Source organism: Klebsiella terrigena (genome assembly GCF_006539725.1).
Classification (GTDB): domain Bacteria; phylum Pseudomonadota; class Gammaproteobacteria; order Enterobacterales; family Enterobacteriaceae; genus Klebsiella; species Klebsiella terrigena.
Window position 1 is genome coordinate 1 of the sequence record NZ_BJNO01000020.1, and the last position, 110,203, is coordinate 110,203.

Here is a 110,203-nt window from a genome sequence, read left to right on the forward strand (position 1 = left end):
CACAATAAACACCCTTCCGGGTGTTTTTTTGTTTCTGCGCTTCCCTCACGATAGCTTCAGCCCGCCGGTTCACGGCCCCGAACGACCTTTCTTAGCAGCAATACTCAGATCCGGCCTCATCGCCTGGTGCGCCATCGCCGCGTGCAGCAATGGCGCAGCGTGGCTCACAGCAGAGCCAGCAGGAAGATCAGTTCGCCGAGCTCAATGGCCGCTCCCAGCGTATCACCGGTTTGCCCACCGAGGGTGCGCTTTAAGAGCTGACCGAGAATGAAAATCGCCGCCACGCTGACCGCCAGCGCCGCCACTCCGCTCATGCCCGGCAGCAGCACCGCCGCGAGAATAACCGCGAGCCCCAGGGTTACGCAGGTTTGTCGCCCGCTCACCTTGCCGATAAACACGTTGCCCAGCCCCTCTTCCCGCGCATAGCGGTGGCGGTACATCAGCAGCACGCTGGCTCCCCGCCCTACCGCGCAGGCTGCCGCCAGCGCCGCCAGCATCGGCGTGCCGCGCAGCGCCAGCTCGCTGACCACCAGCACCTTCGCCAGCAGCACAAAAATCAGCGCCAGCCCGCCATGGGTTCCCAGCCGGCTGTCGCGCATAATCTCCAGCATCCGTTCACGACGGCGGGCGGAAAACACCCCGTCGCAGGTGTCGGCCAGTCCGTCGAGGTGGAAGCCGCCGGTGAGCAGCGCCAGCGCCAGTACGGCAAACAGCGCCGCCAGCGGGATGCCGCACCACGCCTGCACGGCGAGAAATACCAGGCCGCTCAGCAAGCCCAGCAGCGCGCCGACCACGGGAAAGGTGACAATGCCGCAAACGTAGCGGTCGATATCCAGCCCCTGCGACCAGCGCTCCGGTACCGGTAAACGGCTGAGAAAAGAGAGCGTTGCCCAAAATAGTTTGATCATTTTATTTTGACTCCAATACCTGATACCACCAGCCAGACCTCATCCGCAGCCGCCGCCAGGCGCTGGTTAACCCGACCGGCGATATCGCGAAAATGCCGCGCAAGACGATTCTCGGGGACAATCCCCATTCCCACTTCGTTGGTGACCACCACGATCTTCGCCGCAGAGCGCTGGCAGGCGGCGATCAGCGAGTGGATCTCGTCATCAATCATCCGCTCCATGGCCGCATAATCCCAGCCATCGGGATCGCTGTCGCCGCCGCAGGCAAACAGCAGGTTGGTGACCATGGTGGTGATACACTCCAGCAAAATAGCTTCGTTAGGATCGTCGTGCGGGGCAATCAGCTTATCAAGATGCTGCCAGCGCTCGACGGTGCGCCAGTGCGCCGGTCGGCTATCGCGGTGATGCTGGATCCTCGCGGCCATCTCCTCATCAAAAATCTGCGAGGTGGCGAGATACAAAACCTGCGGTGAGCCGGCGATCAGCGCTTCGGCGTGACGGCTTTTCCCGCTGCGCGCGCCGCCGGTGACCAGAATCAGCATGATGGCTCCTGATGCTGCTGCATAATGTGGTAAATTTTTTCAATATCAATATGTTGACGCATTGCATCCGCCAGAATATCGAACTGCTGCGACTTGTACTGCGCGTAGTGGAGGGTGCTATCCAGCGCCGCCAGGCCTTTGCGTTGACGCAGGCCGTTGACCAGCGCGCGGGTGAAATCATCGCTGTCGAACAGGCCGTGCAGGTAGGTACCAAACGCCAGCCCGTCGTCCGTCATCGCCCCGTCCGCCACCGTCCGCCCCTCTTTTTCCAGCTGCAGCAGCGGCCGGCAGTCGCCTTGCCGGGTCGTTTCACCCATATGAATTTCGTAGCCGCGCACGCGCAGCGCGGAGGCGCCCGCCAGCCAGCCAGGGAGCGCAGCCGCCATCGTCGCCTCAACCAGCGTCGTGGTTTTATGGCGGGCAAAGTGCGTTACGGTATTGAGCAGCCCCAGGCCGGGCAACATGCCCAGCCCGGACTCCACGTCATCAAAGATGGTCTCGCCAAGCATCTGGTAACCGCCACAGATCCCCAGCAGCGGAATCCCCTGCTGATGCGCCTGCAGCACGCCCTGCTCCATCCCGCTTTCGCGCAGCCACCGCAGATCGCCCAGCGTATTTTTGCTGCCGGGCAGGATCACCAGGTCGCTCGTCGTCAGATCCTGGGGATGACGAACGTAGCGCACGCGCACGTCCGGCTGCGCCGCCAGCGCGTTGAAATCGGTGAAGTTGGACGTATGCGGCAGCTGGACCACCGCAATCTCAATCTCCCGCGGCGCGGTGCTCAGGTATTTTCCCTTCTGCAGCGCCACGCTATCTTCATCTTCCAGATCGACCTCCAGCCACGGCAGCACGCCCAGCACCGGAACGCCGGTCAAAGCCTCAATCTGTTCGATGCCCGAGTACAGCAGCGCCACATCGCCGCGGAACTTATTGATGATCACCCCTTTCACCCTGGCGCGCTCCTGCTCCTCAAGCAGCGCCAGCGTCCCGTAGATGGCGGCAAACACGCCGCCTCTGTCGATGTCGGCAACGAGGATCACCGGACACTGCGCCATCTCCGCCATGCCCATGTTAACGATATCGCGATCGCGCAGGTTGATCTCCGCCGGGCTGCCGGCGCCCTCGAGAACCAGCACCTCATACTCCTGCGCCAGGCTGCGGTAAACCTCAAGAATCTGCTCGCGCAGGCGCGGCTTGTACTCGTGGTAGCTCACCGCGTCCATATGGGTCGCCACTTTTCCCATCAGCACCACCTGCGCGTTGAGATCGCTGGTTGGCTTTAACAGTATCGGGTTCATGCGCACATCCGGCGCAATGCCCGCCGCTTCGGCCTGAAAGATCTGCGCCCGTCCCATCTCTTTGCCATCGGCAGTGATGCCCGAGTTCAGCGCCATGTTCTGTGATTTAAACGGCGCCGTGCGCAGGCCGTCCTGGTAAAAAATTCTGCACAGTCCCGCCACCAGCACGCTTTTTCCCACGTCGGATGCCGTACCTTGCAACATAATTGCCCGCGTCATGGGGCCTCCTTTATCGCGTTCTGTCGCCTTCGCATTAAACTCATCTTTCGCTATAGCCGCGGCGTTCATGCCGCGCCGGCCAGCAGATAGCGCGCCAGCATAAACAGCGCCAGCGCCAGGGTTGATGCCACCCACATCAGCCGGATCGTGCGGGGGATGTCGTCGACTGAAATGTCGCGCACGTCGTCGCCAATCCACGGCTTTTCTACTCGCTGGCCAAAATAGTTGTTTGGACCGCCCAGCCGAATCCCCAACGCGCCGGCCACGCTGGCTTCCGGCCATCCGCAGTTGGGGCTGCTGTGGTTATAGCGATCCCGCCAGCCGATACGTACCGCTCCGGGACCATCGTTGCGGCATAAGAAGGCCGCCATACTCAGCAGCAGCCAGCTCAGACGGGCGGGAATAAGGTTGGCGACATCATCAAGGCGGGCGCTGACCATGCCAATAGCGCGATACTTTTCGTGCTTGTAGCCCACCATTGAATCGAGGGTATTCACCGCCTTGTAGGCCATAGCCAGCGGCGCGCCGCCGATCAGCAGGAAGAAGAGCGGGGCAATAATGCCATCGACGGTGTTCTCCGCCACCGTCTCCACCACCGCGCGGTTAATCTGCTCCGGCTGGAGCTGAGACGTGTCTCGCCCGACAATCCACGAGAGCTTCTCGCGGCTCTGCGCCAGGTCACCCTCGCGCAGCGGACGCTCAACGTCGCGGGCGGAGGTTGCCAGACAGCGGCCGGCCAGCAGGGTAAAAATCATCCACACCTCAATCACCCAGCCGAGCCAGGGATGGATGCTTTCCGCCAGCGTCAGTACGCCCCAGGAAACGCCCCACGTCAGCCCTACCACCGCCAGCCACATCAGCCCTCCGCCGATGCGTAGCGCCCTGTCGCTGCGGCAGTAGCGCCTGACGACGCGTTGCGTGGCGGTAATGAGGTGGCCAATCCAGCGTACCGGGTGGGGCCAGCGCGGGGGGTCGCCGATGATGAGATCGAGGAGCCAGGCGACGCTCCAGGCAAGTAGCGTCATCGCGCGAGCCTCGAAGACGCCTGTCGGCGTACGGGAATAGATGAATGGAGTCTTGCCGCCATACCCGGTTCCTGTTCAAGGTGGTCGGAGGGCAAAGGTGCAACAGCGGTACGCTTTCGCCGGTACGCCTCTGAGCACCCTACTTACCACCGAGGTTGTTGGTGATAACCAACAGGCAGGATTTCTGGCTTAGCGTCAGCATCGCAGCGGCGGGGAATTTTGGCTCCCGTCGCTGGCACCCGTTGGTTGATATCGCGAAAGCATCCTGAGGCTCTGCCGTTCGCGCAATAAGGAACGGCATTATGCCACACCGATGCGCCGGCGGCTTGCGAAGTCAGACGCCGACGGGCAGGATCTTCGCCAGCGCCGCAAGCAGCCGCTGATTCTCTTCCGCGCTGCGGATCGCCACGCGGAAATAGCCCGCCCCGAGGCCGGGGTAGTTGGCGCAGCTGCGTATCAAAATATGCTGCTGCAGCAGGGCATACTGCAGGTCGATGCCCGGAATATCGGCGCGCAGAAACAGATAGTTTGCCTGGCCCGGATAGACCGTCAGGCCGGGAAGCTGGCGGAGCTGCTGGTAAAAACGCCGGCCTTCTTCCGCCAGCCAGCGCCAGGTCTTCTGCTGGTAGGCGCTATCCTGCAGAATAATTTCCCCCGCCAGCGCGGCAAACGCGTTTATTGACCACGGCATCTGCCGCTCGCGCATCCTGGCGACGGCGCGTTCATCGCCGTTGACCAGATAGCCCAGCCGCAGGCCGGGGATGGCATAGAACTTGGTCAGCGAGCGCAGTACCCAGATATGTGGGTTATCGCGCAGCAGAGGAATAAACCCCGGCTGGTCGGGAATGAAATCGATAAAAGCCTCATCGAGGATCAGCGCGATGTCTAGCGCTTTGCAGCGCGCGGCAATCGCCGCCAGCAGGTGGCTCTCCGGCAGCAGTCCGGTTGGGTTATTGGGCGTACAGAGGAACAGGCAGTCGAGGTCCGGCGTCAGAGCCGCGAGAAGGGCCTCGGTCAGCTGCCAGCCGTCCTCTTCCCGCAGCGCGAACTCGCGGATCGCGCAATCTACCGCGCTCAGCGCGCGGCGATATTCGGCAAAACCGGGCACCACAATCATCGCCTGACGCGGCTTCAGGCCACTTACGACGGTGAAAATAGATTCGGTTTCGCCATTGCCTGCGACGATCCACGAGGCGGGAATATGGTGATGCTCTGCCAGCGCCTCGTGCAGCTGCTGATAGTCCACGTCGGGATAGCGCTCCGCGCGGTCAAGATTAGCGATCAGGGCGCGTTTGAGGCTTTCAGGCATGCCCAGCGGATTAATATTGGCGCTAAAATCGAGCAGCTGCGCGGGCTGAATGCCCAGCAGCGCCGCCGCCTCTCGCATATTGCCGCCGTGGGCGCTCTTTAACAGGGCCATCTCCCGCTCCTTTTATCAACCACGCCTTGCCAGCGTTGCGCCATCGGCGAAGTAGGCCTTAATCCCCGCCAGTATCGACTCGGCAACTTCCTGCTGGAAGGTCGCCGTTTTCAGCTTACGCTCCTCCTCCACGTTGCTGATAAACGCGGTTTCGACCAGGATCGACGGGATATCCGGCGCTTTCAGCACCGCAAAGCCGGCCTGTTCCACCTGGTTTTTGTGCAGGTTATTAATTCTGCCCATCTTCTGCAGCACGGCCTTACCAAACTTCAGGCTATCGGCGATGGTCAGCGACTGCACCATATCAAACATCGTATGGTCGACGTAGCGATCGCCGCTCTTGCTGACGCCCCCCACCAGATCGGCGGCGTTCTGGGTTTGCGCCAGATACTTAGCCGCGGTGCTGGTGGCGCCTTTGGTTGAGAGCGCGAATACCGAAGAGCCGCTGGGCTGGCGGCTGGTAAAGGCATCGGCGTGAATCGAGACGAACAGATCGGCACGCTGCTTTTGCGCCTTGGCGACGCGCACCTTCAGGGGAATAAAGACATCTTCATTGCGGGTCATATAGGCCTTCATATTTCCCTCTTTTTCGATCAGCGCCCGAAGCCGCCGGGCGATCTGCAGCACCACGTCTTTCTCACGGGTGTGGTATTTGCCCACCGCGCCGGAGTCTTCCCCGCCGTGTCCCGGATCGAGCATGATCACAATCGGCCGGTCGCGCCCGGCTTTACCCGGCTTCGGCCCGCTTTCCGCCGGCGGTACCTGACGATCGAGATCGCCCTTGTTGTAATCCTCCAGCAGCGCCAGCAGCGGATCCTGCACGTCGGTCGCCGTAGACGGATAGAGATCCATCACCAGACGCTCTTTAAAGCCGGCAACCGGCGCGAGGGCAAAGAGCTGCGGTTTCACGTTCTGTTTAAGCTCAAACACCATGCGCACCGTCTGCGGATTGAACTGGCCGACGCGGGCGGACTTAATATAGGGATCGTCGTCGCGAATGCTGGTTCCCATGCCCTTTAGCACGGAATTAAGGTTGACCCCTTCCAGATCGACCACCAGCCGCTCCGGATTGCTCAATGCAAATTGCCGATATTTCAGCACATGGTTGGATTCCACCGTAACGCGCGTATAGGTTGACGACGGCCAGACGCGCACCGCGACGACCTGTGCAACGGCGGCTAAACCAACCGGACTGACGCTCATTAACCACATGGCGCTCGCCCCCTGTAAAAAACGGCGACGGCTTAATCCTGACTTGTATCCCGGCATGCCACTCCCAAGCAATAAAAACGCTTTCGTATCCAAAACAAACAGATTGACCGGAAACTTTAACGAAAGCCGTATAACCTGTCATCAATAAAAGGGTAAACAATCTTTGGTAGCACGCGTTAAGTCACAGTTCTTTCGCATATTGGTGACAAATTTTGGCTTGCGTTTACGCGCAAAACAGAATAAAAATACACTTATTACGAATAATCATGCATTGAGGGTTGTGGTCATGGTGAAGGAACGTCGCACCGAACTGGTAGAAGGATTCCGCCATTCAGTTCCCTATATTAACGCCCATCGGGGAAAAACCTTTGTTATCATGCTGGGCGGCGAAGCCATCGAGCATGAAAATTTCTCCAGTATAGTCAATGACATTGGCCTATTACATAGCCTGGGCATTCGCCTGGTGGTGGTCTATGGCGCGCGCCCTCAGATAGACGCTAACCTGGCCGAGCATCATCACGAGCCGCTTTACCATAAGCAAACGCGCGTGACTGACGCCAAAACCCTCGAACTGGTTAAACAGGCCGCCGGCATGCTGCAGCTGGAAATTACCGCGCGCCTGTCGATGAGCCTCAATAACACCCCGCTGCAGGGCGCCCACATTAACGTCGTGAGCGGCAATTTCATTATTGCCCAACCGCTTGGCGTGGATGACGGCGTCGATTATTGCCACAGCGGGCGCATTCGTCGTATCGATGAAGAAGCGATCCACCGCCAGCTTGATAACGGCGCCATCGTGCTGATGGGCCCGGTTGCGGTATCGGTCACCGGCGAAAGCTTTAACCTGACTTCGGAAGAGATTGCCACCCAGCTGGCCATTAAGCTGAAAGCGGAAAAAATGATTGGCTTCTGCTCTTCGCAAGGGGTGTATAGCCAGGAGGGCGAGATCGTTCCCGAGCTGTTCCCGAACGAAGCCCAGGCGCGGGTTGAAGAGCTGGAAGCGGAAGAGGACTACAACTCCGGTACCGTGCGTTTCCTGCGCGGTGCGGTGAAAGCCTGCCGCAGCGGCGTGCGCCGCTGCCACCTGATCAGCTACCAGGAGGATGGCGCTCTGCTGCAGGAGCTGTTCTCACGCGACGGTATCGGTACCCAGATCGTCATGGAGAGCGCCGAGCAGATCCGCCGCGCCACCATCAACGATATTGGCGGTATTCTTGAGCTGATAAGCCCGCTGGAGCAGCAGGGAATTCTGGTGCGCCGCTCCCGCGAGCAGCTGGAGATGGAAATAGATAAATTCACCATTATTCAGCGCGATAACACGACAATCGCCTGCGCCGCGCTCTATCCGTTCCCGGAAGAGAAAATCGGTGAAATGGCCTGCGTGGCGGTCCATCCGGACTACCGCAGCTCATCGCGTGGGGAAGTGCTGCTGAACCGCATCGCGACCCAGGCAAAACAGATGGGGCTAAGCAAACTGTTCGTGCTGACTACCCGCAGCATCCACTGGTTCCAGGAGCGCGGCTTTACGCCGGTGGATATCGACCTGCTGCCAGAAAGTAAGAAAGAGATGTACAACTATCAGCGCCGTTCCAAGGTGATGATGGCCGACCTTGGCTGAGTGAGCGTTCCCCTTTGCCGGCCAGGCGTAGCGCAGGCTGGCAAAGAGGGAGCAGTTGAATTGCCGAGGCTACCCGCCGCTGGCGAAGATATCCGTCAGCCCGCTGCGCCGTTCGGTGCGCGCCACGATAGCCTGAGTCAGCACCTGCTCATCAGCATAAATCGAGAGCTGCCGTTTGGCGCGGGTTATCGCGGTATACACCAGCTCACGCGTCACCAGCGGCACGCTGCGGGAAGGCAAAATCAGGGCCGCGTGGTCAAACTCCGAGCCCTGGGATTTATGCACCGTCATCGCCCAGGCGGTATCGTGCTCCGGCAGGCGACTGGGCTGCACCGACTTAATGCTGCCATCCGGCATCGGGAACCAGACGCGAAGCCCGTCTCCCCTTTCCAGCGCAATGCCAATATCACCGTTAAACAGCCCCAGCGCGCTATCGTTACGCGAGATCATCACCGGCCGGCCCTCATACCAGCGCGAATGCCGCGGCAGCGCAATAGCCCGCTTACGATTGAGCATCCGCTCCAGCTGTTCGTTCAGCCCGCTGACGCCGTAGGGCCCCTCGCGCAGGGCGCAAAGTAGCCGAAACTCGCCGAAAGCGGCGATCGCCGCCTCCGGATCCGCCCGCTCGCGCAGCAGCCGGAGATAGCGATCGTAGCCGGCCTGCGCCTGCGTCAGCATCGCTTCATACTCCTCGGTGGTGCTTAGCGGGCGCAGCACGATGTCGTCGAAAGGCTGACGCAGGGTCGTCTTGACCCCATGCCGATCGCCGGCGTTCACCGCCCGGGCCAGGCTACCGATGCCGGAGTGGCTGCCAAAACGATAGCTTTTTTGCAGCAGGCACAGGCTGTCGCGCAGGGCGCCCGCCGCCTCGCCCTCGCCGGCAGGCACCGGCAGGCCGGTCAGCCGCTTTAGCTGCGCCGCGCGCTCGGCGGTATAGCCCGCACTCACCCATGCGCAAATATCCCCCAGCACCGCGCCGGCCTCCACCGACGCCAGCTGATCGCGGTCGCCGAGAAAAATCACCCGACCGTGCGCCGGCAGGGCGTCAATCAGGCGAGCCATCATCGGCAGGTCAATCATCGAGGCTTCATCCACCACCAGCACGTCGAGGTGCAGCGGGTTACCGGCGTGATAGCGCATACGCTGGCTGCCCGGCTGCGCGCCAAGCAGGCGGTGCAGGGTGCTGGCCTCTGTGGGCAGCAGCGCCTTCTGCTCATCCGTCAGCGGCAGCTGGCGCAGCGCGCTTCCCAGCGACTCGGTCAGGCGCGCGGCGGCTTTGCCGGTGGGCGCCGCCAGGCGGATGCGGCAGCGGGGCGTATCCGTCGTCTGAATCAACGCCGCCAGCAGCCTGGCGACGGTAGTCGTTTTACCGGTGCCAGGACCGCCGGAAATAACCGAAATCCGCCGGGTCAGCGCCACCGCCGCCGCCACCTTCTGCCAGTCAATATCGTCCCCGGCCGGGAAGAGCGCATCCAGCGTCGACGCCAGGCGCGTTTCATCCACGCTCAGCACCTGATTGGCTTCGTTAAAAAAGCGCGCGACGGTTAGCTCGTTGCGCCACATGCGGTTAAGGTAAAGCCGTTCGCCGCAGAGGATCATCGGCGTCGGACGTTCTCCGCGGCTCACCGCCGCCGACGAGAGCAGCAGCGCCGACCAGTCATCGGGCGCACCGGCCTGCGCCAGCAGCTGCTCGCGCAGAGCGGCGACCTTGCCGCTCAGCACGTCGTCAGCGGCAAGGCGCGAGAGCGGCAGGCAGACGTGCCCTTCGCCGGCGTCGCGGCTCAGCACCGCCGCCGCCAGCCTCACCGCCGGATGCGCATCCCGAGCGACCATCAGCGCAAACTGGACGTCAAGCGGACGTAACAAACGCTGGTTTGCTGCCTCAAGCAGCAGCTCATCCATGGTCATGAAGCGATCTCCTGAACTTCGCCGGCAAAGAGGGCGTCCAGGCCGTCGATCAGCGGCCGCTCAGGGCGCGTGGTAAATATCCCCTGCCCTCCGTCCTGTCCGTCCATTCCGCGTAAAAAGAGATAAATAACGCCACCAAAATGGCGCTCATAGTCATAGTCAGCAACGCGATGGCGTAAATAGCGGTGCAGCGCCAGGCTGTAGAGCTGGTACTGTAAATCATAGCGGTGCGTGCACATCGCCTGCGCCATTGCCTGCCGGGTGTAGGCTTCGCGATCGTCCCCCAGCCAGTTGGATTTGTAATCCAGCAGGTAGTAGCGGCCGTTATGCCGAAACACGAGGTCAATAAACCCTTTCAGCATTCCGCGAACCTGACGGAAATCAAGCCCCGGGCACTGGGCCGAAAGCGGGTCGTAGCGGCGAACCAGCGCATCCAGGCGCTGCGCGTCCAGCGGGGCTTCAATGGGTAAATAAAACGCCATCTCAACCTGCTTATCCGCCGCAGTGAGCTGATTCAGCGCGATATCGGCGCCCGGTAGCGGCGTGCGCAGCACATCATCCAGCCACTGAGTCAGCACCGGCGTCCACTGTTCAGCAAATCCGCCGGAGCGCAGCTTTTCCGCCATCCAGTCGGCGGGGACCGGCTGGGTAAAGTCGAGATCTTCAAACAGGCCGTGCAAAAATGTCCCCGGCGACGCCCCGCGCGGGAACTGATGCGGGGTGAGCTGCGGCTCTTCCGCCACCTCCCCCACCCCGGCGGCGTCAACGTCAAGACGGGGCAGTAAATCCTGCGCCGGGCTGTGGCCATGCTGCTGTAGCCCGGAGTAGCTGGTAACCCGCCAGTCATCGACGATCGAACGTCCCAGCATCCGCGCCGACAGCGGCGGCAGCGCCTCCTGCGGCGCCTGCCAGGGATGCCGATCGGCAACGCCGGGGGTTTGCAGCGCAATATCCGCGCAGCAGAACGCCTGCAGGCGGGCCGTCAGCCCCGCAGCGTCCATCGCTTCGCCTCCCTGCAGAAGGCGCCCCAGGGCGCTGTGGTGAAAATCGCTGTCGCCCGGCTTGTCGCTGCGCCGGGTGCTGAGCGGCGCCACGCCGAGGCTGCAGTGCCAGACCGCTCGCGTCAGGGCCACGTACAGCAGGCGTAAATCTTCCGCCAGACGCTCCGCCTCCGCCAGCTCGAGGCTCCCCTCATTCTGCTCAAGGTCGAGCACCGCCGCAAAGGAGTCGCGATCGTGATAAAACGCCTGATCCTGCTTGCGGAAGCGGGCGATAAACGGCAGCCACACCAGCGGGTATTCCAGCCCTTTCGATTTATGTACGGTGACGATCTGCACCAGATGCTTATCGCTTTCCAGGCGCATCTGCTGGCTGGAGGCGTTGCTGTCCGGCTCGGCGATGCGCTGCGTCAGCCAACGCACTAACGCATGCTCGCTCTCCAGCTGGTTGGCCGCTTCCTGCAGCAGTTCGCTGATATGCAGGATATCGGTTAAGCGCCGCTCGCCGCCGCTCGTCACCAGCAGGTTTTCGGCAATATGTCGGGCGGTCATCAGCGCTCTTAGCATCGGCATCACCCCGCGCTGACGCCAGATGAGGCGGTAGTCGCTAAACTCTTCCACCAGCGCATCCCACGCGCGCTCATCCTTGTTGAGGTTTTCAATATCGCGGGCATTCAGGCCGAAAATCGAGGTCGCCAGCGCGCTGCGCAGCGTGTTTTCGCGTTCGGGCGCCAGCGCCGCCTGGAGTACCCACAGCAGCTCCTGCGCTTCCGGCGTTTCAAATACGCTATCGCGGTTGGAGAGATAGACCGACGGAATGGCCAGGGCCTGCAGCGCATCGCGGATCAGCGACGCCTCCTGGCGGTTACGCACCAGCACCGTGATATCGGAAGCCTGTACCGGCCGGGCGCAATCGTCGCGCCACAGCAGCGCCCGCCCCTGCTGGCCGGCGCTAAGCCAGTCGCGGATCTGCGAAGCGCAGAGCTGGGCCATAAAGGTTTGATAATCCCCCGCGCCCACCGCTTCCCCCGGCATCAGCCAGATGTTCATTGCCGGAACCGCATCGTCGTCAACGGTGAAGCGCAGATGCTGGTTTTTCGGCGCCGACTTTACCGGCAGGAACGGGATTTCGCGGAACATAAACGGATTATCGCTGAGGCTGAACAGGCGATTGACGCTCTCCACCATTCCCGGAGCGGAGCGCCAGTTGGTATCCAGCGTGTAGTGCGCGGCGACGTCGCCGCGCGCCTTCATATAGGTAAAGATATCCGCGCCGCGAAAGGCGTAAATAGCCTGTTTGGGATCGCCGATCAGCAGCAGCGCCGTCTCCGGCTGCCGCCGCCAGATGCGGCGAAAAATACGGTACTGCTGAGGGTCGGTATCCTGGAACTCATCGATCATCGCTACCGGAAAACGCTGCCGGATAGCGCTGGCCAGCGCTTCGCCGCTTTCGCTACGCAGCGCATCGTCGAGGCGGCTGAGCATGTCATCAAAACCGAGCTCTCCGCGGCGACGCTTTTCGCGCGCCACCGCTTCGCGGATCTCCACCATTGCCCGGGCGATCAGCAGATCGGTCAGGGTCAGCGGCGCGGAGAGCAGCGCCTCAATCGCGCTAAACAGCGGGTGAACCGGCGGTTCGCCATCCGCTTTGGTGCGTTCATAGAGGAACGGCTGGGAGAATTTCTCCAGCGCCTCCGGCAGCCGGTAGCTCAGGGTCTCTTCCTGCGCCCAGAGGCTGACTTTCTCGATCCACTTCCCCTGGTTACCGCGGTTGAATTTACGCCGGTCGAGGCCGGAGTTTTCCAGCACGCTTTCAATCTCGCCCACCTGCTCGCGCCACTGCTGCTTCACCGCGTCAATGCGCTCGATGATTTGCTGATGGCGTTCGGCCAGCGTCTCCTCCTGTGCAGGCGGAGATTTAAGCTGCGGGGCTTCGCCCTGCAGCCAGCGGTCGAGGGATTTCAGCAGATCGCGCGGGCCTTTCCAGGCTTCGTGGATAACCGCGGCTATTTCGCGCGGGAGCGGGTAGCAGTGGCGGCGCCAGAAATCGGCGCAGGCCTGATAGCGGAGCCGGGATTCGTCCTCGATCAGCTGCTGTTCGAAGAGCATGCCGGACTCAAACGCGTTGAGGCTGAGCATGCGCTGGCAGAAGCCGTGGATGGTGAACACCGCCGCTTCGTCCATCTGCCGCTCCGCCAGCATCAGCGTTTGTGCGGCCTGGTTTTTATCCGGGATTTCCGCCAGCAGCGCGGCGTAGAGAGGGTCGGAAGCCGTTTCGCGCAGGCAGGCGATGCGCAGCCCGTGGATGTTGCTGCGGATACGGCCGCGCAGCTCCTCGGTCGCCGCCTCGGTGAAGGTCACCACCAGCAGCTCCTCCACGCTTACCGGCCGGGGAAAGGCGGATTCTCCGCCCAGCCCCAGCAGCAGCCGGAGGTACAGCGCCGCGATGGTAAAGGTTTTTCCGGTGCCCGCAGAGGCTTCTATCAGGCGCTCGCCCGTCAGGGGCAAGCGCAGGGGGTCAAGAGGCTCGGCGGTTTCGGTCATTCATTCTCTCGCATCAGGGGTAAGGATTTCTGCAATGCGCTGACGTTTTCCCAGACTTTGCCGCCCTGCGGCAGGGCGTAATCGGTTTTACCATTCTGGCTACCGGATACCTGGGATAATATCGCCATGCCCTGCGGATCCACCACCGTCTGATGGAAGAAGTCGGCAAGCTTTTGCGGCGTCAGCAGTTTAATCTGAGCCACTACTTTATCACGTGAATCGAAGCGCATATTACCGCGATCGAAATCTTTGCTCAGCTGCGAGGCTTCACCGCCTAGCGTTTGCGGCGCCTGCATCATCTGGGCGATCGTCGCCTGCTGAATTTGCGCAAACTCTTCCGGGGTCATCGCCCTCAGCTTTGCTTCCGCCGTCGGGAAGAAGGCCTGGAAGCGCTGCCACAGGAAGGCGGGCTGCTTATCGCTGCTTTGCAGCAGGAAGCCGACGCCCCACTGGCGGCCGACGTTCATCGAAAACGCGAACACCGCATAGCCCAGCTGTTCTTCAGTACGCAGCTGGTTATAGAACCACGGCTGGATAATTTGCCCGAGCAGAGAGCTGGCGGCGGAGCTGCTGTACTCATCGATATTGGGCGGCGCAAAGACCGCGGCCAGCGCCGAGTCGGTGCTGCTGCCGGTTTTCTCAAAAATGGCCAGCTGCTTGCTGTTCACCAGCACGTCTTTATTGCGGCACCATTCGTTGCCGTCTGAACCCAGCTGTTGCTGGATCTGGCGAGCCATATCGGTGGATTGCCCGGTGGTCAGGTTACCAATCACCAGCAGCTCCGGACGCCCTTTCGCTTTCAGGTTGTCACGGTAGGCCAGAACCTCTTTGAGGGTGATCGACGGCAGCAGCGCCCGGCGCTCTTCACGCTGGAAGTAAGGCACCTGCGATACCATCTGGGCCGGCATAATCGCCTGATCGTACGCTTTGCCTTTATCCGCCGAGTCCATCATCTGCGCGTACCAGGATTTCGCCTGTTCCAGCTGCTCTTCGGTCGGGGCGTAGCTGAAATAGCCGTCCAGCAGCGCGGTGAACAGCTGCGGCAGCCGCTGGGTGTAGCCGTTGGCGTTGACCATCAGTCCGTTGTTGGCGCCGGTAGAGAAAGTGATGCCTCCCACCGCGGCCTGGTTGCTGAGCTGGTCGAGGGCAATCCCCGCCAGGTAGTCATTCAGCGCAAACATCACCTGGCTGCGGGCGCTGTCCATGGCCTGCGGATTACGCAGCACCAGCGACACGTCGGCCTTAGGCTCGCTGGCGAAGTACTGGCTCGGGGCGTAGACCACCCGCAGGGTCGGCTCATCGACGATCAGCTGCGGATGCGGATAGGCTTTATCGCTTTTGATCAGCGTAAAATCGTCAGGAATATAGGGGTTCAGCGTCGGCAGCTTAAGGTCAATCGCGCTGGCTTTCTGCTGCCAGTCGGCAAAGGTCTGCGGGCTGATTTTATCGACCTGATACGGCGCATTGACGAAATAGGCCGTTTTGTTATGCGGCTCCTGCGGGCTGATATACCACACGCGCGCGTTTTGCGGGGTCATCATCGCCAGGCGGTCTTTAATCGCCTGCGGATCGTAGCGATCGGCAATATTCACCACGTCGAGAGTATGCTCAACCGGCACGCGGATCATGGTGTCCGCCAGCCATTCAACGTAGTCCATATCGCGGTTGATTGAGGGATAGCGGAAGTCGAGTGCCAGGACATGCGCCAGCTCGTCGAAATAGCGCTTATCGATGCCCTGGGTGCGCAGCAGGTTGAGGTAGCTGAAAATGGCTGCCGCAACCTCGTCGCGATGCGCCAGGCCCTTATCGGTCAGGGTTGCGGAAATGGCCAGCACCCCGCTGTTGCCGTTCACCACCGGATCGGAGTCCGCGCGGATACCTTCCACCAGGCCCTGCTTCTGCAGCCAGTCAGATAATGTCCCCGGACTGCGGTTGCCGATCATATAGGTCACCAGCTCGTCGGTCTTGCTGCGGAACTGCTCGCTGTTGTTATCGATGCGGAATTCAACGCGCAGCACCTTGCGAGGCATCGCCGGCACGTAGTGGATGATGATGCCCTTTTGCGCATCGGTCACCACCGGAACGGTAATCACCGGCCGGTCGATATTATGATTCGGCACCCGGCCGTAGGTTTTGGCGGCAATGCTCGCCAGCTCCGGCAGCGGCTTATTGCTGTAAATGACCGCCTTCATCAGGTTAGCGGAGTACCAGCTGTCGCGGAAGGTATGCAGCGCATCAAGCACCGGTTTTCCCGGCTTGTCGCTCAGCGTTTCAAGGTTACCGCCGGAAAAGTGCGCCGCCGGGTGCGCCGGGTTTATGGTTTCGGCGCTCACCTGAGCCATGCGCATCCCGTCACGGGTCCGCGCCATGGTCAGCTCGGCGTTGACCGCATTACGCTCACGGTCGGCATATTTTTTATCCAGTAGCGGAGAGGCAATGGCATCCGCGAGGCGATCGACCGCTCCGTCCAGCGCGTCGTTCTCGACTTCGAGATAGAAGGCGGTGCGATACGGCGCGGTGCTGGCGTTGTGGCTGCCGCCGTGCATTTTCAGGAACTCTGCGAGGCTATCTGGCTGCGGATAGTTCTTCGAGCCCATTAACGTCATGTGCTCGAGGAAGTGCGCCAGGCCCTGATGCTCTTCCGGGTCCTGCAGCGACCCCACCGGCACTACCAGCGCCGAGAGTGATTTTACCGCCTGCGGATCGGAGACCAGCAGAACGATCATGCCGTTATCGAGATGAATAGCCTGATACTGACGCGGATCTTTTTCGCTTTTGCGGATGGTTTCCTGAACGGGCTGCCATCCGGTATCTGCCTGACTTAACGGTGCCCAAAGGGCAGCCAGCACTACAATAACCTTGAACCATAAACTACGGGGCATTCACGGACCTCATCATTAACAAACTTTTCGCTGTGCAGAGCCAGCGTTGATAAAAACATCAGTCCGTGATTGGTTGCGCATGATAATTGAAGAGCCGTCACCTGCGCAATTTTTATACTATTACAATTTTATTCGGACTGATGGAAACGAAATACCGGCAACAGATAACGCTGCGCCTGAGCAATGATTTCGTCATAGTAAGCAGGCTCAAGGGTGCGCCACAGGCGCTGGTACCAGACATCGCTACCCTCACCGCTAATCACCATATTGCCTTCATACGCCTGTACAAACTTGCTGCGCGCTTTTTGTTGCGTCTCGTCGTCCATTAACATGACATCCTTTTCAGCGTCATAACAGGCTTTTAGCCATGCCCCCGCGCTTTCAGGTAGCAGCAGCAGCGGTTTTGACATGCCCTGCAGATAGCCGTCAACCAGCTCATCAAGATAGGCCTTCGCCTGCTCCTGCGCCAGCGGCGGGAAACGCCATTCGCCTTCCTTGCGCACCAGCAGACGGCTGGTGCCGGTTCCGCCGCTAGCACAGTAGACAAGGTGCTCCAGCCAAAGTTGCATTCCCTGCGCCACGCTGAGCAGCGAAGGCCGCCAGCGCAGCAGGCCGTCAGATTGTACCTGCTGCAGCCATCCGGTAATGTTGACGCCGTTACATTGCAGATCGATTTCCATGCTTTGTCCCGGCTGGCGGCTGGCGATCACCCGTTCCGCGAGGTTCTGCATCTCCTGGCGCTGAGTCTCCCAGGCCAGTTCGCCGAAGGCGCCGTAGGGCAGCTCGCCCGCCGCGCGGAAGCGGCGGTACATCACCGAGGCATCCTGCTGTTCAATGAGCGTATTCAGCAGCTGCTGGTTGAGCTGGTAGCGGCTCAGCCCTTCGAGGGTGAACGGCTCATCGTCCGGGATCTCGCTCTCCTCGGCGCGGAAGTTGACCCGCAGCCGCTGCTGGAAAAAGGCGCGAACCGGATGCTGCCAGAAGCGCAGCAGCTGCTCAAACGGCAGGCTTTCGATTTCCGCCGCCGGCAGCGGCTGGATAAAGTCGCCGTGCGCCTCCCCCTGCTGGCTGGCGGCGGCCAGCCATTCCCGAGCGTAGCTTTGATCTTCATCGTCGCGGAAGTTGGCCGTATCGAAGGGCATGCGGCTATGCAGATGGGTAATATGCGCTTTGACCCGCCGCTCGCTGGCGTCGCAGTCCTGCTCCTCATCGCCCGCCAGGCAGTGGCTCTGGCCGATATAATCCGCCAGCTCCTGTACCAGCACCGACGGGTAGCGTTCGCTGTTGTCCTGGATTGAACGGCCGATATAGCTGATATAGAGCTTCTGCTCGGCCGACATCAGCGCCTCCAGGAACAGATAGCGGTCATCATCGCGACGGCTGCGGTCGCCGCGCTGCGGCTTCTGGCTCATTAAGTCAAAGCCTAGCGGCGCCAGGGCGCGGGGGTAAACGCCGTCATTCATCCCCAGCAGACAGACGACTTTGAATGGAATAGAGCGCATTGGCATCAGGGTACAGATGTTGACCGGCCCGGCGAGGAAACGCTGGCTGATGCGCTGCTGATCGAGGCGCTGCGCCAGCTCATCGCGCAGTAAAGAGAGCGGCACCGACTGCGCATACTGCGCCTGGACCCCTTCGCCGATCGCCGCCTGCCACTGCTGTTCAATCAGCGCCAGCGCGGCTTCCGTTTCGCTGTCGGGCAGGAAGAAGTCGTCGAGCAGATCGCGACAAACCGGCAGCCACTCCGCCAGCGGGCGCTCCTGCGCCAGGCCGCGCCGCCAGAGGTTGAGCTGCATCAGCAGCGACGCCAGGTTACCCACCAGTTCGGCAATCAGCCCGCTGGACTCATCGTACGGCAGCACCGACTGCCATTCGCCCTGGCTGCTGTCCATCGCGTAGCCGAGCAGCATCCGCGTCAGGCCAAAGCGCCAGGTGTGCTGCCCGGTGGCGGGGAGATCCAGCTCGCGCACGTTATCGTCATCCATGCCCCAGCGCACGCCGGATTCGTTGACCCACTGGCGCAGGTAGCGCAGCCCTTCTTCATCGATGTTAAATCGTGCCGCCAGCACCGGAACATCCAGCAGAGCCAGCACGTCTTCGCTGGCAAAGCGGCTGTCGGGCAGGGAGAGGAGCGTAATAAACGCCTGCAGCGCCGGGTGCGATTCACGCGCGCGGCGGTCCGAGATGGCCCACGGCAGCCAGCGCTCGCCGCTGGCGGCACCAAACACCGCCTGTATGTAGGGGCTGTAGCTGTCGATATCCGCCACCATCACGATAATGTCGCGCGGCGTGAGGTCGGGGTTCTCCTCCAGCATCGCCAGCAGCCGGTCGTGCAGCACTTCCACCTCGCGCTGCGGGCTATGGCAAACGTGAATGCTGAGGCTGCGGTCGTTCGGGGCCAGCAGGCGCTTGCTGCGGCTATGGGCAAACTCTTGCGCCGTACGCCCGGCCACCGCCGCGTTGCGCAGCTCGAGAATGTCAGACTGCAGGTTATGCAGCAGGTTATCCGGGGCGATATCCACGAATGCGTCCAGCTCTTCGTAACGCTCCAGCCCGGCCAGCAGATAGATGTAGTCCCGTCCCAGCTTGCCCCAGGAGGCCAGCAGCGGATTGCCGACATCCTGCTCGCCGTCGTTGTTAAACAGGCCGGGAGCCTGCTCTGTATCGCGAAATAGCGGCAGCTCTCGCGGCTCGCGATGGTGACGGCGCTGGCGCGACATCAGCTTAGCCAGAAAAGCAGGATCTTTAATATCCCCCCAGTAGTAGCGGCACGGGTTGGTGAACAGGACATAAACATCAACGTGTTTGCCGAGCGCCTGCAGCGCCTGCAGGTAGACCGGCGGCAGCGCCGAGATGCCGCATATAAAGACCCGCGACGGCAGCCCGGCCGGCGGCTCATCCGCGGTCTCAAGCGCGCTGATAAAACGCTGGTACAGGTTGGCGCGGTGCCACAGCGGCTGCCCCAGCTCGGCGGTGTGCTCGACTAACGCTTTCCACAGCGGCGCCTGCCACTGCTGGGCCTCTCCGAGGCCGTCAACGCGCTCGTCGGCTTCCCAGCGCATCAGCCATTCCGGACGATAGACCAGATACTGGTCGTAGAGATCCGCCACTCTGGCTGCCAGCTGAAATAGCTTACGCTTGTCGCTGTCGTCGCTGAGGTAGTGGCGTAGCAGGGCGAAGGCTTCGTCATCCAGGCGCTGCGGCAGCAGGGTCATCAGCTTCCAGCTCATGCTCTGTTTGCTAAACGCGCTTTCACCGGGGATATCGGAGAGCACGCGCACAAACATATCCCAGATAAAGCTCGCCGGGAGCGGAAAGTCGATATTGGCGGCAATGCCGAAGCGTTTTGCCAGCGTCATCTGCAGCCATTGCGCCATGCCGGTACTTTGCACCAGCACCATCTCCGGCTTGAAAGGGTCGTCCAGCCGCTGGCGCTCGACGATAAACTCCATCAGCGCTTCAAGTACGTCCAGACGGTTTGAGTGGTACACCCTTAACATATTCGCTCCTGACTACTGGCTGACCGGGCAGTGCAGCCGGGTCATCTGTACCCGCTTTTCCAGCGGCATGGTGATCGTTACCGTGATGCTGACACATCTTGCTGTCGATGTCTGCAAGCGGGTGACGCTCCCGCCGGCCGGGGATTCTGGCGGCTTGAGCTGACCATAGCGCCACGCATCTCGCCACAGCTGGCGATACTGGTTTAGCTGAATAAAGCCGCCGGCCAGCCCCCGCTGGTAACCGCTCAGGGCGGTGATAACCATCACCAGTAGCGCCGTTGCGAGGATCGTTTCCGGCAGGCTAAAGCCCCGCTGGCGGCTCAGGGTATCTGACATAGGCTCGGCTCCTTCAGCGGGCAGAAATCGCTCCAGCCGTGGGGCGAGAAGCGCACGCTTCCCTGCTCAACCCGGCCAGAGTGCCACAGCAGCACGCGGCCGCTGGCGGCGATCAGCAGCGCTGACGCATCGCTAAATACCCGCAGACAGACGTGCCAGCCTTCGGCGCCCGACCGTCGACACGCCTGCGCCTCCTGCGCTGACCAGGTTAGCGTTTTCCCCCACTGCAGGGCCGAGTGCGCGCCAGCGGTCTCGCGCAGCGCCCGGGTTTCGCCGGCGGTTTGCGCCAGCAGCGAGCGCTGCTGCTGGTTGAGCCCCTGCAGCAGCAGGCTGCCGAGCGCCAACAGGAGCAGCACCATCAGCAGCGAAGAGAGCCCGCGCTGACGGTTCACAGGTTATACCCCGTTACGCTGTATTCCGCCTGCGCCGTGATGCGGGGATCTACCGTAGAGCGCGCGGCCAGCACGATGCTAAGCTCCGGGGCGAAGCCGGTAATATCGAGGCGCTTAACCTGAAAACGGGTCACCTCGATGGCGCTGGGGTTGGTCATGTGCTCCCAGCCTTGCTCAGCGCAGCGGGTCGCGCCGCGCCGCGTTTCGAGCGCGCCATTGCGTAACCGAAATCCCGTGGCATCGGACATCGCCTCCGGCGAGGTATTCCAGACGCCGTCGCTCGCGCTGTCCCAGCGAACAATAACGCAATCGCCGCTGCCGGCAATCTGCAGCGGCTGCCCAACGCAGCTGCCGCGACAGTAGCCGGCGCGCTGCAGGTGCTTCGCAACCGTGTACAGCCGCTGCCAGAGCTCGTTATCGAGGGAGTGCTGCTGTGTCTGCTTCAGCACCTGCCGCTGCAGAGCGGGCAGAAAGCGCGCGGTTCCGAGGAGCAAAACGGAGCCAATGGCCATCGCAATCAGCGTCTCCGGCAGCGAGAATCCTCGCGCGTCTAAAGACATGATGCCGTCTCCATACCGCGACAAAGGCGGATGCGCCCCCAGTTAGAAACGATGATATTCCAGCCATCACCGGCGTTTTGCAGACGGATATGTCCGGCCCAGGCGCTGTTGCGCAGGCCGTAAAAGCCCAGGCCCGGCGTGATGTTAGCCAGCGAGACTTCGGGCCACTGCGGGCGCAGCGTAAAGGGTCCCTGCGCCGCGCAGTCGGCCGGCGTATCAGCGGCGCTCAGGCACCAGCCCTGCTCCGCCTTCCCAACGCTCAGCAGCCGATCGCGGTTGTGCCAGTTGGCGTCATCGCGCAGCAGCACCAGATAGTCGCGGACCTGAACGGCGGTTTGCCACAGGCGCTGTTGCTGCTGCCAGCTCTTCCAGCCGAACATCCCGCTGGTACCAAGAATCATCACCAGCGCCAGCGTCGCCAGGGTTTCAATAAGGGTATAGCCACGTTGTCTGTTCATACGCCGAGTATGGGGATGACCCGCCTCAGGTACGAGAGGCAAATCCACCGTTAGCGCAGCGCGTCGAAGAGTATCGGCAGATTTACAGGAGGTTGCAAAAAATCAGGAAGCAGGCGAGCAAAAGCGGCGGCGGACAAAACGCGCTCTCCGGCGGCCGACCCGAGAAATCCGCGAGGAAAAACCGGCGCAACGCGCGTTATAGCCGAGAGTTAAGAGGCACTCCGCTCAGCGTTGATTATCGCCGCTGGGGCAAAAAAAATGCCGGTCAGTGGATTAACTGACCGGCATGGATGCGCCGGGCCTCGGCCCGGCTTACCGCGAGATAGCCGCGAAATTAAATCGCCACCGGCGCTTTAATTCCCGGGTGCGGATCGTAGCCTTCGATGTCAAAGTCTTCAAAGCGGTAGTCAAAAATCGACGCCGGTTTGCGCTTAATCACCAGCTTCGGCAGCGGACGCGGCTCGCGGCTCAGCTGCAGATCGGTCTGCTCAAGGTGGTTGCTGTAGAGGTGCGTATCCCCACCGGTCCAGACAAAATCACCCACTTCCAGGTCACACTGCTGCGCCACCATATGTACCAGCAGCGCATAGCTGGCGATGTTGAACGGCAGGCCGAGGAACACGTCGCAGGAGCGCTGATAGAGCTGACAGGAGAGCTTGCCGTCCGCAACGTAGAACTGGAAGAACGCGTGGCACGGCGCCAGCGCCATTTTATCCAGCTCGCCGACGTTCCACGCTGAAACGATGATCCGGCGCGAGTCCGGGTCGTTTTTCAGCTGCTCCATCACGGTGCTAATCTGGTCGATATGGCGGCCGTCCGGCGCAGGCCAGGAGCGCCACTGTTTGCCGTATACCGGCCCCAGATCGCCCTTTTCATCCGCCCATTCATCCCAGATAGTGACGTTGTTTTCGTGCAGATACGCCACGTTAGTTTCACCCTGCAGGAACCACAGCAGTTCATGGATGATGGAGCGTAAATGACAGCGCTTGGTTGTCACCAGCGGGAATCCTTCCTGCAGGTTAAAACGCATCTGATGGCCGAAAATGGAAATCGTGCCGGTACCGGTGCGGTCATTTTTTTGCGTGCCCTCGGCGAGCACTTTCTGCATCAAATCAAGATACTGTTTCATGGTTCCTCAAGAAGTTTGTTGCTGCGGACGACGGCGGTACGCCCAGACCATCATAATGATACCCGCAAGCACCATTGGAATCGAAAGAATCTGCCCCATGCTGATGTACTGGACCCATTCGCCGGTGAACTGCTGATCCGGCTGGCGGAAGAATTCAACGATGATACGGAACAGACCGTAGCCGATCAGGAACAGGCCTGAGACCGAGCCGGTCGGGCGCGGTTTGCGGATAAACAGGTTCAGGATCAGGAACAGCACGATACCTTCCAGCGCCAGCTCGTACAGCTGCGAGGCGTGTCGCGGCAGGGCTCCGTAAGTGTCGAACAGCGATTGCCACTCCGGGTGCGAAGGCAGCAGCGCCATATCTTCCGCCCGCGAGCCGGGGAAGATCATCGTGTAGTGGAAGCTCGGATCGACGCGGCCCCACAGCTCGCCGTTAATGAAGTTGCCCAGACGACCGGCGCCGAGGCCAAACGGGATCAGAGGCGCAATGAAATCAGCAACCTGGAAGAAGGTGCGCTTGGTGCGTTTGGCGAAGATAATCATCACCAGAATCACCCCAATCAGTCCGCCGTGGAACGACATACCGCCGTCCCAGACGCGGAACAGATAGAGCGGATCCTGCAAAAACACCGGCAGGTTGTAGAACAGGACGTAGCCGATACGGCCGCCGAGGAAGACCCCGAGGAACCCGGCATAGAGCAGGTTTTCAACTTCGTTTTTAGTCCAGCCGCTGCCAGGACGATTGGCCCGACGGGTGGCTAACCACATCGCAAAAACAAACCCGACCAGGTACATCATGCCGTACCAGTGAAGGGCGACTGGCCCAACGGAAAAGATTACCGGATCAAAATCCGGAAAATGCAGGTAGCCACTATTCATCTGTCACCATAAAGACTTGTTATTCCGCTGGAAGTGGACAGCGGTGATCTTGCGCACTCGTAGAAAACGGGCGCTCCAAAGGTTGCGAATGATAGCATAAGCGCCAGGCGCGATCCGCGCCGGGCATGTAAAAGATATGTATACGAATGCGAATAAGCGGCGGTACATTCCCGGCAGGCGGCGCGCGGCGCCCCTTCGGGCCGGGAATGAGCGAACAGCGGCACAGGCGCCCTGGCAGAACTAGCGGCCGCCGCGGATCAGGCCGCCCAGCCCTCGACGCTCCATAAAGGCCGCAACCTGATGGCGAACCTCCGTCGTCATCTGCGCCTCCAGGCTACGCCGGGAAAGCTCCTGGGCCTCTTCGATGTCAATGCGGCGCAGCAGGTATTTGACCCTTGCTACCGACCGGCCGTTCATCGACAGGTGGCGATAGCCAAGGCCAATCAGAATGGTGACGCACATCGGATCCCCGGCCATTTCGCCACAAAGCCGCAGGTCGATGCCGAAACGTTCGGCGTCGCGGGCAATCATCGCCAGCGCCCGCAGCACCGCCGGATGCAGGCTGTCGTACATATTCGCCACCCGGGTATTGTTGCGATCGACGGCGAGGATGTACTGCGTCAGGTCATTGGTGCCGACGGAGATAAAATCGACGCGGCTGGCGAGCTGCGCCAGCATGAAGACCATCGACGGCACTTCCAGCATCACGCCGATGCGCGGGCGCGGAATGGCGTAGCCAATCATCTCTTCAACTTCGCGGCTGGCGCGGTCGATCAAACGGCGCGCCTCGTCGACCTCATCGAGGCTGGTGATCATCGGCAGCAAAATGCTGAGGTTGCCGGTGGCGGCATTCGCGCGCAGCATCGCCCGCACCTGAATAAGGAAGATCTCCGGCTGATCGAGCGTGATGCGGATCCCGCGCCAGCCGAGGCACGGATTCTCTTCGCTGATCGGCATATAGGGCAGCTGCTTGTCGGCGCCGATGTCGAGGGTGCGCAGCGTAACCGGCTTCTCGTTAAACATCTGCAGCATGCCCTGATACTGGGCAACCTGCTCCTCTTCCGACGGAAAGCCGCTCTGCAGCATAAAGGGAATTTCAGTGCGGTACAGGCCGATACCGTCAATAAAGCCGCCGAGCTTCTCTTCATGGCCGAGGCTCAGGCCGGCGTTCAGCATGACCTTCACCCGCTCGCCGCTTTTCAGCTCGGAGGCGCGCTCAAGATCGTCTTCCGCCAGGCGGCTGAGCTCGTTCTCTTCGCTGATCAGGCGCTGATACTCTTTCAGCAGCGCCGGTTCCGGGTCGACCAGCAGCTCGCCGCGGTAGCCGTCCACCACCAGGGTGTGGCCATGCAGCAGTGAAGGCTGAATATCGGCTCCCATTACCGTCGGGATCCCCAGCGCGCGCACCATGATGGCGGCATGCGAGTTTGCCGCCCCGTCCCGCACGACAACGCCTACCAGCCTGTCCTGAGGGACCTCCGCCAGCGTCGTCGCCGAGAGTTCGTCGGCGACCAGAACGATCCGCTCCGGCCAGGTGTTTGGCCCCTGGGTGGTGTCGTCAAGATGAAACAGCAGCCGCTGGCCGAGCGTGCGCAGATCGCCGGCCCGCTCTTTAAGATAGCCGTCGCTGAGCGCCGCAAACTGCTCGGCGAACTTCTCGATAATTTTTTTCACCGCCCACTCGGCGACGGCCCCTTTGTCGACTTCCGCAAAGAGTTCGCGGCGCAGGCGCGCGTCTGAAAGCAGGTGGGAATAGAGGTCGAAGATAGCCGACGTCTCTTTTTGCGCCCCGGCGGCGTAGCGCTTGCTGTAGCGACGAAACTCACTGGCCGCCTCTTCCAGCGCGCCGGTCAGGCGCTCGCGTTCGGAAGCCGTGTCCAGCGTCGAGGCTTCGTACACCTGCTCCATCAGCGGCAGGCTGACGTCCATCCAGCCTTCGGCGATTGCCACCCCCGATGAGGCGGGCAGCGCGCGGATCCGCGTCTGGCGATACTGGCCAAATAGCGCGGTCAGCTGCGACTGGGAGAGAATGGCGGCCATCTGCGTCGCCAGGGTTACGAGGAAGGACTCCTCGCTTTCATCAAACTGACGCAGCTCGCGCTGCTGCACCACCAGCACGCCCAGCAGCTGACGGCGCTGGATAATCGGCACGCCAAGAAAAGCGCGGAAGCGGTCCTCTTTTACGGCCGGAATGTATTTAAAGCTGGGGTGTTTATGCGCATCGGCAAGGTTGATGGGCTCGGCAAGGCGCCCGACGAGGCCGACGAGGCCTTCGTCAAAAGCAAGCGCAACGGTGCGCCCGCGAGGTTTTTTCAGCCCGCGAGTCGCCATCAGGTAATAGCAGCGTCGGTCGTGATCGGCCAGATAAACCGAGCAGACTTCCGTTTCCATCGCTTTGCAGATATCCGTGACCAGGATATCCAGCGCCTCGTTTAAACGCGGCGCACTCGCGACCTTCTCGACGATTTCTCGTAACCGAGTGAGCATAATGTGCGTGGCTTAACCTCTTTTACGTCGATATGCAGGCGCGCTTTGCGGCTTAGGTGCGGTTTCGGCCAGCGACATGGTGACGCTGGCGAACTCTTTCATCACCCGGCGGTAAACGTCGCGCTTAAACGATACCACCTGACGAACCGGATACCAGTAGCTTACCCAGCGCCAGCCGTCGAACTCGGGCGTGCTGCTGGTTTGCATATTGACTTCCGCATCGCTGCCGATCAACTGCAGAAGAAACCACTTCTGTTTCTGGCCGATACAAACCGGCTTCGTGTCCCAACGCACCAAACGTTTAGGCAATTTGTAACGCAACCAGTTACGGGTAGAGGCCAGAATGCGGACATCTTTACGACTTAGCCCAACCTCTTCAAACAATTCCCGATACATTGCCTGCTCGGCTGATTCTCCTGGATTAATGCCCCCTTGCGGGAACTGCCACGAGTGCTGGCCATAGCGTCTGGCCCACATAACCTGGCCCTGGCGATTACAGATTACAATACCGACATTTGGGCGGTAGCCATCGTCATCAATCACCGGACTACCTCAAAATAATCTTCAATGTGAACGATTGTTTCACACTCGCTGGAAACGGTAAACCACTCTGTTGCCACACGGCTCACGAATAACATTTGAATAACTCACAGTTATCAGCAGAGTTATAAACAGCGTCAGCCATCGCAGCGCCATTTTATTCACTTTTTCTGTGGATAGAGTTGTGAAGAAGTATGGAATTACCCAGGGAAAACCCGGAGTAGTCCGAAGCGCTTACCTGTAGCCATATTTAATAATGGCATTGTATTCATTAAGTTAGAATGTATTATTTTCATAAATTACAGCATAACGTGATGATCATCACACATGCGATCCTGGAACTGATGAAAGATCGAACAATGTCGGTTTTATCCACAGATTACGCCAGCTCATCGGGCATATTTTGTCTAAAAATTCGATTTTCGTCGCACGTCAAGGCTGTAAATGGAAACAGTAGTGAGGCTTTTCCCCAGTTATCCCACTTTTCTGTGGATAACATGGTGTAAGATCCTGTTCATTGCCAGTGACCAGTTCTGGAAAACCCGCTGCGGTAATTTTTTTAGCGGCAAAAAAGCAAAAAAAAAGTCATATGAATCATCAAATTGTCATACTTACCCAGGAAAAGGTAAACTCTATCCACAACGCACAAAAATAGCGCTCATTTTTTAACCAGAGGTTTCATCTTATGCCAGCCCTCTCGCCCCTGCTTGCACCGCCGCAAACCCAGCAGCAGCTTTTAGCCCAGGCCCAGCGGCTGGCGGGCTATTCGCTGGGCGAGCTGGCCGCGCTGGCGGGGATTCCGATTCCGCGCGATCTGAAGCGCGATAAAGGCTGGACGGGCATCCTGCTGGAGATTTGGCTGGGCGCCAGCGCCGGAAGTAAGCCCGAGCAGGATTTCGCCGCGCTGGGCGTCGAGCTGAAAACGATCCCCGTCGACGCTCAGGGACGGCCGCTGGAAACCACCTTTGTCTGCGTCGCTCCGCTCACCGGCAACAGCGGCGTCACCTGGGAGAGCAGCCACGTTCGCCATAAGCTCAAGCGCGTGCTGTGGGTGCCGGTAGAGGGCGATCGCGCGATCCCGCTCGCCCAGCGTCGGGTCGGGGCGCCGCTGCTCTGGACCCCCAGCGAAGAAGAGGATCGTCAGCTGCGGATGGACTGGGAAGAGTTAATGGATCTGATCGTCCTGGGCCAGGTCGAACGCATTACCGCCCGCCACGGCGAAGTGCTGCAGCTGCGCCCGAAAGCCGCCAACAGTAAAGCCTTAACCGAGGCTATCGGCGCGCACGGCGAACCGATCCTCACCCTGCCGCGCGGTTTCTACCTGAAGAAAAACTTTACCGCCGCCCTGCTGGCCCGTCATTTTCTGCTTAACCACGATTAATTTTTTGTTCTGCCCGCCGGGTTGCATATAATTGCGACTTTCTTTTTTGCAGGACTTTGAACAATGTTATTTGCATGGATAACCGATCCTAACGCCTGGCTGGCGCTGGGTACGCTGACGCTGCTGGAAATCGTACTCGGGATCGATAATATTATTTTTCTCTCTCTGGTTGTTGCCAAACTGCCCACCGCCCAGCGCGCCCACGCGCGACGCATCGGGTTGATGGGCGCAATGCTGATGCGCCTTGGGCTGCTGGCCTCCATCGCCTGGGTCGTTAAGCTGACCAACCCGCTGTTTAGCGCGTTCGGCCACGACATCTCCTTCCGCGATCTGATCCTGCTGCTCGGTGGGCTGTTCCTTATCTGGAAGGCCAGTAAAGAGATCCACGAATCGATCGAGGGGGAAGAGGAAGGTCCGAAGACCAACGTCCACTCGTTTATGGGCGCCATCGTGCAGATTATGCTGCTGGATATCATTTTCAGCCTCGATTCGGTGATCACCGCCGTTGGGCTCTCGGACCATCTGTTCATCATGATGGCCGCGGTGGTTATCGCGGTGCTGGTGATGATGTTTGCCGCCCGCTCGATTGGCGACTTTGTTGACCGCCATCCGTCGGTGAAAATGCTGGCGCTGGCGTTTTTGATTCTGGTTGGCTTCACCCTGATGCTCGAAAGCTTCGGTATCCATATCCCGAAAGGCTACATCTACTTTGCGATGTTCTTCTCGATTGCCGTCGAAAGCCTCAACCTGCTGCGTAATAAAAAAAATCCGCTGTAGCCCGCAAAAATGCAGCCCAAACCTGGGCTGCAATCTTTTTTAAGACTTTACTGCTTTTTATGTCTCACAAATCAGGCTATTAATACACTGGTGTGAGGTGCGACCATCAAGTAGAGGTGTTAACGATGAAAAAATGGGCAGTGTTGATTTCCGCCGTAGGACTGGCCTTCTCGGTTTCAGGTTGCAGCAGCGATTACGTTATGGCGACAAAAGACGGACGCATGATTTTGACCGACGGCAAGCCGGCGGTTGACGACGATACCGGTCTTATCAGCTACGAAGATCAGCAGGGTAATAAAATGCAGATCAATCGTGACGACGTTTCACAGATTATTAAGCGCTAAAGATTGCCGCGGCTAACCGCCTGCCGGCAATCGCCTGGCAACGCGTCCTCTGCAACAAATCACGGTGTTGAGAAAAGAGTCGGGTAAACCTGATACGTCCGCTGCAGCAGCCTGCGGACCCCACCAGCCCGGCTTTTTTGATCTTTTTACTTCCTCTTTTTCCTCCCCTCTGCCATTTTGATACTCCTTTGTCGGGGAAAGCCTGACCTTGTCGATAAAAAAGGAAGCCGGCTATGCAGTATCACCGTATCCCACACAGTTCTCTCGAAATCAGCACGCTGGGGCTGGGCACTATGACCTTTGGTGAACAGAATAGCGAGGCCGACGCTCACCAACAGCTCGACTACGCTGTCAGCCAGGGCATCAACCTGATTGACGTCGCTGAAATGTATCCCGTCCCGCCGCGCCCGGAAACTCAGGGGCTGACGGAAACCTACGTCGGCAACTGGCTGGCGAAACACGGCAGCCGCGAAAAGCTGGTTATCGCCTCCAAAGTCAGCGGCCCTGCGCGTAACAACGACAGCAGCATCCGCCCGAACCACGTCCTGGATCGCAAAAATATCCGCGACGCGCTGCACGATAGCCTGAAGCGTCTGCAGACCGATTATCTCGATCTTTACCAGGTTCACTGGCCGCAGCGCCCGACCAACTGCTTCGGCAAGCTGGGCTACACCTGGACCGACTCCGCGCCGGTGGTCACCCTGCTGGATACCCTGGAAGCGCTCACCGAATTCCAGCGCGCCGGCAAAATCCGCTACATCGGCGTTTCCAACGAGACGGCGTTTGGCGTGATGCGCTACCTGCACCTTGCGGATAAGCACGACCTGCCGCGCATCGTCACCGTCCAGAACCCGTATAGCCTGGTGAACCGCAGCTATGAAGTTGCGCTGTCGGAAGTGAGTCAGTATGAAGGCGTGGAGCTGCTGGCCTACTCCTGCCTGGCATTCGGCACGCTGACCGGCAAGTATCTCAACGGCGCGAAGCCGGCCGGCGCGCGCAACACGCTGTTCAGCCGCTTTACGCGCTACAGCGGCGAGCAGACGCAGCTGGCGGTCGCGGCATACGTCGATATCGCCAAACGGCATAACCTCGATCCGGCCCAAATGGCGCTGGCCTTCGTGCGCCGCCAGCCGTTTGTCGCCAGCACGCTGCTCGGCGCCACTTCGCTGGAGCAGCTGAAGACCAACGTGGAAAGCCTGCATCTTGAGTTAAGCGAAGAGGTGCTGGCAGAGATTGAAGCGGTGCACCGGGTTTATACCTATCCGGCGCCGTAAACGGCCTCTCCGGGCTACGGCAGGGACAACGCCGTAGCCCGCTAAGCGCAAGACTCGCTAGCGCCGCCGTCCCCAAAGCCACAGGGCGGCGATGGCCAGCGCGAATATCGCGCCAAAGACAACCCCGATGCCAACCACCGGTATGCCCGCCTTGACCGCCATCGAGTAGAACCCCAGCATCAACAGCATGGCGACGTTTTCGCCGAGATTTTGCACCGCTATCGCGTTGCCCGCGCCAACGGTATGCTTTCCTCGCTCCTGCAGCAGGGCGTTAAGCGGCACGATAAAGAAGCCGCCGAACACGCCGAGCAGCAGCAGCAGACCAAACGCCGGCAGAAGCGCATGCTGAAGGGTAAAGAAGATCACCGCGAAGCCAATCAGAATCCCGGCAGGCATGCAGCGGGAGACCGTTTGCAGCGTCACCAGCTTCGCCGCCGCGCCCGCGCCCAGCACGATCCCCACCGCCACCATCGCATTCAGATAGGTTGGCATCGCGTTGCTAGAAATCCCCAGCGCCACCGGCACCCACAGCACCAGCAGGAAGCGCAGCGTTACGCCGGCGCCCCAGAACAGGCTGGTTCCCACCAGCGAAAATCGCGTCTCCCCGTTGCGCCACAGCGTTTTACAGGCGCTGAAGAAGCTGTGGGTCATCGGCGTAAAGCGCCATGATTGTCCGGGACGGGCCGCCGGCAGTTTGGGGATCCACAGGTTCGCCACCACCGCACCGCCGTAGACCAGCGCGCAGAGGGCCAGCGCCGCCAGCACGTGCCAGTCCGCGAGGATGCCGCCCGCCATCGAGCCCAGCAGGATCGCGGCGATGGTCGAGGATTCCATCAGGCCGTTGGCCTTCACCAGCTTATCGCCGGTGGTCAGCTCGCCCAGAATGCCGTACTTCGCCGGGGAGTAGGCGGCCGCGCCGATCCCGACCAGGGTATAGCCGAGAAACGGATTCACGCCAAAGCAGATACAGCCGGCGCCAACCAGCTTCATGCCGTTGGCGACCATCATCACCCGTCCCTTGGCGAAGCTGTCGGCAAACTGCCCGACAAATGGCGCAAAGAGAATGTAAGCGCCCACAAACAGCATCTGCATCACCGGCTGGCTCCACTCCGGGTAGAACTGCTGCTTCATCAGCGCGAGGGTTGCAAACAGCAGCGCGTTATCGCCAAATGCCGACAAAAACTGGGCGCAGATAACCGCCATCATCCCCTTCGAGTACAGCGAATTGTTAGTGTGTACTGACTCACTCATCAGAATGTTCCGTCTCTTCAACCATACTTTTAAGGGTGACAAAGTCCGGCTTGCCGCTGCCGAGAACCGGCAGCTGCTTCAGCCAGCGAATGTCGCGCGGAACCGCCAGCTCCGGCACGCCGTGCTCACGGGCGTAGCGCAGCAGCTTTTCGCGATTCAGTTCATTATCGGTGGTGAAAAGCACTAAGGCCTCGCCTTTGCTGGCATCCTGCCTGATGGCCGTCCCGTGCATCCGCTCGGGGGAGACCGCCAGCGCCATCTGCTCAACCATCTCCAGCGACACCATCTCACCGGCAATCTTAGCAAAGCGCTTCGCGCGCCCCTGAATACGCACGTATCCCTGCTCGTCAAAGGTGACGATATCCCCGGTGTCGTACCAGCCGCTCTCCATTTCACCATGCTGGTTTTCCGCCCCAGGCGCTTCCAGCACGCCCGGGTTTTCCACCCGCAGATAGCCGTTCATAATGTTCGGCCCTTTCAGCTGCAGACGACCGCCCTCTTCAATGCCCGGCATCGCCAGCAGGCGCGCGTCCATGCCCGGCAGGATCCGCCCAACGGTGCCCACCTTCGCCGCCATCGGGACGTTAATCGACACCACCGGCGCGCACTCGGTTACGCCATAGCCTTCGAGGATGCGCAGGCCAAATTTGTCCTGCCACAGCTGTTTAGTGCTGTCCTGGAGTTTTTCCGCTCCGGCTACCACGTAGCGTAGACGATAAAAATCATAGGGGTTGGCAAAGCGGGCATAGTTCCCGAGGAACGTTGAGGTGCCGAACAGCACCGTGCAGTTGCGGTCATACACCAGCTCCGGCACCACGCGGTAGTGCAGCGGGCTGGGGTAGAGAAACACTTCCGCTCCGGTGAACAGCGGCGTGAACAGGCCGACCGTCAGGCCAAAGGAGTGGAACAGCGGCAGCGCCGACATAAAGCGGTCGTTGGCGGTAAAATCGGCGATGGTTTTAATCTGCTCGACGTTGGCAAGGATGCTCTTGTGGCTATGCACTACACCCTTCGGGTGGCCTTCCGAACCGGAGGTAAATAGCACGATCGCCGCATCTTCCGGCTGCTGCTTCACCTGCGCCAGCTTCGGCATTAGCAGATGGCTGAAGATCCACAGCTTGTCGGCGGTGGTGACGTCGCCTTTTAAATCCTCAAGAAATACCCAGCGCACCTGGGTTAGCTGCTCCGGGAGGTGCCAGAGCTTGCCCTTATCGAGGAAGGTGCGGGAGGTGAACACGGTTTTGATTTCAGCGGCGGTAATCGCGCTGCTCAGGCCTTTTACCCCGGCGGTATAGTTCATCATCGCCGGAATACGCCCGCGCGCTATCGCGCCAAAAATCACCGCCGCGCTGATCCCGGCGTTCGGCAGCATCAGGCCAATTTTTTCGCCCTGCGCGCTGTATTTTTCCAGAATTCGCGCGACAAACAGCGTTTTGGTCAGCAGCTTGCGGTAGGTATCCGGCTGGAAGTTAATATCTTCCACGCAGTTTTTCCGCGCGCCGAAACGGTCCTGCGCCGCCAGCAGAGACTCATACAGCGTCTCCCGCGGACGCACCGCCATCCGCGCTTCCATCATTATCTGATGCAGCATTTCGCCGGCAATTTTGCGGCGATCGCGGGCCCGCGGCGCTTCCGGCATCGGCAGATGCGTCGGCGGCAGCAGGTGGAGGCGGATGCGCGGGAACGGGCGGCGTCTGACCAGCCCTTTCAGGCGGCTGAACGGCGTCAGCTCGGCGCCTTCGATACGCAGCGGAACAATGGTGGCCTGCGACTTCGCGGCAACGAACGCGGCCCCATCGTAGATTTTCATCAGCGATCCGCTCACCGAGATGCGCCCTTCCGGGAAGATAACCACCGGCCGCCCCTGCTCAATCAGGCGTACGAGGTGCTTAATCGACATCGGTTTGGTCGGATCGAGGGGAACAAAGTCGATAATCGGCGACAGCGCGCGCATAAACCAGCGCTGGCTGATGGAGGCGTACACCGCAAAGACCGGGCGAACGGGAAGAAACAGCGCCAGCAGGACCCCGTCAAGGAAAGAGACGTGGTTCGGGGTAATGAGGACCTTTTTGCCATGCAGAGCCTGCGTGTCACCGGTCAACCTGACCCGGTACATTCCTTTGAACAGCAGCCTGAAAAATGCCAAAAGCATAACAACTCCATCTGACCGGTTATTAAGTCATTGAAGGTTACACGAGAAGGCGTTTGAAAGCAGTGTGGGGGAGAATTTTCACAATAAAAAAAACCTGCGCATCTGCGCAGGCCGGTGCAAGATAATCAGTACGAAATGCGTACTTAAAAAACTCACCTATCAATACCTCTGGGACCCTGATTGTGCGGTTTTTTGGCCCCGCGACGCCAGCGTTAAAACGCAAGGGAATGAGCCTAAGTGCAACCAGTTATTACCATTTTCGCTAACTGTAACAGCGGCGGATAGCGGCGCGACAACTGCCGATTTTTAGTGGCGCGCTGGGCGCAGAGAACATCGTCGGGGCGTACGGAACAGCCGTGAACGGCACACGCCCCGGAACACGCAGAATGAAAACGCCCGTCCGCCGGGGCTGATGGGCTACGGGCAAAAAAAAACCTGCGCATCTGCGCAGGCTGGTGTAATTAAAGTGGTCAACGTGAAGTCGACTCCACCTATCAATACCTCTGGGATAACCAGAATATCAATGCAGTGAACGGGGAAACCAGCGAACATTCGCAACAGCTAATCGCAAAGTGTAACCAAAGGTGTGAATTTACCCGCTGCCGTTTCATTCACCGCGACGGCTGTGTGTAACTTTGTCATCAGCAAGGCAAACCTGCATCACATTTGCGTTAACCCGTTAGCCCTTATCCTTGAATCTGCCGAGCTTTCCCGTAACATAACCTCAATGTAAACGCTTACCCTATAAAAGGTCAGGTATGGCGACAATTAAGGATGTAGCCCGACTCGCTGGAGTGTCCGTCGCTACCGTATCCCGCGTTATCAACAACTCCCCGAAAGCCAGTGAAGCGTCCCGCCAGTCCGTCAGCACGGCGATGGAAGCGCTGAACTACCACCCGAACGCCAACGCCCGCGCGCTGGCGCAGCAGTCAACGGAAACCGTCGGCCTGGTGGTGGGCGACGTATCCGATCCCTTTTTCGGCGCCATGGTCAAAGCCGTCGAGCAGGTCGCCTACAATACCGGCAACTTTTTGCTGATTGGCAACGGCTACCACAGCATCCAAAAAGAGCGCCAGGCGATTGAACAGCTCATTCGCCACCGCTGCGCGGCGCTGGTGGTACACGCGAAAATGATCCCCGATGACGAGCTCGCCGGGCTAATGAAGCAAATTCCCGGCATGGTGCTTATCAACCGCATACTGTCCGGCTTCGAGCAGCGCTGCGTGGCGCTGGACGACCGCTACGGCGCCTGGCTGGCGACCCGCCATCTGATCCAGCAGGGCCATACCCGTATCGGCTATCTGTGCTCCAACCACGCGATTTCGGATGCCGAAGATCGTCTGCAGGGCTATTACGACGCGCTCAAAGAGAGCGGCATAGCCATCAACGATCGGCTGGTGACCTTTGCCGAGCCGGATGAAAGCGGCGGCGAGCAGGCGATGACCGAACTGCTGGGACGCGGCAGGAATTTTACCGCCGTTGCCAGCTACAACGACTCGATGGCCGCCGGCGCGATGGGGGTGCTGAACGATAACGGCATCGACGTGCCGCGTGAGATTTCGCTGATTGGCTTTGATGATGTGCTGATATCCCGCTACGTTCGCCCGCGGCTGACCACGGTGCGCTACCCGATTGTGACCATGGCAACCCAGGCGGCAGAACTGGCGCTAGCGCTGGCGGACAGGCTCCCGCCGCCGGAAATCACCCACCTGTTCAGCCCGACGCTGGTTCGCCGTCACTCGGTGATCGCCCCGTCGGACAACGACAGGTCGTAGCGGTAGAGGTGCACGGCGGTGGCCGGATAATCGAGGCCCTCGCCGATATAGCGCCAGCCAAAGCGCTCATAAAAATCCCGGCAGGCGGAGTAGAGATGCAGCTGCGGATAGCCGCTCAGGCGGGCATAATCGATAACGTGCCGCTGTAGTTTTCCCGCCAGCCCCTGCCCGCGCGCCGCTTCGGCAACGTACAGCGCCGCCATCCACGGAAACAGGTCCTGACGGCTGATCAGATCGCAGCGCCAGAGCCCCACCGTTCCCAGCAGAAGCTCGCCCTCAACGGCAATAAAGGTCAGCGGCAGCGCGCCCGGCGTCTGGCTGTGGGCGACGATGCTGGCAAAAAACGCCTGCGGCAGCGTCTCGCCGCCAAAGGCCTGCCACAGCCACTCCGTGACCTGCGGCGCGTGCTGCGGCGCGGCGTACAGAGGCAGGATGGTCATACCGGCTTTCCCTGAAAAATCGGTACCGACTCAAACAGGTAGCCGTCAAAGTCCGGGGCGTCTTCGTCCGACAGCTCCAGCAGGCTTTTTTTAACATTTTCCAGGTGCTGCCACATCGCCTGCCAGGCGCCCATCACGTCGCGACGGCGCAGCGCGGCGAGAATCGCCTGCCGCTCGCCGAGCCACTTCAGGCGATAGGCGCGGCTGGCGATATGCGCGTTAAACTGCTGCCAGAGCGGGCTGCTGTCCATCTGCAGCCAGATACGCTCCACCGTTGCCAGCAGCATCTGGTTTTGCGTCGCCCCGGCCAGCACCAGGTGAAACATCCGCGCGTTATCCTGAGAGGCGTCGTTGCCGGCAATCGCCCGCTGCTCCTGCTCGATAATGCGCTTAAGGTTGTCGATATCGGCACGCGTCGCCATTTTTGCCGCAAAGGCGGCAATATTGCTCTCCAGCAGCTGGCGGGCCTGCAGAATTTCAAACGGACCGACGTCGCTGCTCAGCATCTGCTCTTCCTCGCTATCATCCTCGTGGGGAATGCGCATCACGTAAACGCCCGAGCCCTGGCGAATGTCGACCGTGCCCTGCAGCTCCAGCATCAGCAGGGCTTCGCGGACGATGGTGCGGCTGACGCCGTAGGTTTCAGCGATATTGCGTTCCGGCGGCAGCCGCGACCCAATGGGGTAACGCCCCAGCGCAATCTGTGCGCGCAAATCATCACCAATTTCCTGGTAGGGTTTCTTTTCCGGCGGAATTATAGCCTTCTCCACAATCTCACCTGTGCCTTGTCTGCGAGTGAATCCATATCGGCGCTATCTTAGCAAAATTTACGCCGGGCTAGCGCAACTCATCGTCGATATCCAGCGTCAGCTCGCGGCTTTCGCGCAGCGTGCGAAACCAGCCGGCGGAAGCCTTCGGTCGCCGCGCCCGGCCGTTCTGCAGATCGATTTCAATCAGCCCGTAGCGATTTTTAAAGGCGTTCATCGGCGACACGTTGTCGGTAAACGCCCACAGCATGTAGCCGTGACAGTTGGCTCCCGCCTCCCGCGCGAGCAGCGTCTGCCAGAGATGCTCGCTGATAAAGCGAATGCGGTACTCGTCGACAATGGTGCCTTCGTCGTTGCGAAACTGGCCTTCATTTTCAACGCCCATGCCGCTTTCGGCGATAAACCACGGAATATTGCGGTAATCATTTTTAATCCGCATCGCCATATCAAAGACAATGCGCGGATAAATTTCCCAGCCGCGAGAGGCGTTCATTCGCCGCCCGGGCAGCTCAAAGGGTTCGTAATACCAGGCCGGATGGAACGGCGTCTGCGGGTGCCAGGCGCGCGACGGCGCCTTCACCCGGTGCGGGTAGTAAAGGTTAATGCCCAGCTCATCCACGGTATTGTCGCGGATAATCGCCAGCTCTTCGGCGCTGTAGTCCCAGGCGACGTCGTGCTGCGCCAGCAGCGCAAATAGCGCGGGTGGATACTCGCCGTGGACCAGCGGGTCGAGGAAGATACGGTTGTAGAACAGATCGTAAACCTCGGCGGCGCGCACGTCGTGAGCGGCCGTTGAGCGCGGGTAGGTCACCTCCGGATTGAGAATACAGCCCACCGTCCCGCGATAGCCCTTATCGCGAAACAGCCTGACCACCTGCGCCGTCGCCAGCACCTTATGGTGGTTCCACTGCATCCACGTGCCGGTATTCTGCTCGTAGGGCCAGCGCAGCGCGTCAAGATAGACGCGGGTTTGCACGACGATCGGCTCATTGAAGGTAAACCAGCGCGTGACCTTGTGATGATAGCGGGCGAACACCTTCTCCGCGTAGCGGACGAACAGCTCAACGACCTTTTTGGCCGCCCAGCCGCCGTACTGCTCCAGCAGGTAGCCCGGCAGCTCGTAGTGTTCAAGGCAGATCATCGGCTCGATGCCGTTCGCCAGCAGCTCGTCGAACAGCCGGTCATAGTAGGCCGCGTACTCCTCATCAACCGTAACGTTTTCATAGTCGGTCAGAAAGCGCGACCAGTTGATTGAGGTGCGGTAGTGGGTGAGCCCCGCCAGCTTCATTAGCTGGACGTCCTCACGAAAGCGGTTGATAAAATCGGTGGCCACCGCCGGGCCGTAGCCGTTATGCCAGACGTGGCGATCGTGTTTGTACCAGAGATCGGGCCAGGAGTCCTGGCCCTCTTTCTTGCCGCTCCAGCCCTCGGTCTGCCAGGCGGAGGCCGCCGCGCCAAGGATAAAATCGTCGGGGATCGCAATCCTTTTTGTACTCATCATATCCTCAGGCGTTATCGGTTATTTGCGCGTTTTCCGCCTGCCGCTGCGCGGTTTCCAGGCGGCGGGAGGCAATCTTCACAAACGGCAGGTAAATCAGTACCGCGGTAATGATACAAACCAGCTGGGTCACCACCGCCCCCATCGAACCGGCGGTAGAGAGCCAGGCGTTAATCAGCGGCGGCGTGGTCCAGGGCACCATCACCACCGCTTTTCCGGCAAATCCGGCCGCCGTGGCGAAGTAGCCGATGCTGCCGGTCACCAGCGGCGTGATGATAAAGGGGATCGCGAGGATCGGATTGAGCATGATCGGCATACCGAAAATCACCGGTTCGTTAATATTGAACAGCCCCGGGCCGATCGACAGCTTGGCGATCTCTTTCATCTCTTTGCGCTTGCTGGCGATCATGACCGCAATCAGCAGGCCGATGGTCAGCCCCGAGCCGCCGATGCTCATATAGACGTCCCAGAACGGCATGGTGATGATGTTCGGCACCTCTTTTCCCTGCTCAAAGGCGCTCATGTTGACGGTGATCGCCCCCAGCAGCAGCGGTTCGCGGATCGGTTTGATCATCTGATTGCCGTGAATACCGATAACCCAGAACAGCTGGGCGACGAACATCAGCAGCAGGATCCCCGGCAGGCTTTGCACCACGCGCTCCAGCGGCTGCTGCACCACCAGATAGACCGCGTCATACAGGTACATGCCGGTCAGCTGATGGAAAATAAAGCCAAAGGTGGCGATGGCGGTGGTGGTAAAAATCGCCGGGATCAGCGCCGAAAACGACGCCGCCACGTTCGGCGGCACGGTATCCGGCATTCTGATCTTCAGCCCCTTGCGCGTCTCCAGCCAGCAGTAAATTTCTACCGACAGAATGGCGATAAACATGCCGAGGAACAGGCTGCGGGTGTCCGAGAACTGGCGCAGCAGCACGTCTTTGACCACCTGCATCTGGCCGTCAACCATCATCTCAACGGTGGTTGGGGTGACGCAGATAAAGCAAATGACCGCCAGCAGGCCGGGGAACAGGCTCTTGATGCCGTTAATGCGCCCCAGCTCGATGCCGATCAGAAAAACGGCGCCAATATTGAGGAAGTTGAGGGTCGCATAGTTTATTGCGCTGGTAATCGGCTTGAGCGCGGCGAGAAACGACAGCGACTGAAAGCTGGCCAGTCCGTTCTTCGGATCCAGCACCATATTTGAGATCAGCACCGAAAAGGCGCCAACGATGATCACCGGCATCAGGGTAATAAAGGCGGACTTTATCGCCATGATGTAGCGGTAGCTGTTGAATTTCGTGGCGAAACTCCCCAGTGAGTCGATCAGTTTTTCCTGCAATGCCATAGAGGATACCTCAGGTTTAAGGGCTTTTTGCGCGCCAGGTGTACAGCCGAACACCTTTTGGCATACCAAAAAATAGTCAGTGGCGGCAAAAAGTTCTGTGATTCAGATCTCAACGCCCGATTTGGCATTCCAAATTTTTAGGGATTTATCATATTGGCATACCGCATTGACGGCATCGCTTTCACCGTGGCACAGTTCCTGCAAAAAGCGTGATCCCGATAGTTCTTTGCACGGCGTAGAGGTCATATCCCCCTGAATGTCTGTGATAAACTGCAAAACACCACGTGATATCAGGAATCGATGAATGGCTACAATGCTGGATGTCTCAATTCGCGCAGGCGTCTCTAAAGCGACGGTTTCCCGCGTGTTGAACGGCACAGGTCAGGTAAAAGAGAGTACCCGTCAGCAGGTATTCAAAGCGATGGAGGAGCTGGGGTATCGGCCGAACTTTCTCGCCCGTTCGCTGGCCAACCGCACGAGCAACAGCATCGGACTGGTGGTTTCCACCTTCGACGGCTTCTACTTTGGCCGTCTGCTGCAGCAGGCCTCGCGCCAGACCGAAGCCTGGGGAAAGCAGCTGATTGTCACCGACGGCCACGATGCGCCGGAGCGCGAAGAAGAAGCGGTGCAGATGCTTGCCGATCGCCAGTGCGACGCCATCATCCTCTACACCCGTCATATGAGCGAAAAGAAGATCATGTCGCTTATCGACTCCATCGAGATGCCGCTGGTGGTGATTAACCGCGACGTCAGCCTCGCGCGCGAGCGCTGCGTCTTCTTCGAGCAGGAGGATGCCGCATTCCAGGCGGTGAACTATCTGATTGCCCAGGGCCATCGCGAGATAGCCTGCCTGACGGTCCCCATGCACACGCCAACGGGCAAGGCCCGCCTGCAGGGTTACCGTAAGGCGCTGAAAAAAAATGGCATTGCGTGGGATCCGCAGAAAGTAAAATACGGCGATTCAACGATGACCCGCGGCTACGAGCTGTGCCGGGAGCTGCTGGAGGAAAAAACGCCGTTCAGCGCGCTTTTTTCCTGTAATGACGATATGGCGCTCGGCGCCTCGAAAGCGCTGCATCAGGCGGGACTGCGGATCCCGCAGGACGTTTCGCTCTTTGGTTTTGATGACGCCCCCAGCGCGAAGTGGCTGGAGCCGGGCCTGTCGACGGTCTATCTGCCCATCGACAATATGATCACTACCGCCATCGATCAGGCGATCAAGCTTGCTAACCATCAGCCGATCGAAACGATCCCGCCGTTTACCGGCACGCTGGTGCTGCGCGACTCGGTCACGACGGGTCCCTGGTTTTAGATCAGATCTGCTCTAAGACCAGCAGCTCCTGAATGGTCTGGCGGCGGCGAATCAGCCGCGCGCTGCCGTTATCGAACAGCACTTCCGGCAGCAGCGGGCGGCTGTTGTAGTTCGAGGACATCGACGCGCCGTAGGCGCCGGTATCGTGCAGCACCAGGTAATCGCCCGGCGCCACGTCAGGCAGCAGGCGCGTTTCCACCTTCCCCCCTTCCTGCTGGGTAAAGACGTCCCCGGATTCGCACAGCGGTCCGGCGACCACGGTTTCAACCATCGGCGCCGCGCTAAGATCGCGACCGTCCGCCGCCAGGGCGCTGATGTGGTGGTAGCTGCCGTACATCGACGGACGCATCAGGTCGTTAAAGCCGGCGTCGATCAGCACGAAGTGACGGCTGCCCATCTCCTTCACGCTGCGCACCTGGGAGACCAGCACGCCGGACTCCGCCACCAGGAAACGACCCGGCTCGATCTCCAGCTTCACCGGATGGCCAAGATGCTTCGCCACCTGCTCGCGCGCGGCGTTCCACAGGCCGTAATAGTGATCGGTATCGATCGCCTCTTCGCCTTCGCGATACGGGATCGACAGGCCGCCGCCGGCGGAGATCGCCTGCAGATCCTGACCAAACTCGATCACCTGACGCACCATTGCGCCGCACACCTGCTCGAGGTGAGCATAATCCACCCCTGAGCCAATGTGCATGTGAATCCCCACCAGCTGCAGCTGATAGCGACGCATCACCTCCAGCGCCGCCGGCAGGTGGCTATACCAGATACCGTGCTTGCTGTTTTCGCCGCCGGTGTTGGTTTTCTGGCTGTGGCCGTGACCGAAACCCGGATTGACCCGCAGCCACACGCGATGGCCCGGCGAGACTTCGCCCAGCTGGCTCAGCATATCCACCGACCCGGCGTTGACCGGGATCTGCAGCTCCTTCACCCGCTCCAGGGTCGCGTCGTCGATCAGATCGGCGGTAAAGACGATATCTTCCGGATGCTGCTGCGGATCGTAGCCCGCCGCCAGCGCGCGCTCAATCTCGCCAAGCGACACGGAATCGACCTTCACGCCCTGCTCGCGCATCAGGCGCAGGATATGAATGTTTGAGCAGGCCTTCTGCGCAAAGCGCACCACGTCAAACTTACCGAGCTGGGCAATCTGGCGGCGAATAATCTGCGCATCGTAGACCCATACCGGGCAGCCAAACTCGGCGGGCAGGCGCAGCAGGTTATCTGCGGTCAGGTCGGTATCGGTGGCGTAAAGCGAGCGTGGCATGGTGAACTCCGGCGTTGTTGACGTTGTGCGTGTTTTTTTATGATTACGCCATAGCCTGAAGGGAATAAAAAATATCGTTTTATCGTGAGTCTATGCAAAAATGATATGGATACCCCACACCATCCGAGAGCCGCCATGCCCGCCGTCAATTTGCGCCATATCGAAATCTTCCACGCGGTGATGACCACCGGTAACCTGACCGAGGCCGCCCGCATGCTGCATACCTCGCAGCCAACGGTCAGCCGGGAGCTGGCGCGCTTTGAAAAGGTGCTGGGGTTAAAGCTTTTTGAGCGCGCTCGCGGCCGCCTGCAGCCCACGGTACAGGGGCTGCGGCTGTTTGAAGAGGTGCAGCGGTCGTGGTACGGGCTGGACAGGATCGTCAGCGCGGCGGAAAGCCTGCGCGAGTTTCGCCAGGGCGAGCTATCGGTGGTGTGCCTGCCGGTATTCTCCCAGTCGTTTTTACCGCTGCTGCTGCAGCCGTTTCTGGCGCGCTACCCCGAGGTCAGCCTGCAGATTGTCCCCCAGGAGTCGCCCCTGCTGGAGGAGTGGCTCTCCGCCCAGCGCCACGATCTTGGCCTGACCGAAACCCTGCATACGCCCGCCGGCACCGAGCGCACGCCGCTGCTGACGCTGAATGAGGTCTGCGTCCTGCCGCAGAACCATCCGCTCGCCGCGAAGCAGGTTTTGACCCCCGCCGATTTCCACGCTGAAAACTACATCAGCCTGTCGCGGACCGACAGCTATCGCCAGCTGCTTGACGCCCTGTTCCTTGAACATCAGGTCAAGCGGCGGATGGTGGTCGAAACGCACAGCGCCGCGTCGATTTGCGCGATGGTGCGCGCGGGCGTCGGCATCTCGGTGGTTAATCCGCTCACCGCCCTCGACTATGCCGAAAGCGGCGTCGCGGTGCGCCGCTTCAGCATCGATGTGCCCTTTACCGTCAGCATGATCCGCCCGCTGCACCGCCCCGGTTCGGCGCTGGTTGATGCCTTTATTCACCATCTGCAGCACAGCCTGGCGCAGATCCAGCGCCCACTCGATACGGTGCTTAAGAAAGCATAAACTCCACCGCGTCCGCGGCGTGAATGGCCGCGGTATCAAATACCGGCAGCGGGCTGCTTTCTACGGGCACCAGCAGGCCAATCTCGGTGCAGCCGAAGATAACGCCTTCCGCGCCCTGCGCCGCCAGCGTCTCAATAACCTGCAGGTAGTAGTCGCGGGAAGCCTCGCTAAAGGTGCCGAGACAGAGCTCATCGAAGATAATCTGGTTGATCCGCTGGCGATCGTCGGCGGGCGGCACCAGGGTCTCGATCGCAAACTGCTGCTGCAGGCGGCCGCGATAGAACGTTTGCTCCATGGTATAGCGCGTGCCCAGCAGGGCGACGTTACGCATGCCCTTTTTCTCAATCGCCCGCCCGGTCGCATCGGCAATATGCAGAAACGGCACGCCGCAGCGCGCTTCAATGGCATCCGCCACTTTGTGCATGGTGTTAGTACAGAGCACGATACCTTCGGCGCCCGCCTGCTGCAGCCCCGCCGCCGCCTGGGCCAGCATATCGCCGGCACGCTCCCATTCTCCGGCGGCCTGACAGGCTTCAATCTCATGAAAATCAACGCTATGCAGCAGCAGGCTGGCGGAGTGCAGCCCGCCAAGACGCGCCTTGATCCCTTCATTGATCAGGCGGTAATAGGGAATGGTCGATTCCCAGCTCATTCCCCCCAACAGGCCAATCGTTTTCATCATTCGCTCCTTTTATGGTTTCCCCCAGTGAAGCAAACTTGTGATCAACTTTCCACTTCTCCCGTCGATCGTTTCTTTTTAGAAAATTGTGATATAAATTAAATGAAACATTGTTTCACTTAACTACAGGACCCGCGGATGTTTATTTTTCATAAAGAGACCACCCTCGACGATCTGGGCAACGGCGTGACCCGACGCATTCTGGCGCACGATGGCAAGATGATGGCGGTTGAGGTTAACTTTGACGCCGGCGCCATTGGGCCGATGCATAACCACCCCCACGAGCAGCTGACCTACGTGCTTTCAGGCGAGTTCGAATTCACCATCGGTGACGAGAAACACGTGGTCAGCGCCGGCGACACGCTCTACAAGCAGCCGCATATCATGCACGGCTGCGTGTGCCTGAAGGCGGGAACCCTGCTGGATACCTTTACGCCCGTTCGTCAGGATTTTCTGCAAAACTAATCTTCCCCGGCCGTGGTGGTGGAAGAGCGGGCATGCTCCCCTCTTTCGCCACCGTGCCCCCTTCACGTCCATCATTATTTGTTAAAAAATATGTACAAAGACAATCATTAGCCGGGCAATAAAATACCGCACGCCTGCGCCAGGTCACCTTTCCGGCACCTCTCCCCAGCCCTTACCAGCCTTACAAAACGCCCGCCATCTCATTTTTTGAAACATCGTTTCGACTCCGATCACATTTCCGCTATGAATCGAATGACTCTGTAATAAATCGCAATAAAATAAATTTAAAACGGCGTTTTATAAAATTAAAGGCGCCGGGCATAGCAAAGCCGAACCGGTGCACGCTCAGCAGGGAGCTGCGGGTGACAAACCATGACAAAAACAGGGTCCAACAGGGAAGGAAGCGCCAGCACAGACACCAGCAACAGATTAACTTTTCCGGCTGCTTTTCAGCGCGGATAGCGCACACAGCGTGAAGTACACCGGGTATAAACCGAATCCGTTTTACAAACTCGTAAGCCAGGTAGGTATGTATGAATGAAAACAAGCTGCTGGGATTGGCATGGATATCGCCCTATATCATCGGGCTGATAATCTTTACCGCCTTTCCCTTTGTTTCATCTTTCTTCCTCAGTTTCACTGAGTACGACTTGATGAGTCCGCCGGTATTTAACGGCATTGAAAACTATCGCTACATGCTGACCGAAGATTCTCTCTTCTGGAAGTCCATGGGCGTCACCTTCGCCTATGTCTTTTTAACCATTCCGCTGAAGCTGGCCTTTGCGCTGGGCATCGCGTTTGTTCTCAACTTTAAGCTGCGCGGCATCGGTTTCTTCCGTACCGCCTATTACATTCCGTCGATTCTCGGCAGCTCCGTCGCCATCGCCGTACTGTGGCGCGCGCTGTTCGCTATCGACGGCCTGCTGAACAGCTTTATCGGCGTGCTGGGCTTCGACCCGGTCAACTGGCTCGGCGAGCCGTCGCTGGCGTTGATGTCGGTGACCCTGCTGCGCGTCTGGCAGTTCGGTTCGGCTATGGTGATTTTCCTCGCGGCGCTGCAGAACGTTCCGCAATCGCAGTACGAAGCGGCGATGATCGACGGCGCCTCGAAGTGGCAGATGTTTATGAAGGTGACGGTGCCGCTGATTACGCCGGTGATCTTCTTCAACTTCATTATGCAAACCACCCAGGCGTTCCAGGAGTTTACCGGCCCGTACGTGATAACCGGCGGCGGCCCAACCTACTCCACCTATCTGTTCTCACTCTATATCTACGACACCGCCTTTAAGTACTTCGATATGGGCTACGGCGCGGCGCTGGCATGGGTGCTGTTCCTGGTCGTCGCGGTGTTTGCCGCTATTGCCTTTAAGTCTTCGAAATATTGGGTGTTCTACTCCGCCGATAAGGGAGGCAAAAATGGCTGATATCCAACAAATTTCCGCAGCACGGGACATCGCAGAGCGCGAGGTTGCCAGAACGCTGCGGCGGGAAAAAATGAACGCCAGCATCCGCTATGTGATCCTGCTGTTCGTTGGCCTGCTGATGCTCTACCCGCTGGTGTGGATGTTCTCGGCGTCGTTCAAACCGAACCACGAGATCTTCACCACCCTCAGCCTGTGGCCCGCTCACGCGACCTGGGACGGATTTATCAACGGCTGGAAGACCGGGACGGAATACAACTTCGGCCACTACATGCTGAATACCTTCAAGTACGTGATTCCGAAGGTGATCCTGACCATTATCTCCTCCACCATCGTGGCCTACGGCTTTGCCCGCTTCGAGATCCCGTGGAAGAAATTCTGGTTCGGCACCCTCATCACCACCATGCTGCTGCCGAGCACCGTGCTGCTCATCCCGCAGTACCTGATGTTCCGCGAAATGGGGATGCTGAACAGCTATCTGCCGCTGTACCTGCCGCTGGCCTTCGCCACTCAGGGGTTCTTCGTCTTCATGCTGATTCAGTTCCTGCGCGGCGTGCCGCGCGATATGGAAGAGGCGGCGCAGATTGACGGCTGCAACTCCTTCCAGGTGCTGTGGTACGTGGTGGTGCCGATTTTAAAACCGGCAATTATCTCGGTCGCGCTGTTCCAGTTTATGTGGTCAATGAACGACTTTATTGGTCCGCTGATTTACGTCTATAGCGTCGATAAGTATCCGATCGCGCTGGCGCTGAAAATGTCCATCGACGTCACGGAAGGCGCTCCATGGAACGAAATTCTGGCAATGGCGAGCATCTCCATTCTGCCATCCATCATCGTATTCTTCCTGGCACAACGCTACTTCGTACAGGGCGTCACCAGCAGCGGAATTAAAGGTTAAGAGGGAAATATCATGGCTGAAGTTATTTTCAAAAAACTGGAAAAGGTCTACTCCAACGGCTTCAAAGCGGTACATGCTATCGACCTGAAAATCGCTGACGGGGAGTTTATGGTGATCGTCGGGCCGTCCGGCTGCGCCAAATCCACCACCCTGCGCATGCTGGCGGGTCTCGAAACCATCAGCGGCGGCGAAGTGCGCATCGGGGAGAAAATCGTTAACAACCTCGCGCCAAAAGCGCGCGGCATTGCGATGGTGTTCCAGAACTACGCGCTCTATCCGCATATGACGGTGCGCGAAAACCTCGCCTTTGGCCTCAAGCTGAGCAAGCTGCCAAAGGATCAGATTGAGAGCCAGGTTAACGAAGCGGCAAAAATCCTCGAGCTGGAAGAGCTGCTCGACCGCCTGCCGCGCCAGCTTTCCGGCGGTCAGGCCCAGCGCGTGGCGGTAGGCCGGGCGATCGTTAAGAAGCCGGACGTGTTCCTGTTCGATGAGCCGCTCTCTAACCTCGACGCCAAACTGCGCGCCTCGATGCGCATCCGGATCTCCGACCTGCACAAGCAGCTGAAGAAATCCGGTAAACCGGCGACCACCGTTTACGTTACCCACGATCAGACCGAAGCCATGACCATGGGCGACCGTATCTGCGTAATGAAGCTGGGCCACATCATGCAGGTTGATACCCCGGACAATCTCTACCACAAGCCAAAGAATATGTTTGTCGCAGGCTTTATCGGCGCGCCGGAGATGAACATTCGTCCCTGCAAGCTGGTTGAGCGCGACGGCCGCCTGCATATGCACGTCGGTGACGATCTGCTGCCCCTCAACGATGCCCTGCAGAGCAAAGCCGAAGGCTACAAGGACCAGCCGCTGTTCTACGGCGTGCGCCCGGAGTTCGTCTCTATCTCCGACCAGCCGTTCGCCGAAGGCTGCGGTTCCGGTGAGATGGTGCGCGTGGAAAATATGGGCCACGAGTTCTTTGTCTATATGAAGGTCGCCGATTATGAGCTGACCGCCCGCGTCCCTTCCGATGAAGCGAGGCCGATGATCGAAAAAGGGCTGCATCGCAAGGTCTATTACCAGTTCGATCTCAACAAATGTCATCTCTTTGATGCGACGACCGAACAGAACATCTCTCTGTAATCACTGGAGTATTAAAATGAAAAAAGTGCTCTTAAGCGCCGCAATCTCCGCCACTCTGGGCCTGACCGCGCTACCTTCTCTGGCACAGGATGTCGACCTGCGCATGTCCTGGTGGGGCGGCAACGGCCGCCATCAGGTGACCCTGAAAGCGCTGGAAGAATTTCATAAGCAGAACCCGGATATTAACGTCAAAGCGGAATATACCGGCTGGGACGGCCACCTTTCGCGCCTGACCACGCAAATCGCCGGCGGCACCGAGCCGGACGTGATGCAGACCAACTGGAACTGGCTGCCTATTTTCTCGAAAAATGGCGACGGCTTCTACGACCTCAATAAGATGAAGGACGTCATCGATCTCAGCCAGTTTGACGCGAAGGAGCTGCAGTCCACCACCGTGAACGGCAAGCTCAACGGCATTCCTATTTCCGTGACCGCCCGCGTCTTCTACTTTAACGATGAAACCTGGAAAAAAGCCGGCGTCGCCTACCCAAAAACCTGGGATGAGCTGATGGCGGCGGGAAAAGCCTTTGAAAGCAAGCTCGGCAAGCAGTACTACCCGGTGGTGCTGGAGCACCAGGACACCCTGGCGCTGCTGAACTCTTACATGATTCAGAAGTACAACCAGCCGGCTATCGACGATAAAACCAAGAAATTCTCCTACAGCAAAGAGCAGTGGGTCGAGTTTTTCCAGATGTATAAAAAGCTTATCGACAGCCACGTCATGCCGGACACCAAATACTACGCCTCGTTTGGCAAAAGCAATATGTACGAGATGAAGCCGTGGATTCAGGGCGAGTGGGCGGGGACCTACATGTGGAACTCCACCATCAACAAATACTCCGACAACCTGAAGCCGCCGGCGAAGCTGGAGCTGGGTGAATACCCGATGCTGCCGGGTGCCACCGACGCCGGCCTGTTCTTTAAGCCCGCGCAGATGCTCTCGATCGGTAAATCAACGAAAAACCCGGAAGCGGCGGCGAAGGTGATTAACTTCCTGCTCAACAGCAAAGCCGGGGTCGATACCTTAGGACTCGAGCGCGGCGTGCCGCTGAGTAAAGTGGCGGTGCAGTACCTGACCGAGGACGGCACAATCAAGGCCGACGATCCGGCGGTTTCCGGGCTGAAGCTGGCGCAGTCCCTGCCGGCGAAGCTCTCCGTGTCGCCCTACTTCGACGACCCGCAGATCGTAGCCCAGTTCGGCACCTCACTGCAGTACATCGATTACGGGCAGAAATCCGTAGAAGAGACGGCGGCGGACTTCCAGCGTCAGTCGGACCGCATTCTCAAGCGCGCCATGCGCTAATTCAGCCCTGCCAAACCTCCCCCGCGGCTCCCGCTGCGGGGGATTTTTTTGCCAGAATCCCGTCATGAAAGGCAAACCACTCCGCCGGACGCCGGGACCGACGGATTTTTCCCTCAGAAGAAGTATTTGAAGCGTACGCGAGCGCCGTAGCGTTCATCCGATCCCGCGCTTTTCTCCGCCGACGAATCCAGCCACGAGGCGTAGGCGCCGAGGTAAATGTTAAAATTCGCCATATCCATGATATTCGGCAGCAGCCACGAGGCGTGCAGCGTGTGGATGTCATAGCGCCCTGGGGCGAGTACGGCACACTCGTTGTCGCATTCTGCGCTTACGCCCGCCAGATTAAACTGGTCGATTTTGTTATGCGCGTAGATGTAGCCCAGCTCCACGCGATGCCATAGCGCGTTGATGCCGGCGCTGAAGTCCTGCTCATCCGTGGCGTCGAGATAGGCGGTACTCAGATTCACCACCGCGCCATCTTCGGCATCGGCCTTCAGCGTGTTCCAGCTCATGGTCATGCCGTAGCCGGTACGGCTCGACTGGTCGACCCAGCGGCCGCGTGAGTCCTGATAGCCGTAGGCGTTATTGACGAGGTTACTCTCCATCGCCGCCGCCACCGACCACGCGCCGGATTGCCACGCCACTACCGGACGCACGTAGGCGACGTTTTTCTGGTTATCCAGCGCGTTGCCGTGGTAGTTGCGATCGACGAACAGCGTGCTGCCGTCCTCCACCAGCGTATTCACCTCGAAGTACCAGTTGTCGAGATTTTTGCTCAGCAGGAAGTTGCCGCCGCTGCTGCTGCGTCCGCGCCCCTCTTTCATCATATAGATATAGCCGTAGCCGTCGCTGTAAAGATCGTTCGCCGTATTGCCGGAATATTCAATAAAGGTATCCTGATTCAGCGGAAACATATCGTAGGCTTCAAAGCGCCCAATTTTAATTTTCCAGTCATCCTGCTGGCCAAAGAAAAAGGCCGCATCGTCCAGATTCATCTTGCCATTAATATCCGCCAGCGGCTGTACGCTAAAGCCGGCATACTTGCCATCGGCCCCTTTCCGCAGGCCATCGAAACCGAGAAGAATACGTCCGTTAATATCCCAGCGCTCTTTTTTCCCCGGCGCCCAGTTTTTATTTGCGCTGGTTCTCACCGAGGTCAGGCTACCGGTACGGCTGGCGCCGTCCATATTAAACTCAACGTCGCCATAAAACTTTAATTCGCCATAATCATTGACCTGCAGCGCGGGTTTGGCCGCCGCGTTGCTGGCCACGACCGCCGGCTTCCCCTGACGCTTTAGCGCCCGAATCTCCGCCTCGGCGCTGGTCGCACGCTGCTCGGTCTCCTGCAGCCGCTGCTCCATTTGCGCCAGCCGTTCTTCGAGTGTTAATGGTGCCTGCGCATTAGCCAGAGGGGTAAATAAAGACGACAGAAAGCACCCGACCCAGATTTTATTCATCGGTAAACCCTTTTATTATTTAATTAAATGAAATCTTTATTTATACCCTAAATAATTCGAGCGGCATCAAGGCGGCAAGAGAGCAAGTCCCCAGGCGCTTACTGAAGTAAGTGACCAGGGTGAGAGAGTGCAGCCAACGCATATGCAGCCTGAAGTATGCCGGGTATACAGGTAAAGCACGACGATGATGACAATAATAACCCGCCCATCGTCACAGACGGGTTATTAACGACAGAATAAACAGTAATTATATTATTCGAGCTGCCAGGCCCCGGCCTCAGATAAGCTGGCCGATCCGCTCCACGCAAATAGGGTTAATTCACGACGGTCAGCATCCGGATAAATACGGCTGCTGAGGCAGGCTTCGCCCTCGTTAACGAAGACCTCGACGGAAGAGCTGTCGAAGAATATCCGTAGACTGAGCGGCGCCCCGGCGGTTAACGGCACGCTGCGCGCGCCGCACAGGCCATGCTGCGGATAGTGACGTTCCAGCACCAGGCGCTGCATCTGCGCATCAACGTAGACCCGCAGACCGTCGCCGAAGCTGAGGCCATATTGCTCAGCGCTACAGTTGGCGCTGTCCCAGCGCAGGATAACCTCCATCGCCTCGCACTTTTCCACCAGCATGGTCTGCTGGTTTTTCAAGGTGCTCACCGGCCACGGGAACCACGCTCCGCGCAGGCTTTCGACCTCTTTCGCCGGGCGCATCTGCAGCCGCCTGTCGGCGCTCAGGCTCAGCTCGCGCGGCAGCGAGAGCATCCCCGCCCAGCCGTCCTGCTGCTCCGGCAGCGGCGACTCCCACATATCCAGCCAGCCGATAACGATCCGCCGACCGTCCGGCGTCAGGAAGCTCTGCGGCGCATAAAAATCATGCCCGCTGTCCATCTCAACGAACTCGCCTTCACGCACAAAGGTGCCGCCCGGCTGCCAGTCGCCGAGCAGGTAGCCGCTCTGGAACAGGTTGCGATTCTGATAGCCCTGCGCCGCCATTCCCTGCGGAGAAAACATCAGCACGCGCCTGTCGTTGAGGGCAAAAAAGTCCGGGCACTCCCACATGTAGCCCATCTCTTTTTCCGCCTCATCAAGCACGCCGGCGTCCTGCCACTGGCGCAGATCGGCCGAACGGTACAGGCGCACCTGGCCGACATCGCCGAGGCGCGCGCCGACGATCATGTACCAGCTATCGCCCTCGCGCCACACCTTAGGATCGCGGAAATGGTGCAGCCCCGGCGGGGTATCGAGGACGATCCCCTGGCGCTCAAAGTGGATGCCGTCGCGGCTGGTCGCCAGGCACTGCACCTGATACAGGTTGGCCTCGTCGTTCGGGTCACCGTGGAATTTATGCCCGGTATAAATCAGCGCCAGCGTGTCGCCGTCGACCACCGCGGAGCCGGAGAAGCAGCCATCTTTATCCTCCGGGCCTTCCGGCGCCAGCGCCACCGGCAGATGCTCCCAGTGCACCAAATCTTTACTGCGCGCATGACCCCAGTGCATCGGCCCCCACTGCGTCGAGTAGGGATGGTGCTGGTAAAAGGCGTGATACCAGCCGTCGAACCACACCAGGCCGTTAGGATCGTTGATCCAGCCCGCGCGGGCGGCAAGATGGTAGCGCGGGTACCAGCGCAGGTTCAGCGCATCGCTTTTCGCCTGCAGTTCCTGTTCGGCGTTGCTAATTGAGTAGGTCATAGTCTTCACTCTTTTCATTCAAATAACGGAAGGTTGCGGCATCAGCGGGTCCGATGGTGACTTAGCCGAGCGCAGCAAGAAGATGGAGATAAAGGTGGTGAAGAACACCAGCAGGCCCATAATCAAATAGGACCGGGCAAAGCCGTATATCTCGTAGCTATAGCCCGCCAGCGGCGACAGCACGGTAGCAATAACCGAGCTGGTGCAGGCAAAGCCCACCAGATAGAGCGTCGATGAGAGGCGCTTATCAAAGTTTAAGCTGTTGTATTTAAAGATAGATACCAGCAGGATCGGCAGCTCCACCGCGTGCAGCAGCTTGGTGATAGAGATGAGCAGCGGCCCCTCCACCAGCCCGGAGGCCACCATCCGCAGCGCCATCACCATGCCGGCGAAAATCAGGCCATTTTTAGCGCCAATGCGGTTAACCAGCCAGGGCGCGCAGAACATCCCCGCCGCCTCAAGAAACACCTGGAAAGAGTTCAGGTAGCCGTACATGGCGTTGCCCTCCTGCAGGGTGGCGAACTGCGAGGAGAAGTAGACCGGGAACTGCTGGTCATAGACGCCGTAAATACAGGTGCCGACGACGAAAAACACCAGCGCCCAGAAGCGGCGCAGGGTGAGCAGACGCAGCGCGTCCTCCAGCGTCACCTTGCCGCCCGCTACCGCTTCCTCCATCGCCTGCGGTGCAGAGGAGACCCGCAGCCGCGCCAGCAGGAAAAAGAACACCAGGCCGGAGCAGCTGGCGACGGCAAAGTTCAGCTTCGGGTTGATGTTAAACAGCAGGCCGGCAAAAAAGGTCGCCACCGCCCAGCCCAGCGATCCCCACATCCGCGCCTTGCCGAATTCAAACTGGCTCTGGCGCGCCACGCGCTCGGTGTAGGACTCCAGCACGCCGATGCCGCCGTTGAAGGTCAGGCCGATGTAGATCCCGCCAAAAATACTGCCGAGAAAAATGTTAATGCCCAGCAGGTAGCCAAACAGCAGATAGGCAGGCCCGGAGAGGATCAGCAGCGCGGTGATATACCAGAGCAGATTTTTACGCAGGCCGAGCTTGTCCTGAATAAAGCCGTAGCAAATTTGGGCAAACAGCGCTGAAACGGAGAGAACCGCGTAGATGATGCCGGTATCCCCCGCCTTCAGGCCGACCTCCTGATGGAGCCAGATAGAGAGCAAAGAGCCGGACGAAGACCAGGTCACGAAAAAGAAGAACAGTAAGGCGCTGAGTATCGGATAGCTGTGAGAGTGATGTGCTTTCATCATGACGTTCTCTGTTGGAGTAATGCGCAGATGGTAACGTTAACAAAACACAAAACTCATGCCCTTTTGCTGAGATACATGATGTTAATCACATAAGTTAACGTTAACATAACGGAGATGCGATCGCGATCAAATATTCCTCGCCATCGCTGCGGCGCATCCTGCGATAGAATATCGCATATGATCCTTTTACATCAGCGACTTAGTTATATAGCCTGTTGCCTGGCGACAGCGTTGGAGTGGTAAATATGGCATCCTTGAAAGATGTGGCAAAACTGGCAAACGTCTCTCTGATGACGGTCTCACGGGCGCTGAATAGCCCGGAGCGCCTGAAACCAGAGACTCTGGCTCGCGTTCAGGCCGCCATTGAACAAACCAACTACGTCCCCGATCTCTCCGCCAAAAAAATACGCGGCGCCCACGCCACGCCGAATACCATCGGGGTTCTGGCGCTGGATACCGTCACCACCCCCTTCTCGGTGGAAATTACGCTCTCAATCGAAGAAACCGCGCGGGCGCACGGCTGGAACAGCTTCGTGGTCAACATGTTTTCCGACGATAGCCCGGACACCATCGTCGACCTGCTGCTCTCCCACCGGCCGGACGGGATTATCTACACCACCATGGGGCTGCGCCAGGTGCCGCTCCCGGCCAAGCTGCTGACCCTCCCCTGCGTGCTGGCCAACTGCGAAAGCCTGCACGACCCGGTGGCCAGCTATATTCCGGACGACGAGCAGGGTCAGTATGCGGCGGTACAGGCCCTGCTGGCGGCGGGCTATCGCCGTCCGCTGTGCCTGCATCTGCCGGCGAAGCATCTGGCGACCGTGCGCCGACGCCAGGGGCTGGAGCGCGCCTGTCGCGAAGCGGGTCTCGATCCGCATACGCTCGAACACAGCTATATGGAGTATGGCGATGAGCACTATCGCGACATCCCGGCGATGCTGCTGGCAAACATTCGCGCGGGTAAGCCGCAGTTCGATGCGGTGATTTGCGGTAACGATCGCATCGCTTTTATGGTCTATCAGACGCTGCTGGCGCAGGGGCTGCGCATCCCGCAGGACGTGGCGGTGGTCGGTTACGATAATATGGTCGGCATTGGCGATCTGTTTTTACCGCCGCTCTCAACGGTGCAGCTTCCGCATTATGAAATAGGGCGCCTGAGCGCCCTGCATATTATTAACGGCGACAGCCATCGGGATACGGTACGGGTTGCCAGCCCCTGGCTGCCGAGGGAGTCGCTGTAATCAGTTACCAATATCGCGCAGCTTCTTGCCGGACATCAGGTTGCGCTCGATGTGCTCAAGGGTGACGTTTTTGGTTTCCGGGATCAGCCAGAAGGTCACCCCGATAAAGGCGACGTTGAGCACGGTGTAGAGCCAGAAGGTGCCGGCGGCGCCAATCGCGTCAAGCAGCGTCAGGAAGGTCGCGCCGATAATCATATTCGACACCCAGTTGGTGGTGGTGGAGCAGGTGATGCCGAAGTCGCGGCACTTCAGCGGCTGAATTTCCGAGCACAGGATCCACACCACCGGGGCGGCGCTCATGGCATAGCCGGCAATACACATCATGGTCATGCCGACGGAAAGCCAGGATAAGCCGCTGGAGGCGGTGCCGTTATCAAACTGCATCAGGCAGTAGCCGAGCACCAGCGTGCCCAGCGCCATCACGCTAAAGCCAATTTTCAGCGCCGGTTTACGCCCGGCTTTGTCCACGGTGAACACCGCAATAAAGGTGGCAAACATAAAGGTCAGGCCGACGACGAGGGTCGCCATCATCTGCTGCTCGGTGGTGGTGAAGCCCGCCATTTTAAAAATACGCGGCGCGTAGTACATGATGATATTCATCCCGGTGAACTGCTGCATCGCCTGCAGCAGCATGCCGAGGAACACCGCCCGACGGACGTTGCGGTTGATCTTAAACAGCGCCCAGCCGCCCTGCTTGAGCTTCAGGCTTTCGCGAATTTCATTGAGCTCATCCCGGGCTTTCTCCGAGGTATCGCGCAGCATGCGCAGCACCTCTTCCGCCTCGACGTGGCGCCCCTTCTCCGCCAGCCAGCGCGGGCTGTTGGGCAGGAACACCACCAGCACAATCAGCAGGACCGCAGGCAGCGCCAGCACTCCCAGCATGGCGCGCCAGTTGCCGCTGTAGCTAAACGCCGTATCGGATAGAAAGGCCATCACGATCCCCAGAGTCACCATCAGCTGATACATGCTTATCATCTTCCCGCGGACATTTTCACTCGCCATTTCAGAGAGATAAAGCGGCGCGGTGTAGGAGGCGATCCCGACGGCAACGCCGAGGAGGACCCTCGCCAGCAGCAGGACCTCGACGCTGTCGGCAAAGGCGGAGCCGATGGATCCGGCAACAAAGAGTATCGCCCCGACCATCAGGCTGTATTTACGCCCGAGACGGAAAGAGAGCCAGCCGTTGAACAACGCGCCGACGGCAGCGCCCAGCATCATGCTGCTGACCACCCACTCCTGCAGGCGGCTGGATAGGGCAAAATGATCGGTAATAAAGGGCAACGCCCCGGCAATCACCCCGATATCGAGGCCAAAAAGGAGTCCGGCCACCGCGGCGGCAATGGAGACAAACTGGTTCATGCGCCGGGTATCACGCTGCGTACGCGGCATTAACGTAGAGTCATTATTAATTGAGGTCATTTTTCCCTGCCAGAACATAGTAAGACGTGATGAGAAAGTACGGGATCGGCGGGGTAATGTGTCAGGGTGGAGATGCCAAAGATATGGACTAATTAGCTACTATCCATCGTTTTGTGATGGACATTCAACTTTCATAACGGCGCGACAATTTATCAACTACAGATAAAAATTCAATAATCATGCGAGTTATCACCACCCCATAACTAATTAATATGGATTATTTTCATTTATTAATATGGACAATTAATGTTCACACATAAAAAAACCTGCCGTCTGTGGCAGGTTTTTATTCGGCAAAGCGGGAAGATTAGCGCGCCAGCCAGCCGCCATCCACCGCCACGGTATAGCCGTTGATGTAGTCAGACGCGCTGGAGGAGAGGAACACCACCGGCCCCATTAAATCGCTCGGCAAACCCCAGCGGCCCGCCGGAATACGCTCAAGAATTTCGGCACTGCGCTGCTCGTCGGCGCGCAGCTGCTGGGTATTGTTGGTCGCCATGTAGCCCGGTGCGATAGCGTTAACGTTGATGTTGTGCTTCGCCCACTCGTTCGCCAGCAGGCGGGTCACGCCCATCACGCCGCTTTTTGAGGCGGTGTAGGAAGGCACGCGAATACCGCCCTGGAAAGAGAGCATGGAGGCGATGTTGATGATTTTGCCGCCGTTGCCCTGGGCAATGAAGTGCTTCGCTGCCGCCTGAGACATAAAGAACACGCTCTTGATGTTCAGATCCATCACGTCATCCCAGTCCTTTTCGCTGAACTCAAGGGCATCCTGACGGCGGATCAGGCCAGCGTTGTTGACCAGAATATCGATATGGCCAAATTCAGCGACGGCGCGCTCCAGCAGCTGCGGGATCCCCTCAATCTGGCGCAGGTCGGCGGTCAGGCTCAGAAAACGACGGCCCAGCGCGGTGACGCGCTCAATGGTCTCCGTTGGCTCAACAATATTGATACCGACAATATCGCAGCCCGCTTCCGCCAGCCCTACCGCCATGCCCTGGCCCAGCCCGGTGTCACATCCGGTCACAACGGCCACTTTACCCTGGAGAGAGAATGTATCGAGTATCATACCTGGTTCCTTTATCTTTCAGATAGCCCGTACTACACAGGCGAGGTTCTATAGGTTCGACCGGCTGCTTGCGCTGGCCATTATGTAAGAAGAACTCTCTGGGGCTGGCCCATCATAAAAATAAAACAGAGTTCCGTTTTGCTAGTGGGCCCATCTTATCTCCGGGCAAGGTCATTTTCAATTATTATTAAAACATCGTTTCAATTTTTAGCGAGGCAAATATTAAAAATGCAAATCAGATCACGAAGCGCTGACCCGACCTGAAACAATAAAGAGTGAAATTCATTTAAATACAAAGCATTATAGAAACTTAGAAAATCATCATCAGATCGCAGAAAGTCGGCATAAAAACAAAGCTCCCTCTTTATACCGCTGCCTGTAGGCAAAAAAGTGCGATCCAGAGCAGGAAGTTATTGCGAACTGCGCTCGCCATCACAAATAATGAAACGATGTTTTGATAAATTGACACCTATCTTTTAAATCAAACTCATCTGCTCACGCGCCCCTCAGGGAGGCGGCAGCGCAGGAAGGAAAAGGAGCACATCATGGCTAAAGGCATGCGGGTAAAACTCAACTATGAAGTCAGCCGCGATCCCGATACCGGGGCAGAGGTCACCCGCTTAACCCCTCCGGAAGTGACCTGCCATCGTAACTATTTCTATCAGAAATGCTTTTTCAACGACGGTAGCCATCTGCTGTTCGCCGGTGAATTCGACGGGCACTGGAACTACTACCTGCTGGATATCGCCGCGGCCGAAGCCGTCCAGCTCACCGAAGGGGCCGGCGACAACACCTTCGGCGGCTTCCTCTCGCCGGACGATACCTCCCTCTATTACGTTAAAAATGACCGCACGCTGCTGGAAGTTAACCTCACCACCCTGCAGGAGCGCGAAGTCTATCGCGTCGCCGACGAATGGGTGGGCTACGGAACCTGGGTCGCCAACAGCGACTGCAGCAAGCTGGTCGGCATTGAGATCGCCAAAAGCGACTGGACGCCGCTCAACGACTGGCAGACCTTCCACGACTTCTTCCATAAGGGCCCGCACTGCCGCCTGCTGGGCGTCGATTTGCAAACCGGTGAAAGCCGCACCATCCATGAAGAGAAAAACTGGCTGGGCCATCCTATTTATCGGCCGTTTGATGACAACACCGTCGCCTTCTGCCACGAAGGCCCGCACGATCTGGTTGATGCCCGCATGTGGATGGTGAATGAAGACGGCAGCAGCGTACGTAAAGTCAAAGAGCATGCCGAGGGCGAAAGCTGCACTCACGAGTTCTGGGTGCCGGACGGCTCGGCGCTGATGTACGTCTCCTACCTGAAGGGCCAGCAGGGACGCACCGTTTACCGCTTTAATCCGGATAGCGGCGTGAACGAAGCGCTGATGCAGATGCCCGCCTGTTCGCATCTGATGAGTAACTTTGACGGCACGCTGCTGGTGGGCGACGGTTCCGGCACCCCGGTAGACGTGAAGGATACCAGCGGCTATACCATCGATAACGACCCCTATCTGTACGTTTTCGACGTGGCGAAGCGGGCCTTCTTCCGCGTTGCGCGTCACGATACGTCGTGGGCAACCATCGCCAACAGCCGCCAGGTGACCCATCCGCACCCCTCCTTTACGCCGGACGACAGCGCGATCCTGTTTAGCTCCGATAAGGACGGTAAACCGGCTATCTATATCGCGAAGCTCCCCGAGCAGCGCGAGATGCTGCAGGCATAATCTGTTGTAACCTGAGTTTGATTGAGTACTTCTGTAACTGGCCTTGCCCTCCTTAGTGGAGGGCTTTTTTTGGCCCGCAGCCGGCTCAATTCCGGCGGACAGGGAGCGGTGAAGCGGACACTCGCCCGGCATGATTAATTAATAGAGGATGGCGGCGGAGCCACGGCAAAACCCCGGCTAACTGCGCCGGGGTCAACAATCAGGCGGGGTTTGCTATCAGAAGGTGTACGCCACGCCTACGCGGAAGCGGGTCTGGCGGTCGCTGCGGTCGTTGACGCCAACGTTACCCACCTCGCCGTAGGGCGCCCAGTTCTTATCCAGCTTATAGGCCAGCTTGACGTTATATTCCTGGGAGTAGGGTTTATTGTCATTACGGTTTACGCCTTCGCTACTGCGGGCATAAACGTAGTTCAGCTCGGTACGCCAGTCGCCCAGCACGAAGCCTGCCCACGCATCGCCGCGGTTAACTTTATCGTCCTCTTTGCCCGCGCTTGCCGGATAACGGGTGTAGTCGTAACGGTAGCGGGCGGCAACGTAGAAACCGTTATCGAAGCTGTACTGCACGCGCAGGTTCGGCTTATAGATTGAGCGGCTGTCGTTACTTTCAATATTGAAGCCCGGCGTGACGGAGAAATTCTTGTTCGCCTTCCACTGCCAGCTAATGGTTTCTTCATGCCCGTTGCCAACGAAGTCTGAATAAGGCTGATCGGTGTTATCCCCTCCTGACTTCCACTTTGCCTCGACGGAGAAACCAAAGCCGTTGGCGAACCGGTGCGACACGGAGACGCGGTCGGCATTGGTTTTATCGGTTTTACCGCCGTCGATGAATTCATGACGCAAATCCACCGTTACGGCTGCAGCAGAAAAAGACGCGGCACAGAGAGCAGCAAGGGCCAGAGATCGTGCAAACATAGGGTACCCCTCAAAATTAAAATTATGTTTCTATTTTATGAAACTGTATTTTATTTTTTAAGAGATGATGTTTTAGTGATCGAGATCGTAATTATTTGTTTCAAAAAACATGGCACATGAAGACGTGACAAAGCTCAACAAATAGGGCGGCTATTGGCCCTTTTTGCTGAGAACTATCGCGGAAATCGTGCTTAGCGCCGATAAAAAAGCCCCCTGATGACAGGAGGCTAAGAAGGGAAAATGCTTTTTGGCTGCCGCTACGCTCGCTCCACCGCCAGCGCGACGCCCTGGCCGCCGCCGATGCACAGCGTGGCCAGCCCTTTACGGGCGTCCTGCTTGATCATCTCGTGGACCAGCGAAACTAAAATGCGGCAGCCGGAGGCGCCGATCGGGTGGCCGAGGGCAATGGCGCCGCCGTTGACGTTCACCCGCCGCTCGTCCCACTCCAGCACCCTGCCCACCGAAATCGCCTGCGCGGCAAACGCCTCGTTGGCTTCAATAAGATCCACCTCGTCCAGCCGCCAGCCCGCTCTTTCCAGACAGCGGCGGGTCGCATGTACCGGCGCAATTCCCATTAGCGCCGGATCGACGCCTACGCTTGCGAACGCGCGGATCCGCGCGAGGATCGGCAGGCCAAGCTCCAGCGCCTTCGCCTCGCTCATCATCATCACCGCCGCCGCGCCGTCATTAATAGTTGAGGCATTGCCTGCGGTCACCGAACCCAGGCGGTCGAAGGTCGGCAGCAGACAGGCCAGGCCTTCGGCGCTGGCGTCCACCCGCGGCTGCTCATCGGTATCCACCCGCCGCGGCGCGCCGTTCAGCTCGGTCATTACCGGGACAATCTCGTCGCGAAAGCGGCCGGAGTCGATCGCCCGCCGCGCCTTATGCTGCGAGCTCAGCGCCCAGGCGTCCTGCAGCTCGCGGCTGATGCCGTACTCCCGCGCCAGGTTTTCCGCCGTCACGCCCATGTGATAATCATTGAACGCGTCCCACAGGCCGTCGTGAACCAGGCTATCGATCAGCTGGCTGTTTCCCAGCTGCGCCCCGGTGCGGCTGTCGGTCAACACGTGCGGCGCGCGGCTCATATTCTCCTGACCACCGGCAATCACCACGTCCGCCTCGCCGCACTGAATAGCCTGCGTAGCGAGATGCAGCGCCTTCAGCCCGGAACCGCAGACGTCGTTAATGGTGATCGCCGAAACGGTATTCGGCAGCCCGCCGCGGATCGCCGACTGGCGCGCAGGGTTCTGCCCGGTGCCGGCGGTTAAAACCTGCCCGAGGATCACTTCATCAATAGTGTGGGGATCGATTCCGGCGCGTTCGACCAAAGCCTTAACCACCAGACTCCCCAGCTCCACCGCCGAGTGGCGGGATAGCGCCCCCTGGAAGCAGCCAATAGGCGTCCGCAGCGCGCCGACGATCACGACATCTTTCATCCTCTACCTCTGCCTGCCTCTGTGCAAAGAAACAACAACATAGTAGAGAATTGTTATCAAAAAATTTCGCAAATGTTTAAAAAAAGTGAGGTAAATCACAAAGATTTGCGGCGATTTTACTGCTCCTGGCGCTGCAAATGCTGGCGCAGCCAGCTCCCCGCCTCTCCCGGCGGCGCCCGCTTATTCCACAGTAAATCTACGGATATCATCCGCGGCCAGCCCGCAATATCGAGCGGCACCAGGGTTCCGACGCCGGCAAACTCCTCAACCAGCGCGCAGGGCAAAATGCACCAGCCCAGCCCCTGCACCGCCATGCTGAGCAGCAGCAGATAGTTGGGCGCCGACCACACCTGCCCCTGAGCAGGATCGGCCCTGCTTTCCAGATAGGTGCTCAGCCGCAGCTCGCGCCAGCTGTGCAGCTCATCCCAGACGACCCTCCTCTGTGCCGCCAGCGGGTGCCGGGGCGCCACGTAAATCGCCATCGCGGTCTGTAGCGGCAGGCGCGTACAGCCGATTTCCGGAGGATAGCTATCCCTGGCCTCAACCAGCCCCACCTGCGCGCGCTCCTTTTGCAGCAGGTCGACAACGTCTTCATCCTCGCCGATCAGGCACTCAAATTCGGTGTGCGGGAAACGGCGGTCGAACTGCTCCAGCAGATCTTCAAGGACATCGGGATGCAGCGTATCGGAGAGCACAAACGTGAGCCGGGCTTCCGTTTCGCCGGAGAGAGAAATAGCCAGCTCATCGAGCCGGTCGCTTGCCGCCAGAATCGCCTTCACGTAGCTCAGCACCTGCTCGCCCTGCGGCGTCAGCACCGGCTGGCGGGCGGAACGATCGAACAGCGTCACCCCGAGGTCGGCTTCGAGGTTTGAGATAGCGGTGCTGACGGTGGACTGGCTTTTGCGCAGCCGGCGCGCGGCGGCGGAAAACGAGCCGCAGGCCACGGCTTCGACAAAAGCGGTGAGAGCTTCGGGAGAATAGCGCATGAACTATCTACTTTATCGATGGATTCTATCTTTTGTTTATCACATTTATCCATAAAATGCGGAGTAATTTCTTATAACGCGTTCAGCCTGCATCGCTAATAAACGGCTGTGAACGACGGCTTTACCCGGAGGTAAACACCATGCAACAGAGCAACCTGCAGCGTAAGTCGCTGATGGAACGTATTATTCACGCGGTCAGCTTTGAGGGCCTCGCCACGCTGATCCTCGCCCCTACCGCGGCCTGGCTGATGCAGCGCTCGGTGGTCGAAATGGGCGGCCTGAGCATTCTGCTCGCCACCCTGGCGATGGTCTGGAACCTGATTTATAACGCGATCTTTGACCGTATCTGGCCGGTTTCCCGGGTGGTAAGAACCCTCAAGGTTCGCGCCCTGCACGCCATCGGTTTTGAGTGCGGATTTATCACCATCGGCGTCACCGCCGTCGCGCTGCTCCTTGGCGTCTCGCTGATACAGGCGTTTATGCTGGAAATCGGCTTTATGCTGTTCTTCCTGCCCTACACCATGCTGTTCAACTGGGTCTGGGACACGCTGCGCGTGCGGGTACTGAAGCACCGTCAAACGCAGATCCCTACGCGTAGCTAAACGCGGGCGGATCGCCGGGGCTGCTCCCGGCGATCCTCGCGGCAGCCCGCCATCTAAAACTATCGCCACGACCAAAACATAGATGTGTTAAATTACACTCCTTTTTTTGGGTTTTACGGTTGATAAATTCATACAATGTCTAAAATTTGGTCTAAAGAAGAAACTCTCTGGAGTTTTGCCTTATATGGCACTGCCGTAGGCGCTGGCACTCTGTTTTTGCCAATCCAGCTAGGCTCCGCCGGCGCCGTTGTTCTGCTCATCACCGCACTGGTGGCGTGGCCGTTAACCTACTGGCCTCACAGGGCGCTGAGTCAATTTATCCTCTCCGCTAAGATAGCTCCCGGCGCTGGCATCACCGGTGCGGTCAACCACTATTACGGCAAGAAGGTCGGGAATCTGATCACCGCGCTCTACTTCCTCGCCTTTTTCGTGGTGGTCCTGATTTACGCCGTGGCGATCACCAACTCCCTCGCCGAACAGCTGGCGCGACATATCCCGATCACCGCCGGCGTCCGCGCGCTGCTCAGCCTCGCCGTCGTCCTGGTGCTGAACCTGATCTTCCTGATGGGCCGTCAGATAACGATTAAGGTGATGGGTTTTCTGGTGTTTCCGCTGATCGCCTGCTTCCTGTTCCTCTCTATCTATCTGATTGGTAACTGGCAGCCAGAGCACCTCACCAGCCAGATGCAGCTGAACTCGCATACGCTCCACCAGGTCTGGATCTCAATACCCGTGATGGTTTTCGCTTTTAGCCATACGCCGATTATTTCAACTTTTGCTATCGACCAGCAGGAGAAATACGGCGAACAGGCGATGGGTAAATGCAAAAAAATCATGAAAGTGGCCTACACCATCATCTGCGCCAGCGTGCTGTTTTTTGTCGTCAGCTGCCTGCTGGCGATACCGGCCACCTATATTGAAAGCGCGCGTCATGAAGGCGTCACCATCCTCTCCGCGCTGTCGATGATGCCCGGCTCCCCGGCCTGGCTGGCGGTAACCGGGATCGTCGTGGCGGTGGTGGCGATGTCAAAATCCTTCCTCGGAACCTACTTCGGGGTGATTGAGGGCGCCAGCGAAATCGTGAAAACCTCGCTGGGGCAGATGGGCATTCGCAAAAGCCGCGCCTTTAACCGCGCGATGTCGATCCTGCTGGTCTCGGCGCTGACCTTCACGGTGTGCTTTATTAACCCCAACGCCATCTCGATGATATACGCCATCAGCGGACCGCTGATCGCCATGATCCTGTTCATCATGCCGACCCTATCGACGTACATCATCCCCGCCCTCAAGCCATACCGATCGCTGGGTAATTTCATCACCCTGGTCGTCGGCCTGCTGTGCGTGTCGGTGATGTTCTTTAGCTAATCCTCCCCTGCGGCGACGGCCACCGCCGTTGCCGCACTTTCTGCTAATATTCCCGCCGCTGAAAATCCCCTGACCGGTTTACACTTAGAACTTGCTTATTATCAGGGGGAGTTTCCATGTCCAACGTACGGCTATCCGGAACCGGTACCTTAGGCGACCGTCAGGTTTATCGCCTGGGATACGGGGCAATGCAGCTGGCAGGCCCTGGCGTGTTCGGCCCGCCTGCCGATCCTGAAAACGCCGTTCGCGTACTGCAGGCGGCGGTGGACGCGGGGGTCAACCATATCGATACCTCCGATTTTTACGGCCCGCACGTCACCAACCAGCTGATCCGCAGGGCGCTGCATCCCTATTCCGACGATCTCTGTATCGTGACTAAAGTCAGCGCCCGCCGCGATGAAAAAGGGAACTGGCTCCCGGCTATGTCGCCGGCGGAGTTGACCCAGGCGGTTGAGGATAATCTGCGTAACCTCAAGCTCGACGTACTGGAGGTCGTCAACCTGCGCAGCATGCTGAGCCCCCACGGCCCGGCCGAAGGGTCGCTGGAAGGACCGCTAACGACGCTGCTCGAGCTAAAGGAGCGAGGGCTAATCCGCCACATTGGCCTCAGTAACGTCACCGCCACGCAGGTCGCTGACGCGCAAAAGATGACGCCAGTTGTCTGCGTGCAGAATCAATATAACGTCGCCAATCGGCAGGACGACGAGCTCATTGACGCGCTGGCCGCGCAGAATATTGCCTACGTTCCCTTCTTCCCGCTAGGGGGCTTTACGCCGCTTCAGGCGCAGGAGCTGAACGATATCGCCGCCGAACTTGCGGCAACGCCAATGCAGGTCGCCCTCGCCTGGCTGCTGCAGCGTTCAGCCAATATCCTGCTTATCCCCGGGACCTCATCGCTCCAGCATCTTGAAGAAAACCTTGCCGCCGCCACCTTAACCCTGCCCGCGGCTGCGCTCAGCACCTTAGATAACCTCAAAGTCTGAACCGTTCCCCCTCTCCCCGGCGCGTCTAAGCGCATGGCGACAGGGGGTATTCTGCCGCTAATATTTGCCTGGAATTAACTCAACGCTACTGGCACTATAGATCCCACTAATGGGTATTTGCCCCAGCCGTCCTTTCGCAAGTAACCCTATACAAAGCATCATTTTATACTAATTAGACCGGCCTCCTTATTGGAGGCCGCGGTCGTTTGTATCTATCTTCATTTTTTGAACTCTTGATTACAGGAAAAACAACTACCAATTCGACGTTTATACAAATCAATTTAGCCACAAAGATAGCTAATAACATCAAACGCTCATTAAAACATCTGATTAACACAATCAGAATGTTGTCATTGCTATAAAAAAAATCCACACACACAATATAAAAATTAACAAGGACTTCACATGACAGAGGGAACAATAAAGACCAGTAAGTATGAGATCATTGCTATTTTCAGGGAGGAACTCAGAAAGCAGTCTGAGATAGAGATTTTCTATAATAACAAAAACTTCATTACGCAGCTGGCGCGTGTTGATTTTTCAGAATTTCACATCGTCACCCACACCAGGATCCCTCCGGGGCACAGGTTCAAATTTGTTCTGCATAGCGATTCAGGGAAGATAGAGTTCAGTTCAACGCTGAAGAAACATTCGGGGAGCGGTACCGCTAAAAGTAATAAGGTCTCATTTACCTTACCTGAATGTATTCAGGTGGTCCAAAGGCGGCGCGATCCGCGATTTCGGCTGCAGCATAAGCATGATTTTTTTTGTCATGGCCGCCATAAAAATGGAGAGAATTACACATTTGAAATTAAAGATATTTCAGATGGCGGCTGCGCGCTGATGGCCAAAAACCCGAATCTTAAATTTCTCACCCACAATTCAATCCTTAAAAACTCGATTCTTTCAGCCGCCGAATATGGGGAAATCACCGTCGATCTGGTGGTTAAAAACGTCGTGTTGGTGACCCTCGATGAGGATGACGAACAGGGGGAAAGCTATCATCAGGTCTCTTGTCAGTTTAAGTTCCGGCATCACGATGATAAGAGAAAAATTGAGAAAATGATGCTTGATTTGATTCTGGAAGCGAAAAGAAAAAAGAGAGTCTGAGCCCTTGGAGAGTATATTGCTATACACCGATGATAACCTCATCGGTCAATCAATACAGCGTTACATGATTGATAACGATAAAAATATTACCGCCTTAAGCTATCAGAACATCATGCAGGGGGAGGCGCTCCCTCAGGCTAAAATCGTTATTTTCAACGTCATTCATAAGGATATTTCTGCTGCTGACACGGTGCATCTACTTAACAAACTGCGCTTCTGCCTGGCGCGCTGCCTTCGGCTGGTGCTGATCGTCAGGAGCGATATCGCCGGGCTGTGTCGGGAGCTGATTTTTTTGGAAAATATAATCATTTTAACTGAAAAATCATCGCTTAACGATTTCTCCGACATCACAAAAGTGCCGACATCCGCCGTGGATTACCGGTTTCTGTTAACCCAAAAAAAGCTCTCGCTCAGAGAGATTCAGGTACTGGAGCTGATTATGGCCTGCTATAACAACAAGCGTATCGCCGCGGTGCTTAACATTGATCATAAAACGGTACACAGCCATCGAATTCACATCATGAAGAAGCTCGGCATGGGCAGTTCGCGGATTATGAATAAAAAAATAGTCAACATGTATCAATGTTAGCGCTCCTTTTCGCGCCGGGATGAAAAAAAGCAAGCGACCAATCAAAATACTGTCATCAATTGGTCACTTGCTTTTAATAAAAATTCACATCGGCATAAAGGTCACTTATAATAATTCCACCCTACAGCGCACGCTTGCTAAATTCCCGACACGAGAAAATGAACGCTAATATATTTTCAGACCACAATTTATCACGTGGCGATATCTCTGTTCGTTATGTTTTTCAAAAAATGTTCTCGCCGCAGGACCAACTGGTTGCCGTTGAATGCCTGAGCCGCTTCGATCATATTCCCGTGGCGCCCGAATTTTTCTTCCGCCACGCCAACAACGCGCTGCGTGAAAGTATTTTCATGGAGCAGCTGGCGCTGATTGAGAAGCATAAAGCGTGGTTTATTAAAAATAATATTTCTGCCACCATCAACGTTGACGATCATATCCTCAGCATTCTACGCCAGCCGCAGATCGAAGCCTATATCGAACGTCTCGGCTGCGTGCATTTTGAAGTGACGGAAAACTCCAATAACCTGCTTAATAATGCACTTAGCGCCTGGCAAAGTACGCAAACCAGCACCCTTTGGCTGGATGATTTCGGCGCGGGCAATGCGGGCATTAACGCCATTCGCGGATATCATTTCGATTATGTAAAAATTGATAAAAACTTTTTCTGGCACTTAATGCAAAAAGAGTCAGGGCGCCCGCTAATGGATGCGCTGGTAACATTCCTTTCCCATAATAACCATAACGTTATTATCGAAGGCGTTGAGAGTGAGGCGCATAAAAAATGGTTACAGGGAATGTCGTGGTTCGCCATTCAGGGCCACTACTGGAAAGAAGTCAGCATTGAACAGCTGGTCGAAGAAAATAAAGTGATTTAAAAAATGCCGGGCACTCCGGCATTTTTTTCGTTTGTACAGGGCCATCAACTTCGCGAAAGTGCGCTTTTGCCGCCTGTCGCGCAGGCCCTTAATTATATACCAGCTCCCAGGTTGCCCAGCTGGTCATCGGGCCGGAGGTCGCTTTTTCCGGTGCCGGCGAGACGTAACCGATATAATAGGTAAATACGCCGCCATCTACCGCTTTTTCTTTAATCTGCACCCGGTTTTGCAGCGGGTCTGCCGGGATAATTTTATTGCTCTTATCCAGCGTATTGTTGTCATTGGTCGACAACGCCAGATAGATGTTACGCGCGCCGTCCGGCAGCGTGTTCGCCAGATAGCCCGCATTTTCATTGTTGACGGTATTGACCATAAATCCGTCGATCCAGCGAACGTTCACCGAACGGACTTCGCTTTGGTCCGCCGCGCCGCCGTCATGACGCAGCTGGCAGTTCGACAGCTCGAGGGTAAAAGGCTGCGCTTTCATAAAGGCCCCGGCTCCGCGATCGTGCACCTCCGCCAGGCTCACCGGCGCCAGCCAGACGCTGCCGCTGCCGGCATTGTGACCACCGTTAAGCGCCACGCTGCAGGAGATATCCGTTACCCGGCCGGCAAAATCCACCCGCCCGTTATCATAGTTGGTCATAAAACCCGCAGCGGAAGAGGCAACAAGCAGGCCGCTCATCGCCAGCAGGCCGACAAGTCGTTTGCCGTGGTGCTTATATCCATTTTCCTTCATACCCGCCTCCCGAATTAATCGTACGTCAGGTTAAAGATCATGTGAGACTCAACCTCGCCGGTACTCGTGGCCGCCGCGTACTGATAAAAACGCGCAAGGAAAGGCATCGTGATGTAGCGCGTTTCCTGACTGCTTAAGGTCCCGACGCTGTACTTCTTGTTGAATTCAACCGGCACGCCGCCTTTCAGCACCTGAATCCCAATCCCTTTGGCCATCGCGCTGCCGGCTTTTTCGTTCAGCAGCGCGCCACGGGTGAGGGTCGTGCCGGTCGCAAGGGTACCGGAGAACGAGGCCTCGATATTGGCATAGCCGGTGGTGCTCAGCCCGCCGCTGCACTGCAGCTCAATATTAAAATTTTTGCCGCCGGCGTAAGTGCCGACGCCGTTCAGATCGCTGCGCTTAATGGTCCCGACGTCAACGTTCATATTCTTACCGCTGAGCACCGTACAGGAGGGTGAGACCACGGTAATCGCATTGGCGCTGAGGTAGGTTTCCAGAATCGGGTTGTTGCCCCGCTCCCAGTCGTAGGAGGTATATTTTCCCGCCGCCAGGGTACCGCTGCCGGTGACCGCGGCGGTTTTTATGATCTCCAGCGTAAAGCGGGAACCTTCCAGCGAGTAGTTGGTGGTTCGGGCAACATAGGATGAGAAGACGTCGGGATAGACGATATTCACCGTCGCACCGCCGCGGCTAAAGCGCATGCCGATCCCCGGCACGTTGGTGGAGTAGACCTTATTGCCCAGGTCGGTCGAACCGGTAGAGACGATCTTCGCCGCAAAGCGGTTGGTGCCGGACGTGCAGCTGTAGCTGGCCCCGCCCGACGCGCTCATCGTCCAGTCCCGGGAAACAATCACCGAGCCCACCGGCAGATCCGGCGGAACGACGACCCTGCCGACGACCATATCCAGGTTCACCGTCGGCTGCGAAAGGCGCGAGCAGGCGGCCCAGGCGGAGGTGGTCCCCAGCGCCATCAGGCCAATAAAAAGCGTCAGTTGTTTACTCAGCGACATACCCTTTCCTTTGATTTTGCCTTGCCCAGTTCCACCGTGCACTGCCCGCCGCTCCACTTAACGGTCGCGTGCTGAACGCTGGCATCACTGATAAACATCATGCTGCCCTGGCCGACAACGCCAATCTCTTTGCCGCTCGGGTCGAAAATGCTGGCAGCGAACGGCAGCGGCTGGCTATTCGCCTGGCGTGCCATAATCGTCACGTTGTTCTGTACCGTGGTGCCAAACGACACCTTCACGACGCTGCCCTCCCACGGCACCACCTGGGCCACGGTACGATCGAAGGCGATATCGTCATGGCTGCCCTTCGGATCGATCTCGATGGAGTTAATCCGGTACGGGCGCAGATACGGCAGGATGGCGTAGCCGTTGCCGTCGACGCGGGTGCCCGGCGAGCCAGGCAGCATCGCACCTGCGGCATCTTTCGCTTCGATAAGCGCCATCGTGCTGCCGCTTTCCGGAGAGAACACCACGCCGTGGCGATGGGCGATCAGCGTCCCGCTGGCGCCGAGGCCGCTCTGGCGATACCCCTCGCCCTGGCTATAGCTGCCGTTCAGAGTGGTCCACGGCGTACGGTAGCTTCCGTTCAGCGCGACATCGTGCTGGCCGCCGGTGGCGGTGGTGGTCGAGACGCCGTAGTTGAGGTTGTTCTCGCTATCCAGCGAACCGTTAATCCCGATCTGCGAACTGCTAAAGCGCGAGTTATTAAACGAGGTATTCGACGTCAGGTTGGCGGTCCGGTTCTCGCCAAACCACAGCGGATAGCTGAAGTTAAGCGAGACGCGGTCGTCGCGATTGTGGCCGGAACTGTCCGGCGTATAAACGCGCTGCGCGCTGGCGGACCACGAAAGGCGGCCGAACATATTGTTGTAGCTGAGCTGATACTGCTTCTCGGTGCCCGAACGGTTCCAGTAATCGGAGATCCGCCCGCTGAGATAAAAGCCGCCCCAGCCCTCCGGCAGGTTCTGGTTAACGGTGAAGGTCATGCCGTTTTTCTGCCGCCACAGGGTGTAGCTGCTGTTGCGGTTCTTCTCCTGGTCGACGGCGTACAGCGCGTCGTTCAGGTTGTAGTAGCCTTTGGTGGAGTAGCGATAGGCCGCCAGCACGATGCTGGTCTGGGTATCGGTAAACATCCGGTTAAAGGTGGCGCGGTAGCTCTGGCCGCTCTCGTCGAGGGTGTCGCTCTTCAGCCGGGACTGGGTAATATCTAACGACAGCGCGCCGATGCCGGTATTCATCCCGGTCCCCAGCAGGAACGCCTGGTAATCATCAAAGCCCGTGACGCCGGTATAGCCGGTGAAGACGTTATTCAGGCCGTGCTGCCAGGTTGCCTGGTAGAGCATCGGCTTGTTACGCAGCCCGTTGTCATCGACCTTACCGGCCGACAGCGCATAGCGGGTCATCCCCGGACGCAGCAGCTGCGCCACCGAGGCATAGGGAACGCTAAAGACCTGCACCGAGCCGTCGGCCTCTTTGACCGAGACTTCCAGGTCGTTGCCGTAGCCCGAAGGGTAGACGTCCTGCAGGGTAAACGGCCCCGGCGGTACCGAGGTCTGATAGATAATGTTGCTGCCCTGACGCACCGTTACCAGGGCGTTGCTCTGCGCCACGCCGCGAATTTCCGGCGCGTAGGAGCGCATTCCGTCAGGGAACATGTTGTCATCGGTCGCCAGGTTGACCCCGCGCAGGCCAATGGTGTCGAAGAATTCGCCGTTGGTAAAAATCTGCCCGCCGCTGACGATCGAGTTGATCTGCGGGATCGGCCGCTGGAGATAGGTCTGGTTGCTGTTCCAGTGCGCTTTGCCCTGCTGCTGCTGCCAGTTCAGGTTACCGACGTGCTTGAGCAGCCAGCCGTCCCAGGAGAGACCGGCGTTAAGTCCCAGATAGGCGCTGCTGTTATCGGAGCCGTTGTTCGCCGAGGTGTGGCTGGTCCAGGTGTTGGCCATCCAGCCGAGATTCAGCGCCGCAATGCCTTTATCCCAGAACTCCGGGCTGACAAAGTTTTTCAGGCGCTGATCTTCGTAGATTTGCGGCACGGAAATCTCCAGCCGCAGGGAGGACTGAATCAGGTTGTCTTTAACGTTTTCTTCGTTACGCCACGCCTTCAGCCGTCCGCAGTAGCCTTCCTGCTTCCCCAGCTGCGGATTGAGCTTTTCCGCGGCAATGCCATAGCGTTCGAGCATCTCTTTGGTGTAGCAGATCCCCATATTGCCGTCTTTATCGCGGGTGACCTGCAGCTCGTAGCGCCCTTTCCACTCGTTGTTGGTGTAGACGTCGAGGGAATAGGTGCCCTCAGAGATGGCGCTGGCGGAGAAGCGTGACAGATCGACCTTTTCCCGGCTGCCAACGATAAAACCGTCGTTAAACTGGTATACCGTTCCCGGGTTTTCCTGTCCGCTGGAAAATGGCGGAAAGCAGAGCAGCGCCATAGCGATCGCCGAACTTAACCTTCCCGGGCAGATGGTCCTCTGCTTCATGATAGTGTCCCTTATTTAACGGCTACTTTCACTGCCACATCTGCGCCATAGTCATTGATGTTATTAATCGTCAGGGTCTCGCCTCTGCTCACGGCAGAAGAGAGGGCTACGGTCTGACTGGACTGTGGAGCGAGCATCACCGTTTTGCCGTTCAGGGCCTTGCCGCCGTCGCGGGAAATACGGCTTACGGTGAGATAAAATGGCGTAGGGTTGCTGACCGACAGGCTGCTGCCGCTGGCCGAAAGCGCTAATTTCTCCGGCGCAGCGTCGCGGTTGCCCAGTCCGGTCGGGCGGTAGATAAACTTAAAGCGCGAACGAATCGCCAGCTGCAGGATGTTCTGTCCTTCATTTTTTTGATTAGCCTCTACCGGCGGTATTTCCAGCAGATTAAGCCACCACAGCGTCTCTTTATCTTTGGCAAGCCCGGCGCTGCTGCCAAGCTTAATACGTAAAGTCTGCCCGCTTTTAGCATCCACGCGGGATATTGGCGGGGTAATAATAAATGGCGTGGTAATCGTATCCGGCGTGGCGTCGGCGTTGCCGTTATCCAGCCAGGCCTGCGCCAGCGCCGGGCGATCGGCGGTATTCGAAAGCTGTACCGTTATTTCTTTTTCATTTCCTGGATAAATAAAGCGGGTGCCGTTAACAATAATATTATTGGCATGGGCCGCAAAACTAAAAATGAAACAGAAACAAAGGGCAATACGCTTCATGCTGACCTCAGACGGGGAAAATAAGCGGCAGCAGCTGCCGCTTTATCAATGCATATAACCGCCTCAATCAAGGCGGTTTATTTTCAGACGATAATTACTGGTAGGTAATTTCGTAAGTCGCGTAGCTGTTAACCACACCGGTGCTGACGGTAGTCGGGGTGCTGGTAGCATAGCCAACGTAGTAGGTGAAGCGCGCGCCGTCCTGAACTGCGGTTGCGTCGCCTTTCGCTTTCGGCTGAGTGCTCACGCCCGGGATGATTTTGTTGGTCAGCGCAGTCGCGCTGTCGGTGGAGAGAACCAGCTGAATATTTTTCGCGCCAGAAGCTTCGGTGTTAGCCAGGTAGCCCTGCTGCTCGGTCGTTGCGCCAGCCAGCAGGTTACCGCCGGTCCAGTTCACGCCCAGTTTAGACACGTCGTCCTGTTTGTCGCCGTTAGCCGCCTGGCAATCAGACACGTCAATGGTGAAAGATTTAGGTTTCAGGTAGGTGTTGGCTGTTGCCGCTTTCACTTCAGTTAAGGTCACCGGAGAGAGGTAAACGTTAGCATCGCTGCCCTGGCCGTTTACGGAAACAGTACAAGATACGTCGGTTACTTTACCGAAGAAATTAACCTGGCCGCCGCCAACATTGGTATCAGCCGCATTTGCCGCTGCCATACCGAAAAATGCCGTTGCCATTGCTGCAGAGAGAAGAACCTTTTTCATTGCCATTTCCTTGTCAGAGTGAGTTTTGTATCAATAAACCAACAGTAAATCTGCAGACGATAAGAAGCGTTATGCGATGCCTATCGCTACAACTGTGAATAGAAACTTCGACTGACCGGAAGCCGCAATATTTAAGGCGTCAGGACGCGAATTCAAATAAGGAATTCGATAATGCTGTCGGCGTCAAAGAATGCTATTTTTCGCTGATAAATATACATTTGCTTATAACTTGTTACATCACTCTGACGATAGCTATGACCTATCAATTATTGATAAACAATAATCAAAAACGATAATAAAGTTATTTACTTCAGAAGGGATAAGGCGCAAGGGATATATCTGTGGGGGTAAATATAATGGCAAATATTGCTATTTGATGACCATCGGGAACAATCTGAATAATAGCGAGGATAAGGTCACGGGAATAGCGCCGGGCGGTCCAATAAAAAACTTTCAGCCGCCGGTTTGAGCTGGCGACCGGGCCCGGCGCCCTTCGCTCCTACAGCGGCAGCTGGAAGTGCCGGGCCAGGGCGCGCTTTCCTTCCGCGCTGACGGAAACCTCGCGAAAGCCCGGCGTCAGCACAAACCAGCCCTGCTGCTGACCATGCTGCAGAAGTGCGGCGCCGACGATCCCCCCGGCGTGAAAGCGCCTTTCGCTCCAGTCCAGGCAGGCGCAGCACGCTTTGCGTCGGCCTTCGCCGGTTAAGACGATCCCCAGACGGGAAAAGTGCGCTTCCCCCGCAGGCGTCACCGCCGAACCGTCGGGCGTAATCCAGGCCTCGTGCAGTAAAAATTGATAAATGTCCACCGCCAGCTCGCCGGCGAGATGGTCGTAACAGGTCCTGGCACGGCGCAAATTAACCGGCGTTCGGGTGGTCAGCGTCAGCGCGCCCTTCCCGGCCAGGGTCATCATATTCTCCACCAGGCCGGCGACGTCCGCCCCCGCCAGCCGATAGTAGCGGTGTCGCCCCTGCGCCAGGCATACCAGCAGCCGGCCGTTCACCAGGCGGCTCAGGTGCGCGCTGGCGGTAGAGGCGGAAATGTCCGCCGCTGTAGCCAGCTCCGTCGCCGTCCAGGCCCGGCCGTCCATCAGGGCGCAGAGCATTTTCACCCGCGAACTGTCGGCCATGGCGGAAGCGATCGCCGCCACGGCGACGGCCAACGACTCATCATCGATAATAACTGCGGCAGGTTTGAGCATAATGCCTCACGCGTTCGTGGCCCAGCGGCGCGTCGCCTCCTTCGCCAGCGGGAAATTATCGGTAACCAGAATCAGGCGATTATCATGGTCGCTGTACTGGGTCAAAATATTGACCCCCTGCGCGGCCAGCGCCCGGGCGATGGCGCCCAGCTCTCCCGGCTGCTCCTGCTTGAGGCGGCGAATGAGCGGCTGAGTAACCGCCATCACCGGGATCCCGGCCCGTTCCAGCGCCGTCCTGGCGCGCTCGCCGTCGGCCACCAGGAAATGGGCGTGGCACCGGTCGTCGACGGTGAAGACGCCGCCGCCCTCGAGGCCCACGCCGCCGTTGCCGAGCGTTTGCCCGAGCAGCGCCAGCGCGCCCGGACGATTGGGCAGAATCACATAAATATCATACATGACCGCGATCCTCGCCTCTTTCAGCGCCTTTTTCCGCGCCGTATTCACGCATCAGCCGGGTAATGCGAATCTGATAGTCGGCAAAGATACTCTCCTTACCCTCCTGCTGAGCCTCCCGGTGGGCGAGGTTATTTTTCCAGGCCAGTACCGCCTGCTCGTCGCGCCACCAGGAAAGCGACAGAATTTTCCCCGGCGTCGTCAGGCTCTGAAAACGCTCAATGCTGATAAAACCATCGACAGTGCTGAGCAGCGGCTTAAGCTCCGCCGCCAGCGCCAGATAGCGCGCCTGGCCTTCCGGCGCCACCTCGGCTTCAAAGAGTACGGCAATCATTGTGTCATCCTTATTTATTCAGCGGTGCCGCCACTCTATGTCCCCCGCCCCGCAGATGCTTCGTCGGCGGACGAAGTATTGCCCGCGCCACGCTGGTTAAAAAGCCGCCAACACATTCACCAAAACAATACCCAAAGCCCGCAGGAAGAAAAATCTCCGCGCCGTCGGCATCTATTTTTCCGCAGCAATAACTCACGACTCCCTTCACCAACTAACTGTTTTTATTGATTACGCAACATTGAAACGTCACCTGAGCGTCATCTTAATGGCACAAAAGTGTGATCTAAATCGCACTTTTTGCAACGCACGTTATAGTTAGCAGACTTATTATAAACCCATCGAAAGCGCAGCGCTTTCCACCTGTAAAGTTAAAAGGAAAAACACCATGAAAAACGTAAAATTACTTGCCGCCGCCGGTATGCTGTCCCTGGTTTCTTTTGCTAGCTTCGCTCAGCACCCGGTCAGCGTTACCGCAGATACTCTGGACAGCGCGGAAGCGAAAATCGCTACCATCGCTAAAGATCAGGGCGCGTCTTACCACATTACCGAAGCCTACACCGGTAACCAGGTTCATATGACCGCCGAGCTGTCCAAATAAAAGAATGGTTGCAGAGGGAGCTGCCGGACTGGCCGCCTGAAGGCGGCCCGTTTGGCTCCCGCCGCGCAATAACCATGCAGCAATGTCGGGCCCCTTTATGGGGCCTTTTTTGTTAGCGCACGCTGAATAGACAGCACGCTGAGCAGCACCACGACCAGCCCCACCAGCGCCAGCCCCTGAATCTTCTGCCCGAGAATAATCCAGCCTAACAGCACCGCGGTCACCGGGCTCAGCAGGCTCAGCGCCGAGACCGCCACCGGCGAGAGGCGGCTAATCCCGCGGAACCACAGACCGTACGCCAGCATCGCCCCCGCCACGCACAGCCACAGATAGCCCGCCGCCTGGATCAGGGTCACCTGCTGTAAAGGAGGATCGACCAGCAGCGCAATCGGCGCCAGCACCACACCGCCAATCAGCAGCTGCCAGCCCGTTAGCGCCACCACCGGCAGCGATATCGCCCAGCGGCGGGAGAGCCAGGTTCCCAGCGCCATGCTGACCGCCCCTAAAAACGCCGCGCCGATGCCCAGCGGATCCAGCACCGTCTGCGGAGAGAGCAGCAGCAGCGCCATGCCTATAATACCGGTACAGGCCGAGGCAACCGCCATCCACGGCGATCGCTGCCTGTCCACGGACCAGGCCAGCAGCATCACCAGCAGCGGCTGAATGGCGCCGATCACCGCCGCCAGCCCGCCGGGCAAGCGATAGGCGGCAATAAACAGCAGCGCCTGGAAGGCACCAATATTGAGGATCCCGGTGACCACCAGCTTCCACCACTCGTTGCGCAGAGGAAAGCGGCGGCACCAGATTAACAGGGCGATCCCCGCCGGAAGCACCCGCAGCAGCGCCGCGATAAACGGCCTGTCCGCCGGTAATAGCTGCGAGGTGACAATATAGGTCGTCCCCCAGATGGCCGGGGCCAGGGCGGTCAACAGCAGGTCAAAAACGGGCGAGCGCGAGAGAAAGGTCATGATTTTATCTTCACATCAAGGTAAATTAGTCAGCAGAGTATGTATCGACAGATATCTTGATATCAAGGTAAGTGGGCACGAATGGACAAATCACCGCAAACAGACGCCGTAGACCGCATTCTTGAACAGTGGAAGCGGGAACGTCCCGATCTTGACTGTAGCCCGATGGGGCCGATTGGCCGCCTGAAGCGCTGCGCCATGCTGCTGGAGCCGCGCGTCGAGGCGGCGTTTATCCGCCACGATCTGGTGCGCTGGGAATTTGACATGCTGGCGACCCTGCGCCGGGCGGGAGAGCCGTTTACCCTCTCGCCGACCCAGCTTTTTTCGACGCTGATGATCACCTCCGGCACCATGACCCACCGCCTGAAGGCGCTGGAAAAACGGGGGTTCATATGCCGGCTGGCGAATCCGCAGGATGCGCGGAGCATGCTGGTGGCCCTGACGCCAGAGGGGCGGGAGCGCATCGATCGCGCGGTTGAAACGCACGTCGAGAACGAACGCCAGCTGCTGGCGGGACTCACTGCGGAGCAGCGCCAGCGGCTGAACGACGCGCTGGCGGGACTGATGCGCCTGCTGGAAGAGGACTAGCAGCCGGCGGCGATATAGTCGCCGTTGGCGCTGATCGGGATCACCGTCAGGAACAGCACGCAGGCAAACAGAATCAGGATGATGCCGCCGGCAATCTTCACCGCCGGAACCAGCAGCCGGAGGCGCCCGCCGCTGCCGGCAAACAGGCCGACCGCCCGTTCGCGGGCGTAGCGTACCGCCAGCGACAGGCCGAGGATCGACAGGGCCGTCCCCAACGACATGGCCATCACCGCGGCAATTCCCCAGCTGACGATCCCCAGGGCGTTGGCAAACAGCAGCATCATAATCGCCCCGCTGCAGGGCCTCGCGCCGATTGCCAGCACCACCCCGAGCCGGGTTTTCCAGTCCACCTGCGCCAGCTCGCGCCCGACGCCATGGTGGCCGCAGCCGCAGTTTGGGCTATGGTCATGCAATGGCGTCAGCGTACCGATCGCTAGCTTTCGCGGCCGCAGGCTTTTAAGCGTTTGATAGATAATAAATACGCCGAAGGCACCGACCATCAGCGCGCTGATTTTTTCAACGTACCAGCGGCTGGTGCTGAGATCGCCGGAGGCAAGGTTGAGCCCTACCGCCAGAATAAACACGAACAGAATGGCGCACGCGCCCTGCATCAGGCTGCCGAGAAACGGCACCACCCGCGCCGCCAGCAGGCTCTCCTTATTGGTGCTGAGATAGGTGGTCACGATAAATTTTCCGTGTCCCGGCCCGACGGCATGCAGCACGCCGTAGAGGAACGCCCCGCCCAGCAGCCATACACCGCCGCTGTACTGGTGGTTGTTGAGCTGCAAAAGATACATCACCAGATAGCGGTGGAGCGTGATTTGCGTTGCCAGGCACCACTGAATAAATACGCCCCAGTGCGCATGGAGCCCCCAGCCGCACCACAGTAACGCCAGCGCGGGCAGCCCCAGCGACAGCAGGCGCCAGTCGCGCGCGAGAATACGAGTTGTCATCATTTTTCGCCATTGAGTGAATCTGAATTTTCCGCCCGGCGGGAGAGGCTCTTCCTCCGCCAGCACGCTGAATAACGGGGATATTGCGTTTTGCAATACCCGCTAAATACGCATAACATCTGCCCCAATATATCGTCGTCAGGCAAGGAGATGCTTGTGGAACACAATACCGCTTCCGAGCGACCAGACAGCCACGAAAGCCGCTTCCACAAAGAAGAGTTCCCCTTCTTCTGGGTGGTCAACGTCTATGCAAAGTATACCCAGCAGATGGAAGTCGAATTAAAAAAAATCGACATCGACCTCTCGCGCTTTCGGGTGCTGATGCTGGTTCATCAGTACCACCGGGCCAGCATCTCCCGCATCACTGAATACGCCGTCAGCAAAATGCCCACCGTCACCAAGATTGTCGGCCGCCTGCGCGACGATGGCCTGCTGACCACCCACGTCAGCGCCAGCGACGGGCGCGTCACCGAAGCGGAGCTCACCCCCGCCGGCGAGGCCAAGGTGGCGCAAGCGCAGGTCCTGAGCAAAAAGGTCTTCACCAAAGCGTTCAAAGGGATTACCCCGGCGCAGGAGAAGAAAATGAACCACGTGCTCTCCCTGCTTCTGCACAACCTCGACGATTAATTCCCTTTCCGACGCGGCGACAATAACCATTTTAAGCCAATGGCTATTATCGCCTGCCCGCCTTACCCCTCGTTTTTCGCACGCTTTTTTATCATTTTTTTAACTTATATTTTGCGCTTTATTTTGTGACCCGCATCAAGAGAATAAAATATAACCTCACATTAATTACAATAAAAATCAGTACATTAAAAAATATTTTTTGTTTATAAAATGTTCTTATAGCTAAAAATGATGTGAAAAATACGTTACAAATTACTTGAATTTTCAAGTTTTAATGACAAGATTATCTCAGGTCCAGCGCGGTGTATTTTTCATACAACCGACTCATTTCAGGTTATCGCTAAACGGAAACGTGAACCATGGCTAAGCAACATTGCACCGGTATTACCGCGTCTCGTTCCGGGTTTATCTCTCGCTTTACGCTGGGCGCCGGGGAGCTGACGTTTGCGGCCAAAGATACGCTTGATATCGCCGGCCACCCAACCCGCGCCGGTAGCCCGGTGCTGCAGGCCGCCCCGCCGGCGAGCAGGCACGCCGCGGTGATTCAGCGGCTGCTGGAGAACGGCTGTCGGCTGCAGGGCAAAACCACGCTCCACGAGCTGGCTTTTGGCGTTACCGGCATTAATGCGTGGAGCGGGACACCGCTTAACCCGCACTACCCGGCGCTGATCCCCGGCGGATCGTCCAGCGGCTCGGCCACCGTGGTCGCCGCAGGCGAGGTCGATTTTGCTCTCGGCACCGATACCGGCGGCTCGGTGCGGATGCCCGCCGCCTGCTGCGGCGTGGTCGGCCTGAAGCCAACCTGGGGACGCGTGAGCCGCGACGGGGTTATTCCTGCCCACAGCTCGCTGGACTGCGTCGGCTTCTTCGCCCGGGAGGTCGCCACCCTGCGTTCGGCTCTTGAGAAGGCGCTGGGGGAAACGGCGGCGCAGTTCCCGACACAGCGCAGCGAGTCCGGCTTTATCTCGGGCCTCGCCAGCGCGGAGATTGACCGGCTGATCCTCGCGCGTCTGGCGCAGGCGGGCGTAGCGCCGTCAGCGGTAACCCTGACGGGATTTAGCGAGGCGCACGAGGCCGGGCTGACGATCATCAGCCAGGAAAACTGGCAGGCGTTTCACGCCATCGTTGATGCCCCGGATCTGGCAGCGGACGTTGCGCTGCGCATCCGCGCCGGGGCGGATATTAGCCCGCCACAGCGGCAGGCGGCCGAGCAGATACGGGCGGCGTTCACCCGCGCCGTCGACGCGCAGCTGGCAAAGACGCCGTTTATCTTACTGCCGACCCTGCCGGCGCTGCCGCCCACCCTGCAAGAGGCGGCCGATCCGCTCAGGGTGGTCAATCTGACCCGGCTGGTGCGCCCGTTTAATTTAAGCGGCCATCCGGCGCTGACCCTGCCGATTGGCGAAATAGACCAGCGCCCCGTCGCCCTGCAGATAGTCGGCGGGAAAAACAGAGAGTTCGCTTTACTCAGCTTTGCCGAATCGCTGCTGGCAAAACTGAAATAAAATTCAGACCCACAGGCTAAATATAATAATAGTCCCAAAGGTTCCCCGCCTCTTATTCAGCCAGACGGCGGGGATAGCCGAATAACGGCGGATATAAAAGTTTATTCTCTTTAACTGGAAGAGGCTAAGTCGCATGTTACATTCATCTGCAATATCACGTGCGGAAAAGACGCTGCACGCCACGAATAGTGAATTAAGCGAACTTCTCGGCGATTTAAAAAAACGTAGCGAGGAATTTGAGCAGCAGAAATATATCTCCCACGATATTATTTCACGCTTTAAAAAGATTGGCGTTTACCGCGCGCTGGTGCCAAAACGCTACGGCGGCGACGAAATATCGCCGGCGGAATTCTGCCAGCTGGTGGAAACTATCGCCACCGCCGACGGCTCCGCCGGCTGGGTCGCCAGCTTCGGCATGAATCCGTTTTATCTCGGCGGCCTGCCGCTCGCAACCCTCGATGAGATCTACCGCCGCGGCCCGGACGTGGTCTTTGCCGGCGGCATTTTTCCACCGCAAAAAGCCGCCACCCTCGACGACGGCTTTCGCGTCAGCGGCCGCTGGAGCTTCGCCAGCGGCTGTACCGGGGCCGAGCTTATCGGCGTCGGCATCCTCCCGGACGACGGTTCGGCCCGCCCGCTGCCGCGTATCGCGGTGCTGCCCGCGGACCGCTTCACCATCGACCCGGTATGGAATAGCGTCGGCCTGGCGGGCACCGGCAGCCATGACGTGATCCTCAGCGACGCCTTTGTCCCGGCGGAGTGGACCTTTATCCGCGGCGGCGCGCTCAACCTCGACGGGGCGCTGTACCGCTACCCGGTGTTGTCGCTGGCCACCCAGGTGCTGTCCGTCGTCGCGCTGGGGATCGCCCGCGCCGCGCTGAGCGAAGTCTACGCCATCGCCGAGCGGCAAAGTTCGGTTACCGGCGCGCCCTGCCTCGCCGATCGCCAGTTTGCGCAGATGGAAATCGCCCACTGCGAGGCGGAGCTGCGCTCGGCGCGCTGCTGGTTCTACGACGCCATTGACGACGTCTGGCAGGCCATCCTGCGCGGCGATGAGCCCGGCGAAGCGGCCATCAACGCGCTGCGCCTCTCCTCCACGCATATTACCCGCGTCTCCTCCTCGGTCACCACCCGCGCGCTGAAGCTGGCCGGGATGCCGGGGATCGCCATGCGCAGCCCGCTGCAGCGCTACGCCCGCGACTCGATGGTCATCACCCAGCACGCCTTTATGGGCGAGCTGACCTATATCAATGCCGGCAACATGTTCTTCGGCCACCCGCCGCTGCCCGGCTACCTGTAACCCTATAAGGAGACTCACTATGATCCGCGTTTTATTCTGCATCGGCGTAAACCAGAACTTTTTTGACGCAACCCCGGAGGTGGGCAAGCAGGTGTGGGCCGCCTTCGGCGAAATGATGAACGGCATTGCCAACGTCGACGGCGTCACGGTCATCGGCAATATGGATGACGACCGGACGATGGTCGGGCCCTCAACCGGCTGGCCGTGGACCACCTACGTGCTGGCCGACGCGCGGGATTTCGAGGCGGTTACCGCCGCCTGCAATCTGTTTCGCAGCGTGCAGGTCGGCGGCGGCCCGGACCGGCTGTGGAAATATTGCAAAGTCGAAGCCCGTACCGGGCGAGAACTGATTATCCAGGCCTAGCCGATGAATACTATACACACGCTGCTGCAGCGGCTGAATAAGCTCGAAGCCGCCGACCAAATACGCCATCTCATCAGTCAATATATGCATTTATGCGATGACCTGAGCCATCCGGATATTGCCCGACAGATCGCCGACTTATTTAGCGAAGAGGCGGTTTGGGAAGGGGTTGGCGATTTATATCAAAGCAAGCTGGGGCGCTATTGCGGACGTCAGGAAATAGCCGAAATGATGGTGCGCTATATTAGCGAGCCCTCCCACTTCGCCATTAACGTCCACTACCTGACCGCGGAATATATCGATATCGACGCCGAGAATAGCGCCAGCGGACGCTGGAAAATGCTGCAGGCGTCCACCTTTCGCGCCGGCGGCTCGCATTTAAACAGCGCCGAGCTGGTGATTCGCTTTAAAAAAACGGATGAGCGCTGGCTGATTGAACATTTCACCACCCGAAACCTGTTCAGCCGCCCGGTTGACGGCTGGCACTCGCCCGCCGATCTGCCCGTACCCGCCAGAGAAGCACAAGAATAACGCCTGGAGATTGAGCAATGTCGATACCCGAAACGATCCCTGTTAAGAACCTCCTGCCCGGTGACTGCCCGGCCGCGCTGAGCGCGCTGGTGCAGTCAGACCGCGTGCATACTTCGCTGTACACCTCCAGCGACATCTTCGCCCTCGAGGTTGAAAAGATCTTTAACCGCACCTGGGTGTGGGTGGCCCATGAAAGCGAAGTCCCCGACGCGGGAAGCTTTAAGTCCGCCATGGTCGGCACCCAGCCGGTAATCGTGGTCCGCGATCGCAAAGGCGGGATTAACGTCCTGCTCAACCGCTGTCGCCACCGCGCCGCCACCGTCTGCGAACACCGCAGCGGCAAAACCAACGGCTTTACCTGCCCGTACCACGGCTGGGGCTACGGTCTGGACGGCGCCCTGCGCGGCGTTCCGCATCCGGAAAGCTACGGCGACACCCTCGAAAAGGACCAGCTTGGGATGGTGCGCCTGCGCACGGAGAGCTACGCCGGCATGATCTTCGCCAGCTTCAACCCGCAGATAGAGCCGCTGACCGACTTCCTCGGCCCGGCGATGAAGTGGATGGATCTGTTTATGAAACAGGGCGCCGGCTACCCGCTGCAGGCCACCACCGCCCACCGCTTCCGCTTCCCGGGCAACTGGAAGATCCAGCTGGAAAACACCACCGATGGCTACCACTTCCCCATCGTGCACAAGTCGTTCCTCAGCTCGGTCGATAAGCAAACGGAAGAGATGCTCAACTTCGTTGATGGCAAAGGTTTCGTCGAGGATCTCGGCAACGGCCACAGCGTGATGGTGATGATCCCTGAGCTTATCGATCTCGACGAAAATCTCGATGCGCCGATCCCCGAGCGCTTCCTCGAGCTGGCGCAGGGGCTGCGCGAAGAGGGGCATGAAGAGCAGCAGGTGCGGCGGATCGTTCGCGCGGTCGGCGGCAGCGGCTTCAACCTCAACCTGTTCCCCAACGTCGCCTGCTCCATGGCCTTCTTCCGCGTGCTGCAGCCGCTGTCGGTCGAGGAAACTGAAATTCACCACGTGGTGCTGACCATGAAGGACGGCCCGGCCATCGCTAACCAGGCCCGCCTGCGGATGCATGAGCACTTCCAGGGGCCGATGGGCTTCGGCACGCCGGATGACTCCGAGGCCTGGGAGCGCGTGCAGCGCGGCGGCGGCGCGGGCGGCGATCTGTGGATCATGCTCAACCGCGGCCTGCCGGGAGAAACACGCACCGCCGACGGCCTGCGCGGCGACGTCAGCGCCGAAACCGGCATGCGTGCCGCCTATCAGCAGTGGAAACGCTACATGACCGCAGAGAACAGGGGGCAAAAATGAACCCACAGCCGATCCTCAACGCCGCCGTTCACTTTATTAATCTCGAAGCGGACCTGCTCGATCAGGGCGAATTCCGCGAGTGGCTGACGCTTTGGCAGCCGCAGGGGATGTATATCATTCCCGTCGACCAGCAGGCTACCGACTTTGCCAACACCCTGAACTACGCCTACGACAACCAGGCCATGCGCGAAAAACGCGTGAACCGCCTGTATAGCGGGGAGTCTATCTCCACCACGCCGCGGGCACGCACCGTCCGCATGACCGGCCGCCATCGCCTGCTATCCGCCGACGAGCAGCGCGTGGAGATCCGCTGCGCCCAGTTCCTCTATGAATACCGCAAAGGCAACGAGCAGCACTATGTTGCCGACCTGAGCTACGTCCTCAAGCCGCAGGGCGAGACGTTCCTGATCGCGCAAAAGGTGGTCCGCCTGATTAACGGCGACGACTTCCTGCACAGCATTGGCTACATCCTGTGAGGTCCCTATGAAACGAAGCGTACTCGTGACCGGCGCCGCCAGCGGCCTCGGCCAGATCATCAGCCGCCACCTGTGGCAGCAGGGCTATCAGGTCGCCATGGCGGATCTCAGCCTTGAGGCCGCGCGCCTTAGCGCGCAGGAGATTGACCGCGGCGAAGCGCGCCTGCTGCCGCTGGCGCTGGATATTCGCCAGCCCGCGCAGTTCAGCGCCGCGCTGGAGCAGATCGGCGCGCGCTTTGGCGAACTGGACGTGCTGGTAAATAACGCCGCGCTCACCCTAACCACGCCGATCATGGAGATCTCGGTGGAGGAGTTCGACAGGGTGACCAGTACCAACCTGCGCGGCACCTTCCTCGGCTGCCAGATCCTCGGCCGCTACTTTAGCCAGCGCAAGAGGGGCAGCATTATCAACCTCGCCTCCCTCGCCGGGCAAAACGGCGGCACCGCCTCCGGCGCCCACTACGCGGCCTCGAAGGGCGGCATTTTGACCCTGACCAAAGTCTTCGCCCGCGCCCTGAGCGCCGACGGGGTTAGCGTCAACGCCATCGCTCCCGGCCCGCTGGATCTCCCCTCGGTACACGCCGCGGTGGGGGCCGACAAAATGCCGGCGCTGCTGGAGATGATCCCGATGAAGCGCCTCGGCGATCCGCTGCTGGTGGCCCGCGCGGTCGAGCTGCTGGCGGCTCCGTCCGCCACCTTTATCACCGGGGCGACCTGGGACATCAACGGCGGCATTTACATGCGCTAGGCCCCGCAAGGGGGGAGAACACAGATGGCTGAAACACTGATCGTCCGCGTCGCAGAACGCGAAATGCAGGGCACCGAGGTCGCGGTGCTGACGCTGGCTTCCGTCGACGGGAGCGCCCTGCCGCCGTTTAGCGCCGGGGCGCATATCGACCTTCACCTCGGCGATGGGATCGTGCGTCAGTACTCGCTGTGCGGCAGCGCCCATCACCCGCAGCAGTACCGTCTGGGGATCCTCAAGGATCGCGCCTCGCGCGGCGGGTCGCTGGCCGCCCATCGGCTGGCGGTGGGCGAGACGGTGATCGTTAGCCCGCCGCGCAACCTGTTTGCGCTCGACATGGAGGCCGAACACAGCCTGCTGATCGGCGGCGGGATCGGCATCACCCCCATGCTGGCGATGGCGGATACGCTGTTCCGCGCCGGGAAATCCTTTGAGATCCACTACTGCGGCCGCAGCCGGGAGAGCATGGCGTTTCTGCACGAGCTGGCGGACTGCCATTTCAGCGCCCACGTCCGGCTGCATATCAGCGATGAGGGGAACAAGGTGCGTCCCGCCGAGGTGCTGGCCGGGCACCATCGGACGGGACACCTCTACGTCTGCGGCCCGGAAGGCTTTATGACGTGGATAACCGATGCCGCGCGGAGCTGCGGTTTTAGCGCCGGGCAGCTGCATCAGGAGTATTTCAACCGCGAAGTCGAAACCGGCGGCGAGCGCTTTGAGGTCGAGGTGCCGGAGCTGGGCCTCACCGTCAGCGTCGCCGAGAAGCAGACCATCGTCGCCGCTCTGCAAGAGGCGGGGATTAAGGTCAAAGTCTCCTGCGAGCAGGGGGTCTGTGGCACCTGCCTCGCCAACGTCTGCGGCGGCGTGCCGGATCACCGCGACGAGTATTTAACCGCTGAAGAACGCGAAGATAATGACCAGATCCTGCTGTGCTGCTCGCGGGCCAAAAGCCCGCGTCTGGTTATCGAAGGCTTCGAATACGTCAAACTGAAATAACGGATACCGCTATGAACCTGACATCTGATTTCCGTAACGCCATGGCGCAGCTGGGCAGCGCCATTACCATTATCACCACCGACGGCCCGGCGGGACGCTTTGGCTTTACCGCCTCCGCCGTCTGCAGCGTCACCGATTCTCCGCCCACCCTGCTGGTGTGCATGAACCGCTCCTCCTTCGCCCATAGCAAATTTAAAGAGAACGGCGTTCTGTGCGTCAACGTGCTCTCCGCACGGCATCAGGCGCTTTCCGCAATCTTTGCCAACAGCCAGCTGCGTTCGGAGGAGCGTTTTCAGCACGAGCAGTGGCTGACGCTGGAAACCGGCTCGCCGGCGCTGGCCTCCGCCGTCGCCAGCGTCGACTGCACGATTAGCGCCAGCCATGAGGTCGGCAGCCACAGCGTGTTTTACTGCGAGGTCCGCCAGATTCGCCAGGACCAGCCCGGCGACGGCCTGGTGTGGTTTAACCGCCGGTTTCATACCCTTAGCGCCGAGGCCCTCAGCCAGGCTGCGCCATAACTAAAAAATAGCCCATCGCGACGTTTACCCGGCGCCCGCTCGCTGGCGCCCACTTTCACCTGTAGTGGAGTTCACGCAATGTCCGGAGCTGCGAACGATATGACGCCAGGCAAGCCGCAATCAATGCGCAAACTGATTATTGGCTCTTTTCTCGGTAACTCACTGGAGTGGTACGATTTCTTTCTCTACGGCACGGCGGCGGCGCTGGTTTTCGGCCCGCTGTTCTTTCCGGCAACCGACGATCCTTTGCTCGGCGCGTTTCTGGCGCTATCCGGCTTCGCCATCGGCTTTATCGCCCGACCGCTGGGCGGCATCGCCTTCGGGCATCTGGGCGATAAGTACAGCCGAAAAATGACGCTGATAATCACCCTGACGCTGATGGGCGCCAGCACCTTTCTGATCGGCCTGCTGCCAACCTACGAGCATATCGGCATTCTGGCGCCGATTGCCCTGATCAGCCTGCGCTTCGTGCAGGGCGTGGCTTCCGGCGGGGAATGGGGCGGCGGCGTGCTGATGCTGAGCGAGAACGCGCCGGAAAGCCAGAAGGGCTACTACACCGCCTGGAGCCAGGTGGGGGTTTCCGGCGGCTTTGTGCTCTCCTCCCTCGCCTTCTACCTGGTGCAGCTGCTACCCCAGGAGGATGTGCTGGCCTGGGCATGGCGTATTCCGTTCCTGCTGAGCCTGTTTATTTTCCTCGTTGGGGTCTATATCCGGCGCAACATCGAGGAGAACGCCGAGTTCGTTGCCCGTAAAACGCAGCCGACGGAGCAGCCTCTGCCGGTGCTGGCCGCCTTTAAACATCACCCGAAAGCCATTTTACAGGCCATCGGCCTGCGGCTGGCGGAGAACGGCGCGGTCTACATCTTTTTCACCTTCTCGGTGGTCTACTGCAAGCATATCGGCATCGATACCAGCCAGACCATTGCCGCCGTCACCATCGCCATGGCGGTGGAGATCGCCACCATCCTCGGCTGGGGCTGGCTGTCGGACCGCATCGGGCGCAAAAAAGTCTACTATGCCGGGGTGATCGGGATGGCGCTGGTGGCCTTCCCCTTCTTCTGGCTGCTGCAAATGCACAGCTTCCCGGCGATCCTGCTGGCGATGCTGCTGGCGCTGCCGGTCTGCCACGGGGCGATGATCGCCGCCCAGCCGTGCATGATGGTGGAGCTCTTTCCGGTGGAGGTGCGCTATACCGGCCTGGCGCTGGGGCATGAAATCGGCGCGGTGATCTCCGGCGGCATTAGCCCGATGCTGGCGGTCGCCTTCCTGATGACGTGGGACAGCTACGTGCCGATCGCCCTGATGCTGCTCACCTTCGCCCTGCTGGCGCTGCTGGCTCTGATGAGCATCCGCCAGCCCGCCGCGCGCCGTCAGCAGCAGACGGCATAGCGAAATTACCGTTCGGCGTCATAGGCTTAGCGGCCGTTGACGCCACCTTCGCCGACTGAGGGTCCGTTCAAATTTAATTTTAAACAAACTATTTGATAACAAAGCACTTTTTACGACAGCGAAAAAATATTCCCCGGTCACAATAGCGGTTAAATATTATTCATATGTCGGTTTGTTTTTTTATTTGAAGGGCTAGTTTATGAAAAAAATCATTCTCTCTCTGGTCACCGCCGCGCTGCTGCTGCCCGCGCTCTCCGCCCACGCAACCTACCGCAGCGATAACCGCCAGGACGCTCGCGATATCCGCCAGGACTCGCGCCAGGACGGGCGAGAGACCAAACAGCAGTGCGTAAGAGACGACAACAAAAGCAACGCCGGCTGCCGCCAGGATAAGCGCGAGAACCGTCGCGACGGCCGCCACGATGCGCGCAACGAGAAGTGGTAGGCTAAGCGCCGCCCGACGGGCGCGACCGCGCGCCCGTTGATCTCCCCGCCGCATCCCTCTCTCCTCTTCCTCAGCAGGCTTTCAACGGCGCTATCGCGACGGGTTCAGGCTCTCCAGCGGAAAAGGACGATCCTGCACCACGGTTTTCATCACCAGGGTCGATCGCAGGTGCTGAACGCCGGGCATCGCGGAGAGCTTGTCATCGTATAGTTTCTGGAACGCCGGCAGATCGCGGGTCACCACGTGCATCAAATAATCCGGATCGCCGAACAGGCGCTGCGCCAGCACGATCTGCGGGATCTCTTCGACCGCCTCTTCAAACGCGCTCACCGCCCGCTTATCTCCCTCTTTTAAGGTGGCAAAGACGATCGCCATAAAGTTAAAGCCCATCTTTACCGGATCCAGGCTCGCGCGATAGCCGGCGATGGTCCCGTCCTGCTCCAGCGCGCGCAGCCGCCGATGGCACGGCGAAAGGCTGAGATTGACCCGCTCCGCCAGTTCGGTTATCGAGAGGCGGCCATCGGCCTGCAGCTCGGCAAGAATTTTTCGATCTATGCTGTCCATTTGGAAGATTTTCACTTTTAAAAGGGGTTTTAAGCATAACATTGAAAGCTCATTGCGCATCATTCCCGATATTCTTGCGGGTAACTTTTCGCAAGAGTTTGAGCGCAATCGCCATGCACAATGGATCCAACCACGGTGGGGAGAGCCCGCTATGGAAATGAGTTTTATCGCGAGCTTCTGGCTGGTCTCTTTTCTGCTGATCGTCACGCCGGGGGCCGACTGGGCTTACGCCATCAGCGCCGGGATCGACGGGCGACGGGTGGTGCCTGCGGTGGCAGGACTGATGTCCGGGCATCTGCTGGCCACCCTCGTGGTGGTTGCCGGGGTTGGGGTGCTGATCGCCGGACATCCGCTGGCGCTGTCGGCCATCACGCTGCTGGGCGCGGGCTATCTGCTGTGGCTCGGTATCGGAATTTTACGCCATCCGTCGGCACCGTCGGCCGCCGAAGGGCGGACGGATAGCTGGCAGGGCTGGGCGATAAAAGGGCTTTGCATTAGCGGCCTGAATCCAAAAGTCTTTCTTTTGTTTCTCGCCCTGCTGCCGCAGTTTACCGATCCGCACGGCAGCTGGTCGGTGGCGATGCAGATGTCGGCGCTGGGCTGCCTGCACCTGATAACCTGCACGGTTATCTATTTGCTGGTCGGCTACGGTTCGAAAACGGTATTAGGCGCTCGCCCCCTGGCGGCGCAAAGGGTCAGCGTCGTTTCCGGCATCATCATGGTGATAATTGCCCTGTTCTTATTCTACGAGCAGCTAAAATAACCGTGCCGCGCGGGCGAAAAAGGATCAATATTGCCCCGAGCGTTTAATCCCTGAGGCCGTGGCGTGAATTTATCGCGCAGCGGCCAGCGCTATTTCCGTCAGCCTTCCGAGGTGGATCCCGCGTCATGAAATAGCCTGTAAAGCGGATCAAACATCGCGTTTCAGGTGCGAGTAATAATCACTTCAAAAAACCCGATAAAACCAGCACGCTTATTCCGGCGTAAAACAACTGGCACCAAAATTCCAGATGGCTCCAAAAAATTCCAAACAAACCGTAAACAAGATGAGCGGCTGGCTCAGCGACGCCGCGAGAGTTTCCTCCTCACCAACGGCGTAAATAATTGACCGCCGGCGCCACACATATCGCTTTACTTATTATTACTATTCTCCGCCTGAAATTTGCAGTATGGTTTAGGCGCTGTTGTAGTGATGCAGTCAATGCTATCCGGCGTGGATATCGTTCTTCGCAAGCTGCGGGACATTTACGCAATATTCATCTGCGGTACGCGGCCTGAACTCTCCGTCATGGAATGATGGCAAGCCCGCCGGGAGTTTAATTATTACAGTACTATGAGTCAGCAGAGACCCCGACCCATAGCCTATGCCTCTCTATTTATAGAGCGCATAATCAGGAGAAAAGCAGGATGAACCGGACGCTAAAGCCACCAGGAAAAACGTATTATTTCAAAGAGATAAAAACATCATCCGTCACTCTCAATGAAGCCATCGCGCCCCGAACGCGGGGATACTTTCTGCTTCACTCATTATCGCAAACGTAATGAACTGGCCCGGCAGAAATATATGCTGGAATACTTTTCCTGCGCCCTAAAAGTACAGCGGAAAGGTAAAATTAACGATTAAACATTACAGTCGGATGTAAAAACTGGCCTGCTGACGATGGCCAGAACGTAATGTATGCCTGCAATTAAAAGGGATGATAATGAAAAACAATACCGATATCAAAAAAAGGAACTTCCTGACTCAAGCCGAAATAGAGTCGCTGTTGAAAGCAGCCAATACGGGAACGCATGCCGCGCGTAACTACTGCCTGACGTTATTGTGTTTTATTCACGGACTGCGCGCCAGTGAAATATGCCGCCTGCAAATATCCGATATCGACCTCCGTTCAAAATGTATTTATATTCATCGTCTGAAAAAAGGATTCTCTACTACCCACCCGTTACTGAATAAAGAAATTCAGGCATTAAAAAACTGGCTGGAGATCCGTAGCAGCTATCCCGATAGCGACAGCGAGTGGCTATTTTTGTCACGTAAAGGTAATCCCCTTTCTCGCCAGCAGTTTTACCAAATTATTTCGTCATCCGGAGACCATGCCGGACTGTCGCTGGAAATACATCCGCATATGCTCCGCCACTCCTGTGGATTTGCGTTAGCCAATATGGGAATCGATACGCGATTAATCCAGGACTATCTCGGACATCGTAATATCCGCCATACCGTCTGGTACACCGCCAGTAACGCCGGGCGCTTTTACGGTATCTGGGACAACGCGAAAGAGAAGCAGCGCGTTAGCCTTATCCAGTAATCTCCGCCAACGCCAGGGAGGGCGTTGTCATGTGCCGCCGCCGCGGGAAACATTAATAAATATTAACCATGCATTAATTGCGATTAATGTTCCCGCAAGTTCTTATTTCAACAATAAACAAGCAAATCGCGATATCCCTGTATATATTCCGGATATCCGTTCGCTATTTATAACCGCGCGTAACGATTGCCACCTATTGGACCAGGAAGGCGCGGAATCATCCGCGCGGTAGCGGGGGGATGATGCGCGATGCACGCCCCGCAGGGCGCGGAAACTCCGGGCACTGCACCGGCGCTGGCGAGGGCAAAGCGGGACAATAAAATAGCCCGGCGCACGCGTTTTAAATGCTTGCGAACTATTTTTTCATCTATCATATCGCCCGCAATAACTTTTTCCCTTTTGATTTTATGAACCTGGCAACGATTGCCGGCGGCTCTATTGTGGTATTGAATAAAATCCATAAAAATAAGAATTATCGCGTGGCGCTATTTTCGCTATGTGTAAATGTAATGTGATCGCCTTTTTGAAATTAAATACCTTCATATAATACGGTTTTAACATCGCGGATTATTTTTTCATCAGCCTGAACGTTTTTTCAGGCTGAGGTTCTGGTGTAAATAAAATACAGGAGCAATGTATTGTGAATCGACGTCGTTTTCTTACCGGTAAAGAAGTTCAGGCTATGATGCTGGCCGTTCGCCACGGGCCCACCGGCGAACGTGATTATTGTCTTATCCTGCTGGCGTTTCGCCACGGCATGCGCATCAGTGAACTACTCAACCTGCACTACCGCGATCTTGACCTCAGCGAGGGGCGCATCAACGTCCGCCGGCTGAAGAACGGATTTTCAACCATCCACCCGCTGCGCTTTGACGAACTGGAGGCCATTGAGCGCTGGACCCGGGCTCGCGCCGGCTGGAAGGCCGCGCAAAGCACCGACGCTATTTTTATCTCCCGCCGCGGCACCCAGCTCTCACGGCAGCAGGCGTATCGTATTATCCGCAGCGCCGGCGAAGAGGCCGGAACCGCCACCCACACCCATCCGCACATGCTGCGCCACGCCTGCGGCTACGAGCTCGCCGAAAGAGGGACAGATACGCGTTTGATTCAGGATTATCTGGGACATCGCAATATTCGCCATACGGTACGCTATACCGCCAGCAACGCGGCGCGTTTTGCCGGATTATGGGAAAGAAATAATTTGCTGGATAAAAGTATCCCTGAGCAGAAGAAATAAATTATTACTTTGATAAATAAGATAAATTTCGTGAATGAATAGGTCAATTGGGGCCAAACTGTTTATATCATAAAAATGTTTTGTAATCTTTTGCAACCGGCAAGTGCATATATTTCCAAAAATAATAAATATCTAATTGATTAAAAACACTTTTTACTCCGACATTTATTTACTTTCATTTCCATCCGATTCATAACCTCGCCTTGTCCTCTCCGCTGACTCAGCCACTCCGTATACGCTACTAAAAATAAAAATCCAGCATAAAAAACCACAAAAAAGAATACCAAAGAACTTTAAGTTCAAAAATACGCCTTAAAACCCCCTAATTTCAGCACTTTAATCCAATGAGTCAAAATGGCCCCAATTGACTCATCGTTGGGGCAAAAACTGAGCAGAGCCGGCAGTCGGACCATTCGGCTGACATATGGAATGCCTGGAAGGCACAAAGACTGCCAATTTCGGTTCGTAATATCGACATTGTTTAAAGGAAAACAACATGAAAATCAAAACACTGGCAATCGTTGTTCTGTCAGCCCTGTCCCTGAGCTCCGCGGCGGCTTTAGCCGATACCACCACGGTAAACGGCGGGACAGTGCATTTTAAAGGGGAAGTGGTCAACGCAGCCTGTGCAGTAGACGCCGGCTCTATCGATCAAACCGTGCAGCTGGGCCAGGTGCGTTCAGCCAAACTCGCTACCGCGGGCAGCACCAGCTCCGCCGTTGGTTTCAACATCCAGCTGGACGACTGCGATACGACCGTTGCGACTAAAGCCTCCGTTGCCTTCTCCGGTACCGCGGTCGATAGCACCAACACCACCGTACTGGCGCTGCAAAACTCTGCAGCTGGCGGCGCAACTAACGTTGGCGTCCAGATCCTCGACAGCACCGGCACCGCGCTGGCGCTCGACGGCGCAACCTTCGGTGCTGCCACCACGCTGAACGACGGCACCAACATCATTCCGTTCCAGGCTCGCTACTACGCGACCGGCGCAGCAACTGCCGGTACCGCTAACGCCGACGCGACCTTCAAAGTTCAGTACGAGTAATTCACCATCACGCACGGATGCTCGTCGGGCCAGGAAGGCCCGTTATCCATACAGGACTGGGGTAATCACGATGCAAGGAATGAAATCAGGTCTGCTGATCGTTTTGCTGCCGCCGCTGGCGCTGGCCGGTAACCAGTGGAACGTCACCCTGCCCGGCGGCAGCATGCGTTTCCAGGGCGTGATCATCGCCGAATCCTGCCGCGTGGAAGCAGGCGACCGTCAGCTGACGGTCGAGATGGGGCAAATCAGCAGCAATCGGTTTCATTCAGCAGGCGAAGATACTCACCCCGTTCCTTTCGCTATCCATCTGCAGGATTGCAACACCGCGGTCAGCCAGCGGGTGGGAGTGACCTTTCACGGCGTTGCTGACGGCAAAAATCCGGACGTGCTCTCGGTGGGCGAAGGCCCAGGCATCGCGACCGGCGTCGGCGTGGCGCTGTTTGACAGCGAGGACCATCCGATCCCGCTCAATAGTCCACCGGCGGCCTGGTCACGGCTGTATACCGGACCGACCACGCTACATTTTGTCGCCAAATATCGGGCGACCGGACGTCAGGTGACCGGCGGAGCCGCGAACGCTCAGGCCTGGTTTGCTTTGACCTATCAGTAACCAGCCAGCAGGCATACCGGATACAGGAATCAACGGTGAGTATAAAAGGGGAAAACGTGAGAAAGAGACTGGGGATGACACAAAGCCTGGTGGCAGGCTTTTTGATGATCGCCACCGCCGGGTTTAGCACCGCTGCCGATGCGGGCGTGGCGCTGGGAGCCACCAGGGTTATCTATCCTGCCGGGCAAAAGCAGGTCCAGCTGGCGGTAACCAACAACGATGACAACAGCACCTATCTGATTCAGTCGTGGGTAGAAAATGCCGACGGTCAGAAGGACGGACGGTTTGTTATCACCCCGCCGCTGTTCGCCATGCAGGGTAAAAAAGAGAACACCCTGCGGATCATTGACGCCACCAACAATCAGCTGCCGCAGGATCGCGAAAGCCTGTTCTGGATGAACGTTAAGGCGATCCCGTCGATGGATAAATCGAAGCTCAGCGACAATACCCTGCAGCTGGCGATTATCAGCCGCATCAAGCTCTACTATCGCCCGGCTAAGCTGGCACTCTCGCCGGATCAGGCGACGGAGAAGCTGCGCTTTCGCCGCAGCGCAAACACCCTCACGCTGATTAACCCTACCCCTTACTACCTGACGGTGACCGAACTCAACGCCGGAACACGGGTGCTGGAAAACGCGCTGGTTCCGCCAATGGGTGAAGCCTCGGTGAAGCTACCGCCGGGCGCCGGCAGCGAGATCTCCTGGCGGACGATTAACGACTACGGCGCGCTGACCCCGCGGATGAAGGGCGTCGCGCAATAGCTACGGGGAAACCAGCGTTATCCCCTGAAATATAATAAGAACTGACAGCCGGGCGACTTCGGACCGGAGGGATTATGTCACATCTGAAATATGGACCGAACCGTTTGGTTTCTCCCCGCACCCGGCGTCATGCCCCGCGTTTTGCGGGGCCGCTGGTGCAGTTCCCGCTGCTGCTTGCGCTGGCCACTCTGGCCTTTTCCGCGCGGGCGGAGCTCTATTTTAACCCGCGTTTTTTGGCTGACGATCCGGCGGCGGTGGCGGACCTCTCGAACTTCGAGAAGGGACAGGAGGTGCCGCCCGGCACCTATCGGGTCGATATTTATCTGAACAACGGCTTTATGACCACCCGCGACGTGACCTTTAAGGCCGGGGAAGAGGATCATCGCCTCGCGCCCTGCCTGACCCGTGGCCAGCTGGCGAGCATGGGCGTCAACACGCCCGCCGTGGCGGGAATGGAGACGCTGGCCGCCGACGCCTGCGTACCGCTCGCTGCCCTGATCAAAGAGTCCACCAGCCGCTTCGACGTCGGCCAGCAGCGCCTGTACCTGACCATTCCCCAGGCCTTTATGGGCAACCGCGCGCGCGGCTATATTCCCCCTGAACTCTGGGATGACGGAATTAACGCCGGGCTGCTGAACTACAACTTCACCGGCAACAACGTGCACAACGATATTGGCGGCAGCAGCAATTATGCCTACCTGAATCTGCAAAGCGGCCTCAACCTCGGTGCCTGGCGCCTGCGCGATAACACCACCTGGAGCTACAGCAGCGGCGGCGGTTCATCGAGCAACGAAAATAAGTGGCAGCACGTCAACAGCTGGCTGGAGCGGGATATTGTCCCTCTGCGCTCGCGCCTGACGCTCGGCGACAGCTACACCAACGGCGACGTGTTCGACGGCATCAACTTCCGCGGCGCCCAGCTGGCCTCTGACGACAATATGCTGCCGGACAGCCAGAAAGGCTTCGCCCCGGTCATCCACGGGATTGCCCGGGGAACGGCGCAGGTCTCGATCAGGCAAAACGGCTACGAAATTTACCAAAGCACGGTGCCGCCCGGACCGTTCACCATCAACGACCTCTATGCCGCAGGTAACGGCGGCGATCTGCAGGTCACCATCAAAGAGACCGACGGCACCCGCCAGGTCTTCACCGTGCCGTGGTCAACGGTGCCGGTGCTGCAGCGCGAGGGTCATTCGCGCTTCGCCCTGACGGCGGGGGAATACCGCAGCGGCAACGACCAGCAGGAGAAGCCGAAATTCTTCCAGGGAACGCTGCTTCACGGCCTGCCGGCGGGCTGGACGCTGTACGGCGGCTCCCAGCTGGCCGACCGCTACCGCGCCTTTAACCTCGGCGTCGGTAAAAACATGGGCGAGTTCGGCGCCGTGTCGCTGGACGTGACCCAGGCAAACGCCACCCTGCCGGACGACAGCAACCATCAGGGGCAGTCGCTGCGCTTCCTCTATAACAAATCGCTTAACGAAATCGGCACCAATATTCAGCTGGTCGGCTACCGCTACTCCACGCGGGGCTACTACAGCTTTGCCGATACCACCTATAGCCGGATGAGCGGCTACGACGTCGAGACCCAGGACGGCGTTATCCAGGTGAAGCCCAAATTCACCGACTACTACAACCTCGCCTACAGCAAACGCGGCCGGGTGCAGGCCAGCGTCACCCAGCAGCTGGGGCGCACCGCCACGCTCTATATGAGCGGCAGCCATCAGACCTACTGGTCAACCGGCAAGGCGGACCAGCAGCTGCAGGCCGGGCTCAACGCCGCGGTGGACGATATCAACTGGACGCTGAGCTACAGCCTGACCAAAAACGCCTGGCAGCAGGGGCGCGACCAGATGCTGGCGGTCAACGTCAACATTCCGTTCAGCCACTGGCTGCGCTCGGACAGCAAATCCGCGTGGCGTCACGCCAGCGCCAGCTACAGCATGTCGCACGACCTCGACGGCCGGATGACCAACCTCGCCGGGCTCTACGGCACCCTGCTGGAGGATAACAACCTCAGCTACAGCGTGCAGACCGGCTACGCAGGTGGCGGCGCCGGCAGCAGCGGCGGCACGGGCTATACCGCTCTGAACTACCGCGGCGGCTACGGCAACGCCAACGTCGGCTACAGCCGCAGCGACGGCTTTAAGCAGCTCTACTACGGCGTCAGCGGCGGCGTGCTGGCCCACGCCAACGGCGTGACCTTAAGCCAGCCGCTGAACGACACGGTGGTGCTTATCAAAGCGCCCGGCGCGGAGAAGGTGAAGGTGGAGAATCAGACCGGCGTGCGCACCGACTGGCGCGGCTACGCGGTGCTGCCTTACGCCACCGAGTACCGGGAGAACCGGGTGGCGCTGGATACCAACACCCTCGCCGACAACGTCGATCTTGACGACGCCGTGGTTAGCGTGGTGCCAACCCATGGCGCGATCGTCCGCGCCGACTTCAAGGCCCACGTCGGGATGAAACTGCTGATGACCCTCACCCGCAACGGCAAGCCGGTGCCGTTCGGCGCCATGGTGACCTCGGCGAGCAATCAGAGCGGCAGCATTGTCGCCGATAACGGCCAGGTCTACCTCAGCGGGATGCCGCTGGCCGGCCGGGTGCAGGTGAAGTGGGGAGACGGGCCGGATGCCGGCTGCGTAGCCGAGTATCGTCTGCCGCCGGAGAGCCAGCAGCAGGCGCTCAGCCAGCTCTCCGCCGTGTGCCGCTAAGGAAAGGATCATGATGACAAAATCGTTCTATTTGCTGCTGGCCGTGCTGTCGCTTGCCGTCGCCAACGCGTGCGCCGCCGACAGCACCATCACCATCAGCGGCTACGTGCGGGATAACGCCTGCGCGGTGGCGGGAGAATCAAAGGATTTTACCGTCGACCTGCTGGATAACGCCGCCAAACAGTTTCATGCCGTCGGCGCCACCACGCCCGCGGTGCCGTTTCGCATCGTCCTGTCGCCCTGCGGCAGTTCGGTCACCGCGGTGAAGGTGGGCTTTATTGGGGTGGCGGATAGCGTCAACACCAGCCTGTTAAAGCTGGACAGCGGCGCGTCGGCCGCGGCGGGCATGGGGGTGCAGATCCTCGATACGCAGCAGGCGATGCTGCCGCTGAACGCCGCCTCCTCGGCGATAGCCTGGACCACCCTGACGCCGGGGCAGACCAATACCCTGAACTTTTACGCCCGCCTGATGGCGACCCAGGTCCCGGTTACCGCCGGACACGTTAACGCCACAGCGACCTTTACGCTGGAATTTCAGTAACCGGAGGCTGAGATGAAATGGACTCCCCCAGGCTGGCTGGTAGCCGGCGCGCTGCTCATGGCCGCCTCCTCGCTGCAGGCCGCCGACGTCACCATCACCGTAAACGGCAAGGTGGTGGCCAAACCGTGCACGGTGTCGACCACCAACGCCACCGTCGAACTCGGCGATCTCTACACCTTCAGCCTGGTCTCGGCGGGGGCCGCTTCGGCGTGGCACAGCGTGGCGCTCGATTTAAGCAACTGCCCGATTGGCACCTCGCGGGTGGTCGCCACCTTCAGCGGCACCGCGGACGGCACCGGCTATTACAAAAACCAGGGCACCGCCGGCAATATCCAGCTCGAGCTGCAGGACAGCGGCGGCACCACGCTGAACAACGGCGCCACTCAATCGGTGCAGGTCGATGACGCCACCCAGTCCGCCCGTTTCCCGCTGCAGGTCAGGGCGCTGACGGTGAACGGCGGCGCCACCCAGGGAACCATTCAGGCGGTGATTAACGTCACCTACACCTACGCCTGAATCAGGAGAGTACGTTTATGAAAAAAATAGTCACCCTGCTGGCCGCGCTGGCGATGATGGGCTGGTCGGTTAACGCCTGGTCCTTCGCCTGTAAAACCGCCAGCGGACAAACCATCCCCATCGGCGGCGGCAGCGCCAACGTCTACGTCAATCTCGCGCCTGCGGTCAGCGTCGGGCAGAACCTGGTGGTCGACCTCTCGACGCAGATTTTCTGCCATAACGATTATCCGCAGACCATCACCGACTACGTCACCCTACAGCGCGGCTCAGCCTACGGCGGCGTGCTATCGAGCTTCTCCGGTACCGTAAAATACAACGGCAGCTCCTATCCGTTCCCGACCACCACGGAAACCTCGCGGGTGATTTACGACTCGACCACCGATAAGCCGTGGCCAACCGTGCTCTACCTGACGCCGGTCAGCACCGCCGGCGGGATCGCCATTACCTCCGGGTCGCTGATCGCCGTGCTGATCCTCCACCAGACCAACAACTACAACGGCGACTCCTACCAGTTCGTCTGGAACATTTATGCCAATAACGACGTGGTGGTGCCGACCGGCGGCTGCGACGTCTCCGCCCGCGACGTGACGGTAACGCTGCCGGACTATCCCGGTTCGATGGCGGTGCCGCTGACGGTGCACTGCGCGCAGAACCAGACGCTGGGCTACTACCTGTCGGGCACCACCACCGGCTCCGGCAACGCCATTTTCACCAATACCGCCTCCGCCTCGCCGGCGCAGGGGATCGGCGTGCAGCTGACCCGCGGCGGCACGGCGGTGTCCGCCAACAGCCCGGTATCGCTGGGTACGGTCGGCACCTCGCCGGTGAGCCTTGGGCTGACGGCCGAGTACGCGCGCACCAGCGGGCAGGTCACCGCCGGCAACGTGCAGTCGATTATCGGGGTGACGTTTGTCTACCAGTAGGGCGCCACTCCCGCCGCCGGCCCCGGCGGTGGAGTGCATACTCTCACCCTGTTCGATGGCCGCGGAGGGGCTCTCTTCGCTGATCGGCGCGGGCGGGCGGCGGCCGACGTTTTTATCCCCTCAGGCCCATGACGCGCCGTCGCTGCCCGACCCGACGGCCTTCAGGCGGATCGTGGTGTTTCTACCCGACGACCCTTTCTGGCTGCTGTTCACCCTGCGCCAGGCGGCGCTGCTGCTCGACCGCAGCGCCAGCGCGCTGCCGATGCTGATCCTCAGCCGCAGCCCCGCCGGCTGGCTGTGGCAAACGCTGCTGCACCTGGTAGGCAACCGCCGCCGTCTTGCCGCCGTCAAAACCGTCGCCTCCGACCTGCCCTGCCGGCAGCTGGCCTCGCTGCTGAGCCAGCCTGCGCCGGACTACCCTTCGCTGGAGACGCTGGCCTGTGAGGAGGCGACCGCGCGCGGTATTCCCCCGACGGGCCTGAGCAAACCCGAGTTCAACGCCGCGCTGGACTGGCTGCGCGGATACAGCATTACTCGCCAGGCCGAGCTGCGGGGCGTGAGCCATAAAACCCTCTATAACCAGAGACTGTCAGGACTAAAAAAGATGGTGGAACAGCATCCTCATCTGGCGAACCGCTTCCCCGGAGGCCAGGCAAAAGGGCAAAAGGCGCAGGCGTTCGCCACGCTTTCGGCGTTTGAGCGCGAGTTCGTGCACGCGATCCACTGTCGGCAGGTGTTTCCGGTATTCCAGCCCATTACCGATGGCCGGCTAATGCTCAAGGGTATCGAGGTGCTGTCGCGCTGGCGGCGCAACGGCAGCGTGCTGCTGCCCGGCGAGTTTCTGCCGCTGGTGCGCGCGGAATATGCCTGGCTGCTGCTGACCGCCTTTGCGCTGCGGGAAGCGGTTCAGGGCATCAACCAGCATCGCGGGGAGTACTACTTCTCGGTGAACGTTCCGCCGGTTATCGCCGGGCATGACAACCTCATGCGGATGATGGAGGCGGCCCGCCAGCAGCTGGGCGATCCGCGCTGGGCGGAGAGGCTGGTACTGGAATTTGCCGAAACCGTCGATCTCAACCGCCAGGGCAAGATCGGCAGCAATATCGTGAAATTACAGCAGCAGGGCTTTCGCATTATGCTCGACGACTGCTTTTCACAAAGCAGCGTGATGTTTCCGGTCCGCGCGGTGCGCTTTAGCGAGTACAAGCTCGACATGAGCATCGTGAATGATTTCCAGCACGACGCCCACGCGCTGGCGCTGGTAAAAAGCCTGATCTACTACTGCCAGCTAACCGGCAGCCGCTGCGTTGCCGAGGGGGTGGATAGCCTGGAAAAGCTCAATATGCTGAAGGCGCTGGGGATCGACAGGTTTCAGGGCTATCTGATCTCGCCCCCGGTCACTCGCGAAAACCTCGACGATATTATTCAACGCTTTTCGCCGGGGCGATACGCCACGCCCGTTGCCGGATAGAACGCGTTTCCTGCTGAAATCACAGCGGTTTATGTCGATTTCCACCCTCCACTCTCCTGCGTCCCGGCAGGGGGTGCGCGCTTTTTCGGAATATGCCTGGTTCCCTTTCCTTGACAAAAATTGAACAATTTTACACAAACTCACAGTTTGTTCATTTTCACATTGCAAGGATGCCAATGAACCGCGAAGCCATTTTTTGCCGGGCGATCGCCTCAGCTATAGGTCTGTTTTTTCTGCTGCCGGCCCACGCCGCAGGCCCTGACGATCAGTTTATCATTCAGCAGCAGCGTCAGAAGGCGCTGGAGCAGCAGCTGACCCCGCCGACGCCCGACGTGCGCCTCTCCGAGCCCGCTTCCGGCTTCGGTCGCATTCCTTTCCCGACGGAAACGCCCTGCTTTCCCATCCACCGCGTGGCGCTGAGCGGCCAGCAGGCACTTCCCCGCTGGCTGCCGCTGCAGCGCATCGCTGACCAGGCGCAGGGGCGCTGCCTCGGAGGGAAAGGGATTAACCTGCTGATGAGCACCCTGCAAAATCGGCTGGTCGACGGCGGCTGGATCACCACCCGCGTGCTGGCGCCCTCCCAGGATTTGAAAAGCGGCACCCTGAAGCTGACGATCGTGCCGGGCTACGTGCGCCACGTGCGGCTGACGGAGCAGAGCGACGACTATATCCGGCTGTATAGCGCCTTTCCGGCCCATGAGGGCAATCTGCTCGACCTGCGCGATATCGAACAGGGGCTGGAAAATCTCCAGCGCCTGCCCACCGTCGAGGCGAGCATGGAAATTGTCCCCGGCGACAATCCCGGCGAGAGCGATATCGTCATTACGCGTAAGCAGTCGAAGATGTGGCGTCTGGGGCTGTCGCTGGATGACTCGGGCACCGAAACCACCGGTCGCTATCAGGGCGGCGTAACGCTGTCGCTGGATAACCCTTTCTCGCTCAGCGACTTGCTGTACCTCTCCGCCAGCCACGACCTCGACGATAGCGGCGGCAAGAGCAGCCGCAACTACATCGGCCACTACTCCGTGCCCTACGGCTACTGGATGCTGGGGGTCACCGGCAGCGACTACGACTATCACCAGACGGTGGCCGGGCTGAACGGCGACTACCGCTACAGCGGCAAAAGTAAAAATCTCGACCTGCAGCTCAGCCGCGTTCTGCACCGCAGCGGGACGCAGAAAACGACCTTCACCTACGACGTGCTGGCGCGTGAAACCCGCAACTTCATCGACGATACCGAAGTCGGCGTCCAGCGTCGCCAGACGGCGGCCTGGCGCGTGGGGCTGCAGCATCGCCACTACATCGGCCAGGCCACCCTCGACCTCGGCGCCAGCTACCAGCGCGGCACCCGCTGGTTTGGCGCGCGGCCCGCGCCGGAAGAGTACGTCGGCGACGCCACCGCGCTGAGCAAAATCACCCAGCTCAACGCCCAGCTCGACCTGCCCTTTACCCTCGGGAGCCAGAATTTCCGCTACAACGTGCAGTATCTGCGCCAGATCAGCAACACCCCGCTGACGCCGCAGGATCAGTTCGCCATCGGCAACCGCTGGACGGTACGCGGATTCGACGGCGAGCGCACCCTCAGCGCCAGCCACGGCTGGTACGTCCGCAACGATCTGGCCTGGCGCACCCCGCTGGAGAGCCAGGAGCTCTATCTCGGCGCGGACTACGGTGAAGTCGGCGGCTATAGCTCTGATTACCTTATCGGCCAACACCTTGCGGGCGGCGTCATCGGCCTTCGCGGCAGCGCCTTCAATACCGGCTATGACCTGTTCGCCGGAACGCCATTCTCGAAGCCGGATGGGTTCCACACCAGCGCCGTCACGCTTGGCTTCAACCTGAACTGGAGCTGGTGATGCGCACTGGACAATACGAGATTAAGGCGCCGCTGATCTTCGGCGGTACCGACAACGAAGCCGAAGTGCTGGGGGCCAGCGTCTGGCTATGGATGCATTCGCCGATGCACCGGGACGCCCCGCTGCACGCCCTGCCCACGCTGCTGATGCCGATCATCAAGCGCCGCCAGTATGTGCTGGTTATCCAAAACGAGCGGCCGGTGTTTTTTCTCAGCTGGGCGTGGCTCAACCGGGAGTCTGAGGCCCGCTACCTCACCCGTCCGGCGATTGAGATGCGCGAGACGGACTGGGACAGCGGCGACCGGATGTGGTTTTGCGACTGGATCGCGCCGTTCGGCCATACCGCCGCCATGAACGCCCTGATGCGCCAGGAGGTCTTTGCCGACCACTGCGTGCGGGCGCTCTATCACCGCGGCGAGCAGCGCGGCAAGCGGGTGGTGATGTTTCACGGCCGCCGCGTCAGCCGCGAACAGGCCAGGACCTGGCGGCTGTCTCACCCGCTCGCCTTCGACCTGCCGGAAGCGTTTAAAGGACTAAACCATGAATAAGAACCTCTACCGTATTGTGTTCAACAAAGCGCGCGGCATGCTGATGGTGGTGGCGGACATCGCCCGCTCCGGACGCGCCGGCGCCGCACGCTCTTCCGCGCCGGGCAGCCTCCCGCGCCTGCTGCACGGCAAAATCAGCGCCATCAGCTTCGGCCTGTGGCTGGCGATGGGGGTGATTCACCCGGCGCAGGCCAACATCGTCGCCGACGCCGGCGCGCCGAAAAACCAGCAGCCGACGGTGATGCCGAGCGCCAACGGCACGCCGCAGGTCAATATTCAGACCCCGTCGGCCGCCGGGGTATCGCGCAACACCTACAGCCAGTTCGACGTCAACCAGCAGGGGGCGATCCTCAATAACTCGCATAAAAATGTGCAGACCCAGCTGGGCGGCATGGTGGCGGGGAACCCCTGGCTGGCGAAAGGCGAAGCGAAGGTCATTCTCAACGAGGTCAACTCGCGCGACCCCAGCCGGCTGAACGGGATGATTGAAGTGGCCGGGAAAAAGGCCCAGGTGGTGATCGCCAACCCGTCCGGCATTACCTGTAACGGCTGCGGCTTTATCAACGCCAACCGCGCCACCCTGACCACCGGGCAGGCGCAGCTTAACAACGGCAACCTCACCGGCTATCAGGTCGAACGCGGCGAAGTGACCATCGAAGGCGCCGGGATGGAGAGCTCGGGGGCCGACTACACCGATATTATTGCCCGCTCGGTGAAGGTTAACGCCGGGCTGTGGGCCAAAGACCTGCGGGTCACCACCGGGCGCAACCGGGTGGATGCCGCCCACCAGCGCATCGAAAAAACCGGCGACGATCCGGCGACCCGCCCGCAGCTGGCGGTGGATGTCGCCAGCCTCGGCGGCATGTACGCGGGTAAAATCCGCATGGTCGGCACCGAGAGCGGCGTCGGGGTGCGTAACGCCGGGGCCATCGGCGCCCAGGCCGGAAGCGTGAGCCTGAGCGCCGACGGCCGCATTGAAAACAGCGGCACGCTGCGCGCCAGCGAAGACGCTACCGTCCGCACCGCCGGCGAGTTCAGCAACGGCGGCGCGTTGACCGCCGGCCATAACCTGGACATTCAGGCGGCCAGCCTCACCGGCAGCCGCGACAGCGTGCTGGCCGCCGGAGTGCAAAATGACGGCAGGCTGGCGGAGAGCGGCGATCTGCGGCTGCACGCCGACGGCCAGCTGAGCGTCCACGGCCAGACGCTGGCCGGCGGGAACCTGCGCGCCAGCGGCCAGGGCGTGGACGTCATCGGCAGCCGAACCCAGGGCCAGCGGGTCGAGCTGGACAGCGGCGCGGGCCACCTGCTTACGCAAAACGCCGGTGTCAACGCCCGGGATCTGACCCTGCGCAGCGGCCAAACGCTCAACAACGACGGCGGCACGCTCAGCGCCGATGCGATAACTCTCTCCGCACAGCATCTTTCGAACCGCAAAGGCAAGCTGGTGCAGACCGGCAGCGGCGCCCTGGCGGTGAATCTGCCGGGCGACATCGATAACCGGGAGGGGGAGATTGCCGCCAACGGCGATATTCAGCTCGCGGCGCACGCCGTCGATAACCGCAGCGGGAAAGTGCTGGCGGCGCAGGGCGGCAGCCTGACGGCGCACGCCAGGACGACGCTGGATAACCGCCAGGGCACCCTCGCCGCGGCGGGCGATACCCGGATCGACGCCGGGGATCTCAACAATAGCCAAGGGCTGATCTCTGCCGCCACCGGCAGCGGCGAGATCCGCAGCGCGCAGGCGGTCAGCAACGGTAAGGGCCGCATCGAAGCGGCCAAAACCCAGACCATCAGCGCCGCCGGCCTGGATAACCAGCAGGGGGTTATCGTCGCCGACGGGGCCACGCTGGCGCTCGCCAACGGCACCTTCAACAACCACTCCGGCTCGCTGTACTCGCACGGCGCGCTGGCTATTCACAGCGGCGCGCTCGATAACCAGTTTGGCTACCTCGCCAGCGGCGGCACGCTCACCTTCAAAGGAGGCGATGTTGATAACCGTGCCGGTCAGTTCGCCGCAGAGCAGGCCCTGAACGCCAGCTTCAGCGCCTTCCTGAACCACGAGGGCAGCCTGAAGGCGCTGGGCGCGATGACGCTGAGCGGCGGCACGCTGGACAACGCTCGCGGGATCGTCGGCGCGGGCGGCGCGCTCGAGGTTGGCGTCACCGCCCTCGACAACCGCCAGGGCACCCTGTTCAGCAGCGCCGACGCCCTTCTGCGCGCCGACCGGCTGGACAACCAGGGCGGCCAGCTGGCGGCGCAGCGGACGCTGAGCGTGAACGGCGGGCAGCTGGTCAACGATAGCGGCGGCCTGATCCAGAGCGGCGGGAGCCTGACGATCGCCGCGGACGACATCAGCAACCGCAGCGGCAGCATCATCAGCAGCGCAGCCGCCACCCTGCGCAGCCAGCAGCTGCACAACGCCGGGGGAGAGATCCAGAGCGTCGGCGATCTGCTGATCGATAGCGCCCGCGGCATCGTGGATAACGTTTCCGGGCTGATGCGCAGCGGCGCGACGCTCACGCTCACCGCCGCCCGGCTGATCAACCACAATACCCTCGGCGACAATCAGGGGCTGGAGGCGCAGAACATCGCCCTCGCCAGCGAAGCGCTCGATAACCACAGCGGGATGATTCTGGCCGATAAATCGCTGACGGTGCGCAACGGCGGCGAGCTCGACAACCGCAGCGGCGGGCTGGCGGCCTCCGGGACGGTGGATATCCGTGGCGACGGGCTGGCGCTGTTTAACCAGGACGGCACGGTGAAAGCCGGCGAGATGCTGCGCATTGACGCGGACAGTCTCGACGGCGGCGGCCAGCTGCTGTCGCTCGGCGATATGGCGCTGAGCAGCCGCCGGTCGCTGAATAACAGCGGGACGATGGTAGCCAACGGCAGCTTCACGCTCGCCTCCGCAGGGGATATCACCAACGGCGGCAGACTGCTGGCGGGCAGCAGGCTCGACCTCACCGGCCATAGCCTGAGCAACGGGGCCAGCGGCGAAATTAACGCCGGGCAAAACACCCTTAACGTCAGCGACACGCTGTTCAACGCCGGGCTGATCGACGGCGGCTATACGCGGATTAACGCCGGGACCCTCACCAACAGCGGCAGCGGGCGCATCTACGGCAACGCCATTGGCGTCAATGCCATCACTTTCAATAACCTGGCAGAAAACGGCACGGCGGCGACCCTTGCCGGGCGCGAGCGCGTCGACCTCGGAGTGCAGACCCTGAACAACCGCGATCGCGGGCTGATCTACAGCGGCGGCGATCTGCTGATTGGCGGCGCGCTGGGGGATAACGGCGCCGCGATCGGCCGGGCGGGAACCGTCGATAACCACAGCGCGACGATCGAATCCGCCGGGGATATGACGATCGCCGCCGGGCAGATCAACAACATCAACGATCGCTTCACCACCGGGATCGTCACCGTTTCTCAGGATCGGCTAACCGAATATCAGCACACCGGCTCCCCCAACCGCTGGAACGCCGCGGACGACGGCGTGTTTGTTGACAGGAACTCCGCCGACGGCCTGCGCAATCTGAATACTCCGGACGACACCGGCAGCAATAACGATAGCTTCAACCAGTTCGACTATACCCGCACGGTGGAAGAGACGCGGATCCTCGAATCCGACCCGGCGAAGATCCTCGCCGGCGGCAATATAACGCTCACCGGCGATCGCCTGCTGAACGATAAGAGCCAGGTCATCGCCGGCGGCACCCTGGCGATCGCCGGCCTGCAGGAGGTGAAAAACGACGACGTAACCGGCGAGCGGCGAACCACCGACGTCGGTACCGCCACACACTACTACCGCATTCGCCACAAAGGGGGCGACGAGCAGGGCCGCGACCGTACCGCCTATACACCGCCAAGCGAAATTCAGAGCATCTCCCTGAAGCCGGGGCAGCTCATCAGCGGCGGCAGCGTCGAGGGCACGCCGCTCACCCTCGCGCCGCTGACCCCACAGGGCACGGCGGCGGCGATCGGCATCGCGGGCGCCGTCGCCGGTCAGCACACCGTTTCGCCCGGCGAGCCGGTCACGCCGCCGGCGGGCCAGCAGTTTGAGGTCACGCCCGCGGAAGGGGCGATTCGCATCGTCGGCCCGAATACGACCCTGCCGGATAACAGCCTGTTTACGGTCAACCCCGCCGCCGACGTGCCGTATCTGGTGGAGACCGATCCGCGCTTCACCAACCAGAAGCAGTGGCTCGGCAGCGACTACATGCAGCAGGCGCTGGCCGGCAACGGCGACACGACGCTGAAACGGCTGGGAGACGGCTACTATGAGCAGCGGCTGATCCGCGAGCAGGTGGTCGCCCTGACCGGCCAGCGCTACCTTGACGGCTACACCAGCGACGAAGAGCAGTTTAAGGCCTTGATGGATCAGGGCATTACCTTCGGGAAGCAGTACGCGCTGAAGAGCGGCGTGGCGCTGACCCCCGAGCAGATGGCGCTGCTGACCGGGGATATCGTCTGGCTGGTGAACACCACGGTGAAGATGCCGGACGGCTCGCTGCAGAGCGTGCTGGTGCCGCAGGTCTACGCCAAAGTCAAACCCGGCGACATCGACGGCTCCGGCGCGCTGCTCGCCGGGAATAACGTCAGCATCAAACTCAACGGCGACCTCTTCAACAGCGGCACCCTTAACGGCCGCCGCGTCCTGCAGCTTGACGCCGACAATATCACCAACCGGGCGGGCACCCTGCTCGGCGACGACGTGCGCCTGAACGCCCGCAGCGACATCAATAACATCGGCGGCATTATCCAGGGCGACAGCAGCCTGCAGGCGCTGGCCGGGCGGGACATCAACGCCACCACCACCCTCGCCGACGCGCAGAGCGTCAGCGGCGATAACCGCTTCAGCCGCACCACCATCGACAGCGTCTCCGGCATTTACGTTCAGGGCGATGACGGCAGGCTAACGCTGCACTCCGGCCGCGATATCACCCTCAGCGGCGCGCAGGTGGTCGCCAGCGGCGAACGCGGCGAGGTCCAGCTGGTCGCCGGGCGCGATATCCAGCTCAACGACGTCACCACCGCCCGGCGCGATAATCTGGTGTGGGATGCCGACAACGCCCTCAGCCAGAGTCAGAGCAGCAGCACCGGCAGCGAAGTGACCGGCAAAGGCAGCGTCACGCTGAGCGCCGGGCACGACCTCAGCGCCCGCGGCGCCCTCCTCTCCTCCGGCGCGGCGCTAAACCTCGGTGCAGGCAATAACGTCACCCTCGCGGCGGGCGAAAACAGCCAGACGCTGGACGAGCGCCACAAGGTCACCGGCAGCAGCGGCTGGCTGTCCAAAACCACCACCCGCACCCAGGACAATGTATCGCGGCAGACGGCCCAGGGCAGCGAGCTAAACGGCGACAGCGTCGGCATCACTGCCGGCAACGATCTCACCCTGCGCGGCAGCAGCGTGGCCGGCAGCGGCGACGTGGCCCTGCGGGCGGGCAACGACCTGCGGATCGACACCCAGGATGAGTACAACAGCGAGCAGCACCTCAAGCAGGAGAAAAAATCGGGGCTGATGAGCTCCGGCGGGATCGGCTTCAGCTACGGCACCCAGAGCGTGAAAACCACCGATACCGGGGCGGATATCACCCGGGCGGGCAGCACCGTCGGCAGCGTGAACGGCGACCTGACCCTGCGCGCGGGCGACAACCTGACGGTCAACGGCTCCGACCTGATCGCCGGCCAGGACATGGCCCTGAGCGGCAAAAACGTCGCCATTACCGCCGCCGAAAACCAGAGCCGGCAGACCCACGTGGTCGAACAGAAAACCTCCGGCCTGACCCTGGCCCTCTCCGGCACGGCGGGCAGCGCCCTCAACAGCGTGGTGCAGGCCACCCAGGACGCCAAATCCGCCGGCAGCAGCCGCCTGCAGGCCCTGCAGGCCCTGCAGGGGGTGAAAGCCGCCCTCTCCGGCGTGCAGGCCGGCCAGGCCGCGCGTCTGGATGCGGCGCAGGGCAACGATCCGGCCAACAACAATACGGTTGGCGTCAGCCTCTCTTACGGCAGCCAGTCGTCGAAATCGACCCAGCGCAGCGAGCAGACCATCGCCCAGGGCAGCAGCCTGACGGCGGGGCGCGA

General features: G+C 59.3%; 94 protein-coding genes. 49 read left to right on the forward strand and 45 right to left on the reverse strand.

Translation table 11 applies throughout. The features are described 5' to 3' along the window. Window positions 1-164 precede the first annotated feature (164 nt). The 6 genes from cobS to amiC form a co-directional block, all read right to left on the reverse strand. Entirely contained in the window at window positions 165-908 is a 744-nt protein-coding gene (gene cobS / locus RTE01_RS19630; RefSeq protein ID WP_134527558.1) for an adenosylcobinamide-GDP ribazoletransferase, read from the reverse strand. Beyond that, window positions 905-1,450 carry a bifunctional adenosylcobinamide kinase/adenosylcobinamide-phosphate guanylyltransferase gene (gene cobU, locus RTE01_RS19635; RefSeq protein WP_115191992.1) on the reverse strand — a complete coding sequence of 182 codons (546 nt, stop codon included), beginning with the start codon at window positions 1,448-1,450 and terminating at the stop codon, window positions 905-907. The genes cobS and cobU overlap by 4 nt, the downstream gene beginning before the upstream one ends. Beyond that, on the reverse strand, window positions 1,444-2,967 hold the full coding sequence (locus RTE01_RS19640) for a cobyric acid synthase (RefSeq protein ID WP_134527570.1): 1,524 nt from the start codon (window positions 2,965-2,967) through the stop codon (window positions 1,444-1,446). Before RTE01_RS19640 ends, cobU begins: the two co-directional genes overlap by 7 nt. Window positions 2,968-3,032: 65 nt before the next feature. After that, a complete protein-coding gene (cbiB, locus tag RTE01_RS19645; RefSeq protein ID WP_041147020.1) occupies window positions 3,033-3,992 on the reverse strand; it encodes an adenosylcobinamide-phosphate synthase CbiB in 960 nt (319 codons plus the stop codon). A 334-nt stretch (window positions 3,993-4,326) separates the two neighbouring features. After that, window positions 4,327-5,412, reverse strand: coding sequence for a threonine-phosphate decarboxylase CobD (gene cobD, locus RTE01_RS19650; RefSeq protein ID WP_141335287.1), 1,086 nt, complete (start codon window positions 5,410-5,412; stop codon window positions 4,327-4,329). A 15-nt stretch (window positions 5,413-5,427) separates the two neighbouring features. Next, window positions 5,428-6,681, reverse strand: coding sequence for an N-acetylmuramoyl-L-alanine amidase AmiC (gene amiC, locus RTE01_RS19655; protein WP_134527579.1), 1,254 nt, complete (start codon window positions 6,679-6,681; stop codon window positions 5,428-5,430). Window positions 6,682-6,910: 229 nt separating this feature from the next. Here amiC and argA point away from each other — a divergent pair, with 229 nt between their 5' ends. Then, on the forward strand, window positions 6,911-8,242 hold the full coding sequence (gene argA / locus RTE01_RS19660) for an amino-acid N-acetyltransferase (protein ID WP_041147023.1): 1,332 nt from the start codon (window positions 6,911-6,913) through the stop codon (window positions 8,240-8,242). Window positions 8,243-8,311: 69 nt separating this feature from the next. Here argA and recD read toward each other — a convergent pair whose 3' ends face one another. The 12 genes from recD to rppH all read right to left on the reverse strand — a co-directional run bounded on the left by recD (window position 8,312) and on the right by rppH (window position 26,861). Then, window positions 8,312-10,150 (reverse strand): exodeoxyribonuclease V subunit alpha, encoded by a 1,839-nt coding sequence (recD, locus tag RTE01_RS19665; RefSeq protein WP_115191989.1) that lies wholly within the window; start codon window positions 10,148-10,150, stop codon window positions 8,312-8,314. Beyond that, a complete protein-coding gene (gene recB, locus RTE01_RS19670; protein ID WP_141335289.1) occupies window positions 10,147-13,692 on the reverse strand; it encodes an exodeoxyribonuclease V subunit beta in 3,546 nt (1,181 codons plus the stop codon). Before recB ends, recD begins: the two co-directional genes overlap by 4 nt. Then, entirely contained in the window at window positions 13,689-16,574 is a 2,886-nt protein-coding gene (gene ptrA, locus RTE01_RS19675; protein ID WP_141335291.1) for a pitrilysin, read from the reverse strand. The genes recB and ptrA overlap by 4 nt, the downstream gene beginning before the upstream one ends. 128 nt (window positions 16,575-16,702) lie before the next feature. After that, the gene (recC, locus tag RTE01_RS19680; protein ID WP_115191987.1) at window positions 16,703-20,074 is read right to left on the reverse strand and encodes an exodeoxyribonuclease V subunit gamma; all 3,372 of its coding nucleotides are present in this window, start codon (window positions 20,072-20,074) and stop codon (window positions 16,703-16,705) included. A gap of 12 nt (window positions 20,075-20,086) precedes the next feature. Further along, the gene (locus tag RTE01_RS19685) at window positions 20,087-20,410 is read right to left on the reverse strand and encodes a prepilin-type N-terminal cleavage/methylation domain-containing protein (RefSeq protein WP_115191986.1); all 324 of its coding nucleotides are present in this window, start codon (window positions 20,408-20,410) and stop codon (window positions 20,087-20,089) included. Beyond that, window positions 20,395-20,802: a DUF2509 family protein gene (locus RTE01_RS19690; RefSeq protein WP_076945955.1), complete on the reverse strand. Its 408-nt coding sequence runs from the start codon at window positions 20,800-20,802 to the stop codon at window positions 20,395-20,397. Before RTE01_RS19690 ends, RTE01_RS19685 begins: the two co-directional genes overlap by 16 nt. Further along, entirely contained in the window at window positions 20,799-21,362 is a 564-nt protein-coding gene (locus RTE01_RS19695; protein WP_134527582.1) for a prepilin peptidase-dependent protein, read from the reverse strand. Before RTE01_RS19695 ends, RTE01_RS19690 begins: the two co-directional genes overlap by 4 nt. Then, on the reverse strand, window positions 21,353-21,820 hold the full coding sequence (locus RTE01_RS19700; protein ID WP_041147031.1) for a prepilin peptidase-dependent protein: 468 nt from the start codon (window positions 21,818-21,820) through the stop codon (window positions 21,353-21,355). Before RTE01_RS19700 ends, RTE01_RS19695 begins: the two co-directional genes overlap by 10 nt. Window positions 21,821-22,154: 334 nt before the next feature. Beyond that, on the reverse strand, window positions 22,155-22,949 hold the full coding sequence (gene thyA, locus RTE01_RS19705; RefSeq protein ID WP_134527585.1) for a thymidylate synthase: 795 nt from the start codon (window positions 22,947-22,949) through the stop codon (window positions 22,155-22,157). Between the two features lie 6 nt (window positions 22,950-22,955). After that, on the reverse strand, window positions 22,956-23,831 hold the full coding sequence (lgt, locus tag RTE01_RS19710; protein ID WP_041147034.1) for a prolipoprotein diacylglyceryl transferase: 876 nt from the start codon (window positions 23,829-23,831) through the stop codon (window positions 22,956-22,958). A gap of 240 nt (window positions 23,832-24,071) precedes the next feature. Then, complete coding sequence (gene ptsP, locus RTE01_RS19715; protein WP_041147035.1) at window positions 24,072-26,318, reverse strand: phosphoenolpyruvate--protein phosphotransferase; 2,247 nt, start codon at window positions 26,316-26,318, stop codon at window positions 24,072-24,074. A 12-nt stretch (window positions 26,319-26,330) separates the two neighbouring features. Further along, window positions 26,331-26,861, reverse strand: a complete 531-nt coding sequence (gene rppH, locus RTE01_RS19720) for an RNA pyrophosphohydrolase (RefSeq protein ID WP_041147036.1) — start codon at window positions 26,859-26,861, stop codon at window positions 26,331-26,333. A gap of 682 nt (window positions 26,862-27,543) precedes the next feature. Here rppH and mutH point away from each other — a divergent pair. The 4 genes from mutH (at window position 27,544) to RTE01_RS19750 (ending at window position 30,634) form a co-directional block, all read left to right on the forward strand. Next, window positions 27,544-28,239: a DNA mismatch repair endonuclease MutH gene (mutH, locus tag RTE01_RS19735; RefSeq protein WP_076945949.1), complete on the forward strand. Its 696-nt coding sequence runs from the start codon at window positions 27,544-27,546 to the stop codon at window positions 28,237-28,239. Between the two features lie 63 nt (window positions 28,240-28,302). Further along, window positions 28,303-29,016 carry a TerC family protein gene (locus tag RTE01_RS19740; RefSeq protein ID WP_041147038.1) on the forward strand — a complete coding sequence of 238 codons (714 nt, stop codon included), beginning with the start codon at window positions 28,303-28,305 and terminating at the stop codon, window positions 29,014-29,016. A gap of 125 nt (window positions 29,017-29,141) precedes the next feature. Beyond that, entirely contained in the window at window positions 29,142-29,360 is a 219-nt protein-coding gene (locus tag RTE01_RS19745; protein WP_004867116.1) for a YgdI/YgdR family lipoprotein, read from the forward strand. Window positions 29,361-29,593: 233 nt separating this feature from the next. After that, complete coding sequence (locus RTE01_RS19750; protein ID WP_041147039.1) at window positions 29,594-30,634, forward strand: NADP(H)-dependent aldo-keto reductase; 1,041 nt, start codon at window positions 29,594-29,596, stop codon at window positions 30,632-30,634. Between the two features lie 57 nt (window positions 30,635-30,691). On the opposite strand, the gene lplT is transcribed toward RTE01_RS19750, so the two are convergent. Further along, window positions 30,692-31,885 (reverse strand): lysophospholipid transporter LplT, encoded by a 1,194-nt coding sequence (lplT, locus tag RTE01_RS19755; protein ID WP_134527589.1) that lies wholly within the window; start codon window positions 31,883-31,885, stop codon window positions 30,692-30,694. Next, on the reverse strand, window positions 31,878-34,037 hold the full coding sequence (aas, locus tag RTE01_RS19760; RefSeq protein ID WP_041147041.1) for a bifunctional acyl-ACP--phospholipid O-acyltransferase/long-chain-fatty-acid--ACP ligase: 2,160 nt from the start codon (window positions 34,035-34,037) through the stop codon (window positions 31,878-31,880). The genes lplT and aas overlap by 8 nt, the downstream gene beginning before the upstream one ends. 758 nt (window positions 34,038-34,795) lie before the next feature. Between aas and galR the strand changes: the two genes are divergently transcribed. Next, window positions 34,796-35,812, forward strand: a complete 1,017-nt coding sequence (gene galR / locus RTE01_RS19765) for an HTH-type transcriptional regulator GalR (protein ID WP_041147042.1) — start codon at window positions 34,796-34,798, stop codon at window positions 35,810-35,812. Here the strand turns inward: galR and RTE01_RS19770 are convergent. The 4 genes from RTE01_RS19770 to RTE01_RS19785 form a co-directional block, all read right to left on the reverse strand. Then, window positions 35,773-36,252: a GNAT family N-acetyltransferase gene (locus RTE01_RS19770; protein ID WP_076945946.1), complete on the reverse strand. Its 480-nt coding sequence runs from the start codon at window positions 36,250-36,252 to the stop codon at window positions 35,773-35,775. The genes galR and RTE01_RS19770 overlap by 40 nt on opposite strands. Then, entirely contained in the window at window positions 36,249-37,022 is a 774-nt protein-coding gene (locus RTE01_RS19775; protein ID WP_134527592.1) for a GntR family transcriptional regulator, read from the reverse strand. The genes RTE01_RS19770 and RTE01_RS19775 overlap by 4 nt, the downstream gene beginning before the upstream one ends. 67 nt (window positions 37,023-37,089) lie before the next feature. Beyond that, the gene (locus tag RTE01_RS19780; RefSeq protein WP_041147732.1) at window positions 37,090-38,517 is read right to left on the reverse strand and encodes a glycoside hydrolase family 1 protein; all 1,428 of its coding nucleotides are present in this window, start codon (window positions 38,515-38,517) and stop codon (window positions 37,090-37,092) included. Between the two features lie 7 nt (window positions 38,518-38,524). Continuing rightward, window positions 38,525-39,862, reverse strand: a complete 1,338-nt coding sequence (locus RTE01_RS19785) for a PTS sugar transporter subunit IIC (RefSeq protein ID WP_041147045.1) — start codon at window positions 39,860-39,862, stop codon at window positions 38,525-38,527. Between the two features lie 313 nt (window positions 39,863-40,175). On the opposite strand from RTE01_RS19785, the gene RTE01_RS19790 reads away from it, so the two are divergent. Next, the gene (locus RTE01_RS19790) at window positions 40,176-41,174 is read left to right on the forward strand and encodes a LacI family DNA-binding transcriptional regulator (protein WP_166793789.1); all 999 of its coding nucleotides are present in this window, start codon (window positions 40,176-40,178) and stop codon (window positions 41,172-41,174) included. A gap of 1 nt (window position 41,175) precedes the next feature. On the opposite strand, the gene lysA is transcribed toward RTE01_RS19790, so the two are convergent. Further along, a complete protein-coding gene (lysA, locus tag RTE01_RS19795; RefSeq protein ID WP_041147047.1) occupies window positions 41,176-42,438 on the reverse strand; it encodes a diaminopimelate decarboxylase in 1,263 nt (420 codons plus the stop codon). 135 nt (window positions 42,439-42,573) lie between these two features. On the opposite strand from lysA, the gene RTE01_RS19800 reads away from it, so the two are divergent. Further along, window positions 42,574-43,500, forward strand: coding sequence for a LysR family transcriptional regulator (locus tag RTE01_RS19800; protein ID WP_041147048.1), 927 nt, complete (start codon window positions 42,574-42,576; stop codon window positions 43,498-43,500). Here RTE01_RS19800 and RTE01_RS19805 read toward each other — a convergent pair. Beyond that, window positions 43,487-44,179 carry an aspartate/glutamate racemase gene (locus RTE01_RS19805; RefSeq protein ID WP_141335293.1) on the reverse strand — a complete coding sequence of 231 codons (693 nt, stop codon included), beginning with the start codon at window positions 44,177-44,179 and terminating at the stop codon, window positions 43,487-43,489. The genes RTE01_RS19800 and RTE01_RS19805 overlap by 14 nt on opposite strands. Window positions 44,180-44,317: 138 nt before the next feature. Here RTE01_RS19805 and RTE01_RS19810 point away from each other — a divergent pair, with 138 nt between their 5' ends. The 5 genes from RTE01_RS19810 (at window position 44,318) to RTE01_RS19830 (ending at window position 49,406) form a co-directional block, all read left to right on the forward strand. Continuing rightward, window positions 44,318-44,644 (forward strand): cupin domain-containing protein, encoded by a 327-nt coding sequence (locus RTE01_RS19810; protein WP_041147050.1) that lies wholly within the window; start codon window positions 44,318-44,320, stop codon window positions 44,642-44,644. Window positions 44,645-45,177: 533 nt separating this feature from the next. After that, window positions 45,178-46,068, forward strand: a complete 891-nt coding sequence (locus tag RTE01_RS19815; RefSeq protein WP_041147051.1) for a carbohydrate ABC transporter permease — start codon at window positions 45,178-45,180, stop codon at window positions 46,066-46,068. Then, window positions 46,061-46,963 (forward strand): carbohydrate ABC transporter permease, encoded by a 903-nt coding sequence (locus tag RTE01_RS19820; RefSeq protein WP_041147052.1) that lies wholly within the window; start codon window positions 46,061-46,063, stop codon window positions 46,961-46,963. Before RTE01_RS19815 ends, RTE01_RS19820 begins: the two co-directional genes overlap by 8 nt. A 12-nt stretch (window positions 46,964-46,975) precedes the next feature. Continuing rightward, entirely contained in the window at window positions 46,976-48,103 is a 1,128-nt protein-coding gene (locus RTE01_RS19825) for an ABC transporter ATP-binding protein (RefSeq protein WP_041147053.1), read from the forward strand. A gap of 16 nt (window positions 48,104-48,119) precedes the next feature. Then, the gene (locus tag RTE01_RS19830) at window positions 48,120-49,406 is read left to right on the forward strand and encodes an ABC transporter substrate-binding protein (RefSeq protein WP_041147054.1); all 1,287 of its coding nucleotides are present in this window, start codon (window positions 48,120-48,122) and stop codon (window positions 49,404-49,406) included. A gap of 113 nt (window positions 49,407-49,519) precedes the next feature. Here the strand turns inward: RTE01_RS19830 and RTE01_RS19835 are convergent, their stop codons facing one another. From RTE01_RS19835 to RTE01_RS19845, 3 genes are all read right to left on the reverse strand, one after another. Beyond that, window positions 49,520-50,863, reverse strand: coding sequence for a carbohydrate porin (locus RTE01_RS19835; protein ID WP_134527598.1), 1,344 nt, complete (start codon window positions 50,861-50,863; stop codon window positions 49,520-49,522). Window positions 50,864-51,115: 252 nt separating this feature from the next. Next, window positions 51,116-52,549, reverse strand: a complete 1,434-nt coding sequence (locus RTE01_RS19840) for a glycoside hydrolase family 32 protein (RefSeq protein ID WP_041147056.1) — start codon at window positions 52,547-52,549, stop codon at window positions 51,116-51,118. 18 nt (window positions 52,550-52,567) lie between these two features. Continuing rightward, window positions 52,568-53,809, reverse strand: a complete 1,242-nt coding sequence (locus tag RTE01_RS19845) for an MFS transporter (RefSeq protein WP_041147057.1) — start codon at window positions 53,807-53,809, stop codon at window positions 52,568-52,570. Between the two features lie 245 nt (window positions 53,810-54,054). Here RTE01_RS19845 and RTE01_RS19850 point away from each other — a divergent pair, with 245 nt between their 5' ends. Then, a complete protein-coding gene (locus RTE01_RS19850) occupies window positions 54,055-55,050 on the forward strand; it encodes a LacI family DNA-binding transcriptional regulator (RefSeq protein WP_041147058.1) in 996 nt (331 codons plus the stop codon). On the opposite strand, the gene araE is transcribed toward RTE01_RS19850, so the two are convergent. Together araE and kduD are read right to left on the reverse strand one after the other, a co-directional pair. Continuing rightward, window positions 55,051-56,469 carry an arabinose-proton symporter AraE gene (gene araE / locus RTE01_RS19855; RefSeq protein WP_041147059.1) on the reverse strand — a complete coding sequence of 473 codons (1,419 nt, stop codon included), beginning with the start codon at window positions 56,467-56,469 and terminating at the stop codon, window positions 55,051-55,053. Between the two features lie 307 nt (window positions 56,470-56,776). Further along, on the reverse strand, window positions 56,777-57,538 hold the full coding sequence (gene kduD, locus RTE01_RS19860; protein WP_076945931.1) for a 2-dehydro-3-deoxy-D-gluconate 5-dehydrogenase KduD: 762 nt from the start codon (window positions 57,536-57,538) through the stop codon (window positions 56,777-56,779). A gap of 545 nt (window positions 57,539-58,083) precedes the next feature. Between kduD and RTE01_RS19865 the strand changes: the two genes are divergently transcribed. After that, complete coding sequence (locus RTE01_RS19865) at window positions 58,084-59,259, forward strand: oligogalacturonate lyase family protein (protein WP_115191976.1); 1,176 nt, start codon at window positions 58,084-58,086, stop codon at window positions 59,257-59,259. Between the two features lie 216 nt (window positions 59,260-59,475). On the opposite strand, the gene RTE01_RS19870 is transcribed toward RTE01_RS19865, so the two are convergent. The 3 genes from RTE01_RS19870 to RTE01_RS19885 all read right to left on the reverse strand — a co-directional run bounded on the left by RTE01_RS19870 (window position 59,476) and on the right by RTE01_RS19885 (window position 62,593). Then, complete coding sequence (locus tag RTE01_RS19870; protein WP_041147062.1) at window positions 59,476-60,171, reverse strand: oligogalacturonate-specific porin KdgM family protein; 696 nt, start codon at window positions 60,169-60,171, stop codon at window positions 59,476-59,478. A 257-nt stretch (window positions 60,172-60,428) separates the two neighbouring features. Continuing rightward, window positions 60,429-61,607, reverse strand: coding sequence for an acetyl-CoA C-acetyltransferase (locus RTE01_RS19880; RefSeq protein WP_115191975.1), 1,179 nt, complete (start codon window positions 61,605-61,607; stop codon window positions 60,429-60,431). 116 nt (window positions 61,608-61,723) lie between these two features. After that, window positions 61,724-62,593: a LysR family transcriptional regulator gene (locus RTE01_RS19885; RefSeq protein WP_115191974.1), complete on the reverse strand. Its 870-nt coding sequence runs from the start codon at window positions 62,591-62,593 to the stop codon at window positions 61,724-61,726. 140 nt (window positions 62,594-62,733) lie between these two features. Here RTE01_RS19885 and RTE01_RS19890 point away from each other — a divergent pair, with 140 nt between their 5' ends. From RTE01_RS19890 to mrkJ, 6 genes are all read left to right on the forward strand, one after another. Then, window positions 62,734-63,195 (forward strand): multidrug/biocide efflux PACE transporter, encoded by a 462-nt coding sequence (locus RTE01_RS19890; RefSeq protein WP_041147065.1) that lies wholly within the window; start codon window positions 62,734-62,736, stop codon window positions 63,193-63,195. Between the two features lie 135 nt (window positions 63,196-63,330). After that, window positions 63,331-64,560: an amino acid permease gene (locus RTE01_RS19895; protein ID WP_115191972.1), complete on the forward strand. Its 1,230-nt coding sequence runs from the start codon at window positions 63,331-63,333 to the stop codon at window positions 64,558-64,560. A gap of 116 nt (window positions 64,561-64,676) precedes the next feature. Continuing rightward, window positions 64,677-65,543, forward strand: a complete 867-nt coding sequence (locus RTE01_RS19900) for an oxidoreductase (RefSeq protein WP_115191971.1) — start codon at window positions 64,677-64,679, stop codon at window positions 65,541-65,543. 405 nt (window positions 65,544-65,948) lie between these two features. Continuing rightward, window positions 65,949-66,653: a flagellar brake protein gene (locus RTE01_RS19905; protein WP_041147068.1), complete on the forward strand. Its 705-nt coding sequence runs from the start codon at window positions 65,949-65,951 to the stop codon at window positions 66,651-66,653. Window positions 66,654-66,657: 4 nt separating this feature from the next. Continuing rightward, a complete protein-coding gene (locus RTE01_RS19910) occupies window positions 66,658-67,242 on the forward strand; it encodes a helix-turn-helix domain-containing protein (RefSeq protein WP_197721567.1) in 585 nt (194 codons plus the stop codon). Between the two features lie 158 nt (window positions 67,243-67,400). After that, entirely contained in the window at window positions 67,401-68,117 is a 717-nt protein-coding gene (mrkJ, locus tag RTE01_RS19915; RefSeq protein ID WP_134527603.1) for a cyclic-di-GMP phosphodiesterase MrkJ, read from the forward strand. An 88-nt stretch (window positions 68,118-68,205) separates the two neighbouring features. Here the strand turns inward: mrkJ and RTE01_RS19920 are convergent, their stop codons facing one another. The 8 genes from RTE01_RS19920 to RTE01_RS19955 all read right to left on the reverse strand — a co-directional run bounded on the left by RTE01_RS19920 (window position 68,206) and on the right by RTE01_RS19955 (window position 75,687). Next, entirely contained in the window at window positions 68,206-68,802 is a 597-nt protein-coding gene (locus tag RTE01_RS19920; protein WP_227503308.1) for a fimbrial protein, read from the reverse strand. A gap of 68 nt (window positions 68,803-68,870) precedes the next feature. Beyond that, complete coding sequence (locus tag RTE01_RS19925) at window positions 68,871-69,866, reverse strand: fimbrial protein (RefSeq protein WP_134527607.1); 996 nt, start codon at window positions 69,864-69,866, stop codon at window positions 68,871-68,873. Then, a complete protein-coding gene (locus tag RTE01_RS19930; RefSeq protein ID WP_041147073.1) occupies window positions 69,857-72,343 on the reverse strand; it encodes a fimbria/pilus outer membrane usher protein in 2,487 nt (828 codons plus the stop codon). The genes RTE01_RS19925 and RTE01_RS19930 overlap by 10 nt, the downstream gene beginning before the upstream one ends. An 11-nt stretch (window positions 72,344-72,354) precedes the next feature. Then, window positions 72,355-73,056 (reverse strand): fimbrial biogenesis chaperone, encoded by a 702-nt coding sequence (locus RTE01_RS19935; protein ID WP_041147074.1) that lies wholly within the window; start codon window positions 73,054-73,056, stop codon window positions 72,355-72,357. A gap of 94 nt (window positions 73,057-73,150) precedes the next feature. After that, on the reverse strand, window positions 73,151-73,759 hold the full coding sequence (locus RTE01_RS19940; protein WP_041147075.1) for a fimbrial protein: 609 nt from the start codon (window positions 73,757-73,759) through the stop codon (window positions 73,151-73,153). Between the two features lie 499 nt (window positions 73,760-74,258). Further along, window positions 74,259-74,960: an ArsR/SmtB family transcription factor gene (locus tag RTE01_RS19945; RefSeq protein WP_134527610.1), complete on the reverse strand. Its 702-nt coding sequence runs from the start codon at window positions 74,958-74,960 to the stop codon at window positions 74,259-74,261. Between the two features lie 6 nt (window positions 74,961-74,966). Next, window positions 74,967-75,356 (reverse strand): amino acid-binding protein, encoded by a 390-nt coding sequence (locus RTE01_RS19950; RefSeq protein WP_134527613.1) that lies wholly within the window; start codon window positions 75,354-75,356, stop codon window positions 74,967-74,969. Beyond that, on the reverse strand, window positions 75,349-75,687 hold the full coding sequence (locus RTE01_RS19955; protein ID WP_134527616.1) for an antibiotic biosynthesis monooxygenase family protein: 339 nt from the start codon (window positions 75,685-75,687) through the stop codon (window positions 75,349-75,351). The genes RTE01_RS19950 and RTE01_RS19955 overlap by 8 nt, the downstream gene beginning before the upstream one ends. Before the next feature lie 385 nt (window positions 75,688-76,072). Here RTE01_RS19955 and RTE01_RS19960 point away from each other — a divergent pair, with 385 nt between their 5' ends. Beyond that, window positions 76,073-76,285 (forward strand): YdgH/BhsA/McbA-like domain containing protein, encoded by a 213-nt coding sequence (locus RTE01_RS19960; protein ID WP_015585822.1) that lies wholly within the window; start codon window positions 76,073-76,075, stop codon window positions 76,283-76,285. 95 nt (window positions 76,286-76,380) lie between these two features. On the opposite strand, the gene RTE01_RS19965 is transcribed toward RTE01_RS19960, so the two are convergent. Next, window positions 76,381-77,253 carry an EamA family transporter gene (locus RTE01_RS19965; RefSeq protein WP_041147079.1) on the reverse strand — a complete coding sequence of 291 codons (873 nt, stop codon included), beginning with the start codon at window positions 77,251-77,253 and terminating at the stop codon, window positions 76,381-76,383. Between the two features lie 81 nt (window positions 77,254-77,334). Between RTE01_RS19965 and RTE01_RS19970 the strand changes: the two genes are divergently transcribed. Then, window positions 77,335-77,841, forward strand: coding sequence for a MarR family winged helix-turn-helix transcriptional regulator (locus tag RTE01_RS19970; protein ID WP_115191966.1), 507 nt, complete (start codon window positions 77,335-77,337; stop codon window positions 77,839-77,841). Here RTE01_RS19970 and RTE01_RS19975 read toward each other — a convergent pair. Then, on the reverse strand, window positions 77,838-78,794 hold the full coding sequence (locus RTE01_RS19975; RefSeq protein WP_134528636.1) for a nickel/cobalt transporter: 957 nt from the start codon (window positions 78,792-78,794) through the stop codon (window positions 77,838-77,840). The two genes, RTE01_RS19970 and RTE01_RS19975, sit on opposite strands and share 4 nt — an antisense overlap. Window positions 78,795-78,944: 150 nt before the next feature. Here RTE01_RS19975 and RTE01_RS19980 point away from each other — a divergent pair, with 150 nt between their 5' ends. The 12 genes from RTE01_RS19980 (at window position 78,945) to RTE01_RS20035 (ending at window position 89,021) form a co-directional block, all read left to right on the forward strand. Continuing rightward, window positions 78,945-79,421 carry a MarR family winged helix-turn-helix transcriptional regulator gene (locus tag RTE01_RS19980; protein WP_115191964.1) on the forward strand — a complete coding sequence of 159 codons (477 nt, stop codon included), beginning with the start codon at window positions 78,945-78,947 and terminating at the stop codon, window positions 79,419-79,421. Between the two features lie 359 nt (window positions 79,422-79,780). Further along, entirely contained in the window at window positions 79,781-80,926 is a 1,146-nt protein-coding gene (locus RTE01_RS19985) for an amidase (RefSeq protein ID WP_134527618.1), read from the forward strand. Between the two features lie 133 nt (window positions 80,927-81,059). Continuing rightward, entirely contained in the window at window positions 81,060-82,226 is a 1,167-nt protein-coding gene (locus tag RTE01_RS19990) for an acyl-CoA dehydrogenase family protein (protein WP_115191962.1), read from the forward strand. A gap of 19 nt (window positions 82,227-82,245) precedes the next feature. Next, window positions 82,246-82,590 (forward strand): hypothetical protein, encoded by a 345-nt coding sequence (locus tag RTE01_RS19995; RefSeq protein ID WP_041147083.1) that lies wholly within the window; start codon window positions 82,246-82,248, stop codon window positions 82,588-82,590. A gap of 3 nt (window positions 82,591-82,593) precedes the next feature. Next, window positions 82,594-83,121 (forward strand): nuclear transport factor 2 family protein, encoded by a 528-nt coding sequence (locus RTE01_RS20000; RefSeq protein WP_134527621.1) that lies wholly within the window; start codon window positions 82,594-82,596, stop codon window positions 83,119-83,121. 23 nt (window positions 83,122-83,144) lie between these two features. Beyond that, on the forward strand, window positions 83,145-84,452 hold the full coding sequence (locus tag RTE01_RS20005; RefSeq protein ID WP_174824245.1) for an aromatic ring-hydroxylating oxygenase subunit alpha: 1,308 nt from the start codon (window positions 83,145-83,147) through the stop codon (window positions 84,450-84,452). Beyond that, on the forward strand, window positions 84,449-84,928 hold the full coding sequence (locus tag RTE01_RS20010) for an aromatic-ring-hydroxylating dioxygenase subunit beta (RefSeq protein ID WP_134527624.1): 480 nt from the start codon (window positions 84,449-84,451) through the stop codon (window positions 84,926-84,928). Before RTE01_RS20005 ends, RTE01_RS20010 begins: the two co-directional genes overlap by 4 nt. 7 nt (window positions 84,929-84,935) lie before the next feature. Next, the gene (locus RTE01_RS20015; protein WP_041147087.1) at window positions 84,936-85,676 is read left to right on the forward strand and encodes an SDR family NAD(P)-dependent oxidoreductase; all 741 of its coding nucleotides are present in this window, start codon (window positions 84,936-84,938) and stop codon (window positions 85,674-85,676) included. A gap of 24 nt (window positions 85,677-85,700) precedes the next feature. After that, entirely contained in the window at window positions 85,701-86,669 is a 969-nt protein-coding gene (locus RTE01_RS20020; protein WP_123552027.1) for a PDR/VanB family oxidoreductase, read from the forward strand. Window positions 86,670-86,680: 11 nt separating this feature from the next. Next, complete coding sequence (locus tag RTE01_RS20025) at window positions 86,681-87,187, forward strand: flavin reductase (RefSeq protein WP_115191958.1); 507 nt, start codon at window positions 86,681-86,683, stop codon at window positions 87,185-87,187. Window positions 87,188-87,310: 123 nt separating this feature from the next. Beyond that, window positions 87,311-88,576 carry an MFS transporter gene (locus RTE01_RS20030; RefSeq protein ID WP_041147090.1) on the forward strand — a complete coding sequence of 422 codons (1,266 nt, stop codon included), beginning with the start codon at window positions 87,311-87,313 and terminating at the stop codon, window positions 88,574-88,576. 199 nt (window positions 88,577-88,775) lie between these two features. Then, complete coding sequence (locus RTE01_RS20035) at window positions 88,776-89,021, forward strand: hypothetical protein (protein WP_076945902.1); 246 nt, start codon at window positions 88,776-88,778, stop codon at window positions 89,019-89,021. Window positions 89,022-89,111: 90 nt separating this feature from the next. Here RTE01_RS20035 and RTE01_RS20040 read toward each other — a convergent pair whose 3' ends face one another. Then, window positions 89,112-89,585 (reverse strand): Lrp/AsnC family transcriptional regulator, encoded by a 474-nt coding sequence (locus tag RTE01_RS20040; RefSeq protein ID WP_041147735.1) that lies wholly within the window; start codon window positions 89,583-89,585, stop codon window positions 89,112-89,114. Between the two features lie 151 nt (window positions 89,586-89,736). Between RTE01_RS20040 and RTE01_RS20045 the strand changes: the two genes are divergently transcribed. The 14 genes from RTE01_RS20045 to RTE01_RS20110 form a co-directional block, all read left to right on the forward strand. Then, on the forward strand, window positions 89,737-90,348 hold the full coding sequence (locus RTE01_RS20045) for a LysE family translocator (protein ID WP_041147092.1): 612 nt from the start codon (window positions 89,737-89,739) through the stop codon (window positions 90,346-90,348). A 940-nt stretch (window positions 90,349-91,288) separates the two neighbouring features. Then, a complete protein-coding gene (locus tag RTE01_RS20050; protein ID WP_041147093.1) occupies window positions 91,289-91,894 on the forward strand; it encodes a tyrosine-type DNA invertase in 606 nt (201 codons plus the stop codon). A 640-nt stretch (window positions 91,895-92,534) separates the two neighbouring features. Continuing rightward, window positions 92,535-93,131: a tyrosine-type DNA invertase gene (locus RTE01_RS20055; protein ID WP_123552024.1), complete on the forward strand. Its 597-nt coding sequence runs from the start codon at window positions 92,535-92,537 to the stop codon at window positions 93,129-93,131. Window positions 93,132-93,627: 496 nt separating this feature from the next. Beyond that, window positions 93,628-94,176 carry a type 1 fimbrial major subunit FimA gene (gene fimA, locus RTE01_RS20060; protein WP_045857312.1) on the forward strand — a complete coding sequence of 183 codons (549 nt, stop codon included), beginning with the start codon at window positions 93,628-93,630 and terminating at the stop codon, window positions 94,174-94,176. Window positions 94,177-94,246: 70 nt separating this feature from the next. Continuing rightward, complete coding sequence (gene fimI / locus RTE01_RS20065) at window positions 94,247-94,786, forward strand: type 1 fimbrial minor subunit FimI (RefSeq protein WP_041147095.1); 540 nt, start codon at window positions 94,247-94,249, stop codon at window positions 94,784-94,786. A 35-nt stretch (window positions 94,787-94,821) separates the two neighbouring features. Then, window positions 94,822-95,547 (forward strand): fimbria/pilus periplasmic chaperone, encoded by a 726-nt coding sequence (locus RTE01_RS20070; RefSeq protein ID WP_071844980.1) that lies wholly within the window; start codon window positions 94,822-94,824, stop codon window positions 95,545-95,547. Window positions 95,548-95,621: 74 nt separating this feature from the next. Next, complete coding sequence (locus RTE01_RS20075) at window positions 95,622-98,258, forward strand: fimbrial biogenesis usher protein (protein WP_134527627.1); 2,637 nt, start codon at window positions 95,622-95,624, stop codon at window positions 98,256-98,258. Between the two features lie 13 nt (window positions 98,259-98,271). Beyond that, window positions 98,272-98,799, forward strand: coding sequence for a type 1 fimbrial adaptor subunit FimF (fimF, locus tag RTE01_RS20080; protein ID WP_123552145.1), 528 nt, complete (start codon window positions 98,272-98,274; stop codon window positions 98,797-98,799). A gap of 12 nt (window positions 98,800-98,811) precedes the next feature. After that, on the forward strand, window positions 98,812-99,315 hold the full coding sequence (fimG, locus tag RTE01_RS20085; RefSeq protein ID WP_041147097.1) for a type 1 fimbrial minor subunit FimG: 504 nt from the start codon (window positions 98,812-98,814) through the stop codon (window positions 99,313-99,315). Window positions 99,316-99,332: 17 nt separating this feature from the next. After that, window positions 99,333-100,238 (forward strand): fimbrial protein, encoded by a 906-nt coding sequence (locus tag RTE01_RS20090; RefSeq protein WP_041147098.1) that lies wholly within the window; start codon window positions 99,333-99,335, stop codon window positions 100,236-100,238. After that, window positions 100,225-101,709: an EAL domain-containing protein gene (locus RTE01_RS20095; protein WP_409372343.1), complete on the forward strand. Its 1,485-nt coding sequence runs from the start codon at window positions 100,225-100,227 to the stop codon at window positions 101,707-101,709. Before RTE01_RS20090 ends, RTE01_RS20095 begins: the two co-directional genes overlap by 14 nt. Window positions 101,710-101,885: 176 nt before the next feature. Further along, window positions 101,886-103,565, forward strand: a complete 1,680-nt coding sequence (locus tag RTE01_RS20100; protein ID WP_174824241.1) for a ShlB/FhaC/HecB family hemolysin secretion/activation protein — start codon at window positions 101,886-101,888, stop codon at window positions 103,563-103,565. Continuing rightward, window positions 103,565-104,113, forward strand: coding sequence for a toxin-activating lysine-acyltransferase (locus RTE01_RS20105; protein ID WP_134527630.1), 549 nt, complete (start codon window positions 103,565-103,567; stop codon window positions 104,111-104,113). Before RTE01_RS20100 ends, RTE01_RS20105 begins: the two co-directional genes overlap by 1 nt. Then, on the forward strand, window positions 104,106-110,203 hold a 6,098-nt coding region (locus tag RTE01_RS20110), incomplete at its 3' end, for a two-partner secretion domain-containing protein (protein WP_141335295.1). The genes RTE01_RS20105 and RTE01_RS20110, both read left to right, overlap by 8 nt.

Excerpts from the sequence above, each read along its gene's own strand:
- cobS (WP_134527558.1), bottom strand. The coding sequence starts at position 908 with ATGATCAAACTATTTTGGGCAACGCTCTCTTTTCTCAGCCGTTTACCG.
- cobU (WP_115191992.1), bottom strand. The coding sequence starts at position 1,450 with ATGCTGATTCTGGTCACCGGCGGCGCGCGCAGCGGGAAAAGCCGTCAC.
- RTE01_RS19640 (WP_134527570.1), bottom strand. The coding sequence starts at position 2,967 with ATGACGCGGGCAATTATGTTGCAAGGTACGGCATCCGACGTGGGAAAA.
- cbiB (WP_041147020.1), bottom strand. The coding sequence starts at position 3,992 with ATGACGCTACTTGCCTGGAGCGTCGCCTGGCTCCTCGATCTCATCATC.
- cobD (WP_141335287.1), bottom strand. The coding sequence starts at position 5,412 with ATGGCCCTGTTAAAGAGCGCCCACGGCGGCAATATGCGAGAGGCGGCG.
- amiC (WP_134527579.1), bottom strand. The coding sequence starts at position 6,681 with ATGCCGGGATACAAGTCAGGATTAAGCCGTCGCCGTTTTTTACAGGGG.
- argA (WP_041147023.1), top strand. The coding sequence starts at position 6,911 with ATGGTGAAGGAACGTCGCACCGAACTGGTAGAAGGATTCCGCCATTCA.
- recD (WP_115191989.1), bottom strand. The coding sequence starts at position 10,150 with ATGACCATGGATGAGCTGCTGCTTGAGGCAGCAAACCAGCGTTTGTTA.
- recB (WP_141335289.1), bottom strand. The coding sequence starts at position 13,692 with ATGACCGAAACCGCCGAGCCTCTTGACCCCCTGCGCTTGCCCCTGACG.
- ptrA (WP_141335291.1), bottom strand. The coding sequence starts at position 16,574 with ATGCCCCGTAGTTTATGGTTCAAGGTTATTGTAGTGCTGGCTGCCCTT.
- recC (WP_115191987.1), bottom strand. The coding sequence starts at position 20,074 with ATGTTAAGGGTGTACCACTCAAACCGTCTGGACGTACTTGAAGCGCTG.
- RTE01_RS19685 (WP_115191986.1), bottom strand. The coding sequence starts at position 20,410 with ATGTCAGATACCCTGAGCCGCCAGCGGGGCTTTAGCCTGCCGGAAACG.
- RTE01_RS19695 (WP_134527582.1), bottom strand. The coding sequence starts at position 21,362 with ATGTCTTTAGACGCGCGAGGATTCTCGCTGCCGGAGACGCTGATTGCG.
- RTE01_RS19700 (WP_041147031.1), bottom strand. The coding sequence starts at position 21,820 with ATGAACAGACAACGTGGCTATACCCTTATTGAAACCCTGGCGACGCTG.
- thyA (WP_134527585.1), bottom strand. The coding sequence starts at position 22,949 with ATGAAACAGTATCTTGATTTGATGCAGAAAGTGCTCGCCGAGGGCACG.
- lgt (WP_041147034.1), bottom strand. The coding sequence starts at position 23,831 with ATGAATAGTGGCTACCTGCATTTTCCGGATTTTGATCCGGTAATCTTT.
- ptsP (WP_041147035.1), bottom strand. The coding sequence starts at position 26,318 with ATGCTCACTCGGTTACGAGAAATCGTCGAGAAGGTCGCGAGTGCGCCG.
- mutH (WP_076945949.1), top strand. The coding sequence starts at position 27,544 with ATGCCAGCCCTCTCGCCCCTGCTTGCACCGCCGCAAACCCAGCAGCAG.
- RTE01_RS19740 (WP_041147038.1), top strand. The coding sequence starts at position 28,303 with ATGTTATTTGCATGGATAACCGATCCTAACGCCTGGCTGGCGCTGGGT.
- RTE01_RS19745 (WP_004867116.1), top strand. The coding sequence starts at position 29,142 with ATGAAAAAATGGGCAGTGTTGATTTCCGCCGTAGGACTGGCCTTCTCG.
- RTE01_RS19750 (WP_041147039.1), top strand. The coding sequence starts at position 29,594 with ATGCAGTATCACCGTATCCCACACAGTTCTCTCGAAATCAGCACGCTG.
- lplT (WP_134527589.1), bottom strand. The coding sequence starts at position 31,885 with ATGAGTGAGTCAGTACACACTAACAATTCGCTGTACTCGAAGGGGATG.
- aas (WP_041147041.1), bottom strand. The coding sequence starts at position 34,037 with ATGCTTTTGGCATTTTTCAGGCTGCTGTTCAAAGGAATGTACCGGGTC.
- galR (WP_041147042.1), top strand. The coding sequence starts at position 34,796 with ATGGCGACAATTAAGGATGTAGCCCGACTCGCTGGAGTGTCCGTCGCT.
- RTE01_RS19770 (WP_076945946.1), bottom strand. The coding sequence starts at position 36,252 with ATGACCATCCTGCCTCTGTACGCCGCGCCGCAGCACGCGCCGCAGGTC.
- RTE01_RS19780 (WP_041147732.1), bottom strand. The coding sequence starts at position 38,517 with ATGAGTACAAAAAGGATTGCGATCCCCGACGATTTTATCCTTGGCGCG.
- RTE01_RS19785 (WP_041147045.1), bottom strand. The coding sequence starts at position 39,862 with ATGGCATTGCAGGAAAAACTGATCGACTCACTGGGGAGTTTCGCCACG.
- RTE01_RS19790 (WP_166793789.1), top strand. The coding sequence starts at position 40,176 with ATGCTGGATGTCTCAATTCGCGCAGGCGTCTCTAAAGCGACGGTTTCC.
- lysA (WP_041147047.1), bottom strand. The coding sequence starts at position 42,438 with ATGCCACGCTCGCTTTACGCCACCGATACCGACCTGACCGCAGATAAC.
- RTE01_RS19800 (WP_041147048.1), top strand. The coding sequence starts at position 42,574 with ATGCCCGCCGTCAATTTGCGCCATATCGAAATCTTCCACGCGGTGATG.
- RTE01_RS19805 (WP_141335293.1), bottom strand. The coding sequence starts at position 44,179 with ATGAAAACGATTGGCCTGTTGGGGGGAATGAGCTGGGAATCGACCATT.
- RTE01_RS19810 (WP_041147050.1), top strand. The coding sequence starts at position 44,318 with ATGTTTATTTTTCATAAAGAGACCACCCTCGACGATCTGGGCAACGGC.
- RTE01_RS19815 (WP_041147051.1), top strand. The coding sequence starts at position 45,178 with ATGAATGAAAACAAGCTGCTGGGATTGGCATGGATATCGCCCTATATC.
- RTE01_RS19820 (WP_041147052.1), top strand. The coding sequence starts at position 46,061 with ATGGCTGATATCCAACAAATTTCCGCAGCACGGGACATCGCAGAGCGC.
- RTE01_RS19825 (WP_041147053.1), top strand. The coding sequence starts at position 46,976 with ATGGCTGAAGTTATTTTCAAAAAACTGGAAAAGGTCTACTCCAACGGC.
- RTE01_RS19830 (WP_041147054.1), top strand. The coding sequence starts at position 48,120 with ATGAAAAAAGTGCTCTTAAGCGCCGCAATCTCCGCCACTCTGGGCCTG.
- RTE01_RS19835 (WP_134527598.1), bottom strand. The coding sequence starts at position 50,863 with ATGAATAAAATCTGGGTCGGGTGCTTTCTGTCGTCTTTATTTACCCCT.
- RTE01_RS19840 (WP_041147056.1), bottom strand. The coding sequence starts at position 52,549 with ATGACCTACTCAATTAGCAACGCCGAACAGGAACTGCAGGCGAAAAGC.
- RTE01_RS19845 (WP_041147057.1), bottom strand. The coding sequence starts at position 53,809 with ATGATGAAAGCACATCACTCTCACAGCTATCCGATACTCAGCGCCTTA.
- RTE01_RS19850 (WP_041147058.1), top strand. The coding sequence starts at position 54,055 with ATGGCATCCTTGAAAGATGTGGCAAAACTGGCAAACGTCTCTCTGATG.
- araE (WP_041147059.1), bottom strand. The coding sequence starts at position 56,469 with ATGACCTCAATTAATAATGACTCTACGTTAATGCCGCGTACGCAGCGT.
- kduD (WP_076945931.1), bottom strand. The coding sequence starts at position 57,538 with ATGATACTCGATACATTCTCTCTCCAGGGTAAAGTGGCCGTTGTGACC.
- RTE01_RS19865 (WP_115191976.1), top strand. The coding sequence starts at position 58,084 with ATGGCTAAAGGCATGCGGGTAAAACTCAACTATGAAGTCAGCCGCGAT.
- RTE01_RS19870 (WP_041147062.1), bottom strand. The coding sequence starts at position 60,171 with ATGTTTGCACGATCTCTGGCCCTTGCTGCTCTCTGTGCCGCGTCTTTT.
- RTE01_RS19880 (WP_115191975.1), bottom strand. The coding sequence starts at position 61,607 with ATGAAAGATGTCGTGATCGTCGGCGCGCTGCGGACGCCTATTGGCTGC.
- RTE01_RS19885 (WP_115191974.1), bottom strand. The coding sequence starts at position 62,593 with ATGCGCTATTCTCCCGAAGCTCTCACCGCTTTTGTCGAAGCCGTGGCC.
- RTE01_RS19890 (WP_041147065.1), top strand. The coding sequence starts at position 62,734 with ATGCAACAGAGCAACCTGCAGCGTAAGTCGCTGATGGAACGTATTATT.
- RTE01_RS19895 (WP_115191972.1), top strand. The coding sequence starts at position 63,331 with ATGTCTAAAATTTGGTCTAAAGAAGAAACTCTCTGGAGTTTTGCCTTA.
- RTE01_RS19900 (WP_115191971.1), top strand. The coding sequence starts at position 64,677 with ATGTCCAACGTACGGCTATCCGGAACCGGTACCTTAGGCGACCGTCAG.
- RTE01_RS19905 (WP_041147068.1), top strand. The coding sequence starts at position 65,949 with ATGACAGAGGGAACAATAAAGACCAGTAAGTATGAGATCATTGCTATT.
- mrkJ (WP_134527603.1), top strand. The coding sequence starts at position 67,401 with ATGAACGCTAATATATTTTCAGACCACAATTTATCACGTGGCGATATC.
- RTE01_RS19920 (WP_227503308.1), bottom strand. The coding sequence starts at position 68,802 with ATGAGCGGCCTGCTTGTTGCCTCTTCCGCTGCGGGTTTTATGACCAAC.
- RTE01_RS19925 (WP_134527607.1), bottom strand. The coding sequence starts at position 69,866 with ATGTCGCTGAGTAAACAACTGACGCTTTTTATTGGCCTGATGGCGCTG.
- RTE01_RS19930 (WP_041147073.1), bottom strand. The coding sequence starts at position 72,343 with ATGAAGCAGAGGACCATCTGCCCGGGAAGGTTAAGTTCGGCGATCGCT.
- RTE01_RS19935 (WP_041147074.1), bottom strand. The coding sequence starts at position 73,056 with ATGAAGCGTATTGCCCTTTGTTTCTGTTTCATTTTTAGTTTTGCGGCC.
- RTE01_RS19940 (WP_041147075.1), bottom strand. The coding sequence starts at position 73,759 with ATGAAAAAGGTTCTTCTCTCTGCAGCAATGGCAACGGCATTTTTCGGT.
- RTE01_RS19945 (WP_134527610.1), bottom strand. The coding sequence starts at position 74,960 with ATGCTCAAACCTGCCGCAGTTATTATCGATGATGAGTCGTTGGCCGTC.
- RTE01_RS19950 (WP_134527613.1), bottom strand. The coding sequence starts at position 75,356 with ATGTATGATATTTATGTGATTCTGCCCAATCGTCCGGGCGCGCTGGCG.
- RTE01_RS19955 (WP_134527616.1), bottom strand. The coding sequence starts at position 75,687 with ATGATTGCCGTACTCTTTGAAGCCGAGGTGGCGCCGGAAGGCCAGGCG.
- RTE01_RS19960 (WP_015585822.1), top strand. The coding sequence starts at position 76,073 with ATGAAAAACGTAAAATTACTTGCCGCCGCCGGTATGCTGTCCCTGGTT.
- RTE01_RS19965 (WP_041147079.1), bottom strand. The coding sequence starts at position 77,253 with ATGACCTTTCTCTCGCGCTCGCCCGTTTTTGACCTGCTGTTGACCGCC.
- RTE01_RS19970 (WP_115191966.1), top strand. The coding sequence starts at position 77,335 with ATGGACAAATCACCGCAAACAGACGCCGTAGACCGCATTCTTGAACAG.
- RTE01_RS19975 (WP_134528636.1), bottom strand. The coding sequence starts at position 78,794 with ATGACAACTCGTATTCTCGCGCGCGACTGGCGCCTGCTGTCGCTGGGG.
- RTE01_RS19980 (WP_115191964.1), top strand. The coding sequence starts at position 78,945 with ATGCTTGTGGAACACAATACCGCTTCCGAGCGACCAGACAGCCACGAA.
- RTE01_RS19985 (WP_134527618.1), top strand. The coding sequence starts at position 79,781 with ATGGCTAAGCAACATTGCACCGGTATTACCGCGTCTCGTTCCGGGTTT.
- RTE01_RS19990 (WP_115191962.1), top strand. The coding sequence starts at position 81,060 with ATGTTACATTCATCTGCAATATCACGTGCGGAAAAGACGCTGCACGCC.
- RTE01_RS19995 (WP_041147083.1), top strand. The coding sequence starts at position 82,246 with ATGATCCGCGTTTTATTCTGCATCGGCGTAAACCAGAACTTTTTTGAC.
- RTE01_RS20000 (WP_134527621.1), top strand. The coding sequence starts at position 82,594 with ATGAATACTATACACACGCTGCTGCAGCGGCTGAATAAGCTCGAAGCC.
- RTE01_RS20010 (WP_134527624.1), top strand. The coding sequence starts at position 84,449 with ATGAACCCACAGCCGATCCTCAACGCCGCCGTTCACTTTATTAATCTC.
- RTE01_RS20015 (WP_041147087.1), top strand. The coding sequence starts at position 84,936 with ATGAAACGAAGCGTACTCGTGACCGGCGCCGCCAGCGGCCTCGGCCAG.
- RTE01_RS20020 (WP_123552027.1), top strand. The coding sequence starts at position 85,701 with ATGGCTGAAACACTGATCGTCCGCGTCGCAGAACGCGAAATGCAGGGC.
- RTE01_RS20025 (WP_115191958.1), top strand. The coding sequence starts at position 86,681 with ATGAACCTGACATCTGATTTCCGTAACGCCATGGCGCAGCTGGGCAGC.
- RTE01_RS20030 (WP_041147090.1), top strand. The coding sequence starts at position 87,311 with ATGCGCAAACTGATTATTGGCTCTTTTCTCGGTAACTCACTGGAGTGG.
- RTE01_RS20035 (WP_076945902.1), top strand. The coding sequence starts at position 88,776 with ATGAAAAAAATCATTCTCTCTCTGGTCACCGCCGCGCTGCTGCTGCCC.
- RTE01_RS20040 (WP_041147735.1), bottom strand. The coding sequence starts at position 89,585 with ATGGACAGCATAGATCGAAAAATTCTTGCCGAGCTGCAGGCCGATGGC.
- RTE01_RS20045 (WP_041147092.1), top strand. The coding sequence starts at position 89,737 with ATGGAAATGAGTTTTATCGCGAGCTTCTGGCTGGTCTCTTTTCTGCTG.
- RTE01_RS20050 (WP_041147093.1), top strand. The coding sequence starts at position 91,289 with ATGAAAAACAATACCGATATCAAAAAAAGGAACTTCCTGACTCAAGCC.
- fimA (WP_045857312.1), top strand. The coding sequence starts at position 93,628 with ATGAAAATCAAAACACTGGCAATCGTTGTTCTGTCAGCCCTGTCCCTG.
- fimI (WP_041147095.1), top strand. The coding sequence starts at position 94,247 with ATGCAAGGAATGAAATCAGGTCTGCTGATCGTTTTGCTGCCGCCGCTG.
- RTE01_RS20075 (WP_134527627.1), top strand. The coding sequence starts at position 95,622 with ATGTCACATCTGAAATATGGACCGAACCGTTTGGTTTCTCCCCGCACC.
- fimF (WP_123552145.1), top strand. The coding sequence starts at position 98,272 with ATGACAAAATCGTTCTATTTGCTGCTGGCCGTGCTGTCGCTTGCCGTC.
- fimG (WP_041147097.1), top strand. The coding sequence starts at position 98,812 with ATGAAATGGACTCCCCCAGGCTGGCTGGTAGCCGGCGCGCTGCTCATG.
- RTE01_RS20090 (WP_041147098.1), top strand. The coding sequence starts at position 99,333 with ATGAAAAAAATAGTCACCCTGCTGGCCGCGCTGGCGATGATGGGCTGG.
- RTE01_RS20100 (WP_174824241.1), top strand. The coding sequence starts at position 101,886 with ATGAACCGCGAAGCCATTTTTTGCCGGGCGATCGCCTCAGCTATAGGT.
- RTE01_RS20105 (WP_134527630.1), top strand. The coding sequence starts at position 103,565 with ATGCGCACTGGACAATACGAGATTAAGGCGCCGCTGATCTTCGGCGGT.